The sequence below is a fragment of the Proteus sp. G2674 genome, assembly GCF_009915195.1.
Classification (GTDB): Bacteria; Pseudomonadota; Gammaproteobacteria; order Enterobacterales; family Enterobacteriaceae; genus Proteus; species Proteus mirabilis.
This window is the reverse complement of sequence record NZ_JAABLS010000027.1, coordinates 57,672-173,014: the sequence shown is the minus strand read 5'-3', so window position 1 is coordinate 173,014 and position 115,343 is coordinate 57,672. Positions and strand designations below refer to the sequence as shown.

Here is a 115,343-nt window from a genome sequence, read left to right as displayed (position 1 = left end):
AACAAAAATCATTTACCGAGCAACAATTAAAGAAAATTGCTAACGCACTATCAATATCTTTACTTGATTTATTTTCAGATGAGGATAATCATACTGTATATAAACACAGTAATTTGAATCATGACGAAATGAACGAGGATCTTTATAAAGTGCAACTACTTGATATTAGTGCGAGTGCAGGACCAGGTTGCGTGAGAACAAGTGATGTCATAGATGTCATTCATTCCATTGAATATGATACAGAACAAGCCAAATTACTATTCGGTTCTCGGCCCGCGAACTCAGTAAAAGTTATTAACGTTCGTGGTGACAGCATGTCTGGCACAATAGAGCCAGGCGATATTATTTTTGTTGATATATCAATAGATTATATTGATGGCGATGGTATTTATGTGTTTTCTTTTGATGGAAATATACACGTAAAACGCCTACAAATAGTTCCAGATGAAATAATTGTTCTCTCAGACAACCCCAAATATACACAATGGAAAATCAACAGCACAAATGAACATAGATTTTGTGTGCACGGGAAAGTTTTGATTAGCCAGAGCCTCGAATATAGGCGTCACGCTTAGTAAAAACAGCATTTGTATCAAAGCCTGAGCTTATTTCGGGCTTTTTTTTATTTGTTAATTTGTAAATATCGCAAATTAATATTGCGTAAAATGCAAAATTGAATTATTGTTACCTCAGAAGCAAGTTTAGACGCGAGGGAAATACTCATGACAACTGAACCAATAATCATAGCGCCAGATGGTTTCACTAATGAAGATATCGCAAAGTGGATGAGGTGCAAGTTGCAGTGCATAGATTACCTCCCTGTTTTACACGGTAAGCGAGAAAGACTAATGAGCGATGTAAAAAAGCTAGATGCCGAAATAGCAGAGTACATCAGTAAAAGCGCTATTCAGATACAAAGTAAATGATTTTTATGTGTGAAGAGAACGTGTGAAGAGAAACAATGGCTGACTGAGTCTTTTACCATTAAAAGGGGTTGTGGTGATAATGTTCTGCTCAGTCAGCCATTTTTATAAAGTTAGTTTTATAACCAAAGAGCGTGGGCGTGAAAAAAAGTAACCCGCAGTCAGCTAGAAATCCGAATCCCAATCGGGCTGATGCAACCACGGGTGGTCCGCTCTTTTTGATTATGACTCTAACAATAAGCAAGGGTACTGGCATTATTTGTGAAATGTCTTATCAGGATTATGTCAACTCGCTAGTGCCCTTTCTTATTGTGTGAAGTGAATAAACCGTGTGAGGAGAAATTAACATGTCACGCCCTTCGTTAAAAAATGTAATTGTGTATAAAGCACAACTACCAAGTGCAGAAGCGATGTCCGATCACCTAAGTAAAATCCCATTTACTGAAGTGTTAGAGTCACATTTTTGTAGTTATGGCTACATACCAAACCCAGTCACTAATGAATTAGTTACCCCTATTACAGACGGGTATTTGCTGACATTTCGTTTTGATCAGAAAATATTACCTAATGCTGTTATTAAAAAAGAAGTTAATGAGCGCATTAGTAAGTTAAAAGAGGATGGGATTGAATTTATTGAGCCTGATATTAAAAATACAGTCACCGCTGAATTTTTGAGAAAGGCGTTTGTAAAAACAATTACTACACTCGTTTTATATCATCCCAGTAAAGAATATTTATTAGTAGCTAGCTCTAATAAAAACATTGCCAATTCGGCTATAAGCACATTAATTAAGGCGTGTGGTTCAGTTAAAACAGAAACAATTCATATCGATGATGTATCACAAGGTCTAACTACTAGATTATTAAATACATTAAATAATAAAGAGGAAACGGATTGTTTTGGAAAAAATTTCTACCTAGGTCAATTTTATTTACTTGAAAGAAAAATTGATAATAAAAAAGAAATTGTAAAATATGATGCTGATTTTAACTCTATAAGAGATGTTCTTTTTGACTCTTTAAACAATCAATTTAAAATTAATTTAATTCAGTTATATACAGATGATATACAATTTAAACTTACTAGCGACTTCCACTTCAAAGGGATTAAACCAGTAAATAAAATTGAATTTGATGATAAAGATAGAGTTTATCGATATCGACATGAGTGTTCACTCATCATGTTCTATATGACAATTACCATCGACTTTTTAATTGACTTATTAAAATATAAAAAAAATAATAATTAGCCAACATCAGGGAATTTTAATCTCGATTAATTCGAGAGGGATTTTTATTACCTAAAAATTGTGTGGAGAGAACAATGTCTTATATTGCAACAGCAACAAATAAACATTTCTATTATCTCGATGTACGGATCGAAGATATAGATATTCAAGATATTGCGACAGGTTTAGCTAATGAATGTCGCTTTAATGGACAGATTGATAATTTCTATTCTGTTGCTCAGCATTCTGTGTATACCAGTTATTTAATTGCACCTGAATTTGCTTTAGAGGCCCTACTTCATGATGCCAGTGAAGCTTATGTCAAAGACCTACCGTCACCACTTAAAAAGTTATTGCCTGAATATAAATTAATTGAATTGCGTGTGGAAAAAATGATCCGCAAAAAGTTTGGGTTACCTGAAAATATATCTGATGAAGTCCATTTTGCAGACCTAGTGATGTTAGCCACAGAAAAGCGTGATTTAGACATTGATGCAGGTAGTAACTGGTTAATGCTTGAAGGTATTCCAGCTAGCGATTTTGCTGTCACCCCGCTAACCCCTCGACAAGCAAAATCCCTATTCTTACGCCGTTTTAATGAACTTTATAAAGAGAAAAAGGGCTAATAACCACCAGCATTGACTAATATCTATTTAAACTGTGTACGGACAGTGTGGAGAGAAAAATATGCAAATGTTGACTTTAGAGGAGTGGGCGCAAGAAAGATATAAAAGTCGTCCACCAAAGTTAGGAACGCTACAACGATATGCTCGTGGTGGCCTGTTCTACCCACCAGCAAGGAAAGAAGGTGGCATTTGGCGCGTGAGAGAAGATGCCGACCTTGTCGGTAATTTGACATCACCGGTTATCAATAACAACGATAACCTTATTTTACAGAGGATCCTCAAAGATGGCTGCCAGACCTCGTAAAAATAACGTCAATATTCCTAATCTTTACCCATTACTTAGTCGTAAATCCAGCAAGGTTTATTGGCGTTATCGCCATCCTGTAACAGGTAAATATCATGCCCTCGGTGACAATGAAGCCGAGGCGAAAGCAATAGCCATTGAAGCTAATACAAGATTAGCAGAACAACGAAGCCGACAAGTTATGGCTATTAGTGATCGAGTGGCAAAAATTAAAGGTAAAGAAATCACGGTTAATACTTGGTTAGATAAATACTGGGCTATTCAAGAAGAGCGTTTAAAAGAAGGTGATATAAAGCCAAATACCTATAAACAAAAAAGGAAGCCAGTCGATTTAATGAGGCAAGCCTTATCCATGAAACCATTACCCGCAGTTGATGCCAGAGATATTGCTGGGATCCTTGATGAATATAAATCTAATGGCCAGCACAGAATGGCACAAGTTATTCGTTCTGTTTTAATTGATGTATTTAAAGAAGCACAACATGCAGGTGAAGTTCCTCCTAGTTATAACCCTGCCCTCGCCACTAAACAACCGAAACGAAAAGTAACTCGCCAACGCCTTAATTTTGATGAATGGAAAAAGATATTTGAGATTGCTGACAAACAACATCGTTATATGGGCAATGCCATGTTGCTTGCACTTATTACAGGCCAACGATTAGGTGATATCTCGGCAATGAAGTTTAGTGATATTTGGGATGATCATTTACATATTATCCAAGAAAAAACTGGCACCAAATTAGCTATTCCATTATCACTACGTTCTGAACAATTAAATATGTCATTACGTGAAGTTGTTGCTCGTTGTCGTGATCGCGTTATTAGCCCTTATCTTATTCATTATTTTCATACCACTTCACAATCTAAACGTGGTGATCAAGTTACTGCAAATACGCTAACGACTAACTTTAAAAAGGCGAGAAATAAAACGGATATCGATTGGGGAGAAGGAACGCCTGCAACATTTCATGAACAGCGCTCTTTATCTGAAAGGTTATATCGAGCACAAGGTATAAACACTAAAGATTTACTAGGTCATAAAAACCAAATTCAAACGGATAAATACCATGATGATCGAGGGAAAGATTGGATAAAAATCGTGATTTAATTGCTCAAATTTCAGGCGGTTTTGATAACTCGTTTTGATAACTTTTTGATAACCGTTTCAATATTGATAATAAAAAACGGGAACTAATAAGCTCCCGTTAACTATTTATCAAATCAACAATTACATATGTTTGATAATCGCGTCACCAAACTCGCTACATTTCAGCAGTTTAGCACCGTCCATTAGACGTTCAAAATCATAAGTAACGGTCTTCGCTTCGATCGCGCCTTCCATACCTTTAATGATTAAGTCAGCGGCTTCTGTCCAACCCATATGGCGTAGCATCATCTCCGCGGAGAGAATAATAGAGCCTGGGTTAACTTTATCTTGTCCGGCATATTTTGGTGCTGTTCCGTGAGTCGCTTCAAATAATGCACACTCATCACCAATATTAGCGCCAGGAGCAATCCCAATACCACCAACTTGTGCTGCTAATGCATCAGAAATATAGTCGCCATTTAAGTTCATACAAGCGATAACATCATACTCGGCTGGGCGTAACAGGATTTGTTGTAAGAATGCATCTGCGATAACATCTTTAACAATAATATCTTTGCCTGATTTAGGGTTCTTAATTTTAACCCAAGGGCCACCATCTAACAGCTCACCACCAAATTCTTCACGGGCTAATTCATAACCCCAATCTTTAAAGGCACCTTCGGTAAATTTCATAATATTACCTTTATGCACCAATGTAACGGAGTCGCGATCGTTATCAATTGCATATTCAATCGCTGCGCGAACTAAACGTTTAGTCCCCTCTTCTGAACATGGCTTAATACCGATACCACAATCTTGTGGGAAGCGAATTTTGGTTACACCCATTTCATCTTGCAGGAACTTAATCACTTTATCAGCTTCTGCTGAGCCGGCTTTCCACTCAATACCGGCATAGATATCTTCTGAGTTTTCACGGAAGATAACCATATCCGTCAGTTCTGGGTGTTTTACTGGGCTTGGAGTGCCTTTGTAATAACGCACTGGGCGCAGGCAAACGTAAAGGTCGAGTTGTTGGCGTAGTGCCACATTTAATGAACGGATACCACCACCTACTGGTGTAGTAAGAGGACCTTTAATAGAAACACGATATTCACGAATAAGATCTAAGGTTTCTTCTGGCAGCCAAACATCTTTACCATAAATTTGTGTTGATTTTTCACCGATGTAGACTTCCATCCACTCAATCTTACGTTCATTGCCGTAAGCTTTTTCAACCGCTGCATCAACAACTTTTAACATTGCTGGCGTGACATCGATACCGATACCATCCCCTTCGATATAAGGGATAACCGGATTATTTGGAACAACAAGCTTACCTTTAGCATCTAATGTAATTTTAGCACCATTAGCCGGAACAACTACTTTGCTTTCCATTTACCTCTCCTTTCATGTAAGCGCACGCTTTGTTAATTTTTTGTAAGAGACCTGTCAATACTACTTGATTATTCAGCTAACGCCAATCGCTTCTCTTTTAAGGTATAATCAATCTCCCATTTTTGACAAAAAATAGCTATGGCAAATCAATTTAACAATAGATCGAAACTACGCAAATCTCACGCACTAGCAGGACAAAAAAAACCTTCTCGCCCTAGAGGTGAGCGTAAAGTGATTATCTTTAATAAACCCTTTGATGTTCTTGTGCAATTTACCGATGACAGCGGTAGAAAAACGCTAAAAGATTTTATCACCATTCCTGATATTTATGCGGCAGGACGGTTAGATAGAGATAGTGAAGGTCTGTTAGTATTAACAAATGATGGCAAATTACAGGCCAAATTAACTCAACCAAATAAAAAAACAGGGAAAGTCTACTATGCTCAAGTAGAAGGCATTCCCACAGAGATAGCGTTACAACAATTTCGTGAAGGACTTAACCTAAAGGATGGGAAAACACTACCTGCAAAAATTGAAAGGGTAGAACAGCCAACGTGGGTTTGGGAGCGATTTCCACCTATTAGAGAGCGTCAATCTATTCCGACTAGCTGGTTAAAAATCACTTTATTTGAAGGAAAAAACCGCCAAGTTAGACGTATGACTGCCCATATTGGTTATCCCACATTACGCTTAATTCGTTTTAGCATGGGAAATATTACCTTGGATAATCTATTACCGGGTCAATGGAAGGAGATTAATTTTGTTTAAACCACATGTCACTGTTGCTTGTATTGTTCATGCAAACAATAAATTTTTAGTTGTTGAAGAAACGGTAAATGGCAAAGCCACATGGAATCAACCCGCAGGACATTTAGAAGCAAATGAAACCCTGATCCAAGCGGCACAACGAGAGTTATGGGAAGAAACCGGTTTAACCTTGCCGGTACAATATTTTTTGAAATTACATCAGTGGGTGGCACCGGACAATACGCCATTTTTGCGTTTTTTATTTTTGATAGAAGCACCAGAACAATTAGCCACACAACCACATGACGATGATATTAATGGCTGCTACTGGGTGACCGCGCAAGAGATAATCAATAGCCAACAATTACGTTCACCGCTGGTAAAAGAAAGTATTCTTTGTTATCAACAAAATGAACGTTATCCACTCTCTTTACTGGATAGCTTTGGTTCAACATTTGCCTCTTAACAATGACTTTCATAGTTAAGAAGGCAAAAAATGTATTCGTTTGATGCACCCTTGATAGTGATATGGTAAAGTATGGCGCTTATTTTTCCGCAGTGAGATCCATTCATGTCAGATAACAGCCAAAAAAAAGTCATCGTTGGAATGTCCGGTGGCGTAGATTCATCCGTCTCAGCCTATCTTCTTAAGGAACAGGGATATCAGGTCGTTGGTCTGTTTATGAAGAACTGGGAAGAAGATGACGATACAGAATATTGCTCAGCTTCTGCCGACCTTGCCGACGCGCAAGCCGTGTGCGATAAGCTTGGCATAGAACTTCACACTATCAATTTTGCCGCTGAATATTGGGATAATGTATTTGAACACTTTTTATCTGAATATAAAGCTGGCCGCACCCCTAATCCCGATATTCTATGTAATAAAGAGATAAAATTTAAAGCATTTTTAGAATATGCAGCTGAAGATTTAGGGGCCGACTATATTGCAACGGGCCACTATGTTCGTCGCCGTGATATTGATGGTAAAAGCCAATTACTGCGCGGTGTTGATAACAACAAAGATCAAAGCTACTTCTTATATACATTAAGTCATCAGCAAATCGCCCAAAGCCTTTTCCCTGTCGGTGAAATGGAAAAACCTGAGGTGAGAAAAATTGCCGAGAAGCTTGATTTAGCCACCGCGAAGAAAAAAGACTCTACGGGGATCTGTTTTATCGGTGAACGCAAGTTTACTGATTTCTTATCGCGCTATTTACCTGCCAAACCGGGTCCTATCGTCACCGTAGATGGCGAAACCATTGGTGAACATCAAGGGTTGATGTATCACACCTTAGGTCAACGTAAAGGTCTGGGTATCGGTGGCACAAAAGAAGGTAGCGAAGATCCTTGGTATGTAGTCGATAAAGATGTTGCAAATAACATATTAATTGTCGCACAAGGTCATGAACACCCTCGATTAATGTCCGTAGGCTTAATTGCTCAACAACTTCATTGGGTCGCAAGAGAGCCTATTACCGAAGCTTTTCGTTGCACGGTGAAAACACGATATCGCCAAGCTGATATTCCGTGTACAGTAACACCATTAGATGAAGATAAAATTGAAGTCCGTTTTGACTATCCTGTTGCTGCTGTTACACCGGGGCAATCGGCCGTTTTCTATCAAGACGAAGTCTGTTTAGGTGGCGGTATTATTGAAACACGTATTCAGGAGTAGATGTGGCTAAAGATTTTCGTGATATTACCCTTGCACTGGCAGGTATCTGCCAGGCAAGTCGTCTTGTTCAGCAAATTGCTTATCAAGGGAATGCAGACGAGAAAGATGTTGAAGTCATGGTTAACAGCATTTTTAATATCAACCCAACTTCAACCTTGGATGTTTATGGTAATCAAATAAGTCATTTGAAATTAGGTTTTCAAACCATAAAAGCTATCCATCAAGCGGTAAGAAGAGAAAAACTCACGTTTGAGTTGATGACTTATCAACAAGGCCTGATTAACCTTGAACGTATCATCAACAAAAATAACGATTACAGTTCGCATTTATCACAAAAAATATCTCAACTTGAACGACAAAAAAATTATTTTGAACCGCTTTCTGACGGATTATTTAATGCTCTCGCTGGCGTTTATAGTGATGCGGTCAGCCCTGTAGGGCCAAAAATTCAAGTTAATGGTTCGATTGAGTTACTTAAAAACCCTATTATTCAAGCAAAAGTACGTGGATTACTTCTGACAGGTCTTCGTAGTGCCGTACTTTGGCGTCAAGTAGGTGGTCGCCGTTTTGATTTTTTACTCCATCAAAAAACCATCTTACGACAAACTGATGATTTTCTCGCTCAATGTTAATACGTTAAAATTCAACCTGGGAGTTGCCAACAATGGAATTATCTTCGCTGACAGCGATTTCACCGATTGACGGTCGTTACGGTAGTAAAACCTCGTCGTTACGGACTATTTTTAGTGAATTCGGTCTTTTGAAATTCCGTGTACAGGTAGAAGTTCGCTGGCTACAAAAGCTAGCATCTTGCACCGACATTAAAGAAGTTCCCGCCTTTGAACAAAACGCAATCGATTACCTTGATGCAATTGTTGCTAACTTCAATGAAGATGATGCTGCTCGTATCAAAACTATCGAGCGCACCACCAATCATGATGTGAAAGCGGTTGAATATTTCTTAAAAGAAAAAGTGGCAGCTATCCCTGCACTACAGCAAGTTTCTGAGTTTATTCACTTCGCTTGTACTTCTGAAGATATTAATAATTTATCCCATGCCATCATGTTAGAAACAGCACGCCAAGAAGTGCTACTACCTGCATGGCGCGAGCTTATTGATACTATCAGTAAAATGGCGCAAGCATATCGTGATTTACCCCTGCTTTCTCGTACTCACGGACAACCGGCAACACCTTCAACGGTAGGAAAAGAGTTTGCAAACGTTGCATACCGTATGGGGCGTCAATATCGCCAACTTACTCAAGTAGAAATTTTAGGTAAAATTAATGGTGCAGTAGGTAACTATAATGCTCACCTAGCTGCCTATCCTGAAGTTGATTGGCACCAATTTAGTGAAGAATTTGTTACTTCATTGGGGATCACATGGAACCCATATACTACGCAAATTGAGCCACACGACTATATTGCCGAGCTTTTTGATTGCATCAGCCGCTTTAATACAATTTTAATTGATTTTGACCGTGATATTTGGGGTTATATCGCTCTTAATCACTTCAAACAGAAGACCATTGCCGGTGAGATTGGCTCATCAACAATGCCTCATAAAGTGAATCCTATCGATTTTGAAAACTCTGAAGGTAATTTAGGTTTAGCTAATGCCGTTATGGGTCACCTTTCCAGTAAATTACCTGTTTCGCGTTGGCAACGTGATTTAACTGACTCAACCGTACTACGTAACCTAGGTGTCGGTATCGGTTATGCATTAATCGCTTACCAATCAACCATGAAAGGCTTAAATAAATTAGAAGTTAATGAAAGTCATCTTCGTGAAGAGTTAGATAGCAACTGGGAAGTTCTTGCTGAACCAATCCAAACGATTATGCGTCGCTATGGTATTGAAAAACCTTATGAAAAACTTAAAGAGTTAACTCGTGGTAAACGGATCACGGCACAAGATATGATTGTGTTTATTGACGGTTTAGCGCTACCAGAACAAGAAAAAGCACGCTTAAAAGCGATGACACCTGAAAGCTATATTGGTTTTGCCAGTCAACTTGTTGATAAATTAGATTAATTTATCCCATACTTAAAAGGCAGATAATCTCTGCCTTTTTTTATATCGATGACCCGTCCTAAATAAGATAAAAACTATCTATAACTTAAACACATTGTCCGTTACGGTATTCTTTAGGTGCTAGATTGACTATCATTATCTTAATTTCTCTTACAGCAACTGATTTTTACTGATGTACACAAGGTGGAATATGCGGATCTTAATTATTGAAGATAATATCTTACTTCGCCATCATTTATCTGTGCAGTTTCGCGATGCAGGACATCAAGTTGATGCAGCACAGGATGCGAAAGAAGCCGATCACTTTATCGCAGAAAGTACACCTGATGTCGCCATTGTTGATTTAGGTCTTCCTGATGAAGATGGTATCAGCCTTATTCGTCGATGGCGGGAAAATAATATTACTATTCCCATTATGGTATTAACGGCTCGAGAAAGCTGGCAGGAAAAAGTGACCGCATTAAATGCCGGTGCTGATGATTATGTGACAAAGCCTTTTCATTTTGAAGAGATCGTGGCACGCGTTCAGGCATTAATGCGAAGAAACATGGGCATTGCCTCACAAATACTGACTATTGCCCCTTTTGAGTTGGATTTATCACGTAAAGAGTTCATGATCTTAGGTGAGCAAATCAAGCTCACTGCATTCGAATATACTATTTTAGAAACATTAATGCGTAATCAAAACAAAGTGGTGAGCAAAGATGTGCTAATGCGCCAACTTTATCCTGATGCAGAGCAGCGAGAAAGTCATACCATTGATGTGCTTATGGGGCGTCTGCGCAAAAAAATTCTCCAAAAATATGATAATGATGTCATTGTAACTGTACGTGGACAAGGTTATCGTTTTGATATGAAAGCTTAATATGCATAAAAAACAACGTTCGCCCTTCTCTTTACGAACAAGATTTTTACTTGCCACCAGCGCCATTATTTTAGCACTGACACTCTCTTATGGTTTGGTTGCCATAGTCGGCTCTATTGTCAGTTTTGATAAAACGACTTTTATGCTAATGCGCAGCCAAAGTAATCTCTACTATAGCTTAGCGCAATGGAAAGATGGGCAATTGCAGATTGAATTTCCGACTAACCTCAATAACAACAACACATCGCTGGTGGTTATTTTCGACGAGAAAGGCAATGTGCTATGGACGCCAACGGATTTACCTCAGGTGATCCCAAACAGTATCGCGCCAAAATGGCGCAATAAAGAAGGCTTATTTGAAATTAGTGTGAATGTTAAAACGACACGTTTTATGTTACAGCAACTGCCTCAATATCGAGCCTATCTAAAAAAACTCAACGAATATTCAAGTAATGATACCTTAACGCATTCCGTGGTTATTAATCACTATCCTGCGGCGGATAATATGCCTTATCTATCCATTGCGGTTATCGATCCTATTCCTCAAAGTCTGCAAAATGTAAGTAGAGTCTGGGATTGGTTTCTCTATATATTACTAGCTAATTTTCTTTTGGTGATCCCATTAATTTGGTTAGCAGCCCATTGGAGTTTAAGGCCGATTAAATCCATTATTGAGCAGATCAGCGCGTTGGAAAAAGGCACTCGCGATAATTTAGATGAAAATCCCCCTAAAGAGCTCAAAGGATTAGTTTATAATCTCAACATTTTATTGCGTAATGAACGCAATCGTTATAGTAAATACCGTACCAGTTTATCTGATCTGACCCATAGCTTAAAAACCCCCCTTGCTGTTTTACAATCAACATTACGTGCCCTACGTGCTGGCAAACAAATGTCTATAGAACAAGCTGAGCCAATTATGCAAAGTCAAATTGAACGAATTTCACAGCAAGTTGGTTATTATTTACATCGAGCTTCTCTTCACGGCGATCACGATATAACAACACGCAAGCTCCACTCTTTATCAGGCTTACTTGACAATCTTTGTAGTGCACTTAATAAGGTCTATCAATCCAAAGGCGTTGATATAACATTAAATGTTTCCCCTGAAATGATGTGGTTAGGTGAAAAGAATGATTTTATGGAAGTCATGGGGAATGTACTTGATAATGCTTGTAAGTACTGTTTAGAGTTTGTCGAGATCAATGTAAGTCATGATGACAATTGTGTGATTATCACCGTAGATGATGATGGTCCAGGAGTCAGCCCAGAAAAAAGGGAGCTTATTTTTCAACGTGGTACACGTGCAGATACATTGCGCCCAGGACAAGGCTTAGGATTATCAATTGCTGTTGATATTATTGAGCAATATAACGGTGATATCACCATTACCGATAGTCCATTAGGGGGGGCAAGACTCATCGTCACCTTTGCTGAGCAACAACTCACTACTGAAATAGAGTAACGCTCTTCTCTATCAACTTATATTATTGCTGATTTAATTTAGGTCTTATCACAATAAGATTGCGAGATGTATGATAACTACGCAGTTGTCAGTATATTACTCGTTATTACTCACATTGCACCAAGGAATGTTTAGCAGGAAGTTGTAATTCATTATATGATATTTTTAGGCTTCCCAAATTCAGGAAATACACAATGGACTATAAACTTAATTTAGATTGGCAATCATTTTTAGAAAGCCATTGGCAAAAACGTCCTTTATTAATCAAAAACGGCTTCTCTGGTTTTGTTGATCCTTTATCTCCTGATGAACTTGCAGGTCTTGCAATGGAAGATGAAGTGGATAGCCGTCTTGTGAGTTGTCAAGATGGGCAGTGGGGAGTTAAACATGGGCCTTTTGAGCACTTTGAAGGTTTGGGCGATAAAGATTGGTCGTTATTAGTTCAAGCGGTCGATCACTGGCATTTTCCAAGTGCGGCATTGATGAAACCTTTTCGTGTGTTGCCCGATTGGCGTATTGATGATTTGATGATCTCTTACTCTGTTCCCGGAGGCGGTGTGGGTCCTCATCTTGATCAATATGACGTATTTATTATTCAAGGGCAAGGTCGTCGTCGTTGGCGTGTGGGTGAGAAAATCCCAATGAAACAGCACTGCCCTCACCCGGATTTACTTCAAGTTGATCCTTTTGACGCCATTATCGATGAAGAATTAGAGCCGGGTGATATTCTGTATATTCCACCTGGATTTCCTCATGAAGGTTATGCCATTGAAGAATCACTAAACTATTCTGTTGGCTTTAGAGCACCTAATGCACGAGAGCTATTTAGCGGTTTTGCTGACTATGTTTTAGCAAATGACTTAGGAAGCTACCGTTACAGTGATCCTGATCTTACTCCTCGCGAGAATCCGGCATTAGTCCAGCATCAAGAATTAAATAAGTTGCATGATATGATGGAAGACTTACTTGCCCAACCCGAAGTATTCCGTCATTGGTTTGGGGAGTTTATTTCTCAATCTCGCCATGAACTTGACTTAGCCATTCCTGAACCTTTATATGAAAATGCTGAGATCCACGATTTACTGCAACAAGGTGAACAACTTCATCGTTTAAACGGTATTCGCGCACTGCGTGTTGGTGATAGTTGCTTTGTTAATGGTGAATTAATGGATACTCATCATATTGAAGCTGCAGATGCCCTTTGCCAATATGATTGTATTGATAAACAACATTTAGGTGATGCTTTAGCAGATCCAAAATTTATACGCTTATTGACGCACCTTGTTAACCAAGGCTATTGGTATTTTGAAGATTAAGTATAAATAAACTATTTTTATACAAACACACCCAGCTAATTATAGCTGGGTGTTATTTTAACTATGTTAATAAACAGTAACTGTTATTTTATTAAATAATATATTGCCTCTTTTAGTAACGTTCTTGTGCCATAAAATAACCATGGCAAAATGATAAAGAACGCACTCTGTAGCCCTAAAAGTAACCAGGTATGCTTATCATTTGATAAATATAAAGAAAATATAATAAGATGGGCAATTAAAAAATAGCTGAAAACGATAATAAACGATGCTTTATACTCTTGTTTACTAAAAGTATTATCACTGGTTATCGGTATTTTTTTACACAGACATTCTGATCTTGTTTGTTTTATTATTATTTTGGAGAGTACAGCCATTACGCAAATATCCTTATATCATTTTATTTAGATTATAAAGAATATTATTTGAAATAATCGGCCAATAACTTATAAAAAACAAACTTATTTTTAAAGTTTAATTTTAAATAATATGAAAACAAACCCTATATTTAAAATACAAAGATAAAATAATAGCCGAGATTGTCGGCTATTATGGGGCAATTATTTTACATAACTGCTCTATTAACAAATAACTTTTGCTTTTTCTCTTTCGGCAGTAATTTCAGCAATTCGCATAATAACACTTACTGCGGCTTCCATACCTTCTAAAGAGATAAATTCATGTTTGCCATGAAAATTATAACCACCCGTAAAGATATTTGGGCAAGGTAATCCACGGTAAGAAAGCTGAGCACCGTCTGTACCACCACGAATAGGCTTAATATCAGGTTCAATATCACAATCAATCATTGCTTGTTTGGCAATATCAATAACATGTGGATACTGAACCACTTTATCATGCATATTGTAGTAGCTATCATCAATAGTTAGTTCAATATAGCAATCAGGATGTAGACCTTTACCTACTTTTTCAGCAATCGTGATCATGTTTTGTTTACGCTTTTCAAACTGATTGCGATCAAAATCACGAATAATATAGTGCATTTCGGCTCTTTCCACCGTACCTTTAATACTTTGTAGGTGATAAAAACCTTCATAGCCTTCTGTGTTTTCAGGGGTCTCTTCAACAGGTAATTCTTGGTGAATACGCGAAGCAAGTCCTAACGCATTTACCATCACGCCTTTGGCACTACCGGGATGAACATTATTACCAACGATTTTAATACTCACAGAAGCGGCATTGAAATTTTCATATTCCAATTCGCCCACACCACCACCATCAACGGTATATGCCCAGTTAGCACCAAATGCTTTTAGGTCGACATAATGTGCACCACGCCCTATCTCTTCATCCGGCGTAAATGCAATACGGATATCACCATGAGGTCGATTTTGTGCTTTTAAACGTACCATCGCAGTGACTATCTCTGCGATACCGGCTTTATCATCAGCACCTAATAGAGTTTTACCATCCGTTGTAATTAATGTTTTACCAATCATTGAGTGTAAAATTGGAAACATAACCGGTGATAATACTTCATCACCAATACCTAGCGCGATATCACCACCACGGTAATCTTCAAGCACTTGAGGTTTTACATGTTTACCTGAAAAATCAGGTGAAGTATCAAGATGGGAAATAAAGCCAATAACAGGTACAGGCCAAGATACGTTAGAGGGCAAACTCGCCATAACGCATCCTTTATCACTGAGTGTCACATCAGAAAAACCCAGTTTTTTTAATTCTTGTACCAGTGCCTTCGCTAATTTTAGCTGACCATCGCTACTTGGTGACATTTTCGATGATGGTTTCGATTGTGTATCAAAACTAATGTATTCAAAAAACCGTTCTAATAATTTATCCATTTTGCCCCCTAAATCTCTCTAATAACAATAATAGGGAACTCTATAAAATAATTATTGCGTCAAATCAGCTTTAGGATCATTAATTAAATCAAACAATTTATGGACATATGCATCAACCACTTGGCTCGCGGGGCCATAATGTTTTTCTTCAAACTCACTCTCCACTAAGCTAGGTTCAAGGTTAAGCTCAACCGTATGAGCCCCTGTTAACCGTGCTTCATGGACAAACCCAGCCGCAGGATAGACATTCCCCGAAGTGCCAATAGCGATAAAGAGATCTGCCTGTGCTAAAGCGTGATAAATTTCATCCATGCCGATTGGCATTTCACCAAACCAAACAATATGCGGACGTAGAGGAGAGGGAAATTGGCAACAATGGCAATAATCTGTCGTTGATAAATCCCCTTTCCATTCAAAAACTTGACCTGATTGCGGACAGCGGACTTTCAATAACTCACCATGCATATGGAGAATATGTTTACTCCCTGCTTTTTCATGTAAGTTATCAATATTCTGCGTGACCAGCAGGAAATTGTCCTTTCCAAGATATTGCTCAAGTTTTGCTAATGCATAATGTGCTTCATTAGGTTGAATTGAGGGTTGTTGTAATTGACGACGGCGCTCATTGTAAAACTGCTGAACCAGCTTAGGGTTGCGGTGATATCCCTCTGGCGTTGCCACATCTTCAACGCGATGCTCTTCCCACAATCCATCTTCTGATCGAAAGGTTTTTATACCTGATTCAGCCGAAATGCCCGCCCCGGTTAGTACCACTACTTTGGGTAAATTCATTTCATGTTCCGTTTTATGGGTTAAATGAAAATAACGACAACGTGAGTGTTGTCTACGTAAACTTTTTATCTTACGAAACTTCCTAAGCCGACGATGACGAAGTTTAAGTTTCATCATGGCAATCCTTGGTTTTTATATTTAACAATCAATAAAAATTGATAACTTTACTGTCTTATTTCCGTTTATATCCATTTTATGTCAATAAACTTACTGTCCACTTAAAATTCTAGCAGGATCGAGTTTAGTTGCTCGACGAGCAGGATACCAACTGGCAATCAAACTCAAAATAACCGTCGTCAAAAATACGGAGAAAACATCAATTGCATGTATTTCTGAAGGTAAGAAATCGACAAAATAGACATCTCCTGATAGCACACTATGCCCTGTCATGGATTCAATTACCGAGACAATAGGGGTTAAATTTAGTGAGACAACTACCCCCATAATAACACCGGCCACGCATCCGATCATGCCTGACAACAGTCCGTACCATAAGAAAATATTGCGAATATGGCTATCCCTTGCACCTAACGTTCGTAAAATAGCAATATCTCCGCTCTTATCTCTTACCGCCATAATCAGCGTCGAGACAATATTAAAACAAGCAACCCCAATCACTAAAATCATTGAGAGATACATAATGCTGCGGATCATCTGAATATCGCTATACATATAACCATAATCGCTGATCCAGCTTTTAGCATAAACATAGGCTTGGCTATTTAAGCCTGCATTATGAATAATTTCATTAGCTAGAAATGGATCGCTTGTTTTCACTTCAATACCCGTAATTCCTTTGCCGTAATCAAGATACTGTTGCGCATCTGCCAATGGAATTAACGCTAATTGGTGATCGAGCATACCACTGAGTTTAAATATGCCACTGACTTGTAAACGAATGCGTTTAGGTTGTAATAGCTTTTTCGGATCATCATTGTTAGGGATCAGAATAGTTAACCAATCACCTTGTTTGATTTTTAAGGCATCGGCAACACCTTGGCCAATAATGATTTGCTGTTGACCCGCTTGAAAATGTTGCCATGCATTATTTTGCACATAGCTCGGTAATAAACTGATATCACTTTGTTTATTCGGTTCAACCCCCATCACTTGTACCGCTTTTAATTCTGTTCCTTTTTCAAGTAATCCGGTCAATAGAATATAGGGGGCAGCGGCAACAACCCCCTCGGTATTTTCAATCCGCGATAGTGCCGGTTGCCAAGATATAAAGGGTTGTTCTACCGAATAAATTTGTCCATGGGGAACCACAGAAAGAATGCGGTTTTTTAATTCACGTTCAAAACCGTTCATGGCACTTAATCCGATAATCAATACCGCCACACCCAACATAATGCCCAGCGTTGAGATAATCGAAATTAATGACACCATACCAGCACGTTTTCGTCCTTTTGAAAAACGTAATGCGGTAACTAAAGCAAGTGGCAGCTGCGCCATTATTCCACTCCTGAAATCGCTTCTTGAGACTCTAATTGACCATCTTTCATTTCAAGTTGACGTTGAAAGCGTGCCGCGAGAGATAAATCATGAGTAACAACCAAAAAGGCAGTTTTCTTTTCTTTATTTAATTTCATGAGTAATTCGAAAATACCTTCCGCATTTTTTTGGTCAAGATTACCTGTCGGCTCATCGGCTAAAACTAACGCCGGATCGTTTACTAAGGCTCTAGCAATAGCAACACGTTGTCTTTCTCCCCCAGATAACTCAGAAGGACGATGATGAGCACGAGCAGTTAATCCTACGGCATCAAGTAAAGACATCGCTTTCTGTTTAGCCTTTACTGCACTCATTCCACCAATCATTAAAGGCATTGCAACATTTTCTAATGCAGTAAAATCAGGTAACAAATGATGGAATTGGTAGATAAAACCCAATTGAGTATTACGTAAATCCGCTTTTGCCGTTGAAGTTAATTTATTGAGCGATTGCCCTTTAAATATCACTTCACCTGAGGTTGGAGAGTCTAAACCACCCAATAAATGTAATAGGGTACTTTTACCTGAACCTGAGCTGCCGACAATCGCCATAAAATCACCTTGATTGATCGCGAAAGAGACGGATTTTAAGACTTGTGTTGAAATAGCACCATCTTGATACTGCTTACAAAGTGCATGACATTGTAATAAAGGGGTATTACTCATAACGTAGCGCCTCTGCTGGCTGAATAGTTGCGGCCCGCCAAGACGGGTATAAAGTCGATAATAGTGAAATCACAATAGCGGCAAAACCAATCATAAAGACTCGGCTCCACTCTAAAGTCGCGGGTAATTCTACCCCATGAGGAATAAGCCCTACCGCAGGCATAATCACATTTAGTTGGCTTGATAGTAACGCCCCTAACAAACCTCCGGCAATAGCACCTAAAATACCGGCCCCTGCCCCTTGTAGCATAAAGATAGACATTATCTGCGAACGCTTTAACCCCATGGTTTGTAATATTGCCACTTCACCTTGTTTTTCCATCACCAGTAATGAAAGCGAAGTAATAATATTAAACGCGGCGACCGCAATAATTAGGCTTAATAATAAGCCCATCATATTTTTTTCCATTTTCACTGCTTGGAAAAACTCGCCCTTTCGTTCACGCCAATCTTTCCAACTTAAACCTGCTGGCAAAGGTTCAGCACTGTATTTTTCAATATTAAGGGGGGTTGAGAAGAATAGACGCCATCCGGTAATATTGCCGGGTTGATAGCGCATCAAACGCGCCGCATCTTGTTGATTGACCAGAAGTTGAGAAGCATCCGCATCACCGCCACTTTGGAAAATACCTTTGACAGTAAACAGTCGTTGGCTAGGCACTCGGCCCATTGGGGTGAGTTGGCTTACGCCGGGAACAATAAGGCGAATGCTATCCCCTTCTTTGGTTTTTAGCTGTTTAGCTAAACCACTACCGAGGATCACACCATATTCTCCCGGTTTTAATAACGAGAAATCGCCATAGCGAATAAACTGTGTTAGGGGTTCATCTTGTGCTTTATCAATCCCTAACATCACGCCAACACCGATATTATCTTTACTTTGTAATACCACATCCCCTTCAACTAAAGGAACGACATTGATAACATCTTCTCGTTTTAATAACATTTGTGCAGTACTATCTTGTTTGGGTAGCTGCCCATTGGGTGTTGTGATAACAGCTTGTGGAATATAGGCCAAAATGCTGTTTTGTAATGAGCGTTCAAAGCCATTCATCACAGAAGTCACTGTGATCAATGCCGCAACACCCAGCATAATCCCTAAAGCGGATAGCCATGAGACGAATCGACCAAATTTGTCGACTGCGCGACCCCGCATATAACGGAGCCCTATAAAAAATGAGACAGAATTGTACATGAAAACTGTGCTGTTCCTGTTGCTAATGCTAAGTGTTCAGGGATAATAAAGGGTAGTCTTACTGAATGGAACCACTCTATTCCCAAACTGTGGTTTTTTCTTTTATCTTAACCTGCCCGCCAGTTTAAGCTTTGGCGATGTCGCTAAAGATGTGTTGGGAGTTAACTACAACCAAGAGTTCACATTACACGCTTATGTCCTCAGAATATCGTTATCAACTTCCTGTAAAACAAGGGGATACTCGCCAGCTGGGTCAGCTGACAGGTGCCGCTTGCGCCCTAGAATGTGCAGAAATCATCAAACGTCATGCTGGATTAGTCGTTCTTGTCACTCGTGATATGCAAAATGCACTGCGTTTACAAGATGAAATCCGTCAGTTTTGTGATTATCCTGTAGAGACATTATCTGATTGGGAAACATTGCCTTACGACAGTTTTTCTCCCCATCAAGAAATAATCTCTAACCGCCTTTCTACGCTATACCGTATTCCATCACTTCTCAAGGGAATTTTAATCTTACCCGTCAATACGTTAATGCAAAAAGTCTGCCCAACAGATTATCTCGCAAGTCATGCATTAATAATGAGTAAAGGAGAGCAACTTTCTCGCGACAATTTACGCAAAACATTTGATGAGGCGGGTTATCGTCATGTAGAACAAGTGTTAGAACATGGCGAATATGCAACACGCGGCGCATTACTTGACCTATTCCCGATGGGCAGTGAATTTCCTTATCGAATTGACTTTTTTGATGATGAGATAGATAGCCTAAGAACTTTTGATGTTGATACGCAACGCACCTTAACAGAAGTCGAGCAGATCAAACTATTACCGGCTCATGAGTTTCCAACTGATCCTAATGCGATTGAACTCTTTCGTAGCCAATGGCGTGAACGTTTTGAAGTAAGACGTGATCCTGAACATATCTATCAACAAGTAAGTAAGCAAGTATTACCCGCAGGGATTGAATACTGGCAACCGCTCTTTTTTAGTCAGCCATTATCCAATTTATTTGCTTATTTCCCACAAAACACCTTAATTGTGACGCAAGATCTGCAAGATTGCGCTGATAAATTTTGGCAAGATATCAATCAACGTTATGAAAGCCGTCGTGTTGATCCCATGCGGCCATTACTGCCACCAGATGATATTTGGCTTAATGTCGAAACGCTCAATCAACAGTTAAAACAGTGGCCACGTATTCAACTTAAAACGCAAGCACTGCCGGAAAAAGCGGGTTATACCAATTTAGGTTATCAACCACTGCCTGATTTATCAGTCAATGCACAAAGTAAATCACCGCTTGATAATCTACGCCGTTTCCAAGAGCAATTTTCTGGCAGTATTGTTTTTTCGGTTGAAAGTGAAGGTCGGCGGGAAACCGTTCAAGAGCTCTTATCTAGAATTAAAATTGCCCCCAAACAAATTATTGAATTAGCGGATGCTAAAGAGAAAGGGTGTTATTTTATTATTGGCTCTGCAGAGCATGGCTTTATTGACAATTATCGTCAGTTAGCGCTGATCTGCGAAAGTGATATGTTAGGTGAGCGAGTCCACCGTCGCCGTCAAGATAATCGTCGCACCATCAATACCGATACACTGATCCGCAATCTGGCAGAATTAAGTCCCGGACAACCTGTTGTCCATCTTCAGCATGGGGTGGGTCGTTATCAAGGTATGACTACCTTAGAAGCGGGTGGCGTAAAAGCAGAGTACTTGATCCTCTCGTATGCGGGAGATGACAAACTCTATGTTCCTGTTTCATCACTGCATTTGATCAGTCGCTACTCTGGTGGGGCGGATGAAAATGCGCCTCTTCATAAATTAGGGGGTGATGCTTGGACTCGTGCACGCCAAAAAGCAGCTGAAAAAGTGCGTGATGTGGCGGCGGAATTATTAGATGTCTACGCTCAACGAGCCGTTAAATCTGGTTTTGCCTTTAAATTAGATAAAGAACAATATCACACTTTCCGCCAAAGCTTCCCTTTTGAAACCACACCCGATCAAGAGATGGCGATTAATGCCGTATTAAGTGATATGTGCCAAGCCATTGCCATGGATAGGCTAGTATGTGGTGATGTTGGTTTTGGTAAGACAGAAGTTGCTATGCGTGCGGCGTTTCTTGCAATAAGCAACAATAAGCAAGTGGCTATTTTGGTGCCTACTACCCTACTGGCTCAACAACACTTTGAAAACTTTCGTGATCGCTTTGCTAATTGGCCGGTCAATATTGAGATGATCTCACGTTTTCGTAGTGCCAAAGAGCAACAGCAGATCACCGAAAAATTAGCAGAAGGCACCATTGATATCGTTATTGGTACACATAAATTATTACAACCGGGCATTCAATGGAAAGACTTAGGATTATTAATTGTTGATGAGGAACATCGCTTCGGTGTACGTCATAAAGAGCGTATTAAAGCAATGCGTGCCAATGTCGATATATTAACCTTAACCGCCACCCCTATTCCTCGTACGCTAAATATGGCGATGAGTGGTATGCGTGATCTGTCAATTATTGCCACCCCACCTGCTCGCCGTTTATCCGTTAAAACATTTGTCCGCGAATATGATGATCTGGTTGTTAGAGAGGCTATCTTGCGTGAAATATTACGTGGTGGGCAAGTGTACTATTTATATAACGATGTTGAAAATATAGAGAAAGCGCGTGATAGGCTAGCACAGTTAGTACCTGAAGCTCGTATTGGTATTGGCCATGGGCAAATGCGTGAACGTGAGCTTGAACGTGTGATGAACGATTTTCACCATCAACGATTTAATGTATTGCTCTGCACCACCATTATAGAAACGGGTATTGATATTCCGAGTGCCAATACCATTATTATTGAACGTGCTGATCACTTTGGTTTAGCGCAGCTACACCAATTACGTGGACGCGTTGGTCGCTCTCACCATCAAGCCTATGCTTATCTATTAACCCCTCATCCCAAAGCAATGACTAAAGATGCCCATAAACGCTTAGAAGTGATTGCCTCCTTAGAAGATCTCGGCGCAGGTTTTGCTTTAGCCACACATGATCTAGAAATTCGTGGTGCGGGAGAGTTATTAGGTGAAGAGCAAAGCGGTCAAATGAATACCGTTGGCTTCTCTTTATATATGGAGTTACTAGAAAGTGCAGTTGAAGCATTAAAAGAGGGTCGAGAGCCATCATTAGAAGATCTGACCAATCAGCAAACCGAAATTGAATTAAGAATGCCGGTGCTATTGCCCGATGACTATATTCCTGATGTCAATGTAAGACTCTCTTTCTATAAACGTATTGCCAGTGCCAAAGACTTAAATGAACTTAATGATCTAAGGGCAGAGCTTATTGATAGATTCGGCACCTTACCTGATGCAGGACGCAACTTATTACGTAATGCGGCTATTCGATTAAGCGCCATGAGTTTAGGTATATCTCGCATTGAAGCCCATGACAAAGGTGGCTTTATTGAGTTTGGTGAAAAAAATAATGTCGACCCGACTTATTTAATCGGTTTATTGCAAGAGCAACCGAGCGTCTTCCGTTTAGATGGCCCTACCAAATTGAAATTTATGATAAGCCTAACCGATCGAGAAAAACGACTCACTTTTATCGACGATATGCTCACCGCTTTTAGTGAACACAAAATAAACGCATTGTCTGTTTAGATAACAAAATGCAAAAAGGCCTAACATAATAAATATTAGGCCTTTTTGATCTTATCAGTTATCAGCATTAATGCTAAAAAGAAAACCGTTACTCTTTACGGCAAGGAATATTTTCATTCATAGAACAATATGGCTCTTGCTCCAAAACAAGTCGGCCATCGCTATCTAGCGCAATGATATCGCCCGGTTTAAATGTCGTTCTCACTTTACCCGGTGTACCATCAATTGTGTAAAGCACATCATAACCGATAACTCGCCTTTCTTGGCGGTAAATGGGAATACATTCTCTAAATTGAGCATAAGGGAAGTGAGCAATGCTTTTATTGTTTAGCGCTTCTATCATATAGAAAACACGGCACTCTTGCTCTGCGGGATGAAAACGCGATAATTTTTCTGGTGTAAATTGTGTAGGCAGTCCAATACGATGGCAATACTCTTCTGTCACAAAAACGGTTGATTTAATCGGTGTTGCTGAAACCACATGGGCAAATTGTGGCCGTGGAAATATCCACTTCCAAGCGACAAATAAAAGAATAGCTAATACAAGGATTAGTCCTATTAGTGTGAACTTTTTGCTATCAACACTCACTTTTTCCCCTTTTTATGCGTTTATCCCTATTTTACTATTTTTTTGTTATAAGCGGATTTCACTCTTTTATCACAACGTTGTAATTCAATATGTTGAATGAATAAGCTTATATGAAAAAATATATTATTACGTCCTTGCTGATTAACATCATAAGTAAACTATGTACTTATAACATGGTAAATACACCACTAATTATTGTTTTAATCAGTTAATTAAATACGCGCTATTTTCTAATTATTTTCAAAAAAATTAAGAATGAACTTAAATATTTCTTATCTCATCAATGAAATCTAATTTCATTTACATATTTATAAATATAGCGTAATGATAACATCAAGTTAACAAATGTAATCTCTTTTAAGAAACTTCTTCATTAACCTTTACATAGCCGATTTGCTTTTCACTATGCGTAACAGACTGGTTTGTACATAAAGATAATAAAAATAATAGATTAAATACATGTTTTTTATTCACATATATTATTTATAAGTTTTAATATGTATCTTTAAATACCATAACATTTTATGACCTAAATAAATTCTTAAAAGCGCCTATTTCTATTTAAGAAAAATCTTAATTTATGAAAACCCCCTATTCTATTGAAGATTATTTTTATATATAAATAATTAAATTTATAGAAATAACACTATATTTTTCATAAAGTTATTTGAAATTGAAGCTTAATATTATTAAAAAATTAATTCGATATCCACATAAATATTTTCTACTGAATTAATCATCTAATTCAGAGATTCTTATTTTGACTGTTTACAATTATTACTACTCTTTAGATAGATAAAACCCCCGACAATATAAATACTGTGGGGGGTTAAAATAAACTTTTGTTTGCTAAAAGAAACAAAAGTTAGAAAAATAAACCATTATTCACTAATGAAGTTTTAGTTTTGGTCTAATCACACGATTGATTGATCCAACTAACATCATCAAACCCGTTTTAAGATAACCATGTAACGCGATTTGATGCATACGGTATAAAGAAATATAAACGATACGTGCAATACGCCCTTCTATCATCATATCGCCTTTCATTAAGTTGCCCATCAAACTCCCTACCGTACTAAATTTAGAGAGCGAAACTAACGAGCCATGATCTTTAAACACATATTCTTTTAACGTTTTACCCTTTAACATGGCTAAAATATTGCTATAACAACGGCTTGCCATTTGATGAGCGGATTGTGCCCTTGGCGGAACAAAACCTCCCTCTTTTCGCGGACAGGATGCACAATCACCAATCGCAAAAATCGCATCATCTAATGTTGTTTGTAATGTCGGCTTAACGACTAATTGGTTAATACGATTGGTTTCTAATCCAGCGATATCTTTCATAAAGTCTGGGGCTTTGATCCCCGCAGCCCAAACCATCAGATCAGCATCAATATGCTCGCCATCTTTGGTATTTAACCCTTTTTCATCGGCGCTTGTTACCATGGTTTTCGTCATCACGCGCACACCCAACTTAGTCAGCTCTTGATGTGCTGCACTTGAAATACGCACGGGTAATGCAGGTAATATTCGCTCACCCGCCTCAACAAGCGTGATATTAAGGGCTGATGGCGCTAATTTTTTTAAACCATAACTATTGAGTTGGCGAACAGCATTGTGTAATTCGGCAGATAATTCCACTCCAGTTGCACCACCACCCACAATCGCAATATTTACTTTACGATTTTCAGCTTCTGCGTTGGAGTCTGCTGAATATTTTAAAAATAAATTGAGCATTTCATTATGAAAACGGTGTGCTTGCTGTGGGCTATCTAAAAAGATGCAGTGCTCTTTGATCCCTGGGGTGCCAAAATCATTAGATTTACTGCCTAAGGCCATGACTAAAATATCATAATCAAGTTGACGCTCTGGAACTAATAGCTCTTGATTTTCATCATAAATAGCAGCCAAAGTGATATTTTTATGTTGGCGATCAAGCCCTGTTAAAGTGCCTAATTGAAAATTAAAGTGATGGTTATAACCATGAGCGAGATAACTTAATGCATCAACACCATCATCTAATGAGCCTGTGGCAACTTCATGTAACAGAGGTTTCCATAAGTGACTATTATTTCTATCAACAAGGGTAATTTCTGCTTTTTTTTTGCGCCCTAACTTATCACCCAATTTAGTCGCTAGTTCTAATCCACCAGCTCCACCACCGACTATAACAATTTTTGTTAATGACATATAACGTCACTCCTAAAGATATTTACTGTTGTTATTTAAGTCATCTTGGTTAAATCCACTTAAATAACGACAGTTAAAACGTTTCAGTCAATGATTTTGATAATAGCCAAAGCTCATTGGCAATATGGTCATACCAAAGTTGATTTATATCAAAAAAATTTGAATTTTCATACCTGTTTTTTGATGAATCGAGTCATTTAGGTTGTTTTTCATTCGCCAATAGAACATCTTATTGACATATAGCTACTTTTTACCATAACTATCAATTAGATAGAGGATATAAGTGAATAATTCAGTCGGAATATGAGAGGGGCTTAAAATAATAAAGAAAAGAAAAAATATAAATCAAAAAAGATGGACAAAATGCACTCTGTCCATCTTACATAAGCCAATTTTAAGCGGGGATTTTGCTATTAAATGCTTTAATTTTAAAAAGATGTTCTGACAAGCTTTTGAACTTATGTGTCTGCGTTTCATCCCAAATAATCGAATAATAAGGTGATAACTCATCAGCAGAACGCTGGTTATCTAAAATCTCATCATGACGGGATAAAATCACTAATGCATTGTCTCTATTTTTAGAGCGAAAATCTTGAATACACTTAGTGGCAATATCTAAATACTCTTCAGGTCTATCAATCTTATCAGTCATATTTTCATATGGAAAAAGATTGGGGTTAATCATTACTTGGCGAATATTAGATAAAAAACCGATACGCTCTGCCCAGTAGCCACCTAATCCTACACCACAAATCAGCACCGTCTGTTTTGTCGATTTAATCAGTTTATCCGTCTCTTTGAGTAGATGTTGCATATCGTGACGTGGATGCAACGTACTGTAACTGAGAAAACGGACATCAGGATCAATAAACTGTAGCTGTAATACCTTCTCATGATTTCCCGGACTAGTGGAATCAAAGCCATGTAAATATATAATCATGCGCGCTCCTGCCATTGCTCCTGTAATTGGGTCAGCATTTGATTCGCTTTTTTCCAACGATCAGATGCTTGCAGTTCACTTAATGTGTAACGACCTCGGTGATGGTACAACGCCGAAATGCGTTCTGCTTTGACAAAGGACAGGTTATCTAACACACTTACCGCCCCTTTACGGTTATTACACACTAAAAGCATATCACAACCCGCATCTAATGAACGTTGTGCTCTCTGCGCATAACTTCCCATAATAGCGGCACCTTCCATAGATAAATCATCTGAGAAAATAACGCCTTGGAAACCGAGTTGTTCACGTAAAATTGATTTCAACCAATAAGGAGAGCCACTTGCTGGACGCTCATCAATCTGAGAATAAATAACATGAGCTGGCATAATGGCATCTAATAATTGACGTTGGATAAAATCTTTAAAGATAGCCATATCACGTTGACGAATATCGTTTAAAGAGCGCTCATCACGTGGCGTTTCTTTATGGGAATCGGCTCTGACGGCACCATGACCAGGAAAATGCTTACCTGTTGATTTCATACCTGCAGAGCGCATTCCTTTAATAAAGCTTTCCGCCATATCCATAGCAATTTCTGGACACTCATGGAAAGAGCGCTCACCGATAGCAATACAGTCATGACCAAGATCTAGGACTGGAGCAAAGCTAATATCAATATCCATTGCGATCATTTCTGATGCCATTAACCAACCGGCCTCTTGTGCTAAGCGACTAGCTTGATAGCGCTCATTAAGCGCAGCATAAGATTGCGCGGCAGGTAAGCGAGTAAAACCATCACGAAAGCGCTGTACTCGCCCTCCTTCTTGGTCAACGGCAATCACTAAACGCTCATGGGAAGCATCACGGATTTGACGCACTAATTCATTTAACTGCTCAGCGTCGTGGAAGTTGCGGGTAAAAAGGATCAAACCACCAACAAGGGGATGCTTTAAAATTTCACGCTCCTCGTTATCGAGCTCATATCCTTCAACATCAAGCATTACAGGACCCATAACATTCCTCTCTTTGTTATTGCAATAATAAAATCTTTTCAATTCATCAGACTAAAATAGCGACGTAAAGGTTCAGACATAGCCAAAAACGCGTTATCTTTGGTTTGTTGCCAACGAACCTCATACCACATCAGCATCATATACAAGATAAAGGGTTCTCTTGATAAAATACGCTGCTTTAATACGTTAACCGAATAAAACGACTGCTGTTGTGGGTGCAGCCTATTTTGCTGATCATTATTTAATTCAGTATAGTGATGATATGTACAATACTCATGTAAAAATGCTGTTTGTTGTGCGCTGTTTAACTGATTTGCGGCAAAAAATGTCATTAATGAATCTGCCGTATCAATATCAGCAGCATATTCCCAATCAATAAATTTTATACCTGAATCGCTCAGAAGAATATTCTCAGGATGAAGATCCATGTGAGCTGGCGCGTATTTTATGAGTGTACGTCGAGGTTGACGTAAAAAATCGTGATGTAAACGTAACCACTTTGGTGATAATCGTTTTCTGTCAATATGATACCAATAGACTGAAAGTTCATGCCACAAATCAAGAGGAAGCCCAAAAGGTTTTTGCTGATGTAACTTAGCAATTTGATGAGCTAATGATTTGAGATGGGAGCCAAATAACTGCTGATGAGTAAGATGCTCACCCTCTAGCCACTGGAAAAAAAACCATGCACCATGGCGTTTAATAATATTTGGTGCAAGCTGAGTATTTAATAACTGTTTTAAAATCGAAGACTCTTTTTTAGCCCTGACAAAAAGTGCCGTTTTTTCAGTACCATAATAACGAGCGACCCAATCTATCCCATTACTTTGCAAACGAAAAGTACCGCCCCCTAATCCCGCTAAGGCGGTTATTTGCCACTGTGATAAGGGTATTGCGGGAAACCATTCCCGCAATAGGCTCAATAACTGTTGTTGATAAGACTTACTCAACCTTATGGCGCCCGCTCCAGAGTATTTCTCCGCTCGCAACCGACATTAATTGCATGCTGATCACACGATTATCTTTCTTACCATCGACAGTAGAAAACAAAATATAGTCTGCTTGCAAATAACGCGCTAAACCAATTGCCGCACTGCGCAATCCTAAGCTATCTTCACCGGATAGTCCTAATGCTTTTCTTGCTGACATCATTTGTGCATAAGGAACCGTTTGTAATGCACTAATACTATTTACCGAGTCGATAATTGTGTTAGTAGCATTAACTGCTTGGATGTTTCCGCCCGAATTATTTTTTACATTATCAACCACTAATAATTTGCCAGTTGCTAAATCATCCGTAACAGACATCTCTCTAATTAATGGCTGAATGGCCGCGTTCCAATTAATACTGGTTATTTTTGGCGGTGTTGGTACAACCTCTATGGGTGGCTCGATAGGTTTAGGTGGCTCTGTTGGCTCTGTGGGAGTAACAGGCTCTACAGGTGCTGGGGGTTGTTGTGGTAACATCGATGGACAACCTGCCAGTAAAAATACCGCTGCCACCACAAATAGCATTTTTTTCATATGACTACCTTATCCTAAGTAAAGAGATAGACTCTGACATAACTCACTGTTTTATTGGGTATATCAGCACTGATCTCAGTATCACCATCGCCCAAAATCATCACATCATTTACGCGGCCTGCCGGAGAAATTTCCAGTCCTTGCTCGTTATACCAATAAAAACGATAACGAATAGAGACAGGATAAGATCGCGTATTCGATAACGTCACCGTGGCGCGACTCCCCTGTTCATAACGCGTCAATAATGGTTTGCCTGCCACAATACCTACAGCTAAAACCGACGGCTCCATCACAATAGATTGTTGACGATTAAAATAGAGTTTATTGTCTGAATGAGACGCAAAACATCCAGCCAATAACGTTGTCATCAACAATACTATAAGTAATGAATAAACCCTTTTAGCTTGTTTTATCATGCTGCTACCTTGTTGCCATGATGCTCTATTATCACATTAGATTATTTGCTTAATAATGGCCCTAATGGTTTTCCACCTAAAAGATGCATATGAATATGGAAAACTTCTTGCCCACCATGTTTATTACAATTCATTACTAAACGATATCCCTCTTCTGCAATACCTTCTTGCTGAGCAATTTTAGCTGCCACAACAAATAGATGACCTAAAACTTGTTCATCTTGTACAGTAACATCGTTTACCGTTGGAATAAGTTTATTGGGGATAATTAAAATATGAGTAGGCGCTTGAGGTGAAATATCACGAAATGCAGTGACAGTATCATCTTGAAAAACGATATCTGCAGGAATTTCACCACGAATAATTTTACTAAAAATTGTCTCTTCTGCCATTTTTATCACCTTATTATTTATTTTAATTCCTAGCCATCACTCGCCAATATTTCTATTGAACAACTTAGTCCGCGAGGTTTGGTATTTGAAAAAGTGTTGCAAAATTACGGGTGGTTTGCTGAGCAAGCTCTTCTATGCTCACCCCTTTTAATACGGCCATATACTCAGCAACATCACGTACATAAGCGGGTTGGTTCTCTTTACCACGATGAGGCACTGGCGCTAAATATGGCGAATCCGTTTCAACCAGAATACGATCAAGTGGTACGATACGTGCAGCTTCTCTAATTTGCTCGGCATTTCTAAATGTCACAATGCCTGAAAAAGAGATGTACATACCAAGATCAAGTAGCGCCATTGCTGTTTCTTTGTCTTCCGTAAAACAGTGCAATACACCGCCACAGTCTTGAACCTTTTCTTCTTTTAAAATAGTTAGCGTATCTTCACGAGCGCTACGCGTATGTACAATAACAGGTTTATTAACTTGGCGCCCAATGCGAATATGTTCACGGAAAATTTCACGCTGAAGTGACGCATTTTCTTGTTGATAATAGTAGTCTAAACCTGTTTCGCCTAATGCAACAACATCGACCTCAGCTGCAAGGCGCGCAAGCTCAGCGACATCGTGTCCCTCATCAAGGTTTAACGGGTGAATACCACAAGAAAAAGCCACATTATCACGCTTGCCGAACAGTTCGCGCATGTTTTTAAAGCCGGGTAATGTTGTTGCGACAGCTAACATATATTTGACATCACGCTGTTGTGCTTTTTCTACAACATCATCAATATTTTTGTGCAGTTTTTCATAATCTAAGCTGTCAAGATGGCAGTGTGAATCAACTAAAAACATAATGTACTCTCATCGTTATATAACTTTATATTATTTCTTTTACTTGTCTGCTAAATGGAAAGGGAAATTATTTCCCTAGAGCAACTAGCTGGGCTTCCCAATCAAGTAACTGTTCTGCCAACAATAGCTCTTTATTGATTGCTGGAATGGTAACTAATTGATGGCGACACTGTTTCCAGCTTTCGCTCACCGCTAACAACATTGCTGAAGGCAACTGTGATAACGCCATAATTAATGGCTGCTTATCTTGGTTGACACAATACACTTCAGCATGAGTTTGTCGTTTTAAAGCATCCAACAGTAATGATAATAACCAATAGATCTTACGTTCAGCATTATCTTGATTGAACTGAGCTAACAACCCATATAAATTTCGTTGTTGTAAGCTAACATATAACGCTTGGCAGAAGGCTTCCCTTTCTTGCCATTCTTGTTTTAGTAATGATAACGCTAAAACGGGCGCACCTTGAGATAGGTTTAATGCTGTGACACCATCGGCATAAGCCATATTAGGTAGCTGTTGTTGTAGCCAATGTATCGCATAATTCATCTCAGGCGGTGCTAAATGGTAATAGAAACAGCGACTACGTAGTGTTGCTAGCAATATTTCAGGTTGTTGACAATTCAATAAAAAATAGCAATTAACTGGTGGCTCTTCTAAGGTCTTTAATAACGCATTGGCTGCCGCTTCTGTTAATGCCTCAACCTCTTTTATCCATACCACTCGTGAGCCACCTTGTTGTGCATGGTGCTCAAGCTTTTCGGTGACTTTTCTAACCGCTTCGATCCCTATTGATGACTTTCCCTTTTCATTTTGCAAGATATGCCAATCTGGATGTGTTTCTGCCAACATCAAACGGCAACTATGACACTCATTACAGCTTTTTGAACCCTGCTTATTCTGACACATTAACCAACGACTTAACCCATAAGAAAGTGCATCAGCCCCCATTCCTTGAGATGCATGCAACAAAATCGCATGATGACCACGCCCTTCTTGGTACATACTTACCAGTTGTCGATATGCCTGATTTAACCAAGGATACCAATTCATAATGCGCTATTTTCCTGAGTCAGCCACTGATTGAGTACATCGCGAATATCCGCTTGTACTTTATCAATATCTTGTGATGCATCAATGGTAATAATCGAGGCGTCTTCTTTTGCTAATGCTTGATAACGTTCGCGAGTGCGATAAAAAAAGTCCATAGACTCTTTTTCTATTCTGTCCAATTCACCTCTTGCTCGTGCTCTGGCTAGACCAACGGCCGGATCTAAATCAAGATAAAGGGTAAGATCAGGTTTAAAATCTGCTAATACCGTATCACGTAGTGACTTCATCAGGGCTTTGTCTATTCCTCGACCACCACCTTGATATGCTTGTGAAGAGAGATCGTGTCTATCCCCTATCACCCACTTACCTTGGGCTAAAGCTGGTTTTATCACATTTTCAACCAATTGCACACGTGCAGCATATAACATTAGCAATTCAGCTTTATCGGTAACTTTTTCGCCTTCAATACCTTGTTTAATCAATTCCCGTAATTTTTCTGCAAGCGGAGTTCCCCCCGGCTCGCGCGTAAAGGCCAAATCGGTGATCCCTTGTTGTTTTAATGTATCAACAACCGTTTGAATAGCACTGGTTTTGCCAGCCCCTTCTAATCCTTCAATAACAATAAATTTGCTGTTTTTCATAATTATCTTTGTTGTAAGCGTCGGTATTGTGCGACGGCTTTATTATGCTCCGCCAACGTTGTAGAAAACTTATGTCCCCCAGTGCCATCTGCGACAAAATAGAGATAACGCGTATCCGCAGGATGTGCTGCGGCTTTAATGGAAGCAACACTTGGCATAGCAATCGGTGTTGGCGGTAGCCCATCAATTTGGTAGGTATTGTAAGGCGTATAGCCATTAAGATCACTGCGATAAATCGTACCGCGATATTTATCTCCTAACCCATAAATCACAGTGGGATCAGTTTGTAAGCGCATATTACGTTTTAAACGATTAACAAACACTGAGGCCACTTTGGTTCTTTCTGCATCAATGCCAGTCTCTTTTTCAATAATCGATGCCATAATCAACATTTCATAGGCAGATTTATAGGGTAAATCACTATCGCGTTTTAGCCACTCTTCTTCTAATGTTTTTTCCATTTGCTGATAAGCACGTTTTAAAATGGCAATATCCGTCGTGCCTGCGGTGTAATGGTAAGTATCAGGAGCAAACCAACCCTCAAGATGGGTAATTTCAGGCTTCATTCCTATCTCTTGGCGTAACTTATCGCTTTCCATACCATTTGCGACAACCTTTAACTCAGGGGCTTTATCAAAAATAGCTTGCCAATCGCTTAAACGGCTACCCTCGATAAATCGAATCGTAAACTGCGCCTCTTTGCCACTTTTTATTAACAGCAAAACATCCCGCAGTGTCATACCTTTTGTTAAACGATAAGTCCCTGCTTTAAATTGACTGAGTTCTGGTTTTACTTTTAATAAAATTTGAAAATAATCTCCTTGTTTAAGAAGATTATTCTTAATAAGCAATTGTTCCATCGCAATACGACCAGTTCCTGCCGGAATAGTAAGCAGCATTTCATCTTGCTTTACCACAACATTGTTCTCTAACCCACGAAGGCTTTGCATAATATATAATGTGGCTGCGCCAGCGCTAATCAATAATGCAAAAAAGGCTATCCAAACTAATTTTTTTATCTTCATTTATAACTCATCAAACGTTAAGTCAGTGACAAACAGTGTTGTAAAACAACATGGTAAGCGTCTCTATCGCGATATTGATAGTGCTTATCATCTGAAAAATAGATCTGTTTTACGGGAATAATGGGCATCAGTGCATTGGTTAACCAAATTTCATCTGCTTGATAGAGCGTTTGCGGTTTTTCTCGCACAATGTGAATATCCCAGTCCAATTGTTGCGCAAAATCTAATACCTGCTGGCGCATGATCCCATTCACACCCGAAAGGCTAATATCCGGGGTAAATAATTGATTTCCTTTACGCCAGAAAAGGTTTGCGGCATTCGCTTCAACTAAATATCCTTCATTGTCACACACTAACATGTCATCAAATGGGGTTGTTTCTAAATGGTGTTTAATCAGCACTTGCTCTAAGCGATTAAGATGCTTGATACCGGCTAATAAACTATTTTGTCCCAATCTCACTGGGCTAATGGCTAAAGAAACCCCTTGCTTTTGTAAGTTATGATAATAAAACGGGTAAGTTGAGCAGGATGTGATCACTGTGGGTGTGTCAAAGCCTTTCGATGAATAGCCTCGCCCACCGCTTCCGCGGCTAATAATCACTTTAATAACACTTTTTTCAGTGATTGTGGACGCTATTTGTAGAAGATGGCTGGCTAACCATTGCCAGTCTGGTGAGGGTAAAAACAGTGCATCACAACCGCGTTGTAAACGTTTAAGGTGAGCAGATAATAGAATAGGTTTACCTTGTTCAACGGCAAGTGTTGTAAAACAGCCATCACCCAATTGTACCGCGCGATCACTCACATTGATGCTTTGTTGCTGTTGTCCATTTACCCAATACATCAAACACCTTATTTATAATCTATGTTATTGATATTTTTTGTACATGATAAACAAGTTAATGTAAAAGGACAAAGCTATAGATAAAATAAAAGACCCAGCATGACGTCTGGGCCTTTAGACTAATTCAATACGCAAATAAGCGGTTTACACACGCTTAAAGAGAATCGAACCGTTGGTACCACCAAAGCCAAATGAGTTACATAGAGCATAGTCCATATTCTCAACTTTACGCGCTTTATGTGGTACGAAATCAAGGTGACAATGTTCATCTTGATTATCAAGATTGATTGTTGGCGGTACAATTTGGTCACGTAAAGACAAAATAGTAAAGATAGACTCAATCGCCCCGGCAGCACCTAATAAGTGACCCGTCATCGATTTTGTTGAGCTAACTAATACATCAGTCCCTTTGCCAAATACCGTTTCAACAGCTTGCGCTTCTGCAATATCACCCGCATTAGTAGAAGTACCATGCGCATTGATATAACCGACATCAGCAGCAGTAATACCCGCATCTTTCAATGCGTTTTCCATTGCAAGTGCACCACCCGCGCCATTTTCTGCAGGAGAGGTCATATGGTAAGCATCACTACTCATACCAAAGCCAACAACTTCTGCATAAATTTTAGCGCCACGTGCTTTAGCGTGTTCATACTCTTCGAGGACTAACACACCTGCACCATCACCTAACACGAAACCATCACGATCTTTATCCCATGGGCGACTTGCCGCTTGAGGATCATCATTACGTGTTGATAATGCACGTACTGCACCAAAACCACCAACACCTAATGGTGTTGTTGCTTTTTCAGCACCGCCCGCTAACATCACATCAGCATCACCATAAGCGATAATACGAGCAGCATGCCCGATATTATGCACACCTGATGTACATGCAGTTGCGATAGAAATGGTCGGTCCACGTAAGCCATAAATAATGCTTAAATGGCCAGCAACCATATTAATGATGGTTGAAGGAACAAAGAATGGGCTAATTTTACGAGGGCCACCATTGATTAATGATGAATGATTTTCCTCGATAAGGCCTAAGCCACCAATACCAGAACCAATAGCAGCTCCGATACGACTTGCATTGGCTTCTGTTACTTCAAGACCTGAATCCGCAATGGCTTGAACACCTGCTGCAATACCATATTGAATAAAGAGATCCATCTTGCGCGCATCTTTACGCGAAAGATTGTAATCTTCATGATTGAAATCTTTTACCAATCCTGCGAATTTAGTCGCATGATGACTGGTGTCAAATTCTTCGATAAGGCCGATACCACTCTGTCCGGCACACACAGCTTTCCAAGAAGCTTCTGCGTTATTACCGACAGGAGATAACATGCCTAGTCCGGTCACAACTACACGACGCTTAGACACGCTTATCCTCCAAGGAGGGAAAAAGTTTAGGATTAAGAATATAGGCGGTCGAGTGACCGCCTAGATTAGCAAGCTTATTTACCTGCGTTTTCAACGTAATCAATAGCAGCTTGAACTGTAGTAATTTTTTCTGCTTCTTCGTCTGGGATTTCGATATCGAATTCTTCTTCCAGAGCCATTACCAGCTCAACTGTGTCAAGAGAATCAGCGCCTAAGTCATCAACAAATGAAGCTGAATTCACAACTTCTTCCTCTTTAACACCCAGTTGTTCAACAATGATTTTCTTAACGCGTTCGTCGATAGTGCTCATACTATTAAATTTCCTATCAAAACTCGCTTGCGCGATGATTTTCTTAGTTTATAAATACAGGAAAAGATCTAACCAATCCCGACTGTGTGGACTACTTTATTCGCTATATTTTGCATTATATTGTACGCAAAAAGCAAATATAAAGACGTCCCCGTAATTAGACCATGTACATGCCGCCATTGACATGCAATGTTTCACCCGTGATATAGCCTGCTTCATCAGAAGCTAAGAAAGCTACAGCACTGGCAATCTCTTTGGCATCACCTAAACGGTTAGCTGGCACTTGAGATAAAATACCGGCTCTTTGGTCTTCTGTTAACGCTCTGGTCATATCAGTTTCGATAAAGCCAGGAGCAACAACATTTACCGTAATGCCACGGGAAGCAACTTCGCGTGCTAATGATTTACTAAAACCAATCACACCCGCTTTTGCTGCCGCGTAGTTTGCCTGTCCAGCATTACCCATGGTTCCAACTACTGAACCAATAGTAATTATGCGACCATAACGTTTTTTCATCATAGCACGCATAACTGCTTTAGACAGACGGAAGACTGATGAAAGATTAGTGTCAATAATATCTTGCCACTCATCATCTTTCATGCGCATCAACAGGTTATCACGAGTAATACCTGCATTATTGACCAAAATATCAATTTCGCCAAATTCCGCGCGCACATCAGCTAAAAATTTTTCAATAGAGTCAGTTTCTGTGACGTTTAACACAAAACCTTTACCTTTATTGCCTAAATATTCGCTGATCGCTTTAGCACCGTTTTCACTCGTTGCTGTACCAATTACGGTAGCACCACATGCTATTAGCTTTTCTGCAATCGCACGGCCAATACCACGGCTTGCACCAGTAACTAGCGCTATTTTTCCGTCAAATCCCATGAGATCCCTCAGTCATTTCCTAATGCAGCGTCTAATGATGCAATATCATTAACTGCCGCAGCGTTCATCTCTTTAGAAATACGTTTCGTTAAACCAGTTAATACTTTACCGGGTCCTATTTCTAATAATTGTGTGATGCCCTTGCCAGCAATAAATTCAACCGTTTCAGTCCAGCGGACTGGGTTATAAAGCTGACGAACTAATGCATCTCGAATAGCATTAGCATCGGTTTGTGCTTTCACATCAACATTATTAACAACTTGAATTTCAGGTTGTTTAAATTCAATTTCTTGTAATGCAACAGCTAACTTATCTGCAGCAGGCTTCATTAAAGCACAGTGAGAAGGCACACTTACCGCTAAAGGTAACGCACGTTTCGCTCCAGCTTCTTTACATAATGCCCCTGCACGCTCTACGGCTTCTTTATTACCCGCAATCACCACTTGACCGGGTGAATTAAAGTTCACAGGTGAGACAACTTGTCCTTGAGCCGCATCTTCACAAGCTTTTGCAATAGCATCATTATCTAATCCGATAATTGCATACATGGCGCCAGTATCTGCAGGTACAGCCTCTTGCATTAATTGACCGCGCAATTCTACTAGTTTAATCGCCACAGCAAAATCAATTACGCCAGCACAGACTAAAGCAGAATACTCACCAAGACTGTGACCTGCCATCATTTGTGGCATTTTGCCTTGCTTTTCTTGCCATACTCGCCAAATAGCAACGGATGCTGCTAATAATGCCGGCTGTGTTTTCCATGTTTTGTTTAACTCTTCTTCAGGACCATTTTGCACTAAATCCCAAAGAGAATAACCCAATACATCAGATGCTTGAGCAAATGTTTCTGTCACTATTGGATAATGCTCGGCAAGTTCTGTAAGCATTCCAATCGCTTGTGATCCCTGTCCAGGGAAAACCATTGCAAAATCAGTCATGTTTATTTTCCTGATAATATTAAAAACGGATAAGTGCAGAGCCCCAAGTAAAGCCGCCACCAAACGCTTCTAACAGAATTAACTGCCCACGTTGAATGCGATTGTCTCTTACAGCTTCATCTAATGCTGTAGGAACGGATGCTGCTGACGTATTACCGTGGCGATCTAATGTCACCACGACTTTATCCATTGTCATATCCAGCTTTTTGGCTGTTGCTGAAATAATTCTTAAATTTGCTTGATGAGGCACAAGCCAGTCGAGTTCCGATTTATCAATATGATTCGCTTCTAATGTTTCATCCACAATGTGGGCAAGTTCACGAACTGCGACTTTAAAGACTTCATTCCCTGCCATGGTGACATAAGCAGGTAAGTCTTGATTTTCTCTATCCTGATAAGGCAGAGCTAACAGCTCACCAAAACGCCCATCAGAATGTAAATGTGTAGAAATAATACCTGACTCTTCAGAAGCACCGACAACGACGGCGCCAGCAGCATCACCGAAAAGAATAATTGTACCGCGATCGTTAGGATCTAACGCATGTGATAAGCGATCAGCACCAATCACTAAAGCTTGTTTCACCGTACCAGCCTTAATAAATTGATCAGCGATACTTAACGCGTAAACGAATCCTGAGCACGCGGCTGCAACATCAAACGCAATACAATCAGCAATACCGAGGGCGTGTTGAATTTGACATGCCGCACTCGGAAACGCATGAGAGCCTGATGTTGTGGCAACGATAATTAAGCCAATTTCTTGTCTATCAATATCAGCCATTTCTAATGCATTCTCAGCGGCACTCGCACCCATTTTGGCAACAGTTTCTTCTTCTGTTGCGATACGACGTTCATGAATACCTGTTCTGGTGACAATCCACTCGTCTGATGTATCAACCATTTTTTCTAAATCGGCATTAGTTCGCACTTGTACAGGCAAGTAACTACCAGTACCTAAGATTTTTGTATACATACTATCAATCACTCTTGGGTAATACTGTATTCAGACGTGAGGCAATTCGTTCTGGAATTTGTCGCTCAATGGCCTGAACAGCCTGTTCTATTGCTGCTGTAAACGCGTTTTCATTTGCGCCACCATGGCTTTTAATGACGATACCGCGTAATCCTAACAGAGAAGCACCGTTATACTGGTCGGGGTTCATATGGCCAAAACGCTTATTTAGGCGTTTTTGTAACCATTTCTTCAATAATTTCATCCACCACGACGTTTTTTTATTGTCACCAGTAGAAGATTTAATCAATGAAAGGAAGACTCTAATCACCCCTTCCATTGTTTTAAGGGAAACATTACCTGCGAAGCCGTCACACACCAACACATCTGTTTTGCCGGTCAGTAACTCGTTACCTTCCACATAACCAATATAGTTTATATTTGGTGTCGCCTTAAGAACGGTGGCGGCTTCGCGGATATTATCTAATCCCTTACTCTCTTCTTCACCAATATTTAAAAGAGCCACTTTAGGTGAATGTATACCTGCAATTTCTTCTGCCATCACGGCACCCATAACAGCAAATTGAACTAACATTTGGCTATCACAGTTAACGTTCGCGCCTAAATCAAGAACGACGGTCTTGCTTTTTTTCTGATTAGGTAACACAGAAACCAATGCAGGACGTTCTATTCCATCAATCGCTTTTAGCCGAAGTTTTGCTAACCCCATCAACACACCGGTGTTACCTGCACTTACACATGCCTGTGCTTCCCCTGTTTTCACCAGATCGAGTGCCACGCGCATTGATGTGCCTTTACTTGCTCTAATAGCATGTGAGGGTTTGGCATCATTGGCGACAATATGTTCAGCCGGTATAACATGTAAACGGGAGATTAGCTCAGCATTTTGATTTGCAAGCAGAGGAGAGATAGAGTCTGGTTGACCCACCAGCAATATTTTTAAATGAGGATTAGATGCCAGCGCCCGCATACATGCAGGCACTGTGATACGAGGACCGAAGTCCCCGCCCATCGCATCTAACGCTATGGTTAGATTTGTCAAAGTATCAACGAGCTATAAAGCTAATTACTTGTTGATAACCTTGCGGCCACGGTAGTAACCGTCAGCAGTTACATGGTGACGCAGGTGAGTTTCACCAGAAGTTTTGTCAACAGAAACATGAGTTGCTGTCAGTGCGTCATGAGAACGACGCATACCACGTTTAGAACGAGTTGGTTTGTTTTGTTGTACGGCCATTGACCTTACTCCTTAGTACTTTTCTTTAAACTGGCTAATACGGCAAATGGATTCGGCTTCTCTGATAATTCTTCAGGGAGTTCACCGAACACTTGTTCCGCGTCGGACACTTCACAGTGTTCAAAATCATGTACCGGAACCACCGGCAAGTTGAGGATTATTTCATCTTCAATCATCGCCAGCAAATCTATTTCACCAAAATCGTCTACGTCGATTGGCTCATATTCTTCCGGTAATGCTTCAGCCCGTTCATCACTAACAACAGGGCTAAAACAATATGTTGTGTGAACATGATAGGGAAAATGGCCCCCGCAACGCTGACACTCTAAAGTGACATCCACATCGGAATGCCCCTTGATGACTGCCAAACGTTGATGGTCAATATCAAATGATAAAGCCACATCAATATTACTGTCCACACTGACCACCGATTCAGCTAAGCGGCTAACTTGCTCAGAGGAATATTGACCGTCATAGTCTAAATTCTTCTGTGCTGCTCGCAGCGCATCAATGGTCAGGGGTAATTTTACCTTTTGCATAAGGCGCGCATATTATCTTTGTAATGGAATATAGTCAAAGAAAAAGGCGGGTTATCTACACCTTTCCACCAAAATTCGCTTTATCAGCGGCGCATAGTTTAGAATGTCGGGCATCATTTTGCTACGGATTTTATAAAAAATATGTTGCCACTGGTTCTTGCGTCGACTTCACCCTTCCGAGCTCAGCTTCTGAAAAAGCTTGGAATGCCCTTTATACAGGCCTCCCCAAACATTGACGAAACCCCTTTGCCCACAGAGTGTGCACAAGCGTTAGTCACTCGTTTATCCTATGAAAAAGCGCGTGCTTTAGAGGTACAATACCCAAATCACTTAATTATTGGTTCAGATCAGGTTTGTGTACTCAATAAAAAAATTACGGGTAAGCCTCTTAATTTTGAAAACGCTTTTGCACAATTAAAACAAGCATCCGGTCAATGTGTATCATTTTATACTGGATTAACTTTATATAATAGCTCAACATTAGCCTATGAAAGTCATTGTGAATTATTTCAAGTTCACTTTCGGCATTTAACCGATGATGAAATTATCGGCTATTTAAATAAAGAAACGCCGTTTTATTGCGCAGGAAGTTTCAAGTCTGAGGGGTTAGGAATTACTCTGTTCGATAAATTAAGCGGTGATGACCCAAATTCTTTAATCGGATTACCACTTATCCGATTGAATAAAATGTTACTCTCACAAAGAATTAACCCATTACTTTCCACAGATAATCAGGAATAGTCGTGATTGTCTTATTTTAATCTTATTTAGCGATAAAGCGTATTATGAATAAATTAGCATCAATTTTGGCAGCTTTAATCCTTACGGCATCGGTAGTAGGTTGCTCTGATGAGAAAGCACCTGACAATTCAGCCGTAAAAGCAGATAACAGTAGTAATGTTGCCCAAAATACTGATCCCAAAAAAGAAGATGAAAGTGCATCTTCATTTAAAAAGAACTTTATTAGTAGTTGCATACTCGGTTCTGGTGTGACTGATGATGCACTAATACCACAAATTACCGAAGTTTGTAGCTGTACTTACGATAACATCATCAAAGATTATGGTATGACCGAATTTATTCGCGTTGATATGGAAATGAGAAAAGACGGCTCCAAATCGCTTCCGAAAGAGTGGAATATCGATAAAATTGTTGAGCAATGTATATCAACCATCACCAAATAACCCTGGCTGGATACTGATTCTATTTTCTAGGGCGACAACGGTAAATCATTTGCAAACAAAGTGGGAAAAAATTTTCTCCCACTTTGCTAGCTTGAAAACAGTAGTATTAAGATTTTTGATTGCGTAATACTTGTAAACAGTAACGTAACGTTTTATCCATCGGCGCTTCAATACGCATTTTTTCCCCTGTTGAAGGATGAATAAAGGTTAATGAACTCGCATGTAAAAAGAGACGGTTAAGCTTGGTTGAAGCTAATTGTGTATCAAAATCACGATCACCATAGCGATCATCAAAAGCAATAGGATGGCCGGCATGTAATGTATGGACACGAATTTGATGAGTTCGTCCCGTGACAGGACTTGCTTTAACTAAGGTCGCAAATTCAAAGCGCTCTTCTACCTTAAAGCGTGTTTCTGATGGTTTACCTTCACTACTTACTTTAACCACCCGCTCACCACTTTGTAGGATATTTTTCAATAACGGGGCTTGTACTACTTTTGTATGAGATTGCCATTGACCACGTACTAAGGCTAAATAATCTTTTTGCATCTGTTTTAATCTTAGCTGTTCGTGTAGTGAACGCAGGGCTGAGCGCTTTTTAGCAATCAATAATACCCCAGAGGTATCTCTATCAAGGCGATGCACCAATTCTAGAAATCTCGCCTCTGGACGCAATGCCCTTAAACCTTCAATCACACCAAAACTGAGTCCGCTGCCACCATGTACTGCCGTCCCTGATGGCTTATTAATCAGCATCACATGTTCATCTTCATATAAAATACACTCAGCAAGTGCTGATACTTTCTCTAACTTAGGCGATACCGCATGTTCTTCTTTTTCTGCTACCCGGACAGGAGGAATACGAATGCTATCCCCTGCAGCTAATTTATATTCAGGCTTAATGCGCCCTTTATTAACCCGAACTTCACCTTTGCGGATAATTCGGTAAATCATACTTTTCGGTACACCTTTTAAGCGTGCCAGTAAAAAATTATCAATACGCTGGCCTGCCTCATCGCCATCAATGGTGACGAACTGAACTTGATTAAATGATTTCATAGTGGCGATTTTTTAGCTCTCTTAAAATAAAAAATGACAAACAAATTATTGGTGCACAAAATAACATCAAATTGGGCGCCTATTTTAACCTGATTAATGGGAAAAAGACGAAACATTAACTAATCTCTCATATTTATACAGAAAAAGTCACCAAAGCGGAAAAGTCATCTTGCTATAACCCCAACACCAATGGAATAATGCAGACTCTCCTGATTAAGTTTATCAGGTATATTTATGAAATTTTGTTTGTTTGATATTCAAATGCAGCAATGGCGTAAGACATAGTCGAATATCAAACAATTTAGTATGCCATAAATACATCACTTATTGAGTTGGCACATTACGTCTCAATTAAAGAGTGCTGAATTTTAGAACTGAAAATCAGACTCACCGACAAATTGCACCTCTATACAATCGACAACCGTGAGGTTGACGCCTTTGTAAAAGACACGAGGTCATCGGTTATCAATAGTGTAATTACGTATGTCAGTGGCACATTATAAAACGTGAAAATAACGAGTAAGTCACAATATGAAAAGAATGTTAATTAACGCGACTCAACAGGAAGAGTTGCGTGTTGCCCTTGTTGATGGGCAACGTTTGTATGATCTGGATATCGAAAGCCCCGGACATGAGCAAAAAAAAGCCAATATCTATAAAGGTAAAATCACCCGAATTGAGCCCAGTCTAGAAGCCGCTTTTGTTGATTATGGTGCGGAACGCCACGGTTTCCTTCCTATCAAAGAAATTGCCCGCGAATATTTTCCTAGTAATTATCACTCACATGGTCGTCCTAACATCAAAGATGTTTTAAAAGAAGGTCAAGAGGTAATCGTACAGGTAGATAAAGAAGAGCGCGGAAATAAAGGTGCGGCTTTAACCACCTTTATTAGCCTTGCAGGTAGCTATTTGGTATTAATGCCAAATAATCCTCGTGCTGGCGGTATTTCTCGTCGTATTGAAGGGGAAGATCGTACTGAATTAAAGGAAGCATTATCTAGCCTTGATATTCCTGATGGAATGGGGTTGATTGTTCGTACTGCAGGTGTGGGTAAATCCGCAGAAGCATTACAACAAGATTTAAGCTACCGTTTAAGACATTGGGATGCTATCAAAAAAGCAGCGGAAAGCCGCCCTGCTCCTTTTCTGATCCACCAAGAAAGTAACGTGATTGTACGTGCTTTCCGTGATTATTTACGACCAGATATTGGTGAGATCTTAATTGATAACGCTAAAGTAGTTGAAATGGCTCGTAGCCATATTGAAGCCATTGGTCGTGGTGACTTTGCTAGCAAAATTCGCCACTACACAGGGGCTGTACCACTATTTAGTCACTACCAAATTGAATCTCAAATTGAATCAGCCTTCCAACGTGAAGTCCGTTTACCTTCGGGTGGCGCTCTGGTTATTGATACAACAGAAGCATTAACCGCTATCGATATTAACTCATCTCGTTCAACACGAGGTGGCGATATTGAAGAGACAGCCTTTAACACTAACTTAGAAGCTGCTGATGAAATTGCGCGCCAACTCCGTTTACGTGACCTTGGTGGTTTGATTGTTATCGACTTTATCGATATGACCCCTGTTCGTCATCAGCGTGAAGTGGAAAATAGAATGCGTGAGGCTGTGCGCCAAGATCGCGCACGTATTCAAATAGGTCGCATTTCGCGTTTCGGCTTATTAGAGATGTCACGTCAGCGTTTAAGTCCTTCATTAGGTGAATCAAGCCATCATGTTTGTCCGCGTTGTTTAGGCACAGGGACTATCCGTGATAATGAGTCACTTTCTCTTTCTGTATTGCGTCTTATCGAAGAAGAAGCATTAAAAGAAAATACTCATGAAGTACACGCTATTGTGCCCGTACAAATTGCCTCTTACTTGCTCAATGAAAAACGTAAGGCAGTCACCGATATTGAGTTGCGCCAAGCCAATGTCAAAGTAGTGATTGTTCCTAATGATCAAATGCAAACACCGCATTTCTCAGTTATTCGAGTGCGCAAGGGCGAAGAGATCTCTTCATTAAGCTACAATTTAGCGCAATATCACGAAACTCAGTTAAATGAAGCAGAAGATGAAGCCGTACCTGAGCGTAAAGCGCCAGAGCAACCGGCGATATCCGCTTTTGCATTACAAGATAATAGCGCTGACACCACCAATAAGAAAAAATCTGCACCAACTCCAGCTAAACAGGTGAAGAAAAGCGAAACAACAGAGAGTGGTGGATTCTTTAGTGCTATTGCAAAATTCTTCTCTAACTTATTTGCGAGTCAGCCAGAGCCTGTAGTTGAAGAAAAACCGCAAGAAAGCAAAAAAGAGAATAATGAAAACCGTCGTGAGCGCCGAAATAATAACAATCGTCGCAATAATAACCGCCGTGAACGCGATAATGATCGCAATCGTGACCACGAGCGCAATCGCGATAACGTAACGAGCGAAGAAAATCGTAAGAACCGTAATCAGAAAGCGCAAAATGCCAATACTGAAGTCAGTAATGAGCAAGAAATCGCTGAACGTGAAGCCCGTCGTCAACAACGCCGTGAACAACGTGCAGAACAACGTCGTCGTCAGGAAGAAAAACGTCAGCAACAACAAGAAGCTGCGAAAGCCGCACAAAATACAGCGGAAAATGACAATGCAGCAAAACAGGCTGAGAAGAAAGAAGAATCTCGTCGCCCTGTTATGCCTCGTCGTGCTCGCCGTCAATTAACGCAATCTGTTCGTGTAACTGATGCTGTCACAACACCTGCTATTGATGTTGCTGTGAGCGACTCACCGTTTTCTGAGCCACCAGCGACAGTGGTTAGTCAATTACCATCATCAGAAAAACAGCAAGTTGCGAAACCAGTAGCGACGGTTAAAGATGAGCAAGAACAAGTTTCTGCTAATGCGTTAACTGATACTGTAAAAGCACAAGAAGAAGTGAAAAAAGAAGAGAATGCGGGCCAACAAGAAAATGTGATGCCACGTCGCTCTCGCCGTTCACCTCGTCATTTACGTGTTAGTGGGCAACGTCGTCGCCGTTATCGTGATGAACGTACATTAGTCTCCCCTATGCCACTAACGATGGCCGTAGCTTCTCCAGAGCTTGCGTCAGGTAAAGTATGTATTCATTACCCTGTCACACCAATTAGTGATGCACCATTTGTTGACAATAATGTTGAAAATAGCACTGACAATAAAGTTGCTAAAAACTTCATTACTCATAAAGATCCACAAATGGTTGCTATTGCACCAGAAGTATCAGAAACCATTGCTGCAGATGTTGCTCAGGCTCAAACAGCAAGTACTGAAGCAACTGAAGCGACTTATTCGGTCACAGTTAGTACTGAATCAACCACTGAAGCTGTAGCTGAAATTGTCGCGATTGCACCGCAAGAAACGACTGCTGATGTTAATGAGTCAACTGCCGATCATGTAGAAGAAAACGCTGTTAACAACGTTATTGCTGACGTTAATACCCAAGAGCATGTTACTCGTAAAGAGAATATCTCTGCGGTATTAAATACAACGGAAGCTTATCTACATGAAGTGACTGAGCAAGCCGATGTTGCCGAAGAGAAAACAGAAACCGCTCATAATAAAGTCATAGCTAATGCTGATCATGAAACCGCTAGTGAAGACACCCATAGTGACATGACAACGCAAGCGCCTGTACCTGAGATGCCAGCAACAACCCAAGCATCGACTGAATGTGCGGCTGAGCAACATGTAGAGCAAACTGCTTCTCAATCTACACCTGTAGAAACACAGCCTGAAGTGACCGAGCCTGTTGCTGAAACTAAAACGGAAACCGAAGTCGCATCGGTTGAAGTTAAGCAGCCAGCTAAAGTGACCGTTATTCGTCAAGAGCCAACAGTACGCCAATTACATGCTAGCTCGCCAATGACGAAAGCTCCGGCATCTACAGATGTGCCTGTAGCAATTGAAATCAAAGCATGGGATGCACGTCCAGCCTTTGATAAGCAAGGCCGTAGCGGTGCGGGTGGTCATTGTTCAACTAATCATGCTTCATCTGAAATGACTAAAGCGTCAACGCATAGTGAGTCATAAGAGAAAAGAAGCAATAATATAACGCGATAAATATTCCGTTGTTAATCCAAGAGCCTGTTAATTAGCAGGCTCTTTGTTTTATAGCTTGTGTGACCATAACTATGATGAAAAAACGAAAAAAAAGGCCTCTGAACAACCATTCAGAGGCCTTTGAATTTGCCAGCTAATATAATTAATTTTTAATATTAGGAATATTTTTAATTTCACCCATCGCTTTTAATTGTTTTGACAATTCACGACGCTCTTTAGAGAGATCGGCATTTTTTATGATGTAATCATCTACACGATCTTCATAGTCACTACGCATATTAGCGATAATACCGAGTACATCTTCAATTGACATACCAGGCTTAATGTATTCACTTAAGTTGTCTAATAAAAGAACACGTTTTTGGTTATCACGGATCTTTTTCTCATTGTCAGTGATCTCACGACGGATTTTGTTTTTACGACGATACATACGCACAAACTCCAGTACGTTTTGGAAAGACGGCTTGCTTGCGTTATCCATTTCCTACACCTTTACAATTGATATTTAAGAAAAATAGTACTGTTTAAGATTATCGCTTAATCGTGTCAATAAACAAGTAAAGTTTATAAATTTAATTGATTTGGCTTAATAAACAGTAGATTAGAATGATACGCTCTATTCAATATAGTCAATCAGCCGATATTCGTAAACCTAAATAAAATCGATAAAAAAAGCTACCACTCACGGATGGTAGCCATAAAAATTATCTAGCAGCGCTATAATAGCTAATGCCTACCCGCTTAAATCGGTTGAGCTTTATTGTTACTATCGAGATCAGTCATATCATGTTGTGGTAATGCTTTCGAGTCAGCACGTAACAACACCGCAGAAAGTAACGTAGTACCGACGACCATACATCCCATCACCATATACGTAGGGGCAAAACCGTAATGATCATAGCCATAACCCGCTAATGGGGATAACAATGTTGCCACAATGGAACTGACACATTGGAAACCGACTAAATACAATGTAGAAGATAAACGCTTATCAAAATGTTGGCTGTTATATTTAAAAATAGAAATTAACAGGATAGGAAGCTCAACGGCATGTAATAACTTCATACAAGAGATCATTATCGGCCCTTCAACTAATCCAGAACCAATAATACGCGCAGCCATCACACTACTCGCCAATAATAAACCGTTTTTCGCCCCTATTTTGTTCACTAAGAAAGGCGCAACAAACATTCCTCCCGCTTCTAAGAAAACCTGTAAGGAATTAAGATACCCGTACATCTCATTACCTTGCTGTAATGATGCAAATTGTGAAGAGAAGAAAACCGGGAACTGTTGATCGTAGACGCTATAAATACAGGTTCCGACCACAAATAATATTAATGCCCAAAAGCGCGGTAATGACAGTAAGTTTAATGCATCATTGATGGTGAGTGCAGAAGGTTTGCCATGCTCTAATTGATTAAAAGCATCTGGTTTATCTGTTTTTAGTAACGCCAACAGAATTAAGAAGATCACCCCCGCTATCGATGCCATAAAAAAGTTATAGTTAGGATCGATATTGATATTATGCCCAGCAATAAAGGTTGCCGATGCCCATCCCAAAGAGCCCCACATCCTCGCCCTGCCATACTCAAAACCACGAATACGGCTAACACGCTCAGTATAAGATTCTAAAACGCCGATCCCTGCATTAAAAGTCATTCCTACATAGAGCCCTCCGAGAATAGAGCCAATAAAAATATTCCAGCGCAATATTGTCGCAAAGCTAAGAAAAAAAGGCCCCGATAAAATAAGCAATACCGCGATAACCAGCAGTAAATTTTTGCGTAAACCCAGTTTATCTTGAATAAAGCCATAGAGTGGCTGGGCACATAAAGCAATCAATGATATAGCCGAGAATATCAAACCAGTATCTGTTGCTTTAAGTCCAACATATTGATGTAACCAAATAGAGATTAATGAAAACGATGAAGACCATGTAAAAAAGAAGAAAAATAGCAACGCACTTAAGATCACATAGTATTTTTTAGCATCTTTATTCATTGTTAAGCGCCTTATAAAGTCATTTTGCGACCAGAATGTTAACGTTAACTCTATTTATAACGTAGAAAATATTTACCATTATGTGATTTAACGCACTAAAGTTAACGTTAACATACAAATTATGTGCGGAAGATCGATTTTTATACTGGTAGTACTTACCACTATTTTAAATGCAACACACAAATAGACACCCTATTATTCTTTTCTGTTCGACCTATTTGTTACAATAACCTGATTATTTATCTTATCGACTAATGATTATGCTTACTGATTTAAATCATCTAACACTTGCCGTCAATGACGTTAAAAAAAGCTTTCACTTTTATGTTGAAGTACTTGGTTTTAAACCCTTGGCACTATGGGATCACGGCGCTTATCTACAGTTAAATACTTTGTGGTTATGTTTATCCGAAGATACCCGCAATATCACTGAAATAAGTGATTACACACACTATGCATTTAGTTTATCTGCAAATAATTTTGAAACATTTAAACAGCATCTTCTATCACACGGCATTACATCGTGGAAAGAAAATAAAAGTGAAGGAGACTCTTTTTATTTTTACGATCCTGATAATCATAAATTAGAAATACATGTAGGCGATTTAGAGAGTCGTTTAAAAACTTGTCGTCAACATCCTTACTCAGGCATGCAATTCTTTGATAATAAATAAAAATATTACAATAGAACAAATATAACACAACGGATTACAAGGCTTTCTTATCACTTTATTACCATCATAAAAAACGATGAAATAGTGATTAACGTAAGTGGTGATACTCTTTGACTTCCCTTAACTGCAATACCCTATCTCAGAGACGTTATTAACATGCTTTAATCTGACATTTCACGTTTTCAACATTATGGTTTACCATGTCTGTATATCCATAAAGTAGATAAATTACGGTAGGAAACCTTGTCAAATTCAGCTAATACCCCCACTTTCTATATCCATGACTACGAGACCTTTGGTACGCATCCTGCGATGGATCGCCCTGCGCAATTTGCCGGTGTCAGAACAGATATGGATTTTAATATCATTGAAGATCCTCTGGTCATTTATTGCAAACCGAATGATGATTACTTACCTCAGCCAGAAGCCGTCATGATAACGGGGATCACACCACAAATAGCACTAAAGCATGGTGTATCAGAAGCTGAATTTACTCGCCAAATTCATCAAGCCTTTAGCCAGCCTAACAGCTGTATTATGGGTTATAACAATTTACGCTTTGATGATGAAGTCACCAGAAATATCTTATATCGTAATTTTTATGATCCCTATGCCTATAGTTGGCAAAAAGGAAATTCACGTTGGGATTTACTTGATGTTTTACGTGCATGTTATGCATTGCGTCCTGAGGGAATTAATTGGTCTGAGAATGATGATGGTTTTCCGAGTTTTCGCCTTGAGCTATTAACTAAAGCAAATGGGATCTCCCACGAAAATGCGCATGATGCCATGTCAGACGTTTATGCAACTATTGCGATGGCAAAAAAACTCAAACAAGCGCAACCTCGTATGTTTGATTATTTCTTTAATTTACGTGATAAACGTAAAGTACAAGCACTGATAGATATCCCAACCATGACGCCGCTTGTGCATGTCTCTGGTATGTTTGGTGCAGCGCGTTCTAATTTAAGCCTTGTAGCTCCTTTAGCTTGGCATCCAGATAATCGTAATGCGGTGATTGTTTGTGATTTAGCTGCGGATATTTCCCCTTTATTAACCCTCACTTCAGAGCAATTGCGTGAGCGCTTATATACTCCTCGCAGTGAGTTATCTGCCGATGAGCCACCAGTTCCGATAAAATTACTGCATATTAATAAATGCCCTATCGTTGCACCTAAAAATACCCTCAGATCTCAAGATGCCGATAGAATTGGATTAGATATTGATAATTGTTTAAATAACCAAGCAATATTGCTGTCTAATCCTGAGATCCGCAATAAAGTCGTCGAGATTTTTGCTCAGCAAACACCATTTACCCCTGCAGATGATGTTGATGCTCAATTATACAATGGCTTTTTTAGCGATAATGATCGTAGCGCGATGGAAATTATTCGCTCAACACAGCCACAAAACTTACCAGCACTTAATTTAACTTTTGAAGATCCACGTATGGAGCCGCTGTTTTTCCGTTACCGTGCGAGAAACTTCCCAGCCACATTAACTTATGATGAACAACAACGTTGGTTAGCGCATAGAAAAGAGCAATTAACGCCAGAAAAGCTGACTGAATATATCAATACCATTCAGCTGTTAGCAGAAGAACATAGCGATAACGAAGAAAAGCTAAAACAACTGCAAGAGCTATATTTATATGCTCAAGAAATTGCGAGTTAAAACTATTTTATAAGTTATTAATCATTACCAGAGATTATTATAATCTCTGGTATTAACACACCTTTTTAGGTATAAATTATTTATTTATTTATTTACGAATAGCTACGCATAAAAACCAAATAAAAATAAATATAATAACCACTCATATTTTATACCGAGGTTATTATGCGTTTTAATGTAAAAGAGTGGAATGCTGTTTCTGAGTTATTTACAGGAAGTTTATTATTAGGAAATGGTTCATCAATTGCTATAGATCCTAATTTTAATTACTCTAATTTGTTTTCCAATGCTAAGTTACCGGAAAATGTGAAAAGTATTTTTGATTCTTTTCACTCTCAAGATTTTGAATATATCTTAAGAAAATTTACACAAGCTACAGTAATAAATAATATCTTCGATATTGATTGTAATGATATTCATCAGGCTCATAGTCAAGTAAAAAAAACCTTAATTAATACAGTTAAAGGTATTCACCCTTGCATTGATAAAGTTAGAGATAAAATTAATAATTGTGCTAGTTTTATTAAGCAATTTGACACAATATTCAGTTTGAATTATGACATTATGCTTTATTGGGCTATCATGCAAGTTAATGATAATCACCCATATCCACTTTTTAAAGATTGTTTTAATCGCAGTAGTTTTTATGAGGATTTTGAAGAATACCGCGAATACAAAGGTAATCGTTCCAGTCTTGTTTTTTATCCTCATGGCAATCTTATTCTTGCAAAGGATGAAAATGATGAGGAGTTAAAATTAAGTATTCTGGGTGATAATCATCTTATCGATCAAATTAGTCAAAATTGGGATGACCATAATTATTCTCCGCTGTTTATCTCTGAAGGTACAAGTGAAGAAAAATTAAAAACTATACGTTCCAGTAACTATTTAACACGTATTTATCATGAAGCGATTCCAACAATTAATGATAGTTTACTCATTTTAGGCTGGAGTATGGGAACACAAGATGAACATATATTAAAACAAATTCCTTTTAATAAAATTAGGCATCTTGGGATCGTGGTTTTTATGAATGATAATTATGAAGATACATGTAATAATTTTTATTCTCGTATTCGTCAATTTATTGATCCAGACAAAACTAGTATTTATTTTATTGCTCATAATAGCAAAGCATTATGGGCTAATGACTAAATAGACAAAAGGCAGGTTTCCCTGCCTTTATTATATTTAGCTATCATAGGATAAAAAACTTATTCTTTGTTTTCTATATGATTAACTTCAGCTTGATGATGATTATGCCCGCAACCACACTCTTCTCCCCAATATTTTAATTTGGAGGTTTTACCAATGCCTGGGTTCATGCTATTTGTCGGATCGTTATGTTTATAAAACGCTTTTAATTGCGGTTTTGCATAATAGAGATGTCCTACATTATGCTCTGCTGGATATTCCGCACCACGTTTGTCTAGTAAGGCTAACATCTGTGCTTTAAGCGCCTTAGCGTCAACACCTTTTTTAATAATATAATCTTGATGCATAACGTGACACATAAAGTGACCACAGTACAATTTATAGAGCAATTGGTTTTCTATTTCAGGAGGCAGTTTTTCAAACCAATCTCGATCATTACGACGCAATGCAATATCCAAAGGTAGCACATCTTCCACATCGTTAATATGAACGGCATGATAACGCACCGCAGCACCCGCGGCGGCAAAACGATGTAAAAAGGCTTTATTACCTTCTTCTTCTGTACATTCGAAATAATCCCCCGTGGCATGTTTAAAGTATTCTTTTAAATAAGTTGAGGCTTCTTCTATACCACTATCCGCCATTCTTAGCATTAAATGGTGCTCATATTTATCGCGATATTCTGTCATACGAGCAGGTAAATGAGCAGGCCATAACTTACTCATCAATTGCATTGTTCTATCAGTTAGATTCTTAGGCAAAAATGGCACTTTATTAAGAACAGCATCAACACGCCCTTTAATAGCAAATAATGCTGGCATCTTATCTGTACCTAACTTATCAATAATTAAAAAGGTATCTTTGCCATAAACTTCTGCCATCTTGTAGTAACTTCGATGCATATACTCACCCGCAACGGGTAATACCTTAAATTGGCTGAGAATATGGCGACGGATATCTTCTAACTCATCAGGATCATTGGTCCCAATATAGAAAACTTGAGTGCGATGATCAGCAGGAAAAGTATCTAATCTTACGGCAAAAACAGAGAGCTTACCGGCGCTTCCCGCCGCTTCAAAGAGACGTCTTTCGTCATTATTAAATCGAGATGGTGTATCTGCATCAATATCACGTACTCGCTCACTATATTCATGATCAGATGCCAGTTTATCCGTCGCATGAATTTGTTTCGCATGATAATGTCGATTATCCAGATTGGTTAATATCTCTTCCGGAGTGTCACCTAAATCAATTCCCAAATGGTTGATAAGCTCTGCTTCACCTTGTTCATTAACACGGGCATAAAGAGATAACTCAGTATAAGCAGGACCGCGGCGCACTAATGCACCCCCTGAGTTATTACAAATGCCTCCAATCACCGAAGCACCAATACAAGAAGACCCTATCACTGAATGTGGCTCTCTTCCTAATGGCTTTAATACTTTTTCTAAGTGCCATAATGTACTGCCAGGAAAGGCAATAACTTGGTTATAGTCAGAAAGAACTTGTATTTTATCTTGGCGCAAGGTACTGATGATAACAATATCACGATCATAGTCATCACCACTGGGGGTTGAACCTTCTGTTAACCCCGTATTTGCCGCTTGCATAATAATAATTTTATCGGCTTCAACACAGGTTTTAAAAATACGCCATTGTTCTAATAAAGAGCCAGGGAATACCACTGCCAGTGCTTTTCCCTGCCCGGAACGGAACCCTTTACGATATCGCTCTGTTTTATGCTCTTGGGTTAATACATGTTTTTTACCGACAATACCTTCTAACTTACGAATAAAATGCTGGTTTGTGGAGCTGCTACTCTCATTCATTGTCCCTATCCTATTCCTGTCTTGTCTGATTTTTCTATTTATCACAATTTAATTTTTATTTAAAAATAATGAGATAAAAAGAAATGTATTATCAATATAACCACTTTTATACCATTGTGAGCAAGTTAATCACAATAAATTAGCCACTAGTTTGATAAAATAATTATAGCTACCATTAATAAAACGCTTTTTACAAAGAGTATTTATCATTCCATGATTAAATATTCTCTTTCATTAATTTCTCTATTGCTAAATTATTCCATGCTTGGCAACTACGGCTTTGATAACTATTTTGATTGGTGGCTAAAGCTAATTGATAAGATAACGTAGGGGAAGTAATGGGAATAACCACTAAATCATCGATAGGATATTTATTACACATGCTATTAGGTAACAGTGTGATCCCGACACCGGCTTTAACCATTGCAATAATTAAATCTAAATGATTACTTCTCCCCACAATTTGTGGTTCAGTGTTATAAATCCCACAAGCACTACGTACCAAATCATTAATACGAAAATCTTCTGAAAAAAAGATAAACCGCTCTGTAATAAGCTGTTTAAAATTAACCTTCTTATCTTTAGCCAAAGGATGGGATTGTGCTACTAATAACATCAAGTGATCTTCTGAAAAAATGGTTAATTCAAAATCTTTATCATTAAAAGGTAACATCACTGCAGCGGTTTCTACCGTGCCTTCTAACATCGCATCTTCCATCTGTTTGGTGCCCAGCTCAAAAATTTTAAGTTCAACATTGGGATGGCGAGAGCTAAACGCCATGATAATATCAGCAAAATAGGTTGAGGCTATAACAGGAGGTAATCCGACATTTAAGGCGCCTGTTAAAGGTTCATCTTTATCATTTAATGCTTTATTCATACTATTAAATTGAGCGAGGATCTGCTTTGCATGCTCATATAAAATAGCACCGTCATCGGTTAATTTTACCCCATCCACTTCTCTTATTAATAAAACAGTGCCTAATTCATCCTCTAATTTTTTAATGCTACGGCTAATAGCTGGTTGTGTGATAAATAGAGCATCAGCAGCTCGGCTAAATCCATTTAATTGAACAACTTCAATAAAATAGCGTAAAACACGAATATCCATAAATAATTTTTACCTTATTACTTTTGGTTATACCCCCAATAATAATAAACCATTTCCTTAAAAACAAAATTAGCGATAGAACATTAAGCATAATGTAAGAACTTTACTATCACTTAGTAGATTATTATTTCAGATTTTTTGGAGATTATATGACAAACACAGTTATTAAGTACGTTTTAGACCGATTATATGATTTAGGTATCAAAGATATTTTTGGTGTTGCTGGTGATTATGCCTTCCCTATTGAAGATACGATTTGCAACAGCCAACAACAGCGTTGGATTAGTAACTGTAATGAATTAAATGCGGCATATGCTGCAGATGGCTATGCCCGAATTAAAGGTATGGCAGCATTATCCACTACCTTTGGCGTAGGTGAATTAAGCGCGATTAACGCTATTGCTGGTGCCTATGCTGAAAATTTACCGATTTTCCATTTAGTTGGCATGCCAGCAAGTGGCGTACAAAAAAGTAAACGCCTTGTGCATCATACTTTAGGTAATGGTGATTTTGATGTTTTTTATCAGATTGCTCAGCGCCTTGCTTGCGCTCATACTATTTTAACACCCGAAAATTGTGTGGAAGAAATGGAGCGCGTAATAGAAGCGGCATTAAAAGAGCGTCGTCCTGTTTATATTGGTATACCTTCAGATTATGCTAATAGTCAAGTAGTAGAGCCGTTATCTGTTACCACACCACAAAAGCCAACAAGTGATAAAGCAACATTAGAAAAAGCAGTATCAGCAATCGTTGAGAAACTCTCTCACAGCAATAATGTCTGTGTATTACCAGGCTTTTTATCTGCACGTTTAGGGTTAACAGATAAAATCCAGCATTTTATTGATAAAACAGGTTTACCTTATGCCACTATGTTTATGGATAAAAGCATATTAAGTGAATCTAACGCGCAATATGTTGGTATGTATGACGGACAATTAATGACACCAGAGGTCAGAGAATTTGTTGAAAGTAGTGAATATATATTAGGGATCGGTACATTACTGACTGACTTTAATACAGGCAGTTTCACTGCTAATATAAAATCAGAACAATTTATCAGTATCATGCCAGACTATGTTGAAATTGATTCTGTGATCTACTCCTGCGTTTATATGACAGATATTCTTTCTGAATTAACCCAACGACTGCCAAATAAAACTTATCATAAAATAACAGCGAAAGGATTAGGTGAAGCGGTTATATCTGATAATGATAAAATTACAGCACAATATCTCTATCCTCGTTTAGAACAATTCTTTAAGCCTAATGATATTATTATTGCAGAAACAGGGACCTCATCCATGGGATTAGGCTTCGCTTTATTACCTGAAGGTGCACAATTTCATAATCAAACACTATGGGGCTCTATTGGTTGGGCAACACCGGCGGCATTAGGCGCTGCGTTAGCGGCACCAGAAAAACGCATTATTTTAATTACCGGTGAAGGCTCTCATCAATTAACAGTACAAGAAATTAGTCAATTTGTTCGTTTCGGTTTAAAACCTATTATTCTAGTATTAAATAACGATGGTTATTTAATAGAGAGATTATTATGTGATTACCCCGAAGCTTATTATAATGATTTAGCTCAGTGGAACTATCATCAGTTACCTCAAGCCTTTGGTGCAACAGATTGGTATAGTGAAAAAGTGACGACAGCAAGTGAACTCGATAATGCGTTAAATAAAGCCGCATTAACAGATAGTGCATCTTATATTGAGATAATCACAGAGCGATATGAGGCCTCTGAATTAGCGCAAAAATTAAAAGAATCGAAAAGCTCGTTATATTCATTCTAAAATGAATAAGTAGAATAACTAATTAAGCATTTAACAGTATAAAATAGATAAAGCTTAGCTAATTTGCTTAATAAATAAGGTATAATTTAAATCATCGGCATACTCTAATTTTTATTTTTAATATAGAGAATATGCCGATATTTTTTACTACATTGGTCACACTATATTCAAACTATCATATAATGTTAGTAAAAATAATAAAAAAACTCTGAATAAATTACTGCAAAATAATTTAGAAAATATCTCTAATATAATAATGCCTGTCATAAAAATTAAACATAGCTAATATAAATTAGCTCTCAATTTTTTAGAGACTATGGCTTATTTTATGAAAAATATCGTAATACCTACCTCGTTAAGCTGCTTTTTTTTACTTTTTTCCCATTCAACATGGTCTGAAACCAATATTTCACAAACCAAACAACGAATTATCGACCAACGTAATTATTGGTTAGATGAGATCAAAAATGGTGTTATCACAACTAGCCCTCAAAAAGGATCGAGAACCGCCGAATTAGATAGAATAATCAGCAATAATTATCAAGCCATTACCGGCGAACGTAGAGAACTTGCCGAAGCGGATAAGTCACAGTCTCATACTTATGTGTTTAATACCTATGCTAATATTTTATTTGGTGATAAGGCTAAATCGATCAACTTTAGCGATATTCAAGCTTATCAAGATCTCAATAAATTACATAGCACAGGCACCTATGCTTATGATACAAACAAAAAAAGAGTACGCTCGATAGATTTTATCTTAAAAGAACTTTTTTTACGTGGTCGACCTTATCAAGTACTTGATAAAGAAGGTCATTATCTTGATAATTACACCACTATAACAGGCTCATCTTATCCCAGTGGTCATACGTGGAACGGATACAAACAAGCTGCAGTGTTATCCATCTTATTCCCTGAAAAGGGCAGTGAAATGTTTGCCCGAGCAATAGAATATGGTGAAAGTCGAGTTATTGTCGGAGCACACTTCGCAACAGATACCATCGCATCCAGAATAGGCAATTATTACCTGCTGTCACAAATGCTTGCAGATGATGACACCACCCGCACTTTTGTAGAGCTTGCCAAAGAAGTCCGCCAAAATGTTGCTAACCAATGCAAAAATCAACATTGCTTAACGACCTCGACAACAATCACTAACGATGAAACAGGTTATTACGCAACCAAAGATCCAGAGCCTGCGCCACGCATTACCCCTAATGAAATACCAACATCTGCCAACGCTTTACTGCGTTTACGCTTTGCCTATTTAACTAAAGAGCAACGACAATCTATCTTAGCGAGTACCGCCTACCCGAGTAATTCATTGGCTGGCTGGGCTGCAAACAAAGATGATCCAAACGCCAATTGGGGATTAATTAATCTCCCGAAAGCCTATAATGGCCCTAGCTATTTCTACAATCATTTTATTGTTAATCAAATAACTAATGAATTTGACTTTGCTGAATTTGGTCAACTTGATGAATGGAAAAATGATATTAATGGGCCTGGCAAATTAATCAAACAAGGCAATGGCACCTTGATCTTATCAGGCAATAACCATTTTGCTGGCGTTGAAGTTAATCAAGGCCATTTACTGCTCACTGGTGAAAACCACTATGCAAAAAATTCTTCCATTAATGGTGGTACATTGCTTCTTGAAGGAACACTAAACTCTTTACTAGATGTAAACAAAGGAGCATTGCTATTAAATGGTGGGAGCGTTGATTCTCAAGTCAATATCAATAACAAAGGGATACTTTCTGGTAAAGGAAAAATTAATAAGCTGGCTGTTTATTCAGGAGGCATCGTATCACCGGGTCATTCAATAGGTACAATTAATATCGATGATACTGTTATTTTTAATTCTGGTGGCAACTACCATGTTGAAATAAATTCACAAGGTGATAGCGATAAAATAATCAGTTTGGGTACCGCGACACTGAATGGTGGAATGGTTAATGTATCGCTTGAAAATAGCCAAAATCTGCTAACAAAAGATGATGTTCAAAGTTTATATAACACAAAATATACCATTTTAACGGCAGATCACGGTGTTAATGGTCAATTTACTGATGTAAATCCAAACTATCTTTTTTTAGGTACCACACTGTCCTACGATAAAAATTCAGTAATACTAAATGTCGGAAGAAATAACACCGCCTTTTCAAGTGTGGCTAAAACAAAAAACCAACTATCAATCGCCAATGCGATAGACGCATTACCCTTGGGACATCCTATTTATGAAAGCATTATAAGAATGGATACAGGGAATGATGCCCGCTCTGCCTATAATCAATTAACAGGTCAAATTCATGCGGATATCTTATCTAACCAACTCAACAATAGCCGGCAAATAAAAGAAACACTCCTCTCTCAGGTTAAAAATGCAGAAATAATTAATAGAGAGAAAGAAAGTACAGATAACAAAGGTCATGTTTGGGCTAAAATTCTCTCTAATTGGGAAAAGACTTCCAATGATGGCAATGCAAATAGCTATGATGCTTCCACTTATGGCGTACTATTAGGTGCAGATCAATGGGTTAGTCACGATAAAATGCTGCTTGGTATTGCAACAGGGATCACCAAAACCTCACTATCTGGTTATAACAGTCACGCAAATAGCGAAAATTACCACTTATCACTCTATGGTGGCTATGATTTTGACACAATCGCGTTACGTGCTGGTGCATCTAATACCTTTCATCGTATCCATACAACAAAATCGGTCAACTATGGTGTACAGTCAGATAAAAATAAGGCGAATTACAATGGGAACACTAGCCAAATCTTTATTGAAGCAGCTTATCCCATCACCCTCTCAGATACACAATTAGAGCCTTTTGTTAATTTTGAATATGCCAAAACAAAAAACGCCACCATTAACGAGCAAGGTGGACGAGCAGCCTTACAAGCCCATTCGCAAACTCTAGAGTCAACCACCTCCACTACAGGGCTACGTTTAAATAACCAATGGAAATTTAACAGTAAATCAACGGTTTCTCTCTATGGTGAGCTAGGCTGGAGACACCAATATAACGATGTAGAACGAGGGATCCATTTACGCTTCACACAAACCCAGCCTACATTTATAGCAAATAGTGTTGATGCTGCTCGAGATGCACTGGTGGTAAAAGCTGGAACAACTATCCAAATTAATGAGACATCAAAAGTCTCAATTGGATATAGCGGATTAGCGGCAAGAAATCAGCACGATAATGGTATTGATATAAAACTCTCTATCGCGTTCTAACATAAACAAAAAATGGCCTCACTGATGAGGCCATTTTTAAACAATCAACACACTAAATACAATTTTATTTCTCTGGCATTTGAGGCATAGGTCGACGGAATCGACGAGTGATCCACACCATATAAAGTATACCAATTGCCCCCCAAATCAGTCCTAATTCCATAGAGCCTGGTTCAAGGTTTACCCACAGTACCCCCATTGTCGCGGCACCAATAATCGGTAATATAAGATAGTTAATATGATCCATTAACCCTTTATTACGACGCTCACGAATGTAGAACTGCGAAATAACAGATAAATTGACAAAGGTAAATGCCACTAACGCACCAAAGTTAATTAACGCTGTAGCAGTGACTAAATCAAAAAAGATCGCCCCTAGCGCTAAAAAGCCAACTAACAGTACGTTAAATGCCGGTGTACGCCATTTGGGATGAACATAACCAAACGCTTTTTCAGGGAATACACCATCACGTCCCATCACATACAGCAGACGCGCAACACCTGCGTGAGCCGCCATACCCGATGCTAATACCGTCACACAAGAAAACACTAAGATAATAGACTGGAACAAGGCCCCTGCTACATACAGCATAATCTCAGGTTGTGACTCTTCTGGATTTTTAAAACGTGAAATATCTGGGAAATATAATTGTAAAAAATAAGAAACAGCGATAAAAATTAAACCACCGATTAACGCAGTTAAGAAAATCGCTTTTGGTATCACATTACCGGCATTGGGTGTTTCTTCAGATAAGGTACTAATGCCATCAAACCCTAAGAACGAGAAGCACAAAATTGTCGCGCCGGTTATCATTGGGATTAATTCAGCATCTACTGACGCAAATGGGCGGAAAGTCCATAACTCCCCTGTACCTTCGCCGTTATATACGCCATGAATTAATAAACCAACAAATACCACCATTACAGCTACTTGAATAACAACAATAACGGTATTTAAGTTAGCCACAACGTTAATTCCGCGTAGATTAAAAAATGTCATTAACGCGACTAACGCAACAACAAAGATCCACGGATCAACGCCTGGGAATATGGCTTGTAAATAAATTTTAGCCAATAAGATATTTATCATTGGCATAAATAAGTAGTCTAATAATGAAGACCACCCAACCATAAAACCAACATGTGGGCTCATGGATTTTTGTGCATAAGTATAAGCAGAGCCTGCTGAAGGGAAACGCTTGACTAATTTCCCGTAGCTCACTGCGGTAAATAAAATAGCGGTTAACGCAATAGCATAAGATGTTGCCACATGACCATTGGTTATGCCTGATACAATACCGAAAGTATCAAAAATCGTCATAGGTTGTAAAAATGCCAACCCCATCATGACGACTTGCATTAGCGTCAATGTCTTGCGTAATTGAACACGGTTATTAACACCAGTTTGATTGGTGCCGATAGAGGAGATGACATTATCTGACATGAGCGAACCCTCCCATAACTTCGAACTGAGTACTTGATAAACTCAACCGACAGTTACTGGGAAGACTTCGCATCTGTCTATAAACAGAATAGAAAGAAGTTTTTGAGGACAGGAGTGAGTTTAGGAGACGCCGTGCTCCGTAGTCATCATTACCGCAGGTGCCGTTAGGCCCGACTGCGAAAGAGAATAATTGTACCATATTAGCATTCCTCTATCACGACAACCCTTTCTCTAAGGGGCTGGCTGCTAATCAAATTATGTTATCTATTCAGACTAAAATAAGTCTGACCTCTTGGTGTAGTAATAAGTAAAAAGCAAAAAAAAACCGATGCAGTTAAAACGCATCAGTCATATTTTTAGTGGGCGCATTTTGCACGTCTCAGACTTAAATAGCAATAGATTTTCATCAAAAAACCACCTTTTTTTACGATCTTTTTAAATAGCAAACTAAGTTAGCCTTTACTGTCACATTTCATTGACAATATTTGCGTTTTTATCACAAAGCCTAACTTTGAGATATAGCCTATTGTCGTTTGGTATTAAACAACAAAAATCATTAATACATTAACAATCAAAAAGTTAATTAATTTTGCATGTTATATACAACAATACCAACCAAAATAAAGCATCAATGATACATAAACAAATCTAATGTAAATTAATTGCTTCTTTCACGCTATAAAGACTAAAAAAGATACAGACAACTGAAATACCATTATTTTTCAACAAGCCATATAGAGTAATCAAAAACGATTTTCAGTAATAAGAAAAAAAGATTAAGTATTCAGTAAAGATAGTCAGTGGTTAAAACAAATGAACCTTATTTTTAGGTGATTCATTAAACTAAATATAAATGCCTATTATGCATTTTGCCAGTATTGGCTTTAATTAAATAACAAAAAAAGCTCCACATAATGTGGAGCTAGATTGACACACACTGAGGGATAAAACTAGAAGTTGTAGTTTAATCCGATGTTATAACGACGGCCTTCTAAGGTTGAACCGTAATTATCTCTTTCGATGCGACGATCAAAAACATTATAGACGCCACCGATCAGATTAAGTTGCTTCGTTAGACTATAGCTAGTACCTACATCAACAAAGGTGTATGAAGGTGTGCTCTTAGCCATTGAAGTACGTGATAAATAATCTGATGTCTTACCACGGAAATTAATGCGTGCCCAAGTTTCCATTTCAGGCGTGGTTTCCCAATTTAAGGTCGCGTTTGCCATATGGCGCGGTTGCTTATTCAGAGGCTTACCTTTGAAATCGCCACTCTTTTGTTCCGTATCTGTGAACGTGTAGTTTGCTGCTAAATTCCATTCTGGAGAAATAATCCAGTTAGCAGTAACTTCAACACCGCGCATATTGGCTTTATCAACGTTAGTTCTATCACTTACAAAATCATAAGGGTCGCCACTATTACCAACACCATCAGCTAATGTACAATCGCGCATACCCGGTGCTTTGTCTGAACGACTATCGCAACGACGAACTTCTGTTATTTTATCTTTAAAATCAGTATTATAAATCGTCAAACTTGCCGTTAAGTTATCACGATTATCCCAAATAATACCAATTTCCTCTGTCACCGATTTTTCTGGTTTTAAGTCAGGATTACCGTAAATAACTGCATCATAACGACCACCGCCAGTCCCTTGTCCCCAAGTAGCTGTCGCTTGACGTAAATCCGGTGAACGATATCCAGTAGATACCCCACCTTTTAATGTCCATTCATCAGCTAAATGCCAAACACCATAAACTCGCGGTGTCCAGTGAGTACCAAAGTTTTCATCTTTATCCATCCGTAAACCGGCGGTTAAAGCGAAGTCGTTTGTCAATGTCCACTCATCTTCAGCAAACAGCGCCCAACTATAGCGATCTAGCTTATTATTACCTTTAAGCTTATTGCCTTCATCTTTCAGCTCTTCATAGCGATATTGACCGCCGACACTTAACATATGATCACCAAACATAAAGACGGTTTGGTTACGAACAGTTGTATCATCATAATCCATTTTACGTGATGGATTGCGGCTTTCATCGCGCTGAACATAGGTATTCATAGTACCAAAATCATAAATACCATCATGGGTTAAGGCATAATGCGTTAGCTCATAATCAGTAAAGCTACTTTGTGGTGCCTTTCCTTTAACAAGTTCAGCTGATTTTGAATAGCCAACACGTGAATCACGATGTTGATTATCTTTTTTAAATTCAAATTCAACGGTATTTTTCTCATCTGGTGTCCAGCTTAATGTACCGCCACCACTTGCCGTGATCTGACGGTTATAGCCATCAACACGTCTATCTTCACCACGGTGAGAATATTGCCCTTGCAGCTTTAGACCTAACACATTATCAATCAATGGACCTGCAGCATAGAAACTACCTTGTCCTGTATTCCCTTCATTTTTACGCTCAGTCAACGTTGTGTTACCACGTAAACTAAAGTTCCATTCTTTTTGCGCTTTACGCGTAATAATATTGATAACGCCTCCCATGGCATCAGAGCCATATAAAGAAGACATAGGGCCTCTTACTACCTCAATACGCTCAATCGCGGGTAAAGGCGGTAACCAGCCTTGTTCAATACCTGAGTTATCACTATTAGGACGCGTTTCACGAGATGCAACACGCTTACCATCGACTAAGATCATGGTATACTTAGGATCCATACCACGAATACTAATATCAGAGCTACTACCGCCCCCTGTCACTAGCACCCCCGGAACATCTTTTAGCGCATCAGTTACATCACGATATGATTTTGTTTCTAATTGTTCACGAGTTACAACTGAAACAGAAGCTGGAGCATCTTCAACAGTCTGTTTAAATCCCGAAGCGGTTGTCACCAGTAACCTTTCAGGATCTTCTGCGGAAGCTGTCATCACAAAACTTGATGCAAGAGCAGCAACAACGCCAAGCGCAATTTTATTTTTCTTTAACACTACCATTCCCGATTCTCCAAGAATATATATTCTTTAAGTTTTATATAGATGGACAGCTCGACAGTTGCTCAACAATGAAGGTAATTAATTTAATTACCCTTAGTTATTTTGATATTATTTTTATATCCCTATTGACTAAATTCCTATACTTCTGCTGTTATTGTTTTATGCTTCTATAAGATTTTTATCATTCAAGTAATTTGACATATGAATTTTCTTTTAAAACAATGTGTTAATAAAATCCTATTAATAGTGACAATATATTTATCAGGCTTGTCTGTAGATTAATCAAACAAATATATACCTACACCTATTTGCATATTGCTATTGATTTTCTATCCAGCTGTTTCATTAACAGATAAATATGCCAAAGTTTAACCTGATAATTTATTCATCACTTTTTTGCATTAAAATTAATTAATTGAGAATAATGTGACAAATAAGAAGAAAATTCGCTTAATTGATATAATACTCGATATTCAATATATGACTTCTTATACAACGATGCGTTATTAGATGAGCTAAAAATCGCTCTAGAGAGTGGATGATGACGCTTTACATACATCAGATCTATTTTCTATAACCAATAACACTGTCGTCACATTATTATGCAATAAACTGTTTGCTAACAATAAAGCAAATAAGAATACTTATCAATGCGATTGCGAATATAAATTAGAATTTTCTCTTATTTGTGTAATTATTAGTCATAGAATAGAAAAAGAGCCGGCTAAATTGTGATAAAGTTCACAAATTAGCCGGCTCTCTATTTAGTGATAAAACTAACTATTTTTTGTTTTCAATATGCTCAGGAAACTGCATTTCACTGTAACGAATAAAACGTGTTTTCTTCACTATTTTATAGGTAAACCAAATCAGCAGGAATAATGGGATCCCAATATAGGTTGCCACAACACCATACCAGTCAATAGTATCTTCTAAAAATGCCTGATAGTTTTGACCTAATGTAATAATTAAACAGAGGATAAAGGCAAAAATAGGTCCTACAGGGAAGAAGCCTGAACGATATGGCAATTCATTCAGATCACGACCTTGTGCTACATAACCCCGACGAAAACGGTAATGACTGATTGCAATACCTAACCAAGCAATAAATCCTGTCATACCTGATGTATTTAATAACCATAAATAAACCGTTTGGTTACCATACATTGAGCTTAAAAAGCATAAACCCGCAACCACTGTTGTTGCATAAAGTGCATTACGTGGAACACCGTTTTTAGATAATTTACCAAAAAATTTCGGCGCTTTACCTTCTCTTGCTAAGGTAAATAACATACGCGTAGATGCATACATACCGGAGTTCCCTGCCGAAAGCACCGCCGTTAAAATAACTGCGTTCATGATAGCGGCAGCTGAAAGTAACCCTGCATTTTTAAATACCAGTGTAAATGGACTCACACTGATGTCACCCACATCATTACGTAGCAAGTTAGGATCGGTATAAGGAATGATTAAACTGATAATTAATATAGCTAGGATATAAAACAGTAAAATACGCCAAAAAACTTTACGTACTGCTTTAGGAATATTTTTCGCAGGATCTTTCGACTCCCCCGCTGCGATACCGATAAGTTCAGTTCCTTGGAAAGAGAACCCAACAATCATCGCTACCCCTATCATGGCGGCAAAACCACCAGCAAAAGGCGCATCGCCGATTTCCCAGTTGTGCCAACCTGCATTTTCAGCGCCTTTCATAATACCGGTGATCATCGCAATACCCACCGCAATAAAAATAATCACGGTCGATACTTTAATTAATGAAAACCAATATTCCGCTTCACCAAATCCCTTTACAGAAATATAGTTAAGCAAGAAAATAATAGCTAAAAATAACGCACTCCAAATCCAACCATCCACATCAGGGAACCAATACAGCATCACGAGCTGCGCGGCAACTAAGTCAACTGCAATCGTCACAGCCCAGTTGTACCAGTAGTTCCAGCCTAGTGCGAAACCAAATCCTTCATCAACATATTTAGAGCCATAGGTTGAAAAAGATCCGGAAACAGGCATAAATGCCGCTAACTCACCAAGACTGGTCATAAGGAAATAGACCATAAGCCCTATTAATGCGTAAGAGAGTAATGCGCCCCCAGGCCCTGCTTGAGCAACAGTTGCACCTGATGCGACAAAAAGCCCTGTACCAATTGAACCACCAATAGCGATCATCGCTAAATGTCGCGCCTTTAATTCTCGACGCAAAGTGCGTACCGCACCCGATTTTGCGGTATCTGTTTGTTGTTCTGACATTATCATTCCACGGTTATATTCATATTCCTAGCATCGATTGTAACAAATCTGGCTGTGGTGAATAGCAAGGATCTAGGATTATAAGATACCTTCATAATCGGGCGTCAATTATTAGTAACTTATCAAGCGTTGTCGATTAAATGTTCAGCATTACAATATGAAAGTAATTTTTTGAGGGCATCAGAGACATGTTTTTGGCGGTGATAGACCAAATATAAAGTACGTTGTAATTTTAGACCTTCGACCTTTATCTCTTTTAAAGAGCCACTCTCTATTTGATCTTGGATCACTCGGCGAGATAAACAACTAATCCCCATTTCATACATTACAGCATGTTTTATCGCTTCTGAATTACCTAATTCCATTTCGATTCGATATCCGGGTAATGAAGCAAACAGCAGATGATTGAGTACATCTCGCGTCCCTGAACCATTTTCACGTAAGATCCACGGCGCGGATTGAAGATCGGCTAATGTCACTGTTTTCGCCTTAGCTAAAGGATGTTCAGGGGAACAAAATATGACCATTTCATCCAGTAGCCATTTTTGACTGATCAATTCAGAGCTTTGGCAAGCCCCTTCAATCAGGCCTAAATCAACACGGAACTCACTGACTGATTTGACGACTTCTTCCGTATTACCAATGCTCATTTCAAGTGGAATATCGGGGTAGTTACGATGAAAATTACCCAACATTTGTGGCAAAATATAATTACCAATAGTGGTGCTAGCAGCAATACGTAATGCACCATTTCCGGATTGAAATAACTGCTCGACTTCCGTAGCTCGCTCAAGTAAAGAGAGTGCCCTTGGATATAATAATCGCCCATGTTCATTAGTTACTAAGCGCTTCCCCACTCTATCGAAAAGTTGTACTCCTAACTGAGTTTCTAGATCAGTTAAAGAAGCACTCACAGCGGATTGAGATAATGCCAACTGTTGTGAAGCCTGTGTTGTAGAACCACTTTTAAGTACTTCAGTAAATACTTCCAGTTGTCGCAATGTAATACGCATGTCCATCCCACCTTTTAGCTGTCATAGTAATAACATACTATCCACAAACCAATAACATACCAAGAACAATTGTGAAAATATACCTATATTAGTTTTAGTGGTTATTATTATAAAAATAATGAATTTAATAAATAATAGTATCTGTTATATGCTTATGCAAAATTTACATAAGCAAGGTTTTTCTATGTCAGAGCAAAGTCAAACAACCACATTGGCTAAAAAATGTTTTATTCCTGTTTATCGCTGGCTCCCTGGCTTGCTGCTAACAGGTATATTAACCGCCCTCGCTATTTACGTAGGTGATATTCCATGGTTTTCCAGTATGGGGTTAGGTGCTCTTACACTGGCTATCTTATTTGGCATTATTGCGGGTAATACGGTTTATCCCATCGCTAAACCTTATAGTGATGAAGGCGTTAAGTTTGCCAAACACTATTTACTACGTGCGGGGATCATCCTATACGGTTTTAGACTCACTTTTCAGCAAATTGCAGATGTAGGTGCAACAGGATTAATTATTGACGCTATTATGTTGACCTCAACTTTTCTCATTGCAATGTGGGTGGGGAAAAAATATTTTGGTCTTGATGATCAAACCGTCATGTTAATTGGTGCTGGTAGTAGTATTTGTGGTGCGGCTGCGGTCATGGCAACAGAGCCTGTTGTCAAAGCTCAGGCGAGCCAAGTTGCGGTGGCTGTATCCACTGTCGTAATTTTTGGAACTATCGGTATTTTCCTCTACCCATGGTTTTTCCATCTTAACGCTTTTGCGGGTTGGTTACCTTTTAGTGAAGAAACTTTTGGTATCTTCGCTGGTTCAACCATACATGAAGTCGCTCAAGTTGTTGCGGTGGGTCATTCAATTAGTCCAGATGCAGAAAATGCAGCCGTAATTAGTAAAATGATCCGCGTGATGATGCTGGCACCTTTCTTAATTATCCTTTCTACTTATATTAGTAAAAAGGGCCGTAAAACAGTAGGTGCGACAACAGAAAAAAGTCCGATAACTATTCCTTGGTTTGCTGTGTTCTTTATCTTAATGGCTGGTTTTAATTCATTTAATTTAATTCCTGCCGCTATTGTGAGCTATATCGTTACTATTGATACTATTTTATTGGCAATGGCGATGGTAGCACTAGGTTTAACAACGCATATTAGTGCGATACGTCAAGCGGGTGTAAAACCACTACTGCTAGCTTTATTTCTCTTTTTCTGGCTAACGTTAGGTGGTGCTGCTATTAATATCTTTATCCAATCTGTGTTGATGTGATTGTTTAATCTATCCTTGAGTATGTACCTCCGTATTGCGCAACTTATTCTAGTTTAAGTTGCGCCTTTTTATTTTCCTCATATTCAGATGTCAATAAGCCCCCGATTTGTTATCGTAGTGTGAAATGAGATTAGAGGAGAACTATGATGAAATTTGTTGGCGCACATGTCAGTGCTGCAGGTGGTGTTGATCAGGCTGTATTACGAGCTCATGAGATCAAAGCAACGGCATTTGCTCTTTTTACTAAAAATCAGCGCCAATGGAAAGCAGCCCCTTTATCAACTGAATCGATTGATAAATTTAAAAAAAATTGTGAAATCTATGGCTATGGTCCTGCACAAATTTTACCACACGACAGCTATCTGATTAATTTAGGGCATCCAGAAGAAGAAGCCCTTGAAAAATCAAGAGCCGCTTTTCTCGATGAGATGCAACGCTGTGAGCAATTAGGCATTGAATTACTTAATTTTCACCCAGGTAGCCATTTAAAAAAAATCGATGTTGATAAATGTCTGCAACGCATCGCTGAATCAATTAATATCACCTTAGATAAAACTCAAAATGTAACCGCAGTGATTGAAAATACCGCTGGACAAGGCACTAACTTAGGCTATCGTTTTGAACATCTCGCCGCTATTATCGATGGTGTAGAAGATAAATCTCGAGTGGGCGTTTGTATTGATACTTGTCACACTTTTGCTGCAGGTTATGATCTACGTACCGTTGAAGACTGTGAAAAGACCTTTGCTGAATTTGATAATATTGTCGGCTTTCAATATTTAAAAGCCATGCACTTAAATGATGCTAAAAGCGAATTGGCTAGTCGTGTCGATCGCCATCATAGTTTAGGCAAAGGCAATATTGGCAAAGTACCCTTTACTTATATTATGCAAGATACCCGTTTTGATGGGATCCCACTTATCTTAGAAACAATTAATCCTGATATTTGGCCAGAAGAAATAGCTTGGTTAAAATCACAACAAACTCAATAACCTTATTTCTTTTTTACTTGCGATTTGGTGTACTAAAATCGCAAGCCTCTATTTTTTTATCCGTATGCTATTTTGGAGTCTCTCATGTCTGTAGTCGTTGGTGTTGGAGTGATCATCGTCAATGAAAAAGGTGAAGTATTATTAGGTAAACGCTGTGGTAAACACGCCCCTTATTGGTCAATTTTTGGTGGCCATGTCGATCCGGGGGAAACCTTTGAGCAATGTGCTATTCGTGAAATTGAAGAAGAGATTGGCATTACCATCCCTACTCCTGAAGTGATTGGGATCAGCAACAATCTACAAACTTATCAATTAGAAGGTAAACATACCGTATCTATCTGTATGCTAGCGCAATATCAAGGTGGCGAGCCTAAGTTAATGGAGCCAGATAAATGTTCTGAACTACGCTGGTGCTCACCTGATGATTTACCTGAACCTCATTTTGAAGCGAGCCGTAATTCTATTGCTTTATGGAAAAGTAAACGTTTCTATCAACCTTAATTAACACTCTTCATCATTATTCTGAATATTCTTTATTCAGAATAATGTTTTTCCCCTACTTAGTTATTATTCAACGTGATCTTTTTTCTGTTTAATTTCCTTTATTATATTTGGCTTATTTTTGAACATAAATAATTTAATTCATTGATTTATATATAGATAAAAACTTATTGTACTATTTTTATTCATTTTTTTATTTAATAAACAAGGAAGTGCTCTATTTACACCCTCAGATCAAGCGTGTATTCTCTACACTATCAAGCTAGTACATTGAGTCATTTTTTATAAGGACATGTTATGTCAGAAGTCACATCCATTGCTAAACGCCCATCTATACTCGGTGGTGCGATGATTATTGCCGGTACGGCGGTAGGCGCCGGTATGTTCTCCATCCCTATTGTGACTTCCGGTGTGTGGTTTACCGGCTCTATCTTTTTACTCATTTATACTTGGTTTTGCCTATTTATGTCTGGCTTAATGATCTTAGAAGTTAATCTTCACTACCCCCTAGGATCAAGCTTTCATACAATTACCAAAGATTTATTAGGTAAGGGGTGGAGTACCATTAATGGTCTTTCTATTGCTTTTGTTCTCTATATTTTAACTTATGCCTATATTTCTGCAGGTAGTTCCATCATTGTGCAAAATTTTGCTAATGTGGTTAGCTTGCCACAAGCCGTTGCAGGCTTACTATTTGCTCTTGTTGTTGCTTTCTTCGTTTGGTTATCAACCCGAGCCGTTGATCGCTTAAGTACCATATTAATTGGCGGTATGATTGTGGCTTTTGTATTTGCTATCGGTGGATTATTTACCGAAGTGAAAATGCCAGTATTATTTAATACAACAGAAAGCCATGCCAGTTATTTACCTTATGCACTAGCCGCATTACCTTATTTATTAACCTCCTTTGGTTATCACGGCAATATTCCTGGATTAGTCACCTACTACCGTAAAGACGGTAAAGCCGTGATGAAAAGTCTATTAATTGGTACCTTGATTTCGCTGGCTATCTACATTTTATGGCAGTTTGTTGTACAAGGTAATATTCCTCGTGAAGGCTTTAAACAAGTCATTGCTGAAGGCGGAAATATTGGTAACTTACTGGCACAAATGCGTATCAATACAGCAAATACTTCCGTTTCATTCTTATTAGACTTGTTCTCATATATGGCATTAGCGAGTTCATTTTTAGGCGTGTCTTTAGGGTTATTTGATTATTTAGCTGATTTCTTTAAATTCTCAAATACAGGGACAGGACGTTTAAAATCGGCCATCGTAACTTTTGTACCACCTACTATTTTAGCGATTATTTTTCCTGATGGCTTCTTGTATGCTATTGGCTTTGCAGGACTTGCAGCCACAATTTGGGCGGCGATTATTCCAGCATTAATGGCAAAAGCCAGTCGCCAACGTCATCAGCAACAAAGCTTTAAAGCACCTGGTGGCACCTTTATGATTATCTTTGTGATCTTATTTGGTGCAATTAATGCGATTGCACACATATTAGCAAACTTTAATCTCCTACCTATTTACCGCTGATCTTCCGTCAAGCCAGCAATATGCTGGCTTGAACCTTCTTCTGCCAAAAAAATATTGCGAAATACTTGCCAAGTTTCAGTACTACGAGTAATTTTGTCGCCATTATCGTCAATGCTATTTATAGAAGGTTACCTATGGCAAAAGCTAATGAAATTAAGCGCGGTATGGCTATCAGTTATAACAATAAATTATTATTGGTAAAAGATATCGACATCCAAGCGCCAAGTGCTCGCGGTGCAAGTACTTTGTATAAAATGCGCTTTACTGATATTCGTACAGGCCAAAAAGTAGAAGAACGTTTTAAAGGGGATGATATCCTCGATACTATCAACTTAACACGCCGTGCGGTCAGTTTCTCGTATATCGATGGTGATGAATATGTCTTTATGGACAATGAAGATTATACACCTTACACCTTCAAAAAAGATCAGATTGAAGAAGAGCTGCTGTTTATTCCAGAAGAAGGCTTAGCTGGAATGCAGGTCTTAACTATGGATGGACAAGTTTTAGCTTTAGAGTTACCGCAAACTGTTGATATGGAAATTATCGAAACAGTACCGGGCATTAAAGGTGCGTCAGCGAGCGCTCGTACTAAGCCTGCTACTTTACCAACAGGATTAGTCGTTCAAGTTCCTGAGTACCTCTCTACAGGGGATAAAATCCGTATTCATATTGCTGAACGTCGCTATATGGGTCGTGCTGATTAATTAACCGCCAAAAACCACCCTCACACAGTCATATTTTACTGATGTGATGCTAAATAGGTCAGATAATCGTAAGAAACCCACTGTGACAACGATTATTTGACTTGTTTACCTAATCATTCCCTGTCAATACATAATTAAAAATATTGCACATTAATTATGCCATTTTTCTCAGCACCATCCATCCAACGAATTTCAGCTTTCCCCATATCTTGAGGCAGTATAATTGATGATGATTGTTCAAAAGAGGTAGGGAAAATAGACTGGGTTGATGTAAAGACTTTGTTATTTTTGTAACATTGGTACTCAGCTTGATCGAGTGTGAAATTAATTTCACAAGCTGGATCAACAATCGCTCCTCGTACATAAATCTGTCCTGTGGTTTGCTGTGCTGTTGACGCCCAAGCAAATGATATCGAACTGGAAACGAGAAGACTGCATAAAATGGTCAGATATTTTTTCATAACGACCTCACTTCTTGTTTGCGCAGTAGGTATGAGGATCACGCCTACTCGACATACTTTTATCATAGCAATAAAATATGACATTCATATAGACACAATAAGAATGTTTGATGTCTATCAAATATGAGTGGTTTTTTATTTATAAATAAAAAATCAACGTTGATTTAAGCTTAAGTCAAATATCCATAACTTTAATAACCTAATTATTTAAACATCAACTTTCTATTTAATTAACACAATTTATTTTATTATTAGTATTAATTAACTAATTATAAACAATATTCATTACTGCTAGATGATCGTTAATCCATTCGATATCCATAAAACCTTTATTATTAATTAATTGCGAGTTAAATTGCTGATTAGCATCTAGTTTATATTGAAAGTCTTTCATCTCCTTACCATTCCAACAACTTGTTTTAACAGTATTTTCTTCTGATGATGCAAAACATCCGCCTTCGACAATAGCACCAACAAAAGTAATTGTTGTTGAGCCTAACACTTTACTTTCACGTGCTAAACTAGGTGCCGTTAATAATAGACCTAGACATGCTAAAACTATCGGTATCTTTTTCAAAATAAACCTCCTCTCATTTATTTAAGTACAGAATGTCCACGAGCCAATATGCTATTAAACTAATAACTAATATCGGCTAGTAACTTTATTTATTTAACTTTTATCTTTGATTAAAGTTTAGAAAGAAATTATAAAATACTCAAATTAAGACTATCAATAAAAAATATTCTATATTTGACTTATATCAAGATAAGAGAAGCTAACAAGCCTGAAACAAAAAGATAACATTTGCCTTAGCAATTAATTGCAAAGATATTTTTTTTTATTTTGGCTATAGTCCCTGCCATAAACTTGGAATATTTGTGATTTAGATCACAATTAATCAACGAATTTTTTAATTATCCTTATGAAACTTTCTACTGCTAAACAAAAATTGTCTCTTATCTTGCTGTTAAATTTGGTTGGATTGACTCTTTTTTTATCTTGGTATCTTCCCGCACAACATGGCTTTTGGCTTTCAATAGATACACATATCTTTTATTTTTTTAATCGGCAACTATTGCCAGACTCTTCTTTTGCTATGTTTGTGGCTTATGTCAATAATCGAGCATTCGATGTGATTATTCTGCTGGCGATGGGAGGGTTGTATTACCATACCTTTCGTCAGAAAGATTATCAGGGCAAACGCCATCTCATTATTGTGGGAATAGTTATGGTGCTAAGTGCAATCGTAATTAATCAGATTGGACAAAATATTCCTATCGAAAGACCTAGCCCAACACTTCATTTTCACGATGTGCACCGTGTAGGTGTAGTGACAGGAATACCGACTAAAGATGCATCAGGTGATAGCTTTCCTGGCGATCATGGTTTGATGCTACTGATCTTTTGTAGCTTTATATTACGTTATCTTTCATTTCGCTCTTTTTTATGCGCTCTTTTAATTACGGTAATTTTTTCATTACCTCGTGTTATGGCTGGCGCACATTGGGCTTCTGATATCTTAGTTGGCTCTATCTCGCTCACTTTAGTCACAACAAGCTGGTTATTAATAACCCCTGCATCCGATATCATCATTCATTGGCTAGATGAGCATCTCCCTTTTAAAGGCAAAAAAGCATTTAGCTAATTAAGTATAAAAAATAAGTAAAAGTAAAAATAAGCGCCCTACTGAGCGCTTATTTTTTATCTGTAAAAGGATAGTTTTATAACAAAAGGATAATCATTTTTAGTATGTGTTCTTTATTATCTAATGTTTTGTAAATTAAGCCTCTTTCCTCTCGCCATTTGACTTTTCTTTATGTAAACTTTTTACGTTTCCACATTATTTATTGTTTAATGTGGATATTTACGTGCTTTAGAGCACGTTTTTCGCGAAATAGGGTTGCCAGAGTTAAATTACACTATATTCTCTGGTTATTTGGTGAATATTCATGTGCTCATCTCGCACATAAGGATGTAAGGGAAATCTGTCACAATGAGAAATAAACCGTTTATGAGAATGCTTAAGCTCATACCGGCGTTTATTGTCGTAGCTACGTTATCAGCCTGTAGTTCACAAAACGCGTCTTCACGCTTAGCTAATTCAACAACTGCCCCACTTAATAAATCTTCAAGCACATCTATTTCCCAAGCATCTCAAGATGAATTTGAATCATTGGTGAAGAATCTCGATATAAAATCTAAGATACTTGACCAATATGCAGACTGGAAAGGTGTTGCATACCGCTTAGGTGGCAATACAAAAAGTGGTATTGATTGTTCCGCTTTTGTCCAAAGAACTTTTCGTGATCAATTTGGTGTCGAATTACCTCGTTCAACCTCCGATCAGCAATTTGCTGGTACCAAAGTTAATCGTTCAACCTTAAAAGCGGGTGACTTAGTACTGTTTAAGACTGGTCGCACTATGCGCCATATTGGTATTTATATCGGTAATGATAAGTTTGTTCACGCGTCAACCAGCAGTGGTGTTATCGTTTCTGAAATGTCCAATGTCTATTGGAAAAACCGTTTCTATACAGCGCGTCGGATCATTGATAATAATACAACAACAAGTCTTGCTGATAACTATTCTCAAGCGTCATTAAGATAAAATTTTCCCTTATATCTTATCGCAATAAAAAAGCCCCAATACTTATTGAGTATGGGGCTTTTTTATGTTGTTTTTTCTTGCATAACAGAGCCATATAGCCATCGTTAGTGAGTATTTTTATCTAAGTACATAGCAATATATTGTGCATATGTCATAGAGAAATACCCATTAAGAACAAAAAAGAACTACAGATAAGAGTAGTCTGTTGGAAATGGCTCAGCAATTGCAACCCCAGCATTTTTTAAGCAACAAAGTGCTGCGCACTCATCATCACTATGTAAAAATAAACAAGGTACGCCATCCCACTCAATAATCACATTTTCAATATTGAGATTATTCAGATACTTTTGTAAGTTCTGTATTGCCTCATCTAAAGTCATACCATCATGACTTAGCAGTTTTAAGCCAATCAAGGTATTTTGTCTACTAGCATCATTCTCAGGTAGAATTTCTACCCTTGTTCCTGTAAAGCCTGCTAGCCACCGATAACTCAGCGGCAGCTTATGAACCACCGAAAGTTGTACATTTTCCACAAATCAATCCTGTTTCATCAACACGTTAATTTAATACATCATCAATACGAGTTTGAACTGACTTGCTCACACACATATTAAAATATTGTTAAAAATAAAGCATGAACGTTACAATAATCTTACAAAGAGAGAGGTATTTTAAGCTGTTTATTTCGCTTAACCTTTATCAACCTTCCTATCAGCCCTGATTACTCTTTTCAATTATTCTTTCATTTATTTAACATTTTATCAACTACATAAAATAATTGCATAAAATTTTACGCATTTAAGTAAAACAATCTATCAATTTTTATCATGATATTTCATATTACTAAAACAATAATAGATGATTATTAAAATAATCCCTAGTTAATTTAACAAAAATACAACATTAAGTGTTGATGCAAATCAAATAAGTTACATTGAAGGGAAAGAATTTAGAGAAATATTTAGTGAAAAACGTGGCGATAATGACATTTTAAAGATGAATAGAAAGGAAAACGCTATAAATACAGTGCATTTATAGCGTGATATTCTTATTTATAACGACGAGCAAGTAACAAGAAACTCATGGCACAGATAACACAAAATGCCATCGAACTCACCATCGGCCACTCAGTTTTAGCGGGTAACATTGCAATAGCGGTTCCAACTAAAGCCCCCACACCAAAACGGATAGTACCGGCTAAAGAAGATACCGTACCCGCCATATGTGGATAGTCTTCAAGAATAACGGCCATCGCATTTGAGGTTATCATGGCTATCCCACCAACATACATAGCCACTCCCACAACAAGGAAGTAAAAATGTAAATTAAGAGCAACCACCAATATTAAGAATATGCCCATTAAAAACTGCACAGTTAACCCAAAACGTAACATATTCAGTGCACCAAATCGGCGCACATAGCGCCCATTGATACTGGTCATGACAATCAAGAAAATAATATTAAAACCAAAGTACAAGCCAAATTGGTCGAATGGAATACCATGTAGTTCGATATAAACAAAAGGCCCTGCACTTAAAAATGAAAACATCCCTGCAAAAGAAAATCCCGATGCCAGGATATAGCAAAGTACTCGACGTGCTCTAAATAAGCTAATAAATTGACTAAATGTCACTCGCAGACTAAAACGTTGGCGGTGCTGTTTGGGCAAAGTTTCCGGTATATAGAGCGCAATTAATGCAGCAGCAATTATCGCCGCAATAGCAATACTCCAAAAAATAGCATGCCATGAGAACCAGTTCATCACCCAAGCACCAAGTAATGGCGCTAATAATGGAGCAATCGTCATGACTAATGCAACAAATGACATGCTTCTTGAGAACTCATCTCTTGAAAACATATCCCGCATTAAAGCATTAATGACAACACTTGCAGCGGCGGCAGCAAATCCATGTAGAAAACGCATACCAATTAGCATATCGATCGAGTCAGATAATGCACAAGCGCTCGACGCTAATGCAAAAACAATCACACCACCTAGAATAACCGGTTTACGCCCTAGACTATCTGCCATCGGCCCATAGACCATTTGTCCAATAGCAAAACCAAAGATATAGCTACTTAATGTCATCTGAACTTGGCCACCAGGCACGCCAAAATCCCGTGCTATAGTAGGTAAACTTGGCAGATACATATCGATAGCCAGTGGCATAAGCATGGAAATAAGCCCCAATATTAAAATGAGGCTAAAGTACGACGGACGTTGCTCTTGCACGCAGTTAAACTCCAAAAAACGACAAAATATAATTATTATTTAGGTAGATGAATGCTATTGATTTCTTCTTCTGTTAGCGGTCGGTATTCTCCTGGCGCTAAAGCATCATCTAATGTGATATCACCGATACGCTCTCGATGTAACGCGACAACATGATTACCCACCGCAGCAAACATACGTTTAACTTGATGGTACTTCCCTTCACTGATGGTCAGTTTTACCTCAGTCGGTGTTATTACTTCCAATGTCGCAGGCTTAGTCAATTCTTTTTCGCCATTTAACTGGACACCTGTTTTAAATTTCTCAGCGACATCCGTAGCAATAGGCTGTTCCAACGTTACGACATACGTTTTTTCACAGTGATGTTTAGGTGCCGTTATACGATGAGACCATTGACCATTATCGGTTAATAGCACTAACCCTGTAGTATCAATATCTAAACGCCCCGCAGCATGTAATTTATGTGCTAGTGGCTCATCAATAAAATAAAGAATGGTGGGGTTAACAGGATCATCCGTTGAACACACATAACCAATAGGTTTGTTCAACATAAAATAACGCGGGCCTAAAATTTGTGTCAACACATTGCCATCATAAGCAACTTCTTGTTCAGGTGTGATTTTAGTCGCACCTGTTTTTACCATTTCACCATCTATAGTCACGAGCCCTGCTCTAAGTTCACGAGCTACTAAATTACGGCTAATCCCCAATTGCTGGGATAAAAATTTATCTAATCGCATGAATTTCTCTGAAAAATGGAAGAGTACCATCTGATATGAGGCATCTATTAAAAATGAATATTAACAATAAAACAACTAATTAATTTACCCTTAAATCATTTAGCCTTTCACTGTATTTAATTACAGTCTTTCTGTTCGCACTCATCGCTAAAAAGTGCTACGCTGGTGCTCTGTTTTGCTTTTGATGTATGGTTATGGCTTTTACACTTAGACCTTATCAGCTTGACGCGGTTAACGCGACAATCACTTATTTTCGCCAACATAAAACACCAGCACTTATTGTATTACCTACCGGTGCTGGAAAAAGCTTAGTCATTGCTGAACTTGCCAAAAGAGCACGTGGGCGGGTATTAGTTCTAGCACATGTAAAGGAATTAGTAGAGCAGAACCATAGCAAATATGAAGCCTATGGTCTATCTGCGGATATTTATGCCGCTGGATTACAGCAAAAAGAGAGTCGAGGCAAGGTTGTTTTCGGCAGTGTGCAATCGGTAGCACGTAACTTATCACAGTTTGAGCATGCTTTTTCTCTATTAATTATTGATGAATGTCACCGTATTAGTCTGTCTGAAGATAGCCAATACCAACAAGTGATCAAACAACTTCAAACCATTAACCCCCAACTACGCATCTTAGGATTAACTGCTACTCCTTATCGTTTACCGACTGGTTGGATTTACCAATATCACTATCACGGTATGGTAAAAGGAGATGACAATTGTTTTTTCCGTGACTGTATTTATGAATTACCTTTACGCTACATGATAAGTCACCATTTTTTAGTCCCACCAACACGTTTAGATATGCCTATTTTGCAATATGACTTTAGCCAAGTTAGAACGAGCCAAAATGGTATTTTTAATCAAGAAGATCTCAATCGCGAAGTAAAAAAACAACAGCGTATTACACCTCATATTGTGTCACAGATAATTGAATACGGTGAACAACGCCGTGGTGTGATGATATTTGCGGCAACAGTAGAACATGCGACAGAAATCTTCACATTATTACCCCAAGGACAAGCCGCGTTAGTCAGTGCTGAAACCCCCTCTTCTGAGCGTGACGCATTAATTTCACAGTTTAAACAGCAACAGCTACGTTATATGGTTAATGTTGCTGTATTAACCACAGGCTTTGATGCCCCCCATGTTGATTTAATTGCTATTTTACGCCCAACGGAGTCCGTCAGTTTATATCAACAGATAGTAGGACGAGGATTAAGGTTATTTGCAGGAAAAACAGAATGTTTAATCTTAGATTATGCAGGTAACCCTCACGACCTTTATCTTCCTGAAGTGGGTAGTAAAAAGCCCAATCCAAATAGCAAACCGGTACAAGTGTTTTGTCCTCTCTGTCAATTCGCTAACACTTTCTGGGGCATAGTTGATGCAGATGGCGATATTATTGAGCACTATGGGCGACGTTGCCAAGGTTGGGAGCTTGATGAGCAAGGACAAAAAAAACAGTGTGATTATCGCTTTCGTTTTAAATTATGCCCACACTGTAATGAAGAAAATGATATCGCCGCACGGCGTTGTGTGCACTGTAATGAAATCCTAGTTGATCCTGATGATATGCTCAAAGCTGCTTTAAAGCTAAAAGGCGCCCTTATCCTTCGCTGTGGAGGAATGCAATTACTCAGTGGTCAAGATGAAAAAGGTGAGTGGCTTAAAATCAACTATTATGATGAAGAAGGTACTTCTGTTTCAGAACGATTTCGTTTAAAAACGCCTGCCCAACGTAAAGTATTTGAACTCAAGTTTTTACGCGAACACCAGCGCGCCCCTGGCGTTCCTTTTGTATGGCATAACGCTCAAGATATTATTAATCAGTTTGATTTATTACGTTATCCTGACTTTATTGTGGCACAAAAAAATAAAAAAGACGGCTTTTGGCAAATTCGTAATAAGTTATTTGACTATCATGGACGCTTTCGTAAAGCAGATACCTTATATTAAAGTCGATTTATATTTGCTGTTAGAGTGCTTTTTCGTTAAAATGCGCCCCGCTTTATCTGTTTTTAGATAAACCAAATCTCGAGCTTGTTGCTGGGTCGCCTGTAACAAGTATGTATTTTCTTTTTCATAAGAGAAAAAAGATGTTAACTATTAATGCAACAGTACGTAAAGAGCAGGGTAAGGGTGCGAGCCGCCGCCTGCGTGTGGCTAACCGTTTTCCAGCTATCGTTTATGGCGGAAATGAAGAGCCAATCGCTATCGATTTAGATCACAACGAAGTTATCAACCAAGAACACAAATCTGAGTTCTACGCTGATTTCGTTAACCTCGTTATCGATGGTAAAGCAACTAAAGTTAAAGTTAAAGCAGTGCAACGTCACGAGTATAAGCCAAAAATTACTCATATTGACTTCCTGCGCGCTTAATAAGCCAACCTTCGAGCTTTATTTTTCGGGACGCCGAGCATGTAACGCCACTTAATGTGGCGTTATTTGTTTCTATCTATTGCCTATTTTTCTGAAACTCTACGCTGTAACTGGTCGCGTAAATTAGGTGGAGTTCCTTTTATCGTCAGTGTATCGGTAGCAGGATCCCAAAAAATTCTTTCCCCCAACAGTTTCGCATCAAAATTAACCGTTAACCCCCCACCACTTCCTGAATACTTCATTAATTGGCGTAATGTACTGCGATCTGCGGGAAAAGTTTCCGCTAATTCATACCCTTTTTCTTCTGTAAACTGTGCAAAGTTTTGATCACCTAATGGCGGTAACTCTTGTGCAAGTTCAGTTAATGCAATCTCTTCACCCGATTGCAATTGCTCATTACAATAGCTGTAGACTTGTTCACGACAAGTTTGGCGCTCTTGTTTATTCATGTCTGATGCTTCACAAAAGTCATCAACCGCTTGTAATAAGCCTTTATTTTGTACTTTAGTATTTAAACCTTCTTGCGCCCCTAAAAAGTCCATAAAGAAATCTGAAACTTTACGTCCTACACGCCCTTTTAAGAAGGTTAAATAACGTAAAGAATCGGGTGAAGTTTCCCATTCAGTTAAATCAATACGAGCGATAATATCTGCATGAGGAATATCTAAATAGCGTGTTGAAGATACATCAAGACTGTCATTGACCCACATGCTATTACAGCTATTCAATACAGCGATTAATAAATATTCCACCGCGAGATAACGATAATGACAAAAAAGAACCGTTCCCCCTTCAGCAAAAGGGTATTTCGCTAACTCATCTTTAAGTCTAACCGTCGCTGCACGAGAAAAACCTAAAAATTCTTCTTCACCTTGACGTTGTAAACGTAATGCTTGAGCTAATTCGCTCTCTTCATTAAATAAACCATAGGCTTTACTTTTTGCACTATAAACACGATGTAACTCTTCGACCATCTCTTGAACAACCGGCTCAATGTCTAAGAGTGAATCACGTAGTACCACTTCTAATGTCTGCTCATCACGCTTAATAAGTTGGTGCAAGACTAACTGGTTAATATCTAGACTCATGGGCGCCCTCCTTTATCCCGATTCTTTTTGTGCGCGTATTCAAACATCCCCTACTTTTACTATCAAGGGGTATAACCGCAAAATAATTAATTTAATAGCAGAAAAATAACACGCCTTGCGGTAACATATAGCGTTTTATCCATTTAGTAGGAATTCAGATTTTATGCCACAAAAATCCCGTTATAGTGATGAACAAGTTGAGCAATTACTTGCAGAACTTGTCAGCGTTCTTGAAAAACATCATACTCCTACAGATCTTTCTTTGATGGTGTTGGGGAACATGGTGACAAACTTAATCAATACAAGTATTGCCCCTGCTCAACGAATGCTGATTGCAGACTCTTTTGTTCACGCTTTACGTGCTTCAATTGATGAAGGCAATATTCACTAATAAACACAGAAATATTTATAGACATGGTAACGAGAAATCAGTCCTATCGTGAAAAAGTATCCCAAATGATCAGTTGGGGTCACTGGTTTGCGCTGTTTAATATCATTCTAAGCCTTTTGCTTGGGAGCCGTTACCTGTTTATTGCTGATTGGCCAAGTACCTTTGCAGGTCGTCTTTACGCTATTGTCAGTTGGATGGGCCATTTTAGTTTTATCGTGTTTGCTATTTATATCCTTATTCTTTTTCCGTTGACCTTTGTGGTAGTTTCGCAACGATTACTTAGGGTGATATCCTGCGCCTTAGCTAGCACAGGATTGACATTACTTATTTTTGATATAGCTGTTTACCAGCAATTTCAACTTCATTTGACCCAGTTGGTTTGGGATTTGGTTATCAATCCAGATGAAGGTGAAATGGCGCGAGAATGGCAACTTATCTTTATTGGCATCCCCATTATCTTTCTTATCGAAATGCTATTTGCTACATGGAGTTGGCAAAAGCTGCGCAGCTTAAACCGCCAGCGATGGGGAAAACCATTAGCCTGTGTATTTATTAGTTGCTTTATTTTATCCCACTCTATGTCTATTTGGGCAGATGCTAATTTTTATCGCCCTATTACTATGCAACGTGCAAACTTACCGCTGTCTTACCCAATGACTGCACGTAAATTCCTTGAACGGCATGGTTTTATTAATCAATCTGAGTATGAGCAGCGCTTAATGAGCGAGGGTAATCCTGCGGCACAAAGTATCACCTACCCGCTTGCACCTCTTGATTATTCTAAAGATGAAAGCTCATATAACTTACTTATGATTGTGGTTGATGGATTAGGTAATGAAGACGTTGCCAAACTACCGAGCTTGCAACAATTTGCTGATAATAACCTCTCTTTCTCTCAACACTATTCAGCAGGCATAAATAACGAAACGGCGCTGTTTGGATTATTTTATGGCATTTCACCGTCTTATTTAGATAGTGTGTTAAGTAGCCGCAAAAACTCAGCGCTCTTTGACGCTTTAAATTATCGTCACTATCAATTAGCACTATTTTCAACTAACGGATTTAAATCGCCATTATTTACACAAGCGGTGCTGGCTGATTACTCACTACCTACTTCACGTAGTGAGGATAACGACACAACGATTAATAGTTGGCGTTCATGGTTGTTAAAAAATAAACAAAGCACACCTTGGTTCTCTTTCTTACAAATCAACGGTGATAAGCATACATCAGCTTCTCAAGCACAGTTAAATAGTCAATTAGAAACCATTTTTACTACTTTAAAAGAAAGCAACATACTTGATAATACCGTTGTGGTCGTAACGTCAAATTATCATCAGAACAATGATAAACAAGATAGCCAATGGCTTGTTAACAAAGACACTTTTAACTTAAGCCAATCGCAAGTTCCACTGGTAATACATTGGCCTAATGTTACACCACAAAAACTAGATAAACTAACCAGCCACCAAGATATAATGACAACGCTAATGCAACATGTATTAGGTGTTATTAGCCCTGCAGATAACTATTCTCAAGGCGAAGATTTATTTGCTAATACGCGTAATCACCCTTGGATTTTTACTGGTGATAATGAAACTCTAGTGGTCTTTTTACAAGATAATACGTTAATGATAGATAAACATGGCAGATATGCTTTGTTTGATAAATCAGGCAAAGAGATCCAATCCGCCAAACCTGATTTACGCCTATTATTGCAAGTACTTGCTGAGCAAAAACGATTTATTGAGCGTTAGTATTAAAAAAAGACTATAAGTAAAAAGTTAATAACAACTGACGTCACTATAATGAATAAAAATACAGCAGTTAAGTATCTAAGGGGTTGCTTTAGCAGTAAAAAACAGTAATATACTAAGCACAATCGGCATGTAGCGCAGCCTGGTAGCGCACTGTCATGGGGTGTCAGGGGTCGTAGGTTCAAATCCTATCATGCCGACCATTCTTATTTAAGAAAACCAACCACTTACGGTTGGTTTTTTTATGTCTGGAATTTGCTTGGTGTAAAACTGGTGTAAAACTGGTGTAAAACCCACATCAGATTTACCTTGTTTAAGTTCCAATTTTCGCCCTATTCCTATGCTGTAATTATTCTACAATTCATTAATATAGCTTATAGAATGAGAAGCCTTGCGAACTTAGCTCAAGAAGAAAGAAACAAAATAAATGTCGATTTAGTTGCAAGTGACGTTACATATTAAAGAACGACTCAATATGCTAATTGTTGTGTCCGAAGTTGACGACAGTGTATGATTACCTTGCAAACATACATTAAAAAATACAAATGGAATTATATGGAACTTTCTACATTACTTCTTTTTATCCCAGCCTGTTTTGCTTTAAACCTTGCACCAGGGCCAAACAACCTGCTTTCAATCAATAATGCAGCCTACTATGGGTTTGCTCGTTCATGTGCAGGAGGTCTCGGTAGATTACTCGCATTCGTGATTATGATTGTTCTAGCTTCATTTGGGCTAGCTGTTGTATTGCAAACATCTGAGTTCATTTTCAGTGTAATTAAATTTGCTGGGGTTGCTTATCTTTTGTGGCTCGCATATCAATTATGGAAAGCCCCAACTGATGAATTCAAATTTGATTCAAATAAGAAGAATAACTCTATTGCCAAATTAGCAAGGCAAGAGTTTTTTGTTGCAGCAGGAAATCCAAAGGCAATACTTATCTTTACGGCCTTTCTTCCGCAATTCGTTAGCCCACAATTACCGGCTAGTTCCCAGTTTCTAATACTTGGTTCTTTATTCTTGTTACTCGAGTTTATTGCAATAATGCTCTACGCTTGGTTAGGCTTACACATGAAAAAGTTGATAAAAAAACCACATGCTAAAAAAGTGTTCAATCGTATGTGCTCAAGTTTATTAGCTAGTGCAGGGATTGGGCTTTTAGTTTCACAGAAAAGCCATTAAATAACACCACACGCTGAGTAAACAGTCGCCTTTTATAAAGGTAAAGGCGACTTTTCTTTCTTTTATTTAAATGACTGATAAAAACTAATTGACGAATATTCTGACATTGTATTTATAGCTTATGCTCATTCAACATATATTTAAAAATATCAAGCATGACTGGCAATTTAATATAGCCTTCTTTATCAAGAAAATGACCCGCATCTTCTTCAATAACAATTTGAGTTTGTAATTGACTAGCTAAATTTTTGGATGAATCAGGACTCACAATCCAATCATTGGATGATATTAATGACACCCTTTTATCCGATATTTTAATTAACTTGCTATAATTCAGATTATTATAAATATGAGAGTTCAACTCAGGTAAAGTTTTTTGTTCACTATTAAAACCAGCGACTAAAATATACCCGCCTATTGTTATATCTTCACAAGCCTGTTCAGAAAGAAAACGTAATAAAGTTATACATCCCAGACTATGCCCAACAAGAATAGTATCTTTATCAAGTATTATATTTTCATCGGCAAGTTTTTGTTGCCACTCATTAGGGTTAGGATGATTAGGCTCAGGCATCATAGGTATACTGACATCATATCCTAATGATCCAAGCTCTTCTTTCAACCATGGAAACCAATTATCCTTGGGAGATGCAGTATAGCCATGAACAATAACAACTCTTTTGCCTTTCACTCATCCTCCTATATAGATACACATTATCAAAATAATAAGTTTAATACCTGTATACCCTAGGTATTGATAAAATTTAGTATGGTAAGTAATAAGTCACCCACGATTTAGAAATAATAAGATAATCACGGACACAACACAAGTAAGCACTGTTTTTATAACCAGTTATTTTGTATTTTTATTAAACATAGCTTCTGCACTACTCTCTTCACTGAGGACAAGGTTTTACGATACACCTGATAAAACACCGCATGAAATAGTTTGGTCTGCAAGATAAGCGTCGGCCAAGGTTCGGGGTTCCCCCTATTCACTATCTTTTACTTTGATATATTGTAAATAGATGGCTCAACCAAAATAAAACTATTATCTGGCTCACACTTTACAGACTTACGCATTTACAAATCTAAAAAATCGATGAAAATGTCCTAGTGTAAACAACTTTTAATTCCTATCTGAGGCTTTGATGCTGGAAAATGTAATCATCTAATAACCACTATTTCGACCTTTTAGGGCGAATAGCTGGTTTCAATGCGCTGTATTCTCATGCAAGCACCACAATATGTTTGCTTATATTGCATATGATGATTAAACAGGTTTTCTAGTATGGATCCATCACATCAAAAATACTATTCTTTACTTATTTCTACCCAATTTACGTTTATTGGCGCTATAGCTAGTTGTATCACTCTTATTAAAGATTATTGCCAAAATCTAGATGTTCTAACGTATAAGCTTACCTTTCTAAAAAAATTAAAAAGCAAATTAAATCAGTTAGATAGTAATATTACATCAATAATATTACTAGGTTTAATAATGTTCACACTCTCTTTTATAACAATTAAAGGAAATTAAAATGGATATTCCTCGTATTTTCACTATTAGCGAAAGTGAGCATCGTATTCATAACCCTTTCACACCAGAGAAATATGCCACCTTAGGTCGAGTATTACGAATGAAAGAAAACTGGCAAATTCTTGATCTCGGAAGTGGCTCTGGTGAAATGCTATGTACTTGGGCTCACGATTACAATATTACAGGTATTGGCATCGATATAAGCCCACTGTTTACTTTACAAGCAAAATCTAGAGCAGAAGAGTTAGGTGTCAGCCATCGAGTACATTTTATCCATCATGATGCCTCAGATTATATTAGTGATAAAAAATGTGATATAGCAGCATGCATAGGAGCAACTTGGATTGCTGGTGGTGTAATTGAAACTATCGAGCTACTAGCAAAAAGTATTAAAACAGGTGGGCTTATTCTTATCGGAGAACCATATTGGCGGCAAATTCCAACAACACAAGAGATAGCACAAGCTTGTGGTGCTTCATCCATATCAGATTTTTTAACTTTATCTGAGCTTGTTATCTCTTTTGACAATCAAGGATACGATCTAGTCGAAATGGTACTGGCAGATCAAGAGGGTTGGGATAGATATGAAGCTGCTAAATGGATGACTATGCGCCGTTGGCTTGACAAAAATAGTGCCGATGATTTTGCTCAAGAAATTCGAACAGAATTGACTATAGCCCCTAAACGTCATGTTAGTTTTACACGATAATACTTAGGCTGGGGGGTATTTGCATTAATTGCTCGATAAAATAACACTAAAGGTATAGTCTAAACGGACTATACCTTTTAAATTATTATATTTATATAATATCCACAGATAAATATATAAATTCATCTAAGATGGATAACCTTATATAAGACTACCCATCTTATAAATACTTCGAAAATATATATTATTTAATATAGTGATTTTTGTTATTAAAAATTCATTAGCTTTTTAAAATAATAACCTTTTTTAGTTTTAGGGAATTTTCTGCCGTAGTATATTTTTCTTTCGTGTTCACGGCCTGCGTATTGATCATTCCCATAAAATTGTCCATATAAAGCAGTTTTAGGACATATATCGTTAGAAAAAAACTTATCACTATTATCCATTATTATTTTCCTCAATTATTTTAGAGTAAATGGGTTCCTCTTAGATTTGTTAAAAATAAATTTTTTATTTCTTTGCTATTTTTTTATAGCTGCTAACTACCATACTACTTATATAAAAAATTTCAAATGAAGTATGGTTAAAATATAAATTATACAAAATATAATACTTCTATATTTACGGAGTAATTTTTAATATTAATTATTGAGATTTATAGCGCTAAATAGAATATTTGCAGAAGGTAGTTCTGATTAAAAATTTATCTCAAGTACTTTATCCTTATTTTTTAGTCTATTGACGGGAAAAAACAAGAAAAATTGCAATAAAAACGCTCCATACAGATCACATTTAATAAGTGAGGGTATTAATAGCTACCAAATGATATTAATTATCATTTGCATTTGGTCAATATCCCTACTATTGTTATCTCTTCTACTACTAAGGAGAAATATCATGGTTAAACCAACAATGTCATTACGCTCTCAACATGTTAAGAATTTAGCAAAAAAGATAAAAAAAATGCGCGCCATAGAAAAGGCGATTACTTGTAATAAAGAAGCAGATCTACTTGTTATTATTAATAAAAATCCAACACTTGTTTTTATAAAATAGCTAAGCACTTGGTTTTTTATATCAATAAATAGTAGTCACAATTTTAGTGGGGTTGACAACTCAAATGATAATGATTATCTTTTAACTCGTGAATAGTTGAGTGCGTTACTCGGTCTTTCACAACGACATTGCTCACATTGCTTCTAGTATTTATTGACCAACTCTCCTAGCGTTGGTCTTTTTTTTTATTTTTGCATTTCAATAAACACAAAACCTTCCCTGTTAGTAGGAAGGTTTTATAGTTTTGAAGCAGATATAACATGACATTAAAATGAGGCTATGTTTTACCTTAATCAAAAACATTATTAATAACAGAGGCAATAATTGATGTGGTTATTGCGATTAACACCAAATCATTACCCACTATCTGCCATTCATATCCATCGTAATGCGGTAACTGACTTAGCATAATGCTGGGTACGGCTTTTTTCGCAATACCTGGAGGTAATGGCTTACCTCTTGTTAAATTCTTTGCTATTCCCGGAGGAAGGCCTTTATATCCAGTTAGATTGTTCTTTATTGCTAATGCTCTTGCATCATCATAAGTGATTGAGACAGAGAGCCCTCCTCGACTATCAATACGCAGTTGTGAAGAAAATCCATCTTGTTGGTTTACGTTCTGATGTCCTTTATTAAAACCGTTGTTACCTCTTTGATTTTGATGACTATGAGGATTACCGTTACCGTTTCCATTACCCTTTCCGGGATCGGCGAAGGAATTCAAAGAAACCATAAAGGTCAAAGTAGCTATTAAGCCATGCTTTAATAAAGTGGGTGTTTTCATGTGAGTTATTCCTTAAAAGGACGCCTTACAACGTTATAATTCCACACATAAAAATACAACTGCCAATATTCTGATTAACTTTAGAAAGGCGAAATAAATGAGGCTATAAAAATTAGCTTTAAATACAGCCTCTTATTATTTAATGCTATTTTTTATACGCTTCAAAAGTCATAATTTCTGTCGTATTACTGGGGGTTTGCAGATACTGGTAATCGGCTGATATTGTGATCTGTTTAAAACCAATCAAGCGTAGTATTTGTTCAAATTCAGACACACCAAACCATTTTAAGCTGAAAACTTCCCATTCACTTTCAATGATCTTGCCATCTCGCCATTTATCATAACGATGGTGTGAAGTAGTTAACTGATTTATATAATCAATTTCAGCATTAATTATCTGTAAGGTAATTAGATCGCCTTCTGGTGTATTAAATTGGCGACTAGTACATTCACCTTTAACAAAATGATGGGCAAGACTAATATCAACCAATAAGCGCCCACCAAACTCAAGCGCTTGATAACACTGTTTTAAGGCTTGGATCGCCTGCTGTTGCGTATTTAATAAGAGGAATGTCCCTGTAGGAATAATAATAGCCTCGACAGGGGTATTGACTTCAAAAGTGACTAAATTATTTTGAGTTACGTAGTTGGTTGTAAACCCATGCTCGATTAGATTTTTCTTACAAAATTCAAGCATCTCTTCGGAAAGATCAAATCCCTCAATATTAAAACCTGATTGCAATAAAGGAATAAGGATGCGTCCTGTTCCTACTGCCGGCTCTAAAATTTTACCTTTAACATCTTTTAATCGCTGTTGATAGTATTCAACATCGCCGAAACTGCATCCTATCGGTTTATCCAATTGATAAACTTGAGCTGATAGAGAGTGATAACTCTGCATAATATCCCTTAGTCTGTACCAATTTTTATGTATCTTATTAAAAACAAAAAATTATACAAGGCACCAAGGCATCTAGAGTAGGCCTTTACATTACCCTCACACTACTTATTATCCCCTCATAAAATTTAAGGTTGACAATCTAGTTGAGAATGATTATCTTTTAACTTGTGAATAGTTGAGTGTTTTACTAAACTATTTGCAACGACATTGCTCACATTGCTTCCAGTATTTACTGTGACCAACACTTAATGTGTTGGTCTTTTTTTATTAATAAAAACTGGCTTCACCTTTGGGTCTGGTCTTAAAACGTCTATGAGCCCATAAGTATTGCTCTGGCGCTCGCATAATCTCAATTTCAATCAGATGATTCATTCTATCTGTATCATTTTGAATATTTTCTGTTGGATAATTATGAAGCTCTTTACCTATAATTAAGCTATATTTTTTATCATCATGACCATGGTTACGTACCAATGTTACCGTTAAAGAAGGAGCTCCTGATAACTTTGCTAATATAACAGCACCTTTTGAAGTAGACGTTTCCTTAACCGAAAAAAATGGTGAAAAGGTGGTTCCTTTTAAACCAAAATCTTGATCTGGTGCAAACCAAATGGCCTTCCCTTTTTTTAATTCAGTGACCATAAACTTTAAATTACGTCTATCAATCATACCTTTATTAGAACGGCATCTTGCCCTAGTTTGAATAAACTCCATCGCTTTATTATTATGAGGCCGATACATTGCGTTTACAGGGAAGCACAACCCCATAATACGCCCTCCAAGCTCCAACGACATGGAGTGAATACCAATCAACAAAATACCGGTATGCTTTCGATTAGCCTCAGTAAAATTTGTTATTCCATCGACTTGATAGATATTTTTCAGTCTGTTATCGCTCCAAAACCATGCCATGCCAGTTTCGAATAGAGCGATACCTAATGCTGATAAATTTTCCATAACTAGCTTATCGATATCTTTTTTACTTTTATTCGGAAAACATAACTCTAAATTTTTCTTTATTATCGAAACTCTTCTTTTGATAAAAAAACGCGATAGTAATCCTAAATGTTTTCCTAAGAATAAAAGCCACGTGTAAGGTAATTGTACTAATAAAAAAAGAATAAATACGCCTAGCCAAGTAAGAAAATATTTAGGGTGTAACAGATGTAGTGAAAAAGAATTTTTAGCGTACACAAGATTTGTCCTTTCGTCACTTAAAAGACTTCTTTTAAGCTTAAGTTAATTTAGACAACAGTTATTTAAGATAGTTTATTTAAGATAAGTTACTTAGTGAATACCACTTAATAAAATTTACCATTTATCTTATATAAGTTTATTTTAAACGGCTTTTTCCTATTCTTTTCTTAAAGAAAAACTACCAGTCATAGCTTTATTTTCTGATTGTTTTTATTTTCTTTTTTTATGTATGGTGAATATTTACCAAACTTTAATAATATCAGTTAGAATAAAATTTATTTTTATTAGCAAATAATAGGTATAAAAAAACCTCACATCAGTGAGGTTTTTCAGTTATTTCGTCTAGTAAGATACGCTTATATAAGTGTCTTTAAGTCTTAGACGCAATAATCCATAATTATTACAGACCGATAACATTAGCAGCTGCTGGACCTTTTGCACCATTTTCAATAGAAAATGATACTTCTTGACCTTCTTTCAGTGATTTAAAGCTATCGCTTTGAATTGCTGAAAAGTGAACAAATACATCTTTGCTACCATCTTTAGGTGTGATAAAGCCAAAGCCTTTATCGTCGTTAAACCATTTTACTGTACCAGTCATTGTATTAGACATAGAATTTCCTTTAATAAATTTAGTTATGCCATAAGGCTAATTGCGGTTTGATTTCGGATTTTTACTTATGGGTACTATTTGAAGGAATTCGCAACGAAGAGGTATCAAGGATAGCGCTAAACGGTGAACTACTAAAAACTGGACTAACATAAATAGGTCTGTACTTCCAAACCAATGACGCTATTAAGTCATAGAATTTATTTTATAGCAAACTATTTTCACTTTTATTTTTTATAGAAGTGTAAATTTCTTTTTTATTTGATTTATTTACCATGAAATTGTTAACTATTTACAAATAGATAGCTATTTATTGAGAATAAGCCTACTAAAAGTAGATACTGATAATTTTACAAAACAATCAATATCTACTGATATATTTATACCATCTACTGTTTTTATTGCTTATTTGCTCAGATTAACTAATAAGATTAGTTAAAATCTGTGATGTTTTAGTCCACAACAAAGAGCCACCTTCATTATCATAGACATAACGTTGTGCATGGGGAAAACGTTGAGACAATAACTTGCCAAAATCAGGCGAGTGAACAGTACTCGTATCCTTTAGTCCATACCATAATGTTGTAGGTGTGCTAATCATTTCTGGAGTAAATCCCCAAGGTTGCATCGTGATTAATAAATCTTGAGCATAGCCCTTATTTCCATATTTAAATGCTTCTTTCATACAAGCTTGATAAACAGGAAAAAATTTATTTTCTTGATAAAGAGCCAAATCAACATCAGCACTATAATTCAAAATAAAATCCATTAACCAGTCAGCGGTGATATTTTCAATGATCCAGGTCTTTAATCCATCAGGATCGAATAATGCCTGTTGTTGCATATTAACCACATCACTGGACAACAGTTTTTTTATTTCAGGATAATCTAGTTGATCTTGACCAGCAACAATTGCCAGCTTATCCACTTTACCATAGTAACAAATGGCCATTGCAAAAACAGCACCTTGAGAGAATCCTATCACACTGATATTCTTAATATTAAGATATGCTAATAAGAATAATACATCGCTAGAAAACGATTTTAATGTCTTTTTAGGATCAAAGGTTGATTCACCTAAACCAGGACGAGTCGGTGTAATAAGTCGAATATTTAACTCAGTTAACAGCTCAGCATCCATACTTAATAGCCCACTCATCCCTGCACCTGTGCAGAATAATACCGGTTGACCATCTGATGGGCCAGATTCATACCAAGTTAACGTTCGATTATCTGGTAATAACAATGCATGTTTTTCGGCACTTGTAACTTTCATTAGACTGTATCCAAAATTAATTTATAGATAAAATACCCGTCATTAAAAAAATGATAGATATAATAAGTATTTTTCAGTTTCTTATTAAAACTGATATTAAAATTAATATTGAAACTAGCTAAGGATAAGATTTCATTTTAACTCTCAGTGTGCATTGATTTATACAGTTATATTTTATCTGAGATAAAATAATCGATATTTAGATATCCTAACAAACTGCCGATAAAAAATATATAACTACTTAAAAATAAAGGCGAGTCTAGCTCGCCTTTATCTCAATAAATAATCATTAAATTATTTTACTATTTTACAAGTACGCCCTGTATCTTCAGCAATACGATCATTGACTATTTCATCTTCTGACATCGTCGCTAAATTGAACTCTTCACTACCTTTACCCCACAGTTGGAAACTTTCTCCAACATAACGCGCACCACTTGCAGCGACTGCAGATTTTAACACGATTAATTCATCATTATAATCCATTACGGCCAAATCATCATTAGGGAAAGAAACTCTGATTTTTTGCCCTTCACAGTCGTAAGTTTCTGTTTTAGCAGCTAATGCAGGTGTTGCAATAATTGAAGTTAATAAAGCAATTGCAGAGATAGAAAGTAATTTACGCATTTACATCTCCTAAAATAATTAAAGTAACTATGGTTAGTCCAATTAGGTTAGATAACTTTTATAAAATAAAAAATAAGATATCTCCGTATTTAATTATACGGGGTAATATAAAGAAATAAGCGATTTTCTAAGCAATTATTTCCCACTGTATAATAGTCTAGATTAGTTTTACTAGCTTAATTTTTAAGAATAAACCAACTCAAATACATAACTTTACATTATTGTTATTAACTTTTACCTTAATTAGAGTAACAGAATCTGCCTAATATGATATTATTGTAAAATAATAATTTGATTAATTTTCAATAGATTAATCTAATAATATCGATAAAGTGAAATAGTGGGAAGATCAATGCTTCAAGAAAATGTAGTTAAAGATATCATTGTTTGGATCGAGCAAAACTTAGATTCACGTTTATCATTAGATATTATTGCTGAAAAATCAGGCTATACCAAGTGGCACTTCCAGCGCTTATTTAAAGCATATACAGGAATATCTTTAGGCAAATATGTCCTAGCACGCCGTTTATCTTGTGGCGCTTATGCGTTGAGGATCACTCGTAGTAGCCTTTTAGATATTTCTTTAAAATACCATTTTGATTCGCAACAAACGTTTTGTCGTGCGTTTAAAAAACAATTTAATATCACCCCTTCTGAATATAGGAAAAAGCAAGGTTGGGATATTAGTGAGCTTATCTTTCCAGCATTAGAAACTGTTGAACTTAAAGCAAAATATGAAGTAATGACCTTACCTTCTAAAGAGTTGGTAGGTATGGCTCATCAATACAATAAAAATATTTCAGCATGGAATTATGATAAGAAAAAATTTAGAAAAGAATTCTGGAAGAAGTTTTTAAAAGAAATACATACCATCCCTACAGAAATGTATGCCACACATCGTGCTTCTGCAGGCTCGCTAGATGATACGACTTATATTTATACAACAGCAGTAAGTAAAGAACAATTAACAAGCTCTGCTAATATTTCCACTATGTCTAAAGTAGAATTACCCAATGGGAAATATTTAGTTATTACTTTCGAGATGGATAATATTTTAGATTCCCTCACCGGGTATGATGATATTATTTATACTGTATATACCAAAGTATTACCAAAGATGAATTTGCTACGTCGAGCTGGTCCTGATATTGAGCGCTATACCTTAAAACAATCGGTTAGCTATGATAAGTTAATCGGCCATAGTGAGCAGCATCTACAAGAAATTAGTTACTATATTCCTGTTCTTTAGTCGCTAATAGAAATAAAAAGATCTCAATCTGATTACGCATCTTGAGATCTTTTTAATATTTATAATACGTTAAAGTAATTAATCTTTTTTAGATTGATTAGCAAAAAAGATCTCATCTTGTATATTTTTAGTTTTAAGAGTAAAGAGTTGATTAGTTAAGTTTTCAGTTAATTGTTCTGCATCAGCCATTACACGTAAGTTAAATTCATTCAGCATGTTATCCGCTGCTGCTTTATTCTTTTTACTCATTGACAAATAATTAGCCTCCATTTCTTTTTGTTCTAATGCTGTTTTAGCTTCCCATTCTTGGTATGCTTTTTTAACAATAGGAGCAAATTGAGGATAATCTGTCATTACTAATGTTTGTAACTTACGATATTTCCAATAGATAGAGTCATTATCTGCTTTATCTGTTCCAATAGCATAGTGTTGCGGATATGCTTTTAATCCACTGTAATAAGGAACAAAAGCGGTTAGATCAGCCATTCCCAAACCAACATAAGTCACTTCACCAATCTCTTGCGGTAATTCAGGTCTTACTTGCATCACATGAGATTCATAAGTACGAAACACACTTATTGGTCGCCATGGTTCATTGCCATTCAATCCATTGGTATAAGGATCATGTTCTGTACCGTCAAAATGGTTGCGTAACATCGCTTTGGCGTCTTCTACTGATACTTTTTTCTCCGGTGTCAGCATAGGCGCAAATTGACGACCATCTGCCACATTCTGTTTCAGAGAAGGGTTAAATTGTTGCTGGATAACCCAAACCCTCGGGTAATTATAAGTGAGATCACGTTCATCATCACGCGTATAGGCTTTAGAAAAATTAAATTCGCCATCAGAGGCAGGATCATAAAGTCCTTTTTCTATTGCAAACTCAACTAAGTTTTTAGAGCCTAAAGTATCATTACTATCTATATGGTAGGCCTGTAAACGCCCTTGATTACCCGTCGCAAAATATTTATCTTTTGGTAGTTTTTGCGCCATCCATTGATGACCTGTACCTGTTTCTAGGTACCACACCTCATTTTTATCAACGACTGCAACCCCAAATCCTTCTCCCGCACCTTGTGTTTCGATGATGTTCCCCAGTAATTCAATTGCTTCACGGGCAGTTTTTGCCCTTGAGAGTAAAATATCTGGAATATCATCTTCAGTGATCCCCGTATCTTCAACATAAGGATCGAACGCCAATGCTTTAGGTGAGGCAAAAATGGATTCTGTACCACTCACCCCAACGCCTAGCTCATTAAAACCCGTTGCACCATGCAATTGAGTTTTCCAATTAGGTACAGTGGTATAACGTAATGAGTGTTTAGGTAGTGGATAAGTAAAGTTATTAGCGCCATGATGAGCTTGAGTGCTATAAATGCCAGTCTGATTACTTTTAGCTGGATGAATAACAAAATGTTGTGCTTTTAAAGCATCACTATCTGCGCTACGAGCTACAATCAAAGAGCCGTCATTAGTTGCTTCACTCCCTGCTAATAACGTTGTGCAGGCCAGAGCCGAAGAAACTAATGCGATATTAATTGACAAAGCGATAACAGCTTTTTTAAATAAAAACATATAATGCCTCATTTGCTTGTTATTTATAATTTATATCTCAATTAATTATCTCTATTTTAGAGTAAAAAACTTGATATTTTTTGGTCTGCAGAATATTAGCAATGAGAAACAATCAATTACCGTGATTAACATCTCAATGATTAACTATTTAAAAAATAAAAATCGCATCAGCCTCACAACCATTTTTTATAGTGCATATAAAATCAAATAATATTATATGATGTAGTCAAATATTAAAAAATATCGCAAACTATGTTGGTTGAATTGTGTATTAAAATATAATCATATGATATATCGTTAATAAAAAAACGTATTTATTTACCTAAAATATAATTATAAATTTATTATTTTATTTTTAATTATGTTTATACCAAGAACTTTTTATTCCCTATAAACTGATATATTTGATTATTGCTTTTATTACAAAAGTCTTTTGCTTTATAGCTTATTTTTAGAACAATAAAAAAGACTATACTGTCCACCATGACGATGAGGCACCCAATAAGGTGTCACTAATATCAACTTAATTCCCCTACTGTTATTACCTTTCAGGAGAGATGTATGAGTGTTCCCGTTTTAGGTCTTGGTACTTTTCGTTTAAAAGACGATGCGGTTATAAATTCTGTAAAAACTGCACTAGAACTAGGTTATCGTGCTATTGATACAGCACAAATTTATGAAAATGAAGCTGCTATAGGACAAGCTATTGCAGAAAGTGGTATATCTCGCGATGCGCTTTACATCACAACAAAAATTTGGGTAGAAAATTTAAGTAAAGATAAATTAATTCCTAGTTTGAAACAAAGCTTAAGTGATTTACAAACAGATTATGTTGACTTAACTCTAGTACACTGGCCATCACCAAATGATGCAGTTTCTGTTAAAGAATTTATGCAAGAGTTATTAGCTGCGAAACAGATGGGATTAACGCGAGAAATTGGTATTTCAAACTTTACCATTCCATTAATGGAACAAGCTATTGCTTCCGTTGGTGTTGAAAATATCGCAACAAACCAAATCGAATTATCACCTTATTTACAAAATCATAAAGTGGTAAATTGGGCTAAACAGCATGGCATTCATATTACATCTTATATGACTCTAGCTTACGGCAAAGCATTAAAAGATGAAACAATACAAACCATTGCTAAAAAACACAATGCAACACCAGCACAAATCATTTTAGCTTGGGCTATGAATGAAGGTTATTCTGTTATTCCATCTTCAACAAAACGTGAAAATTTAGCCAGTAATTTACTCAGCGTAAATATCAAATTGGATAGTGAAGATAAACAAGCGATTGCAAAGTTAGATTGTCATGATCGTTTAGTTAGCCCAGAAGGTTTAGCGCCTCATTGGGATTAAGATTAACCAATTTAAATCGTAATATAGGTGATATTATTTTTATCACCTATATATCTTAACCTACTTTTTTAGCAATATACTCACTCAGAGAATCAATAAATACACGGATGCGTTGGCTAACCACTTTTTCACTATAATAAACGGCATTAAAAGGCATAGCTATAGGTTGCAGTTTATCGGGGAATAATTCGATAAATCGACCATTTTCGATATCATTAACCACCATAAAATCGGAAAGGCAAGCAATACCATTACCTTCGAGACACAATTGTCTTATCGTTTCTCCACTATTCGACGATATTCCCATAGGAGCTTCTAATAATTGTCCATTATCTCGCTCAATAGGCCATGTGTTTAGTGATACTGGTTCAGTAAAAGTTAGACAAGTATGGTCAAGCAGATCTTCTGCGATTTTAGGCTGTCCATAACGGGCGAGATAATCAGGGGTCGCTACGATTTTCCGATAACTATTCAATAGTGGTTTTGCCCGTAAACTGGAATCCGTTAAATTACCGACTCTAATCGCGATATCTACTTTACGTTCAATAAGATTGATAAATGTTTCAGATGAAACTAAAGAGAGGGTTATTTGAGGATATTTTTGCTGAAATTGTTTAATAAAAGGCACCAGTAAATGCAAAACAACCGGCGTTGCGGCATCAATACGTAATAGACCCTGTGGTGTTTTTTGTGTATTAATTAATTCATCTTCAGCTAATTTCATATCTTGCAAGATAATTTGCATACGATGAAAGTAATGCTCCCCCTCTTCTGTTAAACTCAATTGTCGCGTAGTCCGATTTAATAAATTAACGCCTAGCTTTGACTCAAGTTTTTTTACTGTACGACTAACAGCAGAATTGGCTAATGCTAATTTTTCTGCAGCACGTGTAAAACTACCACTTTCAACTACTGCAATAAAAACTTGGACTTCTTCTGAGGTGGCTTTCATGACTGACCTTAGAAACGAGTGAATAATAACCTAATGGTGAATCACTCTTATTATATAATATATACGCTAATTGCTTTAAAAAATTATTTCCATATCTTTATAGTTAGTTTCTCTCAAGCGATTAGCGATATATTATCTGACACTTTATTCATTATTAATAAAGCGCATAAGCTGTTGTCGAAGTTGTTTATTATCTTGCTTTAATCGTTCATTTTCATCCAACAATGTCAAGGCGATTGCAATACCATGCCAATCCAATGCTAACTCTCGATGAAGTTTTAACGCCCGATGTACAACAACAACTGCATCATCATTGAAAAACCACTCCTGGGTGGTAATTTCTACAGGCTCAATAACCCCTAATTCAACAATTTCTTGAAGTTCCTCTTTGGAAACACCAGTATGATGACAAAGCTCAGTCATAGTAAATATTGTTGTTAATTGTGCCATTATTTATTCTCCCAGTTTTTACGTGGATTATAATCGGCTTGGGCTTCGGCGAGTTGTTGCCATAATGAATGTGTTTTTTCATCCACTTTAGGTGGCATGACGACTTTCAAAATGGCATAGAGATCACCACTCTTTTGCTTGCTTACTAAGCCTTTTCCTTTAATTCTCAGGCGTTGACCTGCCTGACTAGTGGGAGGAATAGTAAGTAAAATTTTATCTTTAAGTGTAGGAATAGCAATTTTAGTACCTAATGCAGCTTCCCAAGGTGCAATAGGAACCACAATTTCAAGATCATGCCCTTTTACATCAAATAATGGGTGAGGTGCAATACGAATAGTTAGCCATAAATCACCATTTTCTCCGCCATTTTCCCCAGCAGTTCCTTGGCCTTTTAAACGAATACGTTGTCCATCAACAACACCGGCAGGAATTTTGACATTCAAGGTCTTAGGAATTTCTTTCTCTATCATGCCAAAGACATTATAAACCGGTAAATGATAGCTAATGGTACGCTTATGCTCTTCTTGTGCTTCTTCAAGAAAAACCGGTAATTCAATTTCTAGATCTTGTCCACGTTGTCTAGGTGCTTGACGTGAATGGCGCCCTTCAAAAGGTGAACCTTGGCCAAAGAAAGAAGCATAAAGATCGTCAAAATCTTCCTGACTAAAACTTTGTTGGTTTGAATGTGAATTGTTGTGCTGTGTAAATTGTTTAAATTTCGGATCATTGCGGTGAGCCCAAAGTTCGTCATATTCAGCTCTACGCTGTTCATCACCAAGAATTTCCCAAGCTTGTGCTATTTCTTTAAAACGCTCCTCAGCATCTGGCTCTTTACTTACATCTGGGTGATATTTTTTCGCTAAACGGCGATAAGCAGTTTTAATTGTTTTCATGTCATCAGTGGGTTTTACCCCCATAATGGCGTAATAATCCTTTAATTCCATAGTGATATCTCGATTATGTTAAACATTAAATACCCTACATCTATAGATTATAGGACAGAGAACGCTTTTTTGTTAACCAAAATAAGTTTCATAAATCCCTATTTAAGCTTATTAGAAGACTAAACTTAAAAAATTTTTTATTTATTAAAATATTTTTAAATAAATAAAAACAAATAGTTAGAGCCAAATCGAATAACTAATCATCTAAATATCATTAAATTGCATTTGAAATACTTCTTTATTGGCGGTAAATTTTGGTCAAAGAAGAAATAATTTATCAGGTGATTTATCTCTGTTTTTTATTTTCACTAAGATAAAAAGCAACAAAATAACTGGCAATAATAAGGGAGAAGCAATGAAACGTATCATTATTCCCACAAACTATATTCATATACGAACAACGCCTTTTTGGACAAGGGATACAGCCCCTAAATCAATCTGGGAGAGACATTTAGACAAAGGCACCCAGCAAGGGGTATACCCTAGATTATCCGTGATGCAAGGCACTATTATTTATTATGCCTATGCCGATCAATATAGCCCAAAGCCTACCGAAACCTTAGTGATTAAGGAGGGTGAGTTTGGTGTATTTCCACCAGAAACTTGGCACAGAATTGAAACACAAACTGAAGACACCGTGTTTAATATCGACTTTTATGTTGACCCCAAAATACTTGCTGAAGGTTAAAAATGACTATGGAAAATGATAATAAAGGTTATTTATTGACACTTATTTGTGATAACAGTGATGATAAAGCAGAGAAAATCTTCCTTAATCCTAAGATACTTTATATTCCTGATGTTGCCACTAAAGAAATTTTGTTACTAACTAACGAATTAAAGAGCAAAATAGATCTCTCATCCCAAGCGCTGACTTTAACGCTCACCAATAAAAATAATGGTGTTTCAGTGGATAAAGAATGCGAGATAAAAGATTTACTTGATCCTGATATGGCGAGTCTAATGGTTAAAGATTTAATCAATATCGTCCGTGGTTATGATATGGATGAAGAAGCCAATGTTTGTGGTTGGTAAATTAAAAATTAATCAACAAATTAAAGCAGTCACTATCACACTCTATAATGAAAATAGAGTTAATAAGCTACTAAATGATGAATACAATATCTTATTCATCATTTAGTACATTAACGATTGTTAATAATTAAATTTCTTAATCGTTAATTTAAAAATAAGCTCTAGGACTGGGGCTTATTTTGGTGTATTTGGAAAAATATCATATATAGCAAAATGACATTAACTTATTTTTATTTAACTATTACTCTCAGGCTTAAGTTTAAACATAATGGTTGTAGCCTCAAACTTACCATCAACTGCTTGAGCAAACTCAGGAATTTCACCACTAACTTGCCAGCCAAGAAAGCGATATAGGCTCACCGTCATACCTTTTGTAATGGTATCTAAAGTTAAAAGTGTTATCCCTCTCTCCCATGCTATTTGTTCAGCCTTTTGCATCAATTGCTGTGCTATTCCTTTATGCCTATGATCAGGGGATACTAATAGTTTGCAAATCTCCCCACGATGTTTGCCATTTGGTTTAGTGCATAATTCAAGACCAACAACACCGACTATTTGTCCGTCAATCACTGCAGTAATTAATTTAAACGTATTTGTTGATAATGAGTGATTAACACTAAGCCAATAATTTCTCATATCATCTACTTGAGTTTCTGCGTCAGTATACCCAACACTTGCTCCACCAAGGACACATCTATATAACAATTTGGTGAGTTGTTCTATTTTAATTTCACTTATTTTGTCATCATAACAATAAATCATCATATTGAGTGTCCCCAGTCGTAAATATATTCAACCATAATCTATTCGAAATATTTAGAGGTTACAATAATGCTCAATACTCTTTATACAAACAGAAATTTAAATAATTATGAATAAAACTGTTGACTAGGAAATTTGTTTTTAGTGGTTCAAAGGAAGTTAAGGAGACTTCAGGAGACGCTAGGAGATGTTGAAATGGCGGATGAGGAGAGAACAATACAAGATGATTATTTTATTGATATTAAATAATTATTTAAATTTTAATTTTAAATATACCCCCAAATATACCCCCTAGTATTTTTGTCATGCCTATTTTGAGATGATTTTAAATCTCAGTGTTAACCTTATAATTTCAAATATCAAAGTTGCAAAAATATCATTAATGGAAGCTATTGTTGCAAAAATATCATTAATGGAAGCTATTGTTGCAAACAATGAAATTCTAACCAGAAATAACCCTACTCATAACTTACTCGCCTTTCGTCATTGATTCGTTTCAAAAAGAACCGCAGAAACTAAAAAGTATGGTGATTATCGTTATGTATTGATTGTGCTAAATTGGGAAAATCAAAATCTATCAATTCACTAGTATAAAAATACTCTGTTTTGATGACAACCAGAGTGACAATCTACAAAATAGTAACCAAGTTCGCAAACTAAAATATATTATTTCGGCGCCAATCTAAATACGAACCCAAAGTGAAGATTAGATATCAATTATTTAATAAGGGGAATATTCCACTAATATTTTATTTATTTCTAAAAATATTAATCATTGAACAGCCTTTAAAAATAAAAATTTTATTTCTATACTACTATTAAATTTGGTGACCACTTAAATGATCACCATTAAATAAAATAATAATTATAATCTTTTATTGCTAGTTAAAAAAGGAGTTTAGCTTGAACGCCTATTTCTCTTGGTTCACCTAGTTGAGCTTTATTACCAAAAGCATAAGTTCTATACAAAGCATCTCCAATATTCTTGGCATAAACACCTAATTCATATTGTTTTGTTGGATGCCATGATATAGATGCATCAACAATAGTATAGTGACGCTGTTCTAGATCGTTTTGCTCATTAAAATAAAATGGTCCATTAAACCTGACTGCAATCCGAGACGACCACTTTTGCTCAGCTCCATATGAACCATCCCATGCTATTAATGAACTATAACGAGGAGTATAAGCGGGTCTTTTGTTTTTATATTCTCCACTAGTAAATTCAGATTGATTGAACATCCCCCCTAGTGAAATACTATGATTAGAGTTAATCTTTGATTTCCAAAGGTACTCTATTCCTCGACTTCTTGAATCTCCCATATTAGATAATGCTTGATAACCTATGACACCCACATATCCTTGAACGTCTTTACTATCTATTTGGTATAGAGTAATTTCGGCCTGATGATTGTTATTAAAACTGTGCCATTTCCACCCTAACTCCATTTCAGTGGCAGTTTCTGATTTATAAGAAGCCAGCGCTAATTTATCTGTCCCTTCTTTATTAAATCCACCGGGTTTAAAACCACGCCCAACGCCAAACCATATCCGATTTTGTTCATTTGGAAGCCAAGCGATACTTGCTCGTGGAATAAAAGCATTAAAAGTTGCAGCATTATTATATTTAGACTCACCTTTTCCTTTTTCTAAAATGACCATTCTAGTTTTTGCTTTTTCATGAGAAAAGCGAGCTCCCGCCCCTAATTCCCAATAGTCATTTATTCGATAAGCGCCATCAAAATATCCAGAATAATTGTAAATATCATTATCAGATTTCTTTCCTCCCATACCTACTTGACCAATAGATAAATTATCGTGTCTATATCCCATTTTTTGAAATGATATACCAACAATTCCGCTTAATCTATCTCCTTCATAATTGGTTCTTACTTCTGAATATAGTAGATCCTGAGAATTCTCCTGCAATGTTCCATCCATAAATAATCTATCTATATCCATATGTTGATAAGAAAGTATAGTTTTTAATTTCCAATTTTCATTAAAGTCATAACCTGTATTCCATGAGATATTCTTTAATTTACGTTTAAGATCGGGGGTTTCATATAACCATTCAGTATCAACGTTTGAACGTGAAAGAGGTGAGAAAGGAACAAAATATTCTTCATGAGAATGGTAATTTTCCCCACCTATTTTAAAATTAGACTCGAATAATGTATCAGGGGAAATATAACTAGCAGATAGCCATCCTGTTTTTATATCTCGGCTATCTATATTTTTTTTATCCCATGCAGGATTATCCAAAGATCCATTATTTCTGTCGAAGCTAACATTTCCTTGAAGGGCCCACCCATTTTCCATATAGCCAGAACTACCCCCTGTATTAATTCTCCCTCCTCGACCAAAATATTGACCATCTAACCATGCTTCAGAATGGTTACTCGGTTTTTTTGTAATAATACTGATAATCCCCCCCAATGTGCCACGCCCATAAATAACTCCTTGTGGCCCTTTAAGCAGTTCAACTTGCTCTACTCCTTGAAGCGATTGTGCATATGATTGAGAAAGTTGAGGAGCTCCATCAACAAATAGCCCTAAACTCGGAGAGAAAAAATCAGCCGAAGATTGCCCACGAAGGGTCATATTGTTATAAATGCGTGAACTTCGGTTTGCAGATAACAATTCAGGAAAAACTGCATTTAAATCATCAGTTTGATTAACTGATGCTTTATTTAATTGTTCTTCTGTTTGAACATTCACATTACCAGTCACCTCAAAACTACTTTGAATACGCTTAGTTGCTGTGACAGTAATTGTATTATCAGCGGAATGATTATGTTTTTCTGGATTAGCTTCAGAGTTTACTGTTACTGTTGCTGTTATTACAAAAAACATAGTATTAAATAAATTTATTTTATTCTTCATATGATTAATTTTCATTCTTTCCCCAATCCCCAATAAGTGTAATAGTACTTCATGCAAAATAATAATGCTAATAAATATCATTCGCATTGTTATTATTATTTGAAAGTGATCACATTTTGAGCACAAAATTCATATATACTCATAAAAATGGATCGAGTAACAAAAAATATTGATATCAAGAGGTGGGTTAATAGAGTGTGCACTAGTGACAAAAAACAGATATCTAAAAATAATTGTTTTTATAAATCACTTTGTAATGAGTTAGTAGCCAACAAAAAGGTCATTATGGCTATAGGGGGGGGTTTATATCACCCAAACATTCATTTCAATGATTATCATGCAATCTGTACCAACCCTGTTAAGAAATGAAGGATTCTCTCTTTCTCTAATTGGATTGACTTCGCTTTTTATGCTTCCTTGGGCATTGAAGTTTTTATGGTCTCCATTTATTGAACGTTTGAGATTACCTTTTGGGAAAAAAATTCGTCGTTCACGGATATTAATCCTAACGGGACAATTATTAATTGCTCTTTTAATTTTCTTAGTGATTTTAATAAATCCTAGTGAAAATATAAGTAAACTGAACAATCTTTGGGTTTTTGGTATGTTTTTCCTATGTGCATTCTTAACTTCAACTATTGATATTGCGTGTGATGGTATGGCAGTAGAGCAAATCGCAACAAGTAATAGAGGATGGGGGAATATTGCTCAAGTAGGTGGAGGAGAAATAGGAGCATTATTAGGTACGAGTGGTTTTTTATTAATAGTTAGCTACATTAATTTAAATGTTGCATTTATTTTATCCGCTCTAGTTATCTTGTTATTGACGCTACCTATGCTTCTCTTTAGAGAATCAAATAGAGTCTCTATTTCTGAAACTTATCATATCCCCAAATTATCATATGCCTTTAATCGAAAAGAAGTAAAAATAGGTATTCTATTAGTCATTCTATTAGAAGGAGGCAATAGAATTACAGATATGATTACGGGCCCTATGTTGGTCGATATGAATATTACTTTAAGTAAAATCGCACTATTAATGGGTAGTTTTACTTTTTTTGCAAGTCTATTTGGAACACTCATAGGTGGTATATTAATAAAAATATTTGGCGTATGGAAATCTATTTTCATTACCTATGGTTCTCAAGGCTTAATTTTTGCCTTAATATCTATAACTATTGGAATTAAGGATATTCCACATGAAGTTATTTTTCTTCTAATGGTATTTAAATATATTCTTTTTTCTGCAGGGTTGGTTGCTTTTTATACCGGCTTAATGGGATTATCTTCATTGAAACAAGCTGGCATTGATTTTACTATTTTTCAGTGCACAAATGCTCTTATAGCAATTTTTGCTACTCTATTAGGTACTTGGATAGCAGAATACTGGTCTTATTCATTTGTTTTTGCAGTATCTTCTTTTTACACTTTTATCGCTGTATTTATTGCCATTAGATTAATAAAAAAACATCTTAAATTTATTTTCTCATCAAATAACTTTGAGCAATACTCATAATTATTAGAAAATTTAATAAGGTAATTTTATGATGGATAATCACGAAGATTTTTACACTCAGTCTGCTGAAATGTACGATATATTAAGTGAGCAACATTGGAAAACACGTGAAAATACATTTATAGAGTCATTATATTTAATGGGAATAAATAGAGGTAATTGGCTAAACATAGGTGCAGGAACAGGCCAAGAATTAGCTATACTAGCGCAAACATTTCCAAATATACATATTCTGGCTATTGAACCTTCAGCATCTATGCGTATTGGCTTAATGACAAGACTTATGATGTTACCTAAAATACAACACCAAGTAACTGTGATTGCTGATACATTTCAAAATGCCATTTTACCAAAATCATTTTCTGCCGCTATTATATGTGGCTGTATAGGATATTTTGATCAGAATGATAGGAGGTTATTATGGAATAAACTTGCAAATGGGCTAGAAGAAAAAGGGGCTATTTTAGTAGATACAATGCCGTTTAATACGCCTTGTAACATTTCTAAGATACAACTTAATAGTAAAAAAATAGGTAGGCATATCTATGAAATTTATTTAAGTGGCAAACCTATAAATGAAGAAACTATTCGTTGGAATATGAATTTTAAAATCATAGAAGATGATAAAGTCATACGAAGTTTTAATATTGAAAGAGATTGGTATACTTTTGGAATTGAACAAGTAATTAAGGAGGCATCAAGAGAAGGATTGGTCCATGAAAACATTAACTCAAGTACTGTACCAATGATAATTCTCCGCCATAAATAACTCATCATTAAGGTGTGAAAATGTTAAGTGATATTGACAATATAAAAGAACTATGTTCTAAGCAAATAAATATTGACAAAAATAAATTTTCAGATGAAGACAACCTGATTAAATTAGGTCTTGATTCAATTGGGTTTATGCAATGTTTATATATTTTAAAAAAAAATGGTTACGCTATAACATTAAAAGATTTGTATTTAAACCCAACAATAAAAGGATGGTATAAAATATTAAAAAAATCAGATATAAATAAAAAAGAAAAAAAAGATAATATATATCCACATAAAACAATAAAAAATGTCGGTGAGTTTTCACTTACCCCTATACAACATGCCTATTTTGTTGGTCGTTTGAATAAACAAACTCTTGGTGGTGTTGCTTGCCAAATTTATCAAGAATTTGATGGCACCCCTAAATTTACTCCAGAAAGTCTAGAGAAAGCATTAGTATTATTATCAAAACGTCATCCCATGTTGAATATAGTATTTAACCAACAGGGTACACAACTTTGGTCTCCTAACCCAAATAGGAAATATGTTACTTATCATAACTTTAGTCAATTACCAAAGGATGAATATGAGAAAAAACTTTTACAATTACGGGAAGAATTAAGCCATCAGGTACTAAATGTTGAAAGCGGTCAGTTAATTGATTTTCACATGATATCGCTACCTAACAACAGATATCGTTTATGTACTAATATTGATATGTTGATTGCGGATGGTACAAGTTATTCATTACTCTTTACTGAACTTTGTTTATTATTGAGCGGAGAAATATTACCTCAATTAGATGAGCACTATGACTTTTACCATTATTTACAAGATAAAAAACAGTATGAAAACAAAGAATCAGCATATCAATATTGGAAAAATAAAATCCCAAACCTACCAGACTCTCCTCTTCTGCCATTATATAATGACCCAGAAAAAATAAATAAAATAAAAATCAAACGTCTTAGTTGGACATTTAGCTCAAAAGAATGGAAAAACTTTAGTAAGTTTGCTAAAGAAAATAATATTACACCCTCCATTGCATTAGCAACCTGTTTCTCCTCTGTACTTGCAAGATGGACTGGTCAAAATAGCTTATTACTCAACTTTACGTTATTTGATAGAAAGCCATTAGCCCCTGCAGTTAATAATATTATAGCTGATTTTACTAATGTCATTCTTTTAGAAATGAAAACAGACAGTCGATCATTAATTTCATTATCTAAAGACAATCAAAATACATTTATTGAAGCCTGGCAACATTCTGATTATTCTGGTATTGATATCATTAGAGACCTTCGTAAAAATGGCACCCATCCTTATGGGTGCCCTGTTGTCTTTACTAGCCATATTAATCAACCACTTATTGATAAAAATATAGAATCTGTATTAGGTTCTATAGGATGGGGAATATCACAAACACCTCAAGTTTGGCTTGATCACATGGCAATTAACAAAGGTGGAAATATTGTTTTACAGTGGGATTATAACAATGACTTATTCCAAAATGATGTTATATCAACAATATTTGATGTTTATATTTCTCGTATACGCCAACTTGCCAACGATCCTAATGCTTGGATTGAACCTCAACCTAATTTCATCCCTAAAAAACAATTAAAAAGTAGAATATCAGTTATCAAACAAGATAATTCACTATTATTTCATACACTACATAAGTCTATTTTCCATAATTATTCAAATTCATCAAGAATTGCTGTCATCGATATCGACTCTCAAGAATGGAGCTACAAAAAGTTATTATCTAAAGCAATAATACTCAGTGAGAAAATAATACAACAAGGTTATAAACCAAAAGAAAGAATTGGTGTATGTATGCCAAAAGGAGTAGGGCAAATTATTAGCGTTCTGGCTATTTTATTAATGGGTGGAACTTATGTTCCGATTGATGTACTACAACCAGAAGAACGTATAAACCGTATTGCTAAAAATGCTCAGCTTTCATTACTAATCGTATCTGATAGCGATCCATCCTATTTAAGCTATGCTACATTTTGTAACAGGATTGTTTGGCAAAAAGTTCAACCCTCCGAGAATAAACCACCACACAATATAGATATATCTCCTCATCAAGCAGCTTATGTTATTTATACTTCTGGTTCTACTGGAGAGCCTAAAGGTGTTGTTGTATCCCATGCCAGTGCAATGAATACCTGCCTTGATCTCAATCAGCGATATAATATTTCAGACAAAGATCGGGTACTTGCCATATCAGCACTACATTTTGATCTGTCTGTTTATGATATTTTCGGCGTTTTAAATGCCGGAGGAACTCTTGTATTAGTTAAAGAAGATGAGCGCCGCAATCCTGATGCATGGTTACGACTTATTAACCAACATAAAATAACACTTTGGAACAGTGTACCTGCACTGTTTGATATGTTACTAACATATGTAGAAGGAATAGAGTCATCCATTCCACAATCGCTGCTATTAATCTATCTCTCTGGAGATTGGATTGGGCTTGATCTCCCTACACGTTACTATACTTTCTGCCCAAATGGACAAATAGTCGCCATGGGAGGTGCCACAGAAGCCTCTATTTGGTCTAACTATTTTAATGTCACAACATTAGACCCATCTTGGAGCTCAATACCTTATGGATATCCTTTATCCAACCAACGTTATCGTATTGTTAATGCTAAAGGAGAAGATTGCCCTGATTGGGTATCAGGAGAACTTTGGATTGGTGGTGCAGGCGTTGCGTTAGGCTATCTAAACGATCCCGAAAAAACAGCACAACAGTTTGTAAAACAAAATGGTGAAAATTGGTATAAAACAGGTGATATGGGAAGATATCTCCCTGGCGGTATACTTGAATTTTTAGGAAGACGTGACCGGCAAGTTAAGATTGGCGGATACCGTATAGAACCAGGGGAAATTGATGCCGCATTCAATAAGCTTCAGGGTGTGCAAAATGCGATTACACTATGTCTTGGTAATGGTAATAAAGAAAAAGCATTACACTCTTTTGTGATACTAAATTCGGGTAATTACCAGAATATTATTAGTTCAAATAGCACCATTTCTCCCCTCTACTATCTGCGCTCAACCCCAATAAATATACAACAACAATCCCAAGAAGCGGCAATCATAGCTGGATTTTTATATGATTATCTTACTGAACAAAATATTGATTTCGACAACCTCTTGTCAGAAAAAAAATCAGCAGATGAACATGGCATTATCGCTAGCTATCAGTCATTAATGGCTAATTGGCTAAATTTAATAGCACAATATCCACAAACTACACTCAATTCCCCCCCAACTAATAGTACTCAGCGAACGCTAATAGAAAATTTGCAGCGCCACAAAAACAATTTAACAGACATACTCAAAGGTAAAAAATCAGCTCTAACACTATTTGATGATCCCTATTGGTCACCAGAACAAGTCACTATGCGTATTGATGGAATGCACTACTCCTTAGAAAATTTACTACAAAAAATCAGAGAACTTCATCATTCACTAAAAAGGCCAATAAAAATCATTCAATTAGGTGCTAGAAGCGGTATTTCAGCAAATTATATTCTGCAACGATTACCCAATAATATGGTTACCCTACTGCTAACTGATGAGTCTCTTTCAATGGTAACGCAAGCTAACCAAAATTTATCAGATTATCAAAATAGCTATGCTGAGCCTCTTACAGAAGTATTTCTTCATAAAAATCGATATAGTGCAGATATCATTTGGATGAACAATTATCTTCATCGATTAGACAACCCACAAAAAGAGATACAAAAATTCGTTTCACTCTGTGCTCCGAGTGGAATGATTTTTATACAAGAAGTGCTACATGCCCCTGCACAATCACTGATAAGCATCTCTTTATTACAACAAAATGGTAGTGATCCTGCTGATAAATTATTAACAGCAAAAAAATGCAAAGATATCTTTAGCGCTTCTACTGCGACTTATAAAAGTGAAGGAGTTAACGGCGAAATATTGACACAGTTATACCAAGCACCAGAAAAAATTTATTTACCAGATAAAAATAAGCTAGAGCATGATTTGCGCCAATTTTTACCAGACTATATGATCCCAAAACATATTTATTTTCTAACTGAGTTCCCCTTAACCGCAAATGGCAAAATAGATAACCAATCATTAAAATTGTATTGTCAGGAATACCAAGAAGAATACCTAAATCAAAAACCTATCAATGGTAAAGAACAGAGCATCATAACAATATGGCAAAAGCTCCTTGGCACCAACAAGATACACCGTCACAGTCACTTCTTTCGTGAAGGGGGAGATAGCCTAGTTGCTATTCGATTGATCTCTGATTTAAACCATATTGGCTACCAAGTTGAACTGGAGCATATCTTTGCTTATCCGATCCTTTCTGATTTTGCACAAAATATAAAGCAGAGCGAAGTTTTCGAAAAACAGCCAGCAATTTCACATAACGAGGCGTATAGATACAATCCATTTCCACTCACTGATATTCAGCAAGCTTACTTAGTTGGACGGCAAAATAATTTTACACTTGGGGGTGTTGGTACACATTTTTTTGTCCATTTTATAGCGGAAAATTTAGATGTACCTAAATTAGAACGTACAATTAATCAGTTGATTTCTCGTCATGATATGTTACGTGGTGTCATTATTAATGGACAACAACAAGTACTTAAAAAAGTTCCTTATTATTCCGTTAAAACGCATTATATTCCTACAGAAAAAAGTGACGCTTTTCTAGTATTACGAGCTCAACTTGCTAACACTGTTTATGATCCAGAAAATTGGCCCTTATTTGCTATTCAAGTTATCAAGACCAAAGAACAACCAGATCATATTTTTATTAGCCTTGATAACTTATTCCTTGATGGAATGAGTATGCAGATATTTTTCAGTGAACTAAAAACGCTATATATGGAGCCAAATCATCAATTTATCCCTCTAGATATTACTTTTCGAGATTATATTGATTGTGATGCCTATCAGATTAACACACAAAATGATTGGGAATATTGGTTAACGCGTTTACCACAATTACCACCAGCCCCACAATTGCCACTAATAAAAGATCCAGCACAGATTGTGCAACCTCGCTTCTCGCGTTTACAAACATCATTATCTACTTCTGTTTGGCAAGCACTACAACAAGTTGCTCAACAAAATAATGTTACGCCAGCAGCACTTTTGATTGCTGCTTATTGCGCCACATTATCCGCATGGAGTAAAAGCCCTGAGTTAACAATTAATTTGACATTATTTAATCGGCATCCTGTACATCCTCAAATAAATGAAGTACTTGGTGATTTTACCTCATTACAATTACTCGATTGGTATACCTGCGATCTTTGGTCAAACAGTATCTCAATGATGCAAAAACGTTTACATAAAGATATGCAGCATCGTAGTGTTTCAGCCATTAAAGTAATGCGTGAAATGGCAATTCAACGACAGATGTCTCATATAGAGATGCCTGTCGTTTTTACCTGTGCATTGGGCTATAAACATGATGAAGGTTTTCTTTCTCATCATTCATGGCTAAAACCTGTTTGGGGAATATCACAAACACCACAAACATGGCTAGATCATCAAGTATATGAGTCAGATGGTGAATTATATTTAAACTGGGATTTTGTCGAGCAATTATTTGACTACCCAACCATTTTTTCCATGTTCCAGCAATATGAACATATACTCACTAAACTGGCTACTGAACCAGAATCTTGGCAATTGCCATTAAATAAACTTATACCAAGACGCAATAATCTCATCATCACCCCAGTTTTCAATGCCAAAAATAATCAAAACACACATTATAAACAATCTACTGACACAAAAAAAACAGGTCAGACAATACAACAACTACAACAACTACAACAACTACAACAACTACAACAACTTGTTAAGCAAGTTATTGGAATATCATTAGCACCTGAAACAAATTTTTTCGAAGCAGGTACCAGCTCTTTACAATTGGTTCAACTTCATGCAGCACTACAAAAAAATGGCTATAGCCATATTACAATTACTGATCTGTTCGCTAGTCCAAATCTAAGTACATTAGCGCAATTGCTTTGGCAAAACACTTCACCAACATGTGAGCAATATTCCGACCGAGACAAACACAAAAACAAGAGAAAGAAACGGTTACAACTACGAACTCATAGTAGATAAAGGATATTAATCATGCTGAATTTTGAAACTTTCTATGGTAATAGTGAACCTATTGCTGTTATTGGTCTTTCTGGTCGCTTTCCTGATGCACAAAATATTGATCAATTTTGGCATAATATAATTAATAAACACGATAGCTCTCGTCTTTTTTCTGAAGAAGAACTAAAAGCCGCTGGTGTTGCTGAACAAACTTATCGTTCACCTGATTTTGTTAATCGTGGCGCGCCGTTAGATGAAGCGGAATATTTTGACGCTACTCTATTTAATTATTCACGCTCAGAAGCTGAACTTATCGATCCCCAGCAAAGAGTTTTTTTACAAGGTGCTTGGCATGCTTTAGAGCATGCTGGATATGCCCCTTGCAATATAACCATCAAAACAGGCGTTTTTGCTTCAGCAAGAATAAGCAGCTATCCTGCTCAGCAAGATTTAGCATTGCACAATATTGGCCATGTCCGTGGCATGCAAAAATTATTAGGGAATGATAAAGACTATCTCGCAACACGTATTGCATATAAATTAAATTTAACTGGTCCAGCATTAACTATACAAACCGCTTGTTCTAGCTCCTTAGTTGCCGTACATATGGCTTGTGAAAGTTTACGCTCTGGTGAATGCAGTATGGCTATTGCTGGTGGAA

101 protein-coding genes and 1 tRNA gene (2 of these 102 cut by a window edge) are annotated in these 115,343 nt (G+C 37.3%); 45 read left to right on the top strand and 57 right to left on the bottom strand.

Translation table 11 applies throughout. The features are described from left to right. The 5 genes from GWI58_RS12940 to GWI58_RS12920 all read left to right on the top strand — a co-directional run. On the top strand, window positions 1-575 hold the 3' portion of the coding sequence (locus tag GWI58_RS12940; protein ID WP_049211705.1) for an XRE family transcriptional regulator. Its footprint begins 115 nt before the window's first position; 575 of the gene's 690 nt are visible here — the last part of the coding sequence; its start codon lies off the left edge, out of view; it ends in the stop codon at window positions 573-575. Window positions 576-1,270: 695 nt separating this feature from the next. Then, window positions 1,271-2,173, top strand: a complete 903-nt coding sequence (gene rdgC, locus GWI58_RS12935; RefSeq protein ID WP_049217223.1) for a recombination-associated protein RdgC — start codon at window positions 1,271-1,273, stop codon at window positions 2,171-2,173. A gap of 74 nt (window positions 2,174-2,247) precedes the next feature. After that, window positions 2,248-2,778: an HD family hydrolase gene (locus tag GWI58_RS12930; RefSeq protein WP_161769252.1), complete on the top strand. Its 531-nt coding sequence runs from the start codon at window positions 2,248-2,250 to the stop codon at window positions 2,776-2,778. A 61-nt stretch (window positions 2,779-2,839) separates the two neighbouring features. After that, complete coding sequence (locus tag GWI58_RS12925) at window positions 2,840-3,082, top strand: excisionase (RefSeq protein WP_004251672.1); 243 nt, start codon at window positions 2,840-2,842, stop codon at window positions 3,080-3,082. Continuing rightward, entirely contained in the window at window positions 3,063-4,190 is a 1,128-nt protein-coding gene (locus GWI58_RS12920; protein ID WP_161769251.1) for a site-specific integrase, read from the top strand. Before GWI58_RS12925 ends, GWI58_RS12920 begins: the two co-directional genes overlap by 20 nt. Window positions 4,191-4,310: 120 nt before the next feature. Here the strand turns inward: GWI58_RS12920 and icd are convergent, their stop codons facing one another. Next, entirely contained in the window at window positions 4,311-5,564 is a 1,254-nt protein-coding gene (gene icd, locus GWI58_RS12915) for an NADP-dependent isocitrate dehydrogenase (protein WP_161769250.1), read from the bottom strand. 138 nt (window positions 5,565-5,702) lie between these two features. Between icd and rluE the strand changes: the two genes are divergently transcribed. The 8 genes from rluE (at window position 5,703) to GWI58_RS12875 (ending at window position 13,667) form a co-directional block, all read left to right on the top strand. Then, on the top strand, window positions 5,703-6,332 hold the full coding sequence (rluE, locus tag GWI58_RS12910; protein ID WP_110229343.1) for a 23S rRNA pseudouridine(2457) synthase RluE: 630 nt from the start codon (window positions 5,703-5,705) through the stop codon (window positions 6,330-6,332). Beyond that, the gene (locus GWI58_RS12905) at window positions 6,325-6,777 is read left to right on the top strand and encodes an NUDIX hydrolase (RefSeq protein WP_004247118.1); all 453 of its coding nucleotides are present in this window, start codon (window positions 6,325-6,327) and stop codon (window positions 6,775-6,777) included. The genes rluE and GWI58_RS12905 overlap by 8 nt, the downstream gene beginning before the upstream one ends. Before the next feature lie 105 nt (window positions 6,778-6,882). Then, on the top strand, window positions 6,883-7,986 hold the full coding sequence (gene mnmA, locus GWI58_RS12900; RefSeq protein ID WP_004247117.1) for a tRNA 2-thiouridine(34) synthase MnmA: 1,104 nt from the start codon (window positions 6,883-6,885) through the stop codon (window positions 7,984-7,986). A gap of 2 nt (window positions 7,987-7,988) precedes the next feature. After that, window positions 7,989-8,618 carry a high frequency lysogenization protein HflD gene (gene hflD / locus GWI58_RS12895; protein ID WP_004247840.1) on the top strand — a complete coding sequence of 210 codons (630 nt, stop codon included), beginning with the start codon at window positions 7,989-7,991 and terminating at the stop codon, window positions 8,616-8,618. 32 nt (window positions 8,619-8,650) lie between these two features. Beyond that, on the top strand, window positions 8,651-10,021 hold the full coding sequence (gene purB / locus GWI58_RS12890) for an adenylosuccinate lyase (protein WP_161769249.1): 1,371 nt from the start codon (window positions 8,651-8,653) through the stop codon (window positions 10,019-10,021). A 190-nt stretch (window positions 10,022-10,211) separates the two neighbouring features. Next, the gene (phoP, locus tag GWI58_RS12885; protein WP_004247114.1) at window positions 10,212-10,886 is read left to right on the top strand and encodes a two-component system response regulator PhoP; all 675 of its coding nucleotides are present in this window, start codon (window positions 10,212-10,214) and stop codon (window positions 10,884-10,886) included. A 1-nt stretch (window position 10,887) separates the two neighbouring features. Then, a complete protein-coding gene (gene phoQ / locus GWI58_RS12880; RefSeq protein ID WP_004251833.1) occupies window positions 10,888-12,351 on the top strand; it encodes a two-component system sensor histidine kinase PhoQ in 1,464 nt (487 codons plus the stop codon). Window positions 12,352-12,545: 194 nt separating this feature from the next. Next, entirely contained in the window at window positions 12,546-13,667 is a 1,122-nt protein-coding gene (locus GWI58_RS12875; RefSeq protein ID WP_094959109.1) for a ribosomal protein uL16 3-hydroxylase, read from the top strand. 581 nt (window positions 13,668-14,248) lie between these two features. Here GWI58_RS12875 and pepT read toward each other — a convergent pair. The 5 genes from pepT to lolC form a co-directional block, all read right to left on the bottom strand. Further along, window positions 14,249-15,493, bottom strand: a complete 1,245-nt coding sequence (gene pepT / locus GWI58_RS12865) for a peptidase T (protein ID WP_004247111.1) — start codon at window positions 15,491-15,493, stop codon at window positions 14,249-14,251. A 51-nt stretch (window positions 15,494-15,544) separates the two neighbouring features. Beyond that, window positions 15,545-16,402, bottom strand: a complete 858-nt coding sequence (gene cobB, locus GWI58_RS12860) for a Sir2 family NAD+-dependent deacetylase (protein WP_004247834.1) — start codon at window positions 16,400-16,402, stop codon at window positions 15,545-15,547. 90 nt (window positions 16,403-16,492) lie between these two features. After that, window positions 16,493-17,740 (bottom strand): lipoprotein-releasing ABC transporter permease subunit LolE, encoded by a 1,248-nt coding sequence (gene lolE / locus GWI58_RS12855; protein ID WP_004247833.1) that lies wholly within the window; start codon window positions 17,738-17,740, stop codon window positions 16,493-16,495. Beyond that, complete coding sequence (gene lolD / locus GWI58_RS12850; protein WP_004247832.1) at window positions 17,740-18,444, bottom strand: lipoprotein-releasing ABC transporter ATP-binding protein LolD; 705 nt, start codon at window positions 18,442-18,444, stop codon at window positions 17,740-17,742. Before lolD ends, lolE begins: the two co-directional genes overlap by 1 nt. Further along, the gene (gene lolC, locus GWI58_RS12845) at window positions 18,437-19,639 is read right to left on the bottom strand and encodes a lipoprotein-releasing ABC transporter permease subunit LolC (protein WP_012367767.1); all 1,203 of its coding nucleotides are present in this window, start codon (window positions 19,637-19,639) and stop codon (window positions 18,437-18,439) included. Before lolC ends, lolD begins: the two co-directional genes overlap by 8 nt. A gap of 194 nt (window positions 19,640-19,833) precedes the next feature. Here lolC and mfd point away from each other — a divergent pair, with 194 nt between their 5' ends. Next, window positions 19,834-23,289, top strand: a complete 3,456-nt coding sequence (gene mfd / locus GWI58_RS12840) for a transcription-repair coupling factor (RefSeq protein ID WP_161769247.1) — start codon at window positions 19,834-19,836, stop codon at window positions 23,287-23,289. An 88-nt stretch (window positions 23,290-23,377) separates the two neighbouring features. Here mfd and umoD read toward each other — a convergent pair whose 3' ends face one another. The 21 genes from umoD to yceD form a co-directional block, all read right to left on the bottom strand. Beyond that, the gene (gene umoD, locus GWI58_RS12835) at window positions 23,378-23,878 is read right to left on the bottom strand and encodes a flagellar biogenesis regulator UmoD (protein WP_004247102.1); all 501 of its coding nucleotides are present in this window, start codon (window positions 23,876-23,878) and stop codon (window positions 23,378-23,380) included. An 888-nt stretch (window positions 23,879-24,766) separates the two neighbouring features. Then, a complete protein-coding gene (locus GWI58_RS12830; protein WP_004247101.1) occupies window positions 24,767-26,074 on the bottom strand; it encodes an NAD(P)/FAD-dependent oxidoreductase in 1,308 nt (435 codons plus the stop codon). A 394-nt stretch (window positions 26,075-26,468) separates the two neighbouring features. After that, complete coding sequence (gene ycfP / locus GWI58_RS12825; protein WP_161769246.1) at window positions 26,469-27,014, bottom strand: alpha/beta hydrolase YcfP; 546 nt, start codon at window positions 27,012-27,014, stop codon at window positions 26,469-26,471. Then, window positions 27,011-28,030: a beta-N-acetylhexosaminidase gene (nagZ, locus tag GWI58_RS12820; protein ID WP_004247099.1), complete on the bottom strand. Its 1,020-nt coding sequence runs from the start codon at window positions 28,028-28,030 to the stop codon at window positions 27,011-27,013. The genes ycfP and nagZ overlap by 4 nt, the downstream gene beginning before the upstream one ends. A 38-nt stretch (window positions 28,031-28,068) precedes the next feature. Continuing rightward, window positions 28,069-28,980, bottom strand: a complete 912-nt coding sequence (locus tag GWI58_RS12815; protein ID WP_161769245.1) for a phosphotransferase — start codon at window positions 28,978-28,980, stop codon at window positions 28,069-28,071. Continuing rightward, window positions 28,973-29,554: a penicillin-binding protein activator LpoB gene (locus GWI58_RS12810; RefSeq protein WP_004247096.1), complete on the bottom strand. Its 582-nt coding sequence runs from the start codon at window positions 29,552-29,554 to the stop codon at window positions 28,973-28,975. The genes GWI58_RS12815 and GWI58_RS12810 overlap by 8 nt, the downstream gene beginning before the upstream one ends. 14 nt (window positions 29,555-29,568) lie before the next feature. Next, window positions 29,569-29,970, bottom strand: a complete 402-nt coding sequence (locus GWI58_RS12805; RefSeq protein ID WP_004247095.1) for a YcfL family protein — start codon at window positions 29,968-29,970, stop codon at window positions 29,569-29,571. A 41-nt stretch (window positions 29,971-30,011) separates the two neighbouring features. Then, window positions 30,012-30,362: a purine nucleoside phosphoramidase gene (gene hinT, locus GWI58_RS12800; protein ID WP_004251850.1), complete on the bottom strand. Its 351-nt coding sequence runs from the start codon at window positions 30,360-30,362 to the stop codon at window positions 30,012-30,014. Window positions 30,363-30,426: 64 nt separating this feature from the next. Beyond that, window positions 30,427-31,212 (bottom strand): metal-dependent hydrolase, encoded by a 786-nt coding sequence (locus GWI58_RS12795; RefSeq protein ID WP_161769244.1) that lies wholly within the window; start codon window positions 31,210-31,212, stop codon window positions 30,427-30,429. A 67-nt stretch (window positions 31,213-31,279) separates the two neighbouring features. After that, on the bottom strand, window positions 31,280-32,266 hold the full coding sequence (holB, locus tag GWI58_RS12790) for a DNA polymerase III subunit delta' (protein WP_004247825.1): 987 nt from the start codon (window positions 32,264-32,266) through the stop codon (window positions 31,280-31,282). Continuing rightward, entirely contained in the window at window positions 32,263-32,907 is a 645-nt protein-coding gene (gene tmk, locus GWI58_RS12785; RefSeq protein WP_004247091.1) for a dTMP kinase, read from the bottom strand. Before tmk ends, holB begins: the two co-directional genes overlap by 4 nt. Before the next feature lie 2 nt (window positions 32,908-32,909). Further along, window positions 32,910-33,932: an endolytic transglycosylase MltG gene (gene mltG / locus GWI58_RS12780; RefSeq protein WP_110229351.1), complete on the bottom strand. Its 1,023-nt coding sequence runs from the start codon at window positions 33,930-33,932 to the stop codon at window positions 32,910-32,912. Between the two features lie 17 nt (window positions 33,933-33,949). Continuing rightward, window positions 33,950-34,777, bottom strand: a complete 828-nt coding sequence (gene pabC, locus GWI58_RS12775) for an aminodeoxychorismate lyase (RefSeq protein ID WP_161769243.1) — start codon at window positions 34,775-34,777, stop codon at window positions 33,950-33,952. A gap of 144 nt (window positions 34,778-34,921) precedes the next feature. Continuing rightward, window positions 34,922-36,163 (bottom strand): beta-ketoacyl-ACP synthase II, encoded by a 1,242-nt coding sequence (gene fabF, locus GWI58_RS12770; RefSeq protein ID WP_004247823.1) that lies wholly within the window; start codon window positions 36,161-36,163, stop codon window positions 34,922-34,924. A gap of 74 nt (window positions 36,164-36,237) precedes the next feature. Beyond that, on the bottom strand, window positions 36,238-36,474 hold the full coding sequence (acpP, locus tag GWI58_RS12765) for an acyl carrier protein (protein WP_004247087.1): 237 nt from the start codon (window positions 36,472-36,474) through the stop codon (window positions 36,238-36,240). A 157-nt stretch (window positions 36,475-36,631) separates the two neighbouring features. Next, window positions 36,632-37,366, bottom strand: coding sequence for a 3-oxoacyl-ACP reductase FabG (gene fabG, locus GWI58_RS12760; RefSeq protein ID WP_004247085.1), 735 nt, complete (start codon window positions 37,364-37,366; stop codon window positions 36,632-36,634). A gap of 8 nt (window positions 37,367-37,374) precedes the next feature. Continuing rightward, entirely contained in the window at window positions 37,375-38,307 is a 933-nt protein-coding gene (fabD, locus tag GWI58_RS12755) for an ACP S-malonyltransferase (protein ID WP_161769242.1), read from the bottom strand. A gap of 19 nt (window positions 38,308-38,326) precedes the next feature. After that, a complete protein-coding gene (locus tag GWI58_RS12750; RefSeq protein ID WP_004247821.1) occupies window positions 38,327-39,280 on the bottom strand; it encodes a beta-ketoacyl-ACP synthase III in 954 nt (317 codons plus the stop codon). A gap of 4 nt (window positions 39,281-39,284) precedes the next feature. Further along, window positions 39,285-40,322, bottom strand: a complete 1,038-nt coding sequence (plsX, locus tag GWI58_RS12745) for a phosphate acyltransferase PlsX (RefSeq protein WP_161769241.1) — start codon at window positions 40,320-40,322, stop codon at window positions 39,285-39,287. Between the two features lie 24 nt (window positions 40,323-40,346). Continuing rightward, a complete protein-coding gene (rpmF, locus tag GWI58_RS12740) occupies window positions 40,347-40,517 on the bottom strand; it encodes a 50S ribosomal protein L32 (RefSeq protein WP_004247080.1) in 171 nt (56 codons plus the stop codon). A 5-nt stretch (window positions 40,518-40,522) separates the two neighbouring features. After that, the gene (gene yceD, locus GWI58_RS12735; protein WP_004247079.1) at window positions 40,523-41,056 is read right to left on the bottom strand and encodes a 23S rRNA accumulation protein YceD; all 534 of its coding nucleotides are present in this window, start codon (window positions 41,054-41,056) and stop codon (window positions 40,523-40,525) included. A gap of 141 nt (window positions 41,057-41,197) precedes the next feature. On the opposite strand from yceD, the gene GWI58_RS12730 reads away from it, so the two are divergent. Next, window positions 41,198-41,797 (top strand): Maf family protein, encoded by a 600-nt coding sequence (locus GWI58_RS12730; protein WP_004247078.1) that lies wholly within the window; start codon window positions 41,198-41,200, stop codon window positions 41,795-41,797. 44 nt (window positions 41,798-41,841) lie between these two features. After that, window positions 41,842-42,240 (top strand): hypothetical protein, encoded by a 399-nt coding sequence (locus tag GWI58_RS12725; protein WP_004247077.1) that lies wholly within the window; start codon window positions 41,842-41,844, stop codon window positions 42,238-42,240. 106 nt (window positions 42,241-42,346) lie between these two features. On the opposite strand, the gene rluC is transcribed toward GWI58_RS12725, so the two are convergent. Continuing rightward, window positions 42,347-43,300, bottom strand: coding sequence for a 23S rRNA pseudouridine(955/2504/2580) synthase RluC (rluC, locus tag GWI58_RS12720; protein ID WP_004247076.1), 954 nt, complete (start codon window positions 43,298-43,300; stop codon window positions 42,347-42,349). A gap of 531 nt (window positions 43,301-43,831) precedes the next feature. On the opposite strand from rluC, the gene rne reads away from it, so the two are divergent. Then, the gene (rne, locus tag GWI58_RS12715) at window positions 43,832-47,353 is read left to right on the top strand and encodes a ribonuclease E (RefSeq protein ID WP_161769240.1); all 3,522 of its coding nucleotides are present in this window, start codon (window positions 43,832-43,834) and stop codon (window positions 47,351-47,353) included. 172 nt (window positions 47,354-47,525) lie between these two features. On the opposite strand, the gene tmaR is transcribed toward rne, so the two are convergent. After that, window positions 47,526-47,864, bottom strand: coding sequence for a PTS system regulator TmaR (gene tmaR / locus GWI58_RS12710; protein ID WP_004247073.1), 339 nt, complete (start codon window positions 47,862-47,864; stop codon window positions 47,526-47,528). A gap of 260 nt (window positions 47,865-48,124) precedes the next feature. Further along, window positions 48,125-49,387, bottom strand: a complete 1,263-nt coding sequence (locus tag GWI58_RS12705) for an MFS transporter (RefSeq protein WP_004247072.1) — start codon at window positions 49,385-49,387, stop codon at window positions 48,125-48,127. A 260-nt stretch (window positions 49,388-49,647) separates the two neighbouring features. Between GWI58_RS12705 and GWI58_RS12700 the strand changes: the two genes are divergently transcribed. The 3 genes from GWI58_RS12700 (at window position 49,648) to GWI58_RS12690 (ending at window position 52,890) form a co-directional block, all read left to right on the top strand. Then, window positions 49,648-50,061: a VOC family protein gene (locus tag GWI58_RS12700; protein WP_141225974.1), complete on the top strand. Its 414-nt coding sequence runs from the start codon at window positions 49,648-49,650 to the stop codon at window positions 50,059-50,061. Between the two features lie 243 nt (window positions 50,062-50,304). Beyond that, a complete protein-coding gene (gene sbcB / locus GWI58_RS12695) occupies window positions 50,305-51,735 on the top strand; it encodes an exodeoxyribonuclease I (protein ID WP_161769239.1) in 1,431 nt (476 codons plus the stop codon). Between the two features lie 165 nt (window positions 51,736-51,900). Beyond that, window positions 51,901-52,890: a DUF4917 family protein gene (locus GWI58_RS12690; protein ID WP_049196724.1), complete on the top strand. Its 990-nt coding sequence runs from the start codon at window positions 51,901-51,903 to the stop codon at window positions 52,888-52,890. A 59-nt stretch (window positions 52,891-52,949) separates the two neighbouring features. Here GWI58_RS12690 and dld read toward each other — a convergent pair whose 3' ends face one another. Together dld and GWI58_RS12680 are read right to left on the bottom strand one after the other, a co-directional pair. After that, window positions 52,950-54,719 carry a D-lactate dehydrogenase gene (gene dld, locus GWI58_RS12685; protein WP_161769238.1) on the bottom strand — a complete coding sequence of 590 codons (1,770 nt, stop codon included), beginning with the start codon at window positions 54,717-54,719 and terminating at the stop codon, window positions 52,950-52,952. Window positions 54,720-54,936: 217 nt separating this feature from the next. Next, the gene (locus tag GWI58_RS12680; protein WP_161769237.1) at window positions 54,937-55,830 is read right to left on the bottom strand and encodes a LysR family transcriptional regulator; all 894 of its coding nucleotides are present in this window, start codon (window positions 55,828-55,830) and stop codon (window positions 54,937-54,939) included. A 149-nt stretch (window positions 55,831-55,979) separates the two neighbouring features. Between GWI58_RS12680 and GWI58_RS12675 the strand changes: the two genes are divergently transcribed. Both GWI58_RS12675 and GWI58_RS12670 read left to right on the top strand, forming a co-directional pair. Continuing rightward, window positions 55,980-57,629 carry an alpha-keto acid decarboxylase family protein gene (locus GWI58_RS12675; protein ID WP_110229356.1) on the top strand — a complete coding sequence of 550 codons (1,650 nt, stop codon included), beginning with the start codon at window positions 55,980-55,982 and terminating at the stop codon, window positions 57,627-57,629. A 316-nt stretch (window positions 57,630-57,945) separates the two neighbouring features. Beyond that, window positions 57,946-60,879 (top strand): autotransporter domain-containing protein, encoded by a 2,934-nt coding sequence (locus tag GWI58_RS12670; protein WP_161769236.1) that lies wholly within the window; start codon window positions 57,946-57,948, stop codon window positions 60,877-60,879. 64 nt (window positions 60,880-60,943) lie between these two features. Here GWI58_RS12670 and GWI58_RS12665 read toward each other — a convergent pair whose 3' ends face one another. The 5 genes from GWI58_RS12665 to yieE all read right to left on the bottom strand — a co-directional run bounded on the left by GWI58_RS12665 (window position 60,944) and on the right by yieE (window position 68,561). Beyond that, window positions 60,944-62,323 carry an APC family permease gene (locus tag GWI58_RS12665; RefSeq protein WP_004247065.1) on the bottom strand — a complete coding sequence of 460 codons (1,380 nt, stop codon included), beginning with the start codon at window positions 62,321-62,323 and terminating at the stop codon, window positions 60,944-60,946. Continuing rightward, window positions 62,313-62,522, bottom strand: a complete 210-nt coding sequence (locus GWI58_RS17900) for a hypothetical protein (RefSeq protein WP_017628390.1) — start codon at window positions 62,520-62,522, stop codon at window positions 62,313-62,315. Before GWI58_RS17900 ends, GWI58_RS12665 begins: the two co-directional genes overlap by 11 nt. A gap of 751 nt (window positions 62,523-63,273) precedes the next feature. Further along, entirely contained in the window at window positions 63,274-65,280 is a 2,007-nt protein-coding gene (locus tag GWI58_RS12655; protein WP_161769235.1) for a ligand-gated channel protein, read from the bottom strand. Between the two features lie 780 nt (window positions 65,281-66,060). After that, window positions 66,061-67,548 carry an amino acid permease gene (locus tag GWI58_RS12645; RefSeq protein WP_161769234.1) on the bottom strand — a complete coding sequence of 496 codons (1,488 nt, stop codon included), beginning with the start codon at window positions 67,546-67,548 and terminating at the stop codon, window positions 66,061-66,063. Between the two features lie 122 nt (window positions 67,549-67,670). Beyond that, window positions 67,671-68,561, bottom strand: coding sequence for a DNA-binding transcriptional regulator YeiE (gene yieE, locus GWI58_RS12640; RefSeq protein WP_094959093.1), 891 nt, complete (start codon window positions 68,559-68,561; stop codon window positions 67,671-67,673). Window positions 68,562-68,745: 184 nt separating this feature from the next. Here yieE and GWI58_RS12635 point away from each other — a divergent pair, with 184 nt between their 5' ends. From GWI58_RS12635 to yeiP, 5 genes are all read left to right on the top strand, one after another. After that, window positions 68,746-69,831, top strand: a complete 1,086-nt coding sequence (locus tag GWI58_RS12635; RefSeq protein ID WP_004247810.1) for a YeiH family protein — start codon at window positions 68,746-68,748, stop codon at window positions 69,829-69,831. Window positions 69,832-69,977: 146 nt separating this feature from the next. Beyond that, window positions 69,978-70,823, top strand: a complete 846-nt coding sequence (gene nfo, locus GWI58_RS12630; RefSeq protein WP_161769233.1) for a deoxyribonuclease IV — start codon at window positions 69,978-69,980, stop codon at window positions 70,821-70,823. An 84-nt stretch (window positions 70,824-70,907) separates the two neighbouring features. Beyond that, window positions 70,908-71,324 (top strand): nucleotide triphosphate diphosphatase NUDT15, encoded by a 417-nt coding sequence (locus GWI58_RS12625; protein ID WP_012367754.1) that lies wholly within the window; start codon window positions 70,908-70,910, stop codon window positions 71,322-71,324. Between the two features lie 297 nt (window positions 71,325-71,621). Next, window positions 71,622-72,863 (top strand): tryptophan permease, encoded by a 1,242-nt coding sequence (mtr, locus tag GWI58_RS12620; protein ID WP_064505934.1) that lies wholly within the window; start codon window positions 71,622-71,624, stop codon window positions 72,861-72,863. A gap of 134 nt (window positions 72,864-72,997) precedes the next feature. After that, window positions 72,998-73,570, top strand: coding sequence for an elongation factor P-like protein YeiP (yeiP, locus tag GWI58_RS12615; protein WP_161769232.1), 573 nt, complete (start codon window positions 72,998-73,000; stop codon window positions 73,568-73,570). Between the two features lie 134 nt (window positions 73,571-73,704). Here yeiP and GWI58_RS12610 read toward each other — a convergent pair whose 3' ends face one another. Together GWI58_RS12610 and GWI58_RS12605 are read right to left on the bottom strand one after the other, a co-directional pair. Further along, complete coding sequence (locus GWI58_RS12610) at window positions 73,705-74,031, bottom strand: hypothetical protein (protein WP_161769231.1); 327 nt, start codon at window positions 74,029-74,031, stop codon at window positions 73,705-73,707. A 265-nt stretch (window positions 74,032-74,296) separates the two neighbouring features. Beyond that, window positions 74,297-74,608 carry a hypothetical protein gene (locus tag GWI58_RS12605; protein WP_004247052.1) on the bottom strand — a complete coding sequence of 104 codons (312 nt, stop codon included), beginning with the start codon at window positions 74,606-74,608 and terminating at the stop codon, window positions 74,297-74,299. Between the two features lie 346 nt (window positions 74,609-74,954). Between GWI58_RS12605 and GWI58_RS12600 the strand changes: the two genes are divergently transcribed. Both GWI58_RS12600 and mepS read left to right on the top strand, forming a co-directional pair. After that, a complete protein-coding gene (locus tag GWI58_RS12600; protein WP_004247051.1) occupies window positions 74,955-75,677 on the top strand; it encodes a phosphatase PAP2 family protein in 723 nt (240 codons plus the stop codon). A 348-nt stretch (window positions 75,678-76,025) separates the two neighbouring features. Then, window positions 76,026-76,640 (top strand): bifunctional murein DD-endopeptidase/murein LD-carboxypeptidase, encoded by a 615-nt coding sequence (gene mepS, locus GWI58_RS12595; protein WP_004247050.1) that lies wholly within the window; start codon window positions 76,026-76,028, stop codon window positions 76,638-76,640. Between the two features lie 185 nt (window positions 76,641-76,825). On the opposite strand, the gene GWI58_RS12590 is transcribed toward mepS, so the two are convergent. The 3 genes from GWI58_RS12590 to rsuA form a co-directional block, all read right to left on the bottom strand. Continuing rightward, the gene (locus GWI58_RS12590) at window positions 76,826-77,173 is read right to left on the bottom strand and encodes a YejG family protein (protein ID WP_004247049.1); all 348 of its coding nucleotides are present in this window, start codon (window positions 77,171-77,173) and stop codon (window positions 76,826-76,828) included. Window positions 77,174-77,688: 515 nt separating this feature from the next. Further along, window positions 77,689-78,873, bottom strand: a complete 1,185-nt coding sequence (locus tag GWI58_RS12585; protein ID WP_004247802.1) for a Bcr/CflA family multidrug efflux MFS transporter — start codon at window positions 78,871-78,873, stop codon at window positions 77,689-77,691. Window positions 78,874-78,908: 35 nt separating this feature from the next. Next, window positions 78,909-79,613 carry a 16S rRNA pseudouridine(516) synthase RsuA gene (rsuA, locus tag GWI58_RS12580; protein WP_004247801.1) on the bottom strand — a complete coding sequence of 235 codons (705 nt, stop codon included), beginning with the start codon at window positions 79,611-79,613 and terminating at the stop codon, window positions 78,909-78,911. A 194-nt stretch (window positions 79,614-79,807) separates the two neighbouring features. Here rsuA and GWI58_RS12575 point away from each other — a divergent pair, with 194 nt between their 5' ends. Then, the gene (locus GWI58_RS12575; protein WP_004251887.1) at window positions 79,808-81,571 is read left to right on the top strand and encodes a DEAD/DEAH box helicase; all 1,764 of its coding nucleotides are present in this window, start codon (window positions 79,808-79,810) and stop codon (window positions 81,569-81,571) included. Window positions 81,572-81,711: 140 nt separating this feature from the next. Beyond that, a complete protein-coding gene (gene rplY, locus GWI58_RS12570) occupies window positions 81,712-81,996 on the top strand; it encodes a 50S ribosomal protein L25 (RefSeq protein WP_004247799.1) in 285 nt (94 codons plus the stop codon). 83 nt (window positions 81,997-82,079) lie between these two features. Here the strand turns inward: rplY and yejK are convergent, their stop codons facing one another. Then, window positions 82,080-83,084, bottom strand: coding sequence for a nucleoid-associated protein YejK (gene yejK / locus GWI58_RS12565; RefSeq protein WP_004247043.1), 1,005 nt, complete (start codon window positions 83,082-83,084; stop codon window positions 82,080-82,082). A 163-nt stretch (window positions 83,085-83,247) separates the two neighbouring features. Between yejK and GWI58_RS12560 the strand changes: the two genes are divergently transcribed. The 4 genes from GWI58_RS12560 (at window position 83,248) to GWI58_RS12545 (ending at window position 86,414) form a co-directional block, all read left to right on the top strand. Further along, window positions 83,248-83,475 carry a YejL family protein gene (locus GWI58_RS12560; RefSeq protein ID WP_004247042.1) on the top strand — a complete coding sequence of 76 codons (228 nt, stop codon included), beginning with the start codon at window positions 83,248-83,250 and terminating at the stop codon, window positions 83,473-83,475. Between the two features lie 23 nt (window positions 83,476-83,498). Next, window positions 83,499-85,232: an LPS biosynthesis-modulating metalloenzyme YejM gene (gene yejM / locus GWI58_RS12555; protein WP_161769230.1), complete on the top strand. Its 1,734-nt coding sequence runs from the start codon at window positions 83,499-83,501 to the stop codon at window positions 85,230-85,232. A gap of 126 nt (window positions 85,233-85,358) precedes the next feature. Then, window positions 85,359-85,435: transfer RNA gene (locus GWI58_RS12550), tRNA-Pro, on the top strand. Between the two features lie 307 nt (window positions 85,436-85,742). Continuing rightward, on the top strand, window positions 85,743-86,414 hold the full coding sequence (locus GWI58_RS12545) for a LysE family translocator (RefSeq protein WP_237611702.1): 672 nt from the start codon (window positions 85,743-85,745) through the stop codon (window positions 86,412-86,414). Between the two features lie 112 nt (window positions 86,415-86,526). Here GWI58_RS12545 and GWI58_RS12540 read toward each other — a convergent pair whose 3' ends face one another. Continuing rightward, window positions 86,527-87,105 (bottom strand): RBBP9/YdeN family alpha/beta hydrolase, encoded by a 579-nt coding sequence (locus GWI58_RS12540; protein WP_094960041.1) that lies wholly within the window; start codon window positions 87,103-87,105, stop codon window positions 86,527-86,529. Window positions 87,106-87,955: 850 nt separating this feature from the next. Between GWI58_RS12540 and GWI58_RS12530 the strand changes: the two genes are divergently transcribed. Further along, window positions 87,956-88,663: an SAM-dependent methyltransferase gene (locus tag GWI58_RS12530; RefSeq protein ID WP_161769228.1), complete on the top strand. Its 708-nt coding sequence runs from the start codon at window positions 87,956-87,958 to the stop codon at window positions 88,661-88,663. Between the two features lie 209 nt (window positions 88,664-88,872). Here GWI58_RS12530 and GWI58_RS17740 read toward each other — a convergent pair whose 3' ends face one another. Next, complete coding sequence (locus GWI58_RS17740; protein WP_004247793.1) at window positions 88,873-89,049, bottom strand: hypothetical protein; 177 nt, start codon at window positions 89,047-89,049, stop codon at window positions 88,873-88,875. 451 nt (window positions 89,050-89,500) lie between these two features. On the opposite strand from GWI58_RS17740, the gene GWI58_RS17735 reads away from it, so the two are divergent. Then, window positions 89,501-89,659, top strand: coding sequence for a hypothetical protein (locus GWI58_RS17735; protein WP_195276263.1), 159 nt, complete (start codon window positions 89,501-89,503; stop codon window positions 89,657-89,659). 289 nt (window positions 89,660-89,948) lie between these two features. Here GWI58_RS17735 and GWI58_RS12525 read toward each other — a convergent pair whose 3' ends face one another. The 6 genes from GWI58_RS12525 to GWI58_RS12500 form a co-directional block, all read right to left on the bottom strand. Then, window positions 89,949-90,443 (bottom strand): anti-virulence regulator CigR family protein, encoded by a 495-nt coding sequence (locus tag GWI58_RS12525; protein ID WP_049210220.1) that lies wholly within the window; start codon window positions 90,441-90,443, stop codon window positions 89,949-89,951. A 145-nt stretch (window positions 90,444-90,588) separates the two neighbouring features. Then, complete coding sequence (locus tag GWI58_RS12520; RefSeq protein ID WP_004247023.1) at window positions 90,589-91,344, bottom strand: class I SAM-dependent methyltransferase; 756 nt, start codon at window positions 91,342-91,344, stop codon at window positions 90,589-90,591. 267 nt (window positions 91,345-91,611) lie between these two features. Then, complete coding sequence (lpxL, locus tag GWI58_RS12515; protein ID WP_017827330.1) at window positions 91,612-92,538, bottom strand: LpxL/LpxP family Kdo(2)-lipid IV(A) lauroyl/palmitoleoyl acyltransferase; 927 nt, start codon at window positions 92,536-92,538, stop codon at window positions 91,612-91,614. A gap of 403 nt (window positions 92,539-92,941) precedes the next feature. Next, on the bottom strand, window positions 92,942-93,154 hold the full coding sequence (gene cspE, locus GWI58_RS12510; RefSeq protein WP_004247021.1) for a transcription antiterminator/RNA stability regulator CspE: 213 nt from the start codon (window positions 93,152-93,154) through the stop codon (window positions 92,942-92,944). Window positions 93,155-93,569: 415 nt separating this feature from the next. Further along, window positions 93,570-94,427: an alpha/beta fold hydrolase gene (locus GWI58_RS12505; RefSeq protein ID WP_161769227.1), complete on the bottom strand. Its 858-nt coding sequence runs from the start codon at window positions 94,425-94,427 to the stop codon at window positions 93,570-93,572. A gap of 294 nt (window positions 94,428-94,721) precedes the next feature. Next, window positions 94,722-95,054, bottom strand: a complete 333-nt coding sequence (locus GWI58_RS12500; protein WP_004247019.1) for an MliC family protein — start codon at window positions 95,052-95,054, stop codon at window positions 94,722-94,724. Between the two features lie 352 nt (window positions 95,055-95,406). Between GWI58_RS12500 and GWI58_RS12495 the strand changes: the two genes are divergently transcribed. Beyond that, entirely contained in the window at window positions 95,407-96,303 is an 897-nt protein-coding gene (locus GWI58_RS12495) for an AraC family transcriptional regulator (protein ID WP_161769226.1), read from the top strand. 78 nt (window positions 96,304-96,381) lie between these two features. Here GWI58_RS12495 and GWI58_RS12490 read toward each other — a convergent pair whose 3' ends face one another. After that, entirely contained in the window at window positions 96,382-97,878 is a 1,497-nt protein-coding gene (locus GWI58_RS12490; RefSeq protein ID WP_161769225.1) for a C69 family dipeptidase, read from the bottom strand. A 561-nt stretch (window positions 97,879-98,439) separates the two neighbouring features. Between GWI58_RS12490 and dkgB the strand changes: the two genes are divergently transcribed. Next, window positions 98,440-99,243 (top strand): 2,5-didehydrogluconate reductase DkgB, encoded by an 804-nt coding sequence (gene dkgB, locus GWI58_RS12485; protein WP_094960034.1) that lies wholly within the window; start codon window positions 98,440-98,442, stop codon window positions 99,241-99,243. Window positions 99,244-99,298: 55 nt separating this feature from the next. Here the strand turns inward: dkgB and yafC are convergent, their stop codons facing one another. The 3 genes from yafC to cbpA all read right to left on the bottom strand — a co-directional run bounded on the left by yafC (window position 99,299) and on the right by cbpA (window position 101,589). Beyond that, window positions 99,299-100,195, bottom strand: coding sequence for a DNA-binding transcriptional regulator YafC (yafC, locus tag GWI58_RS12480; RefSeq protein WP_094960033.1), 897 nt, complete (start codon window positions 100,193-100,195; stop codon window positions 99,299-99,301). Window positions 100,196-100,339: 144 nt separating this feature from the next. Continuing rightward, window positions 100,340-100,645 (bottom strand): chaperone modulator CbpM, encoded by a 306-nt coding sequence (gene cbpM / locus GWI58_RS12475; protein ID WP_004247011.1) that lies wholly within the window; start codon window positions 100,643-100,645, stop codon window positions 100,340-100,342. After that, window positions 100,645-101,589 carry a curved DNA-binding protein gene (gene cbpA / locus GWI58_RS12470; RefSeq protein WP_161769224.1) on the bottom strand — a complete coding sequence of 315 codons (945 nt, stop codon included), beginning with the start codon at window positions 101,587-101,589 and terminating at the stop codon, window positions 100,645-100,647. Before cbpA ends, cbpM begins: the two co-directional genes overlap by 1 nt. Before the next feature lie 355 nt (window positions 101,590-101,944). Between cbpA and GWI58_RS12465 the strand changes: the two genes are divergently transcribed. After that, a complete protein-coding gene (locus GWI58_RS12465; RefSeq protein ID WP_161769223.1) occupies window positions 101,945-102,277 on the top strand; it encodes a DUF1971 domain-containing protein in 333 nt (110 codons plus the stop codon). 2 nt (window positions 102,278-102,279) lie between these two features. Further along, window positions 102,280-102,624 carry a DUF1869 domain-containing protein gene (locus GWI58_RS12460; RefSeq protein ID WP_094960031.1) on the top strand — a complete coding sequence of 115 codons (345 nt, stop codon included), beginning with the start codon at window positions 102,280-102,282 and terminating at the stop codon, window positions 102,622-102,624. A gap of 234 nt (window positions 102,625-102,858) precedes the next feature. Here GWI58_RS12460 and GWI58_RS12455 read toward each other — a convergent pair whose 3' ends face one another. Both GWI58_RS12455 and GWI58_RS12450 read right to left on the bottom strand, forming a co-directional pair. After that, window positions 102,859-103,389: a GNAT family N-acetyltransferase gene (locus tag GWI58_RS12455; RefSeq protein WP_004247783.1), complete on the bottom strand. Its 531-nt coding sequence runs from the start codon at window positions 103,387-103,389 to the stop codon at window positions 102,859-102,861. Window positions 103,390-104,271: 882 nt separating this feature from the next. Next, window positions 104,272-106,287: a TonB-dependent receptor gene (locus GWI58_RS12450; RefSeq protein ID WP_237611701.1), complete on the bottom strand. Its 2,016-nt coding sequence runs from the start codon at window positions 106,285-106,287 to the stop codon at window positions 104,272-104,274. 322 nt (window positions 106,288-106,609) lie between these two features. Between GWI58_RS12450 and GWI58_RS12445 the strand changes: the two genes are divergently transcribed. The 4 genes in view from GWI58_RS12445 to GWI58_RS12430 are tightly spaced (at most 28 nt apart) and all read left to right on the top strand, a layout consistent with a single transcriptional unit that may run on beyond the window. Continuing rightward, a complete protein-coding gene (locus tag GWI58_RS12445; RefSeq protein ID WP_237611700.1) occupies window positions 106,610-107,788 on the top strand; it encodes an MFS transporter in 1,179 nt (392 codons plus the stop codon). A gap of 28 nt (window positions 107,789-107,816) precedes the next feature. Continuing rightward, the gene (locus GWI58_RS12440) at window positions 107,817-108,557 is read left to right on the top strand and encodes a methyltransferase domain-containing protein (protein ID WP_232799412.1); all 741 of its coding nucleotides are present in this window, start codon (window positions 107,817-107,819) and stop codon (window positions 108,555-108,557) included. A 20-nt stretch (window positions 108,558-108,577) separates the two neighbouring features. Further along, window positions 108,578-114,703, top strand: coding sequence for a non-ribosomal peptide synthetase (locus GWI58_RS12435; RefSeq protein ID WP_202608556.1), 6,126 nt, complete (start codon window positions 108,578-108,580; stop codon window positions 114,701-114,703). Between the two features lie 12 nt (window positions 114,704-114,715). Next, a protein-coding gene (locus GWI58_RS12430; RefSeq protein WP_161769220.1) for a type I polyketide synthase crosses the window boundary here: on the top strand, window positions 114,716-115,343 show its 5' portion. It continues 8,588 nt past the right edge of the window; 628 of the gene's 9,216 nt are visible here — the first part of the coding sequence; it begins with the start codon at window positions 114,716-114,718; its stop codon lies beyond the right edge, outside the window.

What these genes read in the sequence shown, in the direction of transcription:
- rdgC (WP_049217223.1), top strand. Translation starts at nt 1,271, where the DNA reads ATGTCACGCCCTTCGTTAAAAAATGTAATTGTGTATAAAGCACAACTA.
- GWI58_RS12930 (WP_161769252.1), top strand. Translation starts at nt 2,248, where the DNA reads ATGTCTTATATTGCAACAGCAACAAATAAACATTTCTATTATCTCGAT.
- GWI58_RS12925 (WP_004251672.1), top strand. Translation starts at nt 2,840, where the DNA reads ATGCAAATGTTGACTTTAGAGGAGTGGGCGCAAGAAAGATATAAAAGT.
- GWI58_RS12920 (WP_161769251.1), top strand. Translation starts at nt 3,063, where the DNA reads ATGGCTGCCAGACCTCGTAAAAATAACGTCAATATTCCTAATCTTTAC.
- icd (WP_161769250.1), bottom strand. Translation starts at nt 5,564, where the DNA reads ATGGAAAGCAAAGTAGTTGTTCCGGCTAATGGTGCTAAAATTACATTA.
- rluE (WP_110229343.1), top strand. Translation starts at nt 5,703, where the DNA reads ATGGCAAATCAATTTAACAATAGATCGAAACTACGCAAATCTCACGCA.
- mnmA (WP_004247117.1), top strand. Translation starts at nt 6,883, where the DNA reads ATGTCAGATAACAGCCAAAAAAAAGTCATCGTTGGAATGTCCGGTGGC.
- purB (WP_161769249.1), top strand. Translation starts at nt 8,651, where the DNA reads ATGGAATTATCTTCGCTGACAGCGATTTCACCGATTGACGGTCGTTAC.
- phoP (WP_004247114.1), top strand. Translation starts at nt 10,212, where the DNA reads ATGCGGATCTTAATTATTGAAGATAATATCTTACTTCGCCATCATTTA.
- phoQ (WP_004251833.1), top strand. Translation starts at nt 10,888, where the DNA reads ATGCATAAAAAACAACGTTCGCCCTTCTCTTTACGAACAAGATTTTTA.
- GWI58_RS12875 (WP_094959109.1), top strand. Translation starts at nt 12,546, where the DNA reads ATGGACTATAAACTTAATTTAGATTGGCAATCATTTTTAGAAAGCCAT.
- pepT (WP_004247111.1), bottom strand. Translation starts at nt 15,493, where the DNA reads ATGGATAAATTATTAGAACGGTTTTTTGAATACATTAGTTTTGATACA.
- cobB (WP_004247834.1), bottom strand. Translation starts at nt 16,402, where the DNA reads ATGATGAAACTTAAACTTCGTCATCGTCGGCTTAGGAAGTTTCGTAAG.
- lolE (WP_004247833.1), bottom strand. Translation starts at nt 17,740, where the DNA reads ATGGCGCAGCTGCCACTTGCTTTAGTTACCGCATTACGTTTTTCAAAA.
- lolD (WP_004247832.1), bottom strand. Translation starts at nt 18,444, where the DNA reads ATGAGTAATACCCCTTTATTACAATGTCATGCACTTTGTAAGCAGTAT.
- lolC (WP_012367767.1), bottom strand. Translation starts at nt 19,639, where the DNA reads ATGTACAATTCTGTCTCATTTTTTATAGGGCTCCGTTATATGCGGGGT.
- mfd (WP_161769247.1), top strand. Translation starts at nt 19,834, where the DNA reads ATGTCCTCAGAATATCGTTATCAACTTCCTGTAAAACAAGGGGATACT.
- GWI58_RS12830 (WP_004247101.1), bottom strand. Translation starts at nt 26,074, where the DNA reads ATGTCATTAACAAAAATTGTTATAGTCGGTGGTGGAGCTGGTGGATTA.
- ycfP (WP_161769246.1), bottom strand. Translation starts at nt 27,014, where the DNA reads ATGATTATATATTTACATGGCTTTGATTCCACTAGTCCGGGAAATCAT.
- nagZ (WP_004247099.1), bottom strand. Translation starts at nt 28,030, where the DNA reads ATGGGTCCTGTAATGCTTGATGTTGAAGGATATGAGCTCGATAACGAG.
- GWI58_RS12810 (WP_004247096.1), bottom strand. Translation starts at nt 29,554, where the DNA reads ATGAAAAAAATGCTATTTGTGGTGGCAGCGGTATTTTTACTGGCAGGT.
- GWI58_RS12805 (WP_004247095.1), bottom strand. Translation starts at nt 29,970, where the DNA reads ATGATAAAACAAGCTAAAAGGGTTTATTCATTACTTATAGTATTGTTG.
- hinT (WP_004251850.1), bottom strand. Translation starts at nt 30,362, where the DNA reads ATGGCAGAAGAGACAATTTTTAGTAAAATTATTCGTGGTGAAATTCCT.
- GWI58_RS12795 (WP_161769244.1), bottom strand. Translation starts at nt 31,212, where the DNA reads ATGTTTTTAGTTGATTCACACTGCCATCTTGACAGCTTAGATTATGAA.
- holB (WP_004247825.1), bottom strand. Translation starts at nt 32,266, where the DNA reads ATGAATTGGTATCCTTGGTTAAATCAGGCATATCGACAACTGGTAAGT.
- tmk (WP_004247091.1), bottom strand. Translation starts at nt 32,907, where the DNA reads ATGAAAAACAGCAAATTTATTGTTATTGAAGGATTAGAAGGGGCTGGC.
- mltG (WP_110229351.1), bottom strand. Translation starts at nt 33,932, where the DNA reads ATGAAGATAAAAAAATTAGTTTGGATAGCCTTTTTTGCATTATTGATT.
- pabC (WP_161769243.1), bottom strand. Translation starts at nt 34,777, where the DNA reads ATGTATTGGGTAAATGGACAACAGCAACAAAGCATCAATGTGAGTGAT.
- acpP (WP_004247087.1), bottom strand. Translation starts at nt 36,474, where the DNA reads ATGAGCACTATCGACGAACGCGTTAAGAAAATCATTGTTGAACAACTG.
- fabG (WP_004247085.1), bottom strand. Translation starts at nt 37,366, where the DNA reads ATGGGATTTGACGGAAAAATAGCGCTAGTTACTGGTGCAAGCCGTGGT.
- fabD (WP_161769242.1), bottom strand. Translation starts at nt 38,307, where the DNA reads ATGACTGATTTTGCAATGGTTTTCCCTGGACAGGGATCACAAGCGATT.
- GWI58_RS12750 (WP_004247821.1), bottom strand. Translation starts at nt 39,280, where the DNA reads ATGTATACAAAAATCTTAGGTACTGGTAGTTACTTGCCTGTACAAGTG.
- rpmF (WP_004247080.1), bottom strand. Translation starts at nt 40,517, where the DNA reads ATGGCCGTACAACAAAACAAACCAACTCGTTCTAAACGTGGTATGCGT.
- yceD (WP_004247079.1), bottom strand. Translation starts at nt 41,056, where the DNA reads ATGCAAAAGGTAAAATTACCCCTGACCATTGATGCGCTGCGAGCAGCA.
- GWI58_RS12730 (WP_004247078.1), top strand. Translation starts at nt 41,198, where the DNA reads ATGTTGCCACTGGTTCTTGCGTCGACTTCACCCTTCCGAGCTCAGCTT.
- GWI58_RS12725 (WP_004247077.1), top strand. Translation starts at nt 41,842, where the DNA reads ATGAATAAATTAGCATCAATTTTGGCAGCTTTAATCCTTACGGCATCG.
- rluC (WP_004247076.1), bottom strand. Translation starts at nt 43,300, where the DNA reads ATGAAATCATTTAATCAAGTTCAGTTCGTCACCATTGATGGCGATGAG.
- rne (WP_161769240.1), top strand. Translation starts at nt 43,832, where the DNA reads ATGAAAAGAATGTTAATTAACGCGACTCAACAGGAAGAGTTGCGTGTT.
- tmaR (WP_004247073.1), bottom strand. Translation starts at nt 47,864, where the DNA reads ATGGATAACGCAAGCAAGCCGTCTTTCCAAAACGTACTGGAGTTTGTG.
- GWI58_RS12705 (WP_004247072.1), bottom strand. Translation starts at nt 49,387, where the DNA reads ATGAATAAAGATGCTAAAAAATACTATGTGATCTTAAGTGCGTTGCTA.
- GWI58_RS12700 (WP_141225974.1), top strand. Translation starts at nt 49,648, where the DNA reads ATGCTTACTGATTTAAATCATCTAACACTTGCCGTCAATGACGTTAAA.
- GWI58_RS12690 (WP_049196724.1), top strand. Translation starts at nt 51,901, where the DNA reads ATGCGTTTTAATGTAAAAGAGTGGAATGCTGTTTCTGAGTTATTTACA.
- dld (WP_161769238.1), bottom strand. Translation starts at nt 54,719, where the DNA reads ATGAATGAGAGTAGCAGCTCCACAAACCAGCATTTTATTCGTAAGTTA.
- GWI58_RS12680 (WP_161769237.1), bottom strand. Translation starts at nt 55,830, where the DNA reads ATGGATATTCGTGTTTTACGCTATTTTATTGAAGTTGTTCAATTAAAT.
- GWI58_RS12675 (WP_110229356.1), top strand. Translation starts at nt 55,980, where the DNA reads ATGACAAACACAGTTATTAAGTACGTTTTAGACCGATTATATGATTTA.
- GWI58_RS12670 (WP_161769236.1), top strand. Translation starts at nt 57,946, where the DNA reads ATGGCTTATTTTATGAAAAATATCGTAATACCTACCTCGTTAAGCTGC.
- GWI58_RS12665 (WP_004247065.1), bottom strand. Translation starts at nt 62,323, where the DNA reads ATGTCAGATAATGTCATCTCCTCTATCGGCACCAATCAAACTGGTGTT.
- GWI58_RS17900 (WP_017628390.1), bottom strand. Translation starts at nt 62,522, where the DNA reads ATGGTACAATTATTCTCTTTCGCAGTCGGGCCTAACGGCACCTGCGGT.
- GWI58_RS12655 (WP_161769235.1), bottom strand. Translation starts at nt 65,280, where the DNA reads ATGGTAGTGTTAAAGAAAAATAAAATTGCGCTTGGCGTTGTTGCTGCT.
- GWI58_RS12645 (WP_161769234.1), bottom strand. Translation starts at nt 67,548, where the DNA reads ATGTCAGAACAACAAACAGATACCGCAAAATCGGGTGCGGTACGCACT.
- yieE (WP_094959093.1), bottom strand. Translation starts at nt 68,561, where the DNA reads ATGCGTATTACATTGCGACAACTGGAAGTATTTACTGAAGTACTTAAA.
- GWI58_RS12635 (WP_004247810.1), top strand. Translation starts at nt 68,746, where the DNA reads ATGTCAGAGCAAAGTCAAACAACCACATTGGCTAAAAAATGTTTTATT.
- nfo (WP_161769233.1), top strand. Translation starts at nt 69,978, where the DNA reads ATGAAATTTGTTGGCGCACATGTCAGTGCTGCAGGTGGTGTTGATCAG.
- GWI58_RS12625 (WP_012367754.1), top strand. Translation starts at nt 70,908, where the DNA reads ATGTCTGTAGTCGTTGGTGTTGGAGTGATCATCGTCAATGAAAAAGGT.
- mtr (WP_064505934.1), top strand. Translation starts at nt 71,622, where the DNA reads ATGTCAGAAGTCACATCCATTGCTAAACGCCCATCTATACTCGGTGGT.
- yeiP (WP_161769232.1), top strand. Translation starts at nt 72,998, where the DNA reads ATGGCAAAAGCTAATGAAATTAAGCGCGGTATGGCTATCAGTTATAAC.
- GWI58_RS12610 (WP_161769231.1), bottom strand. Translation starts at nt 74,031, where the DNA reads ATGAAAAAATATCTGACCATTTTATGCAGTCTTCTCGTTTCCAGTTCG.
- GWI58_RS12600 (WP_004247051.1), top strand. Translation starts at nt 74,955, where the DNA reads ATGAAACTTTCTACTGCTAAACAAAAATTGTCTCTTATCTTGCTGTTA.
- mepS (WP_004247050.1), top strand. Translation starts at nt 76,026, where the DNA reads ATGAGAAATAAACCGTTTATGAGAATGCTTAAGCTCATACCGGCGTTT.
- rsuA (WP_004247801.1), bottom strand. Translation starts at nt 79,613, where the DNA reads ATGCGATTAGATAAATTTTTATCCCAGCAATTGGGGATTAGCCGTAAT.
- GWI58_RS12575 (WP_004251887.1), top strand. Translation starts at nt 79,808, where the DNA reads ATGGCTTTTACACTTAGACCTTATCAGCTTGACGCGGTTAACGCGACA.
- rplY (WP_004247799.1), top strand. Translation starts at nt 81,712, where the DNA reads ATGTTAACTATTAATGCAACAGTACGTAAAGAGCAGGGTAAGGGTGCG.
- yejK (WP_004247043.1), bottom strand. Translation starts at nt 83,084, where the DNA reads ATGAGTCTAGATATTAACCAGTTAGTCTTGCACCAACTTATTAAGCGT.
- GWI58_RS12560 (WP_004247042.1), top strand. Translation starts at nt 83,248, where the DNA reads ATGCCACAAAAATCCCGTTATAGTGATGAACAAGTTGAGCAATTACTT.
- yejM (WP_161769230.1), top strand. Translation starts at nt 83,499, where the DNA reads ATGGTAACGAGAAATCAGTCCTATCGTGAAAAAGTATCCCAAATGATC.
- GWI58_RS12545 (WP_237611702.1), top strand. Translation starts at nt 85,743, where the DNA reads ATGATTACCTTGCAAACATACATTAAAAAATACAAATGGAATTATATG.
- GWI58_RS12530 (WP_161769228.1), top strand. Translation starts at nt 87,956, where the DNA reads ATGGATATTCCTCGTATTTTCACTATTAGCGAAAGTGAGCATCGTATT.
- GWI58_RS17740 (WP_004247793.1), bottom strand. Translation starts at nt 89,049, where the DNA reads ATGGATAATAGTGATAAGTTTTTTTCTAACGATATATGTCCTAAAACT.
- GWI58_RS17735 (WP_195276263.1), top strand. Translation starts at nt 89,501, where the DNA reads ATGGTTAAACCAACAATGTCATTACGCTCTCAACATGTTAAGAATTTA.
- GWI58_RS12525 (WP_049210220.1), bottom strand. Translation starts at nt 90,443, where the DNA reads ATGAAAACACCCACTTTATTAAAGCATGGCTTAATAGCTACTTTGACC.
- GWI58_RS12520 (WP_004247023.1), bottom strand. Translation starts at nt 91,344, where the DNA reads ATGCAGAGTTATCACTCTCTATCAGCTCAAGTTTATCAATTGGATAAA.
- cspE (WP_004247021.1), bottom strand. Translation starts at nt 93,154, where the DNA reads ATGTCTAATACAATGACTGGTACAGTAAAATGGTTTAACGACGATAAA.
- GWI58_RS12505 (WP_161769227.1), bottom strand. Translation starts at nt 94,427, where the DNA reads ATGAAAGTTACAAGTGCCGAAAAACATGCATTGTTATTACCAGATAAT.
- GWI58_RS12500 (WP_004247019.1), bottom strand. Translation starts at nt 95,054, where the DNA reads ATGCGTAAATTACTTTCTATCTCTGCAATTGCTTTATTAACTTCAATT.
- GWI58_RS12495 (WP_161769226.1), top strand. Translation starts at nt 95,407, where the DNA reads ATGCTTCAAGAAAATGTAGTTAAAGATATCATTGTTTGGATCGAGCAA.
- GWI58_RS12490 (WP_161769225.1), bottom strand. Translation starts at nt 97,878, where the DNA reads ATGTTTTTATTTAAAAAAGCTGTTATCGCTTTGTCAATTAATATCGCA.
- dkgB (WP_094960034.1), top strand. Translation starts at nt 98,440, where the DNA reads ATGAGTGTTCCCGTTTTAGGTCTTGGTACTTTTCGTTTAAAAGACGAT.
- yafC (WP_094960033.1), bottom strand. Translation starts at nt 100,195, where the DNA reads ATGAAAGCCACCTCAGAAGAAGTCCAAGTTTTTATTGCAGTAGTTGAA.
- cbpM (WP_004247011.1), bottom strand. Translation starts at nt 100,645, where the DNA reads ATGGCACAATTAACAACAATATTTACTATGACTGAGCTTTGTCATCAT.
- cbpA (WP_161769224.1), bottom strand. Translation starts at nt 101,589, where the DNA reads ATGGAATTAAAGGATTATTACGCCATTATGGGGGTAAAACCCACTGAT.
- GWI58_RS12465 (WP_161769223.1), top strand. Translation starts at nt 101,945, where the DNA reads ATGAAACGTATCATTATTCCCACAAACTATATTCATATACGAACAACG.
- GWI58_RS12460 (WP_094960031.1), top strand. Translation starts at nt 102,280, where the DNA reads ATGACTATGGAAAATGATAATAAAGGTTATTTATTGACACTTATTTGT.
- GWI58_RS12455 (WP_004247783.1), bottom strand. Translation starts at nt 103,389, where the DNA reads ATGATGATTTATTGTTATGATGACAAAATAAGTGAAATTAAAATAGAA.
- GWI58_RS12450 (WP_237611701.1), bottom strand. Translation starts at nt 106,287, where the DNA reads ATGAAAATTAATCATATGAAGAATAAAATAAATTTATTTAATACTATG.
- GWI58_RS12445 (WP_237611700.1), top strand. Translation starts at nt 106,610, where the DNA reads ATGCAATCTGTACCAACCCTGTTAAGAAATGAAGGATTCTCTCTTTCT.
- GWI58_RS12440 (WP_232799412.1), top strand. Translation starts at nt 107,817, where the DNA reads ATGATGGATAATCACGAAGATTTTTACACTCAGTCTGCTGAAATGTAC.
- GWI58_RS12435 (WP_202608556.1), top strand. Translation starts at nt 108,578, where the DNA reads ATGTTAAGTGATATTGACAATATAAAAGAACTATGTTCTAAGCAAATA.